This window comes from Fluviicola sp., assembly GCF_029266855.1.
GTDB lineage: Bacteria > Bacteroidota > Bacteroidia > Flavobacteriales_D > Crocinitomicaceae > Fluviicola.
In genome coordinates, this window is sequence record NZ_JAQSWB010000007.1 from 1 (window position 1) to 115343 (window position 115343).

Annotated in this window: 100 protein-coding genes (1 of these 100 running past the window's edge); 46 read left to right on the plus strand and 54 right to left on the minus strand. The window is 39.4% G+C overall.

The genetic code is table 11. The features are described 5' to 3' along the window. The first annotated feature begins 371 nt into the window (after positions 1–371). Entirely contained in the window at positions 372–1616 is a 1245-nt protein-coding gene (locus K0S23_RS13770) for an MFS transporter (protein WP_300358461.1), read from the plus strand. Between the two features lie 65 nt (positions 1617–1681). On the opposite strand, the gene tsaB is transcribed toward K0S23_RS13770, so the two are convergent. The 3 genes from tsaB to K0S23_RS13785 are packed head-to-tail and all read right to left on the minus strand — an operon-like array spanning position 1682 to position 3429. Continuing rightward, positions 1682–2350, minus strand: coding sequence for a tRNA (adenosine(37)-N6)-threonylcarbamoyltransferase complex dimerization subunit type 1 TsaB (tsaB, locus tag K0S23_RS13775; protein WP_300358463.1), 669 nt, complete (start codon positions 2348–2350; stop codon positions 1682–1684). 4 nt (positions 2351–2354) lie between these two features. Then, positions 2355–2726 carry a hypothetical protein gene (locus tag K0S23_RS13780; RefSeq protein WP_300358466.1) on the minus strand — a complete coding sequence of 124 codons (372 nt, stop codon included), beginning with the start codon at positions 2724–2726 and terminating at the stop codon, positions 2355–2357. Between the two features lie 10 nt (positions 2727–2736). Further along, on the minus strand, positions 2737–3429 hold the full coding sequence (locus K0S23_RS13785) for a response regulator transcription factor (RefSeq protein WP_300358468.1): 693 nt from the start codon (positions 3427–3429) through the stop codon (positions 2737–2739). A gap of 585 nt (positions 3430–4014) precedes the next feature. On the opposite strand from K0S23_RS13785, the gene K0S23_RS13790 reads away from it, so the two are divergent. Beyond that, on the plus strand, positions 4015–4686 hold the full coding sequence (locus K0S23_RS13790; RefSeq protein ID WP_300358470.1) for a response regulator transcription factor: 672 nt from the start codon (positions 4015–4017) through the stop codon (positions 4684–4686). 317 nt (positions 4687–5003) lie between these two features. Here K0S23_RS13790 and K0S23_RS13795 read toward each other — a convergent pair whose 3' ends face one another. Further along, positions 5004–6218, minus strand: coding sequence for a porin (locus tag K0S23_RS13795; RefSeq protein ID WP_300358472.1), 1215 nt, complete (start codon positions 6216–6218; stop codon positions 5004–5006). A 420-nt stretch (positions 6219–6638) separates the two neighbouring features. Between K0S23_RS13795 and K0S23_RS13800 the strand changes: the two genes are divergently transcribed. The 4 genes from K0S23_RS13800 (at position 6639) to K0S23_RS13815 (ending at position 9766) form a co-directional block, all read left to right on the plus strand. Then, positions 6639–7277, plus strand: a complete 639-nt coding sequence (locus tag K0S23_RS13800; RefSeq protein ID WP_300358474.1) for a DUF47 family protein — start codon at positions 6639–6641, stop codon at positions 7275–7277. A gap of 24 nt (positions 7278–7301) precedes the next feature. Further along, complete coding sequence (locus tag K0S23_RS13805) at positions 7302–8777, plus strand: inorganic phosphate transporter (RefSeq protein ID WP_300358476.1); 1476 nt, start codon at positions 7302–7304, stop codon at positions 8775–8777. Between the two features lie 169 nt (positions 8778–8946). Then, on the plus strand, positions 8947–9339 hold the full coding sequence (locus K0S23_RS13810) for a nucleoside triphosphate pyrophosphohydrolase family protein (RefSeq protein WP_300358478.1): 393 nt from the start codon (positions 8947–8949) through the stop codon (positions 9337–9339). Between the two features lies 1 nt (position 9340). Then, positions 9341–9766 (plus strand): NUDIX hydrolase, encoded by a 426-nt coding sequence (locus tag K0S23_RS13815; RefSeq protein ID WP_300358480.1) that lies wholly within the window; start codon positions 9341–9343, stop codon positions 9764–9766. A 184-nt stretch (positions 9767–9950) separates the two neighbouring features. On the opposite strand, the gene K0S23_RS13820 is transcribed toward K0S23_RS13815, so the two are convergent. Further along, positions 9951–11312: an OmpA family protein gene (locus K0S23_RS13820; protein WP_300358482.1), complete on the minus strand. Its 1362-nt coding sequence runs from the start codon at positions 11310–11312 to the stop codon at positions 9951–9953. A 501-nt stretch (positions 11313–11813) separates the two neighbouring features. Here K0S23_RS13820 and K0S23_RS13825 point away from each other — a divergent pair. The 15 genes from K0S23_RS13825 (at position 11814) to K0S23_RS13895 (ending at position 29082) form a co-directional block, all read left to right on the plus strand. Continuing rightward, positions 11814–12806: an SDR family oxidoreductase gene (locus K0S23_RS13825; protein ID WP_300358485.1), complete on the plus strand. Its 993-nt coding sequence runs from the start codon at positions 11814–11816 to the stop codon at positions 12804–12806. A gap of 8 nt (positions 12807–12814) precedes the next feature. Further along, on the plus strand, positions 12815–14059 hold the full coding sequence (locus K0S23_RS13830) for a flippase (RefSeq protein WP_300358487.1): 1245 nt from the start codon (positions 12815–12817) through the stop codon (positions 14057–14059). Beyond that, positions 14056–15180 carry a CapA family protein gene (locus K0S23_RS13835; protein ID WP_300358490.1) on the plus strand — a complete coding sequence of 375 codons (1125 nt, stop codon included), beginning with the start codon at positions 14056–14058 and terminating at the stop codon, positions 15178–15180. The genes K0S23_RS13830 and K0S23_RS13835 overlap by 4 nt, the downstream gene beginning before the upstream one ends. Beyond that, on the plus strand, positions 15177–16184 hold the full coding sequence (locus tag K0S23_RS13840; RefSeq protein ID WP_300358492.1) for a hypothetical protein: 1008 nt from the start codon (positions 15177–15179) through the stop codon (positions 16182–16184). The genes K0S23_RS13835 and K0S23_RS13840 overlap by 4 nt, the downstream gene beginning before the upstream one ends. Further along, positions 16157–17407, plus strand: a complete 1251-nt coding sequence (locus tag K0S23_RS13845; RefSeq protein ID WP_300358494.1) for an O-antigen ligase — start codon at positions 16157–16159, stop codon at positions 17405–17407. Before K0S23_RS13840 ends, K0S23_RS13845 begins: the two co-directional genes overlap by 28 nt. After that, on the plus strand, positions 17407–17937 hold the full coding sequence (locus K0S23_RS13850) for a serine acetyltransferase (protein WP_300358495.1): 531 nt from the start codon (positions 17407–17409) through the stop codon (positions 17935–17937). The genes K0S23_RS13845 and K0S23_RS13850 overlap by 1 nt, the downstream gene beginning before the upstream one ends. Before the next feature lie 13 nt (positions 17938–17950). Next, positions 17951–19039: a glycosyltransferase gene (locus K0S23_RS13855; RefSeq protein ID WP_300358496.1), complete on the plus strand. Its 1089-nt coding sequence runs from the start codon at positions 17951–17953 to the stop codon at positions 19037–19039. Further along, positions 19029–20084, plus strand: coding sequence for a glycosyltransferase family 4 protein (locus K0S23_RS13860; RefSeq protein WP_300358498.1), 1056 nt, complete (start codon positions 19029–19031; stop codon positions 20082–20084). Before K0S23_RS13855 ends, K0S23_RS13860 begins: the two co-directional genes overlap by 11 nt. Continuing rightward, complete coding sequence (locus K0S23_RS13865) at positions 20077–21189, plus strand: hypothetical protein (protein WP_300358499.1); 1113 nt, start codon at positions 20077–20079, stop codon at positions 21187–21189. Before K0S23_RS13860 ends, K0S23_RS13865 begins: the two co-directional genes overlap by 8 nt. Next, positions 21182–22369: a delta-aminolevulinic acid dehydratase gene (locus tag K0S23_RS13870; RefSeq protein WP_300358501.1), complete on the plus strand. Its 1188-nt coding sequence runs from the start codon at positions 21182–21184 to the stop codon at positions 22367–22369. The genes K0S23_RS13865 and K0S23_RS13870 overlap by 8 nt, the downstream gene beginning before the upstream one ends. Then, complete coding sequence (locus K0S23_RS13875; protein ID WP_300358504.1) at positions 22359–23054, plus strand: WecB/TagA/CpsF family glycosyltransferase; 696 nt, start codon at positions 22359–22361, stop codon at positions 23052–23054. Before K0S23_RS13870 ends, K0S23_RS13875 begins: the two co-directional genes overlap by 11 nt. 1 nt (position 23055) lies before the next feature. Beyond that, positions 23056–24141 (plus strand): non-hydrolyzing UDP-N-acetylglucosamine 2-epimerase, encoded by a 1086-nt coding sequence (wecB, locus tag K0S23_RS13880; protein ID WP_300358506.1) that lies wholly within the window; start codon positions 23056–23058, stop codon positions 24139–24141. Positions 24142–24681: 540 nt separating this feature from the next. Beyond that, positions 24682–25881, plus strand: coding sequence for a glycosyltransferase family 4 protein (locus tag K0S23_RS13885; protein WP_300358509.1), 1200 nt, complete (start codon positions 24682–24684; stop codon positions 25879–25881). 39 nt (positions 25882–25920) lie between these two features. Then, entirely contained in the window at positions 25921–26700 is a 780-nt protein-coding gene (locus K0S23_RS13890) for a polysaccharide biosynthesis/export family protein (protein WP_300358512.1), read from the plus strand. Beyond that, positions 26701–29082, plus strand: a complete 2382-nt coding sequence (locus K0S23_RS13895) for a polysaccharide biosynthesis tyrosine autokinase (RefSeq protein WP_300358515.1) — start codon at positions 26701–26703, stop codon at positions 29080–29082. A 22-nt stretch (positions 29083–29104) separates the two neighbouring features. Here K0S23_RS13895 and K0S23_RS13900 read toward each other — a convergent pair whose 3' ends face one another. The 4 genes from K0S23_RS13900 to rsgA form a co-directional block, all read right to left on the minus strand. Next, a complete protein-coding gene (locus tag K0S23_RS13900; RefSeq protein ID WP_300358517.1) occupies positions 29105–30298 on the minus strand; it encodes a hypothetical protein in 1194 nt (397 codons plus the stop codon). Between the two features lie 74 nt (positions 30299–30372). After that, the gene (locus tag K0S23_RS13905) at positions 30373–30702 is read right to left on the minus strand and encodes a nucleotide pyrophosphohydrolase (RefSeq protein WP_300358519.1); all 330 of its coding nucleotides are present in this window, start codon (positions 30700–30702) and stop codon (positions 30373–30375) included. After that, on the minus strand, positions 30702–31154 hold the full coding sequence (gene dtd, locus K0S23_RS13910) for a D-aminoacyl-tRNA deacylase (protein ID WP_300358522.1): 453 nt from the start codon (positions 31152–31154) through the stop codon (positions 30702–30704). The genes K0S23_RS13905 and dtd overlap by 1 nt, the downstream gene beginning before the upstream one ends. A gap of 101 nt (positions 31155–31255) precedes the next feature. Further along, positions 31256–32218: a ribosome small subunit-dependent GTPase A gene (gene rsgA / locus K0S23_RS13915; protein ID WP_300358524.1), complete on the minus strand. Its 963-nt coding sequence runs from the start codon at positions 32216–32218 to the stop codon at positions 31256–31258. A 233-nt stretch (positions 32219–32451) separates the two neighbouring features. Here rsgA and gldA point away from each other — a divergent pair, with 233 nt between their 5' ends. Continuing rightward, positions 32452–33354 carry a gliding motility-associated ABC transporter ATP-binding subunit GldA gene (gene gldA / locus K0S23_RS13920; protein ID WP_300358526.1) on the plus strand — a complete coding sequence of 301 codons (903 nt, stop codon included), beginning with the start codon at positions 32452–32454 and terminating at the stop codon, positions 33352–33354. Positions 33355–33423: 69 nt separating this feature from the next. Here gldA and aqpZ read toward each other — a convergent pair whose 3' ends face one another. Next, positions 33424–34110 (minus strand): aquaporin Z, encoded by a 687-nt coding sequence (gene aqpZ / locus K0S23_RS13925; RefSeq protein ID WP_300358528.1) that lies wholly within the window; start codon positions 34108–34110, stop codon positions 33424–33426. Between the two features lie 81 nt (positions 34111–34191). Then, complete coding sequence (locus K0S23_RS13930; protein WP_300358531.1) at positions 34192–34854, minus strand: queuosine precursor transporter; 663 nt, start codon at positions 34852–34854, stop codon at positions 34192–34194. Between the two features lie 135 nt (positions 34855–34989). Between K0S23_RS13930 and tyrS the strand changes: the two genes are divergently transcribed. Beyond that, on the plus strand, positions 34990–36270 hold the full coding sequence (gene tyrS / locus K0S23_RS13935; protein ID WP_300358534.1) for a tyrosine--tRNA ligase: 1281 nt from the start codon (positions 34990–34992) through the stop codon (positions 36268–36270). A 45-nt stretch (positions 36271–36315) separates the two neighbouring features. Here tyrS and K0S23_RS13940 read toward each other — a convergent pair whose 3' ends face one another. The 4 genes from K0S23_RS13940 to truA form a co-directional block, all read right to left on the minus strand. Next, positions 36316–38358, minus strand: coding sequence for a transglutaminase-like domain-containing protein (locus tag K0S23_RS13940; RefSeq protein ID WP_300358537.1), 2043 nt, complete (start codon positions 38356–38358; stop codon positions 36316–36318). An 86-nt stretch (positions 38359–38444) separates the two neighbouring features. Continuing rightward, positions 38445–41438, minus strand: a complete 2994-nt coding sequence (locus K0S23_RS13945) for a two-component regulator propeller domain-containing protein (protein ID WP_300358539.1) — start codon at positions 41436–41438, stop codon at positions 38445–38447. Between the two features lie 2 nt (positions 41439–41440). Beyond that, on the minus strand, positions 41441–44386 hold the full coding sequence (locus K0S23_RS13950) for a sensor histidine kinase (protein ID WP_300358540.1): 2946 nt from the start codon (positions 44384–44386) through the stop codon (positions 41441–41443). Position 44387: 1 nt separating this feature from the next. Then, the gene (gene truA, locus K0S23_RS13955) at positions 44388–45158 is read right to left on the minus strand and encodes a tRNA pseudouridine(38-40) synthase TruA (protein WP_300358543.1); all 771 of its coding nucleotides are present in this window, start codon (positions 45156–45158) and stop codon (positions 44388–44390) included. A 167-nt stretch (positions 45159–45325) separates the two neighbouring features. Here truA and K0S23_RS13960 point away from each other — a divergent pair, with 167 nt between their 5' ends. Continuing rightward, positions 45326–46015 (plus strand): response regulator transcription factor, encoded by a 690-nt coding sequence (locus K0S23_RS13960; protein ID WP_300358546.1) that lies wholly within the window; start codon positions 45326–45328, stop codon positions 46013–46015. Further along, complete coding sequence (locus K0S23_RS13965) at positions 46012–47097, plus strand: ATP-binding protein (protein WP_300358549.1); 1086 nt, start codon at positions 46012–46014, stop codon at positions 47095–47097. Before K0S23_RS13960 ends, K0S23_RS13965 begins: the two co-directional genes overlap by 4 nt. Positions 47098–47203: 106 nt before the next feature. On the opposite strand, the gene K0S23_RS13970 is transcribed toward K0S23_RS13965, so the two are convergent. Further along, a complete protein-coding gene (locus tag K0S23_RS13970) occupies positions 47204–48139 on the minus strand; it encodes a hypothetical protein (protein WP_300358551.1) in 936 nt (311 codons plus the stop codon). Positions 48140–48143: 4 nt separating this feature from the next. Then, positions 48144–50081, minus strand: a complete 1938-nt coding sequence (locus tag K0S23_RS13975) for a KUP/HAK/KT family potassium transporter (RefSeq protein ID WP_300358554.1) — start codon at positions 50079–50081, stop codon at positions 48144–48146. A gap of 111 nt (positions 50082–50192) precedes the next feature. Here K0S23_RS13975 and trmB point away from each other — a divergent pair, with 111 nt between their 5' ends. Further along, complete coding sequence (gene trmB, locus K0S23_RS13980; protein ID WP_300358555.1) at positions 50193–50873, plus strand: tRNA (guanosine(46)-N7)-methyltransferase TrmB; 681 nt, start codon at positions 50193–50195, stop codon at positions 50871–50873. A 56-nt stretch (positions 50874–50929) separates the two neighbouring features. Here the strand turns inward: trmB and clpX are convergent, their stop codons facing one another. The 6 genes from clpX to gldN (K0S23_RS14010) all read right to left on the minus strand — a co-directional run bounded on the left by clpX (position 50930) and on the right by gldN (K0S23_RS14010) (position 58800). Next, positions 50930–52150 (minus strand): ATP-dependent Clp protease ATP-binding subunit ClpX, encoded by a 1221-nt coding sequence (clpX, locus tag K0S23_RS13985; RefSeq protein ID WP_300358557.1) that lies wholly within the window; start codon positions 52148–52150, stop codon positions 50930–50932. Positions 52151–52223: 73 nt separating this feature from the next. Beyond that, positions 52224–52892, minus strand: coding sequence for an ATP-dependent Clp endopeptidase proteolytic subunit ClpP (clpP, locus tag K0S23_RS13990; RefSeq protein WP_300358559.1), 669 nt, complete (start codon positions 52890–52892; stop codon positions 52224–52226). Positions 52893–52999: 107 nt separating this feature from the next. Next, positions 53000–53797 carry a DUF2797 domain-containing protein gene (locus K0S23_RS13995; protein WP_300358561.1) on the minus strand — a complete coding sequence of 266 codons (798 nt, stop codon included), beginning with the start codon at positions 53795–53797 and terminating at the stop codon, positions 53000–53002. 133 nt (positions 53798–53930) lie between these two features. Beyond that, positions 53931–55865: an ABC-F family ATP-binding cassette domain-containing protein gene (locus tag K0S23_RS14000; protein ID WP_300358563.1), complete on the minus strand. Its 1935-nt coding sequence runs from the start codon at positions 55863–55865 to the stop codon at positions 53931–53933. Between the two features lie 95 nt (positions 55866–55960). Then, positions 55961–57703, minus strand: a complete 1743-nt coding sequence (locus tag K0S23_RS14005) for a GldM family protein (RefSeq protein WP_300358565.1) — start codon at positions 57701–57703, stop codon at positions 55961–55963. 98 nt (positions 57704–57801) lie between these two features. After that, the gene (gene gldN, locus K0S23_RS14010; RefSeq protein WP_300358568.1) at positions 57802–58800 is read right to left on the minus strand and encodes a gliding motility protein GldN; all 999 of its coding nucleotides are present in this window, start codon (positions 58798–58800) and stop codon (positions 57802–57804) included. A gap of 216 nt (positions 58801–59016) precedes the next feature. Between gldN (K0S23_RS14010) and K0S23_RS14015 the strand changes: the two genes are divergently transcribed. Next, positions 59017–60513: an aminotransferase class V-fold PLP-dependent enzyme gene (locus tag K0S23_RS14015; RefSeq protein ID WP_300358570.1), complete on the plus strand. Its 1497-nt coding sequence runs from the start codon at positions 59017–59019 to the stop codon at positions 60511–60513. Positions 60514–60730: 217 nt separating this feature from the next. On the opposite strand, the gene gldN (K0S23_RS14020) is transcribed toward K0S23_RS14015, so the two are convergent. The 7 genes from gldN (K0S23_RS14020) to topA all read right to left on the minus strand — a co-directional run bounded on the left by gldN (K0S23_RS14020) (position 60731) and on the right by topA (position 71089). Continuing rightward, on the minus strand, positions 60731–61741 hold the full coding sequence (gldN, locus tag K0S23_RS14020; protein ID WP_300358572.1) for a gliding motility protein GldN: 1011 nt from the start codon (positions 61739–61741) through the stop codon (positions 60731–60733). A 27-nt stretch (positions 61742–61768) separates the two neighbouring features. Then, a complete protein-coding gene (locus K0S23_RS14025; protein WP_300358575.1) occupies positions 61769–63505 on the minus strand; it encodes a GldM family protein in 1737 nt (578 codons plus the stop codon). 70 nt (positions 63506–63575) lie between these two features. Continuing rightward, positions 63576–64391: a gliding motility protein GldL gene (gldL, locus tag K0S23_RS14030; RefSeq protein ID WP_300358578.1), complete on the minus strand. Its 816-nt coding sequence runs from the start codon at positions 64389–64391 to the stop codon at positions 63576–63578. 59 nt (positions 64392–64450) lie between these two features. After that, positions 64451–65995 (minus strand): SUMF1/EgtB/PvdO family nonheme iron enzyme, encoded by a 1545-nt coding sequence (locus tag K0S23_RS14035; protein ID WP_300358581.1) that lies wholly within the window; start codon positions 65993–65995, stop codon positions 64451–64453. Positions 65996–66108: 113 nt separating this feature from the next. Next, complete coding sequence (locus K0S23_RS14040; protein WP_300358584.1) at positions 66109–67080, minus strand: type IX secretion system membrane protein PorP/SprF; 972 nt, start codon at positions 67078–67080, stop codon at positions 66109–66111. Positions 67081–67267: 187 nt separating this feature from the next. Next, positions 67268–68425, minus strand: coding sequence for a formimidoylglutamase (locus tag K0S23_RS14045; RefSeq protein WP_300358585.1), 1158 nt, complete (start codon positions 68423–68425; stop codon positions 67268–67270). 282 nt (positions 68426–68707) lie between these two features. Continuing rightward, the gene (gene topA, locus K0S23_RS14050; RefSeq protein ID WP_300358587.1) at positions 68708–71089 is read right to left on the minus strand and encodes a type I DNA topoisomerase; all 2382 of its coding nucleotides are present in this window, start codon (positions 71087–71089) and stop codon (positions 68708–68710) included. A 236-nt stretch (positions 71090–71325) separates the two neighbouring features. On the opposite strand from topA, the gene miaB reads away from it, so the two are divergent. The 7 genes from miaB (at position 71326) to groL (ending at position 78085) form a co-directional block, all read left to right on the plus strand. Beyond that, positions 71326–72765, plus strand: a complete 1440-nt coding sequence (gene miaB, locus K0S23_RS14055; RefSeq protein ID WP_300358589.1) for a tRNA (N6-isopentenyl adenosine(37)-C2)-methylthiotransferase MiaB — start codon at positions 71326–71328, stop codon at positions 72763–72765. Positions 72766–72775: 10 nt separating this feature from the next. Continuing rightward, positions 72776–74029 carry a sigma-54 dependent transcriptional regulator gene (locus K0S23_RS14060; protein ID WP_300358592.1) on the plus strand — a complete coding sequence of 418 codons (1254 nt, stop codon included), beginning with the start codon at positions 72776–72778 and terminating at the stop codon, positions 74027–74029. After that, complete coding sequence (gene lptE / locus K0S23_RS14065; RefSeq protein WP_300358595.1) at positions 74026–74538, plus strand: LPS assembly lipoprotein LptE; 513 nt, start codon at positions 74026–74028, stop codon at positions 74536–74538. Before K0S23_RS14060 ends, lptE begins: the two co-directional genes overlap by 4 nt. After that, a complete protein-coding gene (locus tag K0S23_RS14070) occupies positions 74538–75662 on the plus strand; it encodes a hypothetical protein (RefSeq protein ID WP_300358597.1) in 1125 nt (374 codons plus the stop codon). The genes lptE and K0S23_RS14070 overlap by 1 nt, the downstream gene beginning before the upstream one ends. 1 nt (position 75663) lies before the next feature. After that, positions 75664–75969, plus strand: coding sequence for a preprotein translocase subunit SecG (gene secG / locus K0S23_RS14075; RefSeq protein WP_300358600.1), 306 nt, complete (start codon positions 75664–75666; stop codon positions 75967–75969). Between the two features lie 160 nt (positions 75970–76129). Continuing rightward, positions 76130–76408, plus strand: a complete 279-nt coding sequence (locus tag K0S23_RS14080) for a co-chaperone GroES (RefSeq protein WP_300358603.1) — start codon at positions 76130–76132, stop codon at positions 76406–76408. 45 nt (positions 76409–76453) lie between these two features. Next, entirely contained in the window at positions 76454–78085 is a 1632-nt protein-coding gene (gene groL / locus K0S23_RS14085; protein ID WP_300358605.1) for a chaperonin GroEL, read from the plus strand. 72 nt (positions 78086–78157) lie between these two features. Here the strand turns inward: groL and K0S23_RS14090 are convergent, their stop codons facing one another. Both K0S23_RS14090 and K0S23_RS14095 read right to left on the minus strand, forming a co-directional pair. Then, positions 78158–79552, minus strand: coding sequence for a hypothetical protein (locus K0S23_RS14090; protein ID WP_300358608.1), 1395 nt, complete (start codon positions 79550–79552; stop codon positions 78158–78160). Positions 79553–79764: 212 nt separating this feature from the next. Further along, the gene (locus K0S23_RS14095; RefSeq protein WP_300358611.1) at positions 79765–81204 is read right to left on the minus strand and encodes a hypothetical protein; all 1440 of its coding nucleotides are present in this window, start codon (positions 81202–81204) and stop codon (positions 79765–79767) included. Positions 81205–81285: 81 nt separating this feature from the next. Here K0S23_RS14095 and K0S23_RS14100 point away from each other — a divergent pair, with 81 nt between their 5' ends. Next, positions 81286–81609, plus strand: a complete 324-nt coding sequence (locus tag K0S23_RS14100) for a 2Fe-2S iron-sulfur cluster-binding protein (RefSeq protein WP_300358613.1) — start codon at positions 81286–81288, stop codon at positions 81607–81609. Positions 81610–81807: 198 nt separating this feature from the next. On the opposite strand, the gene K0S23_RS14105 is transcribed toward K0S23_RS14100, so the two are convergent. The 4 genes from K0S23_RS14105 to K0S23_RS14120 all read right to left on the minus strand — a co-directional run bounded on the left by K0S23_RS14105 (position 81808) and on the right by K0S23_RS14120 (position 86595). Beyond that, positions 81808–82629 carry a hypothetical protein gene (locus tag K0S23_RS14105; RefSeq protein WP_300358615.1) on the minus strand — a complete coding sequence of 274 codons (822 nt, stop codon included), beginning with the start codon at positions 82627–82629 and terminating at the stop codon, positions 81808–81810. Further along, positions 82619–84901, minus strand: a complete 2283-nt coding sequence (locus tag K0S23_RS14110) for a M48 family metallopeptidase (protein WP_300358618.1) — start codon at positions 84899–84901, stop codon at positions 82619–82621. The genes K0S23_RS14105 and K0S23_RS14110 overlap by 11 nt, the downstream gene beginning before the upstream one ends. After that, a complete protein-coding gene (gene nadE, locus K0S23_RS14115) occupies positions 84871–85650 on the minus strand; it encodes an NAD(+) synthase (RefSeq protein WP_300358620.1) in 780 nt (259 codons plus the stop codon). The genes K0S23_RS14110 and nadE overlap by 31 nt, the downstream gene beginning before the upstream one ends. A gap of 81 nt (positions 85651–85731) precedes the next feature. After that, positions 85732–86595, minus strand: a complete 864-nt coding sequence (locus tag K0S23_RS14120) for an outer membrane beta-barrel protein (RefSeq protein ID WP_300358622.1) — start codon at positions 86593–86595, stop codon at positions 85732–85734. Between the two features lie 76 nt (positions 86596–86671). Here K0S23_RS14120 and K0S23_RS14125 point away from each other — a divergent pair, with 76 nt between their 5' ends. Both K0S23_RS14125 and gldC read left to right on the plus strand, forming a co-directional pair. Continuing rightward, complete coding sequence (locus K0S23_RS14125; protein ID WP_300358624.1) at positions 86672–87691, plus strand: hypothetical protein; 1020 nt, start codon at positions 86672–86674, stop codon at positions 87689–87691. 99 nt (positions 87692–87790) lie between these two features. Beyond that, entirely contained in the window at positions 87791–88141 is a 351-nt protein-coding gene (gldC, locus tag K0S23_RS14130; protein ID WP_300358626.1) for a gliding motility protein GldC, read from the plus strand. Positions 88142–88273: 132 nt separating this feature from the next. On the opposite strand, the gene K0S23_RS14135 is transcribed toward gldC, so the two are convergent. Beyond that, positions 88274–90394 (minus strand): S46 family peptidase, encoded by a 2121-nt coding sequence (locus tag K0S23_RS14135; protein WP_300358628.1) that lies wholly within the window; start codon positions 90392–90394, stop codon positions 88274–88276. Between the two features lie 79 nt (positions 90395–90473). On the opposite strand from K0S23_RS14135, the gene K0S23_RS14140 reads away from it, so the two are divergent. Continuing rightward, positions 90474–91130, plus strand: a complete 657-nt coding sequence (locus K0S23_RS14140) for a hypothetical protein (protein ID WP_300358630.1) — start codon at positions 90474–90476, stop codon at positions 91128–91130. A 253-nt stretch (positions 91131–91383) separates the two neighbouring features. Here the strand turns inward: K0S23_RS14140 and coaE are convergent, their stop codons facing one another. The 3 genes from coaE to K0S23_RS14155 are packed head-to-tail and all read right to left on the minus strand — an operon-like array spanning position 91384 to position 92945. Continuing rightward, the gene (coaE, locus tag K0S23_RS14145) at positions 91384–91959 is read right to left on the minus strand and encodes a dephospho-CoA kinase (RefSeq protein WP_300358633.1); all 576 of its coding nucleotides are present in this window, start codon (positions 91957–91959) and stop codon (positions 91384–91386) included. 36 nt (positions 91960–91995) lie between these two features. Next, positions 91996–92379, minus strand: a complete 384-nt coding sequence (locus K0S23_RS14150; RefSeq protein WP_300358636.1) for a DUF1987 domain-containing protein — start codon at positions 92377–92379, stop codon at positions 91996–91998. An 8-nt stretch (positions 92380–92387) separates the two neighbouring features. Next, complete coding sequence (locus tag K0S23_RS14155; RefSeq protein WP_300358639.1) at positions 92388–92945, minus strand: SiaB family protein kinase; 558 nt, start codon at positions 92943–92945, stop codon at positions 92388–92390. A gap of 175 nt (positions 92946–93120) precedes the next feature. Between K0S23_RS14155 and K0S23_RS14160 the strand changes: the two genes are divergently transcribed. The 4 genes from K0S23_RS14160 (at position 93121) to K0S23_RS14175 (ending at position 97072) form a co-directional block, all read left to right on the plus strand. Continuing rightward, the gene (locus K0S23_RS14160) at positions 93121–93864 is read left to right on the plus strand and encodes a class I SAM-dependent methyltransferase (protein WP_300358642.1); all 744 of its coding nucleotides are present in this window, start codon (positions 93121–93123) and stop codon (positions 93862–93864) included. Continuing rightward, positions 93861–94598, plus strand: coding sequence for a ZIP family metal transporter (locus K0S23_RS14165; RefSeq protein WP_300358645.1), 738 nt, complete (start codon positions 93861–93863; stop codon positions 94596–94598). The genes K0S23_RS14160 and K0S23_RS14165 overlap by 4 nt, the downstream gene beginning before the upstream one ends. Before the next feature lie 26 nt (positions 94599–94624). Next, positions 94625–95281, plus strand: a complete 657-nt coding sequence (locus K0S23_RS14170; protein ID WP_300358647.1) for a hypothetical protein — start codon at positions 94625–94627, stop codon at positions 95279–95281. Positions 95282–95455: 174 nt separating this feature from the next. Next, a complete protein-coding gene (locus K0S23_RS14175) occupies positions 95456–97072 on the plus strand; it encodes an ice-binding family protein (protein ID WP_300358650.1) in 1617 nt (538 codons plus the stop codon). A 142-nt stretch (positions 97073–97214) separates the two neighbouring features. Here the strand turns inward: K0S23_RS14175 and K0S23_RS14180 are convergent, their stop codons facing one another. The 6 genes from K0S23_RS14180 to lipA form a co-directional block, all read right to left on the minus strand. Beyond that, positions 97215–97646 (minus strand): hypothetical protein, encoded by a 432-nt coding sequence (locus K0S23_RS14180; RefSeq protein ID WP_300358653.1) that lies wholly within the window; start codon positions 97644–97646, stop codon positions 97215–97217. Positions 97647–97686: 40 nt separating this feature from the next. Beyond that, positions 97687–98709 (minus strand): ferrochelatase, encoded by a 1023-nt coding sequence (gene hemH / locus K0S23_RS14185; protein ID WP_300358655.1) that lies wholly within the window; start codon positions 98707–98709, stop codon positions 97687–97689. A 203-nt stretch (positions 98710–98912) separates the two neighbouring features. Continuing rightward, entirely contained in the window at positions 98913–99293 is a 381-nt protein-coding gene (locus K0S23_RS14190; protein WP_300358657.1) for a GxxExxY protein, read from the minus strand. Between the two features lie 196 nt (positions 99294–99489). Next, positions 99490–100893 carry a dihydrolipoyl dehydrogenase gene (gene lpdA, locus K0S23_RS14195; RefSeq protein WP_300358660.1) on the minus strand — a complete coding sequence of 468 codons (1404 nt, stop codon included), beginning with the start codon at positions 100891–100893 and terminating at the stop codon, positions 99490–99492. 131 nt (positions 100894–101024) lie between these two features. Further along, positions 101025–101645 (minus strand): outer membrane beta-barrel protein, encoded by a 621-nt coding sequence (locus K0S23_RS14200; protein ID WP_300358663.1) that lies wholly within the window; start codon positions 101643–101645, stop codon positions 101025–101027. A 470-nt stretch (positions 101646–102115) separates the two neighbouring features. Beyond that, the gene (lipA, locus tag K0S23_RS14205; RefSeq protein ID WP_300358665.1) at positions 102116–102997 is read right to left on the minus strand and encodes a lipoyl synthase; all 882 of its coding nucleotides are present in this window, start codon (positions 102995–102997) and stop codon (positions 102116–102118) included. A 211-nt stretch (positions 102998–103208) separates the two neighbouring features. On the opposite strand from lipA, the gene K0S23_RS14210 reads away from it, so the two are divergent. From K0S23_RS14210 to K0S23_RS14225, 4 genes are all read left to right on the plus strand, one after another. Continuing rightward, complete coding sequence (locus tag K0S23_RS14210; RefSeq protein WP_300358667.1) at positions 103209–103613, plus strand: OsmC family protein; 405 nt, start codon at positions 103209–103211, stop codon at positions 103611–103613. Next, the gene (rlmB, locus tag K0S23_RS14215) at positions 103606–104430 is read left to right on the plus strand and encodes a 23S rRNA (guanosine(2251)-2'-O)-methyltransferase RlmB (protein ID WP_300358670.1); all 825 of its coding nucleotides are present in this window, start codon (positions 103606–103608) and stop codon (positions 104428–104430) included. Before K0S23_RS14210 ends, rlmB begins: the two co-directional genes overlap by 8 nt. A 28-nt stretch (positions 104431–104458) precedes the next feature. Further along, positions 104459–106666: a T9SS type A sorting domain-containing protein gene (locus K0S23_RS14220; protein WP_300358673.1), complete on the plus strand. Its 2208-nt coding sequence runs from the start codon at positions 104459–104461 to the stop codon at positions 106664–106666. Between the two features lie 84 nt (positions 106667–106750). Next, a complete protein-coding gene (locus tag K0S23_RS14225) occupies positions 106751–107302 on the plus strand; it encodes an RDD family protein (protein ID WP_300358675.1) in 552 nt (183 codons plus the stop codon). 87 nt (positions 107303–107389) lie between these two features. On the opposite strand, the gene K0S23_RS14230 is transcribed toward K0S23_RS14225, so the two are convergent. The 8 genes from K0S23_RS14230 to K0S23_RS14265 form a co-directional block, all read right to left on the minus strand. Next, complete coding sequence (locus tag K0S23_RS14230) at positions 107390–108151, minus strand: SDR family oxidoreductase (RefSeq protein WP_300358678.1); 762 nt, start codon at positions 108149–108151, stop codon at positions 107390–107392. Positions 108152–108332: 181 nt separating this feature from the next. Continuing rightward, entirely contained in the window at positions 108333–109250 is a 918-nt protein-coding gene (locus K0S23_RS14235) for an AraC family transcriptional regulator (protein WP_300358681.1), read from the minus strand. A 122-nt stretch (positions 109251–109372) separates the two neighbouring features. Next, positions 109373–111118 carry a DUF885 domain-containing protein gene (locus K0S23_RS14240; protein ID WP_300358683.1) on the minus strand — a complete coding sequence of 582 codons (1746 nt, stop codon included), beginning with the start codon at positions 111116–111118 and terminating at the stop codon, positions 109373–109375. A 171-nt stretch (positions 111119–111289) separates the two neighbouring features. After that, positions 111290–111739: a KTSC domain-containing protein gene (locus K0S23_RS14245; protein ID WP_300358685.1), complete on the minus strand. Its 450-nt coding sequence runs from the start codon at positions 111737–111739 to the stop codon at positions 111290–111292. A 131-nt stretch (positions 111740–111870) separates the two neighbouring features. Beyond that, positions 111871–112959 carry a DEAD/DEAH box helicase gene (locus K0S23_RS14250; RefSeq protein WP_366944319.1) on the minus strand — a complete coding sequence of 363 codons (1089 nt, stop codon included), beginning with the start codon at positions 112957–112959 and terminating at the stop codon, positions 111871–111873. Between the two features lie 337 nt (positions 112960–113296). Beyond that, positions 113297–114292 (minus strand): hypothetical protein, encoded by a 996-nt coding sequence (locus K0S23_RS14255; RefSeq protein ID WP_300358691.1) that lies wholly within the window; start codon positions 114290–114292, stop codon positions 113297–113299. 49 nt (positions 114293–114341) lie between these two features. Continuing rightward, positions 114342–115058, minus strand: a complete 717-nt coding sequence (locus K0S23_RS14260; RefSeq protein ID WP_300358693.1) for a YjjG family noncanonical pyrimidine nucleotidase — start codon at positions 115056–115058, stop codon at positions 114342–114344. Beyond that, a protein-coding gene (locus K0S23_RS14265) for a hypothetical protein (RefSeq protein WP_300358695.1) crosses the window boundary here: on the minus strand, positions 115058–115343 show its 3' portion. The gene runs 185 nt beyond the window's last position; 286 of the gene's 471 nt are visible here — the last part of the coding sequence; its start codon lies off the right edge, out of view — the gene reads right to left on this strand; it ends in the stop codon at positions 115058–115060. Before K0S23_RS14265 ends, K0S23_RS14260 begins: the two co-directional genes overlap by 1 nt.

Consider the following 115343-nt stretch of genomic DNA (forward strand, 5'->3'; position numbering starts at 1 on the left):
TTTAACTATGGAATATAGTAGCTATATCCCTCGGTTTTCTGTCTTGTGAGACAGAACCTCAGTCTTCGTCAGCTAGCGCTGACTCTTATCTATGCTTTAACTATGGAATATAGTAGCTATATCCTTCGGTTTTCTGTCTTGTGAGACAGAACCTCAGTCTTCGTCAGCTAGCGCTGACTCTTATCTATGCTTCATTTACGCTTCATTCATGCTTGAATCTAACCTAGAACCAACTTAAATCACATTTGATTTATGCATAAGTTTCAGGAAAACTATAGGAATATGGAACGCAAGGTATTGCGTTCCCACATATTCAAAAAATAAGCTTTGGAGTTAACATCTCTTTAGTGATGAACACTTAAATTTGCAGTATGAAAGCAGAAAGCACCGAAGAGATTTTAGGAGAAACAGTCAAATCAATACCATTTGACGCCAAAAAAACAGTTTACCCGATTCTATTTGCTGTTTGTTGCGGTCACTTTCTGAATGATCTGATGCAGGCAGTACTTCCGGCTTCTTATCCGCTGTTAAAAGATTCTTATCACTTGAGTTACACCCAAATCGGCTTTATTACGTTTGCTTTTCAAATAACATCTTCTCTTTTGCAACCCGTAGTCGGTACTTTCACAGATAAGAAGCCGCAACCTTATTCTTTCACGGCGGGAATGATCTTTGCCTTTTCCGGGCTGATCACTTTATCATTTGCATCGAACTTCATTACCATTCTTTTGGCGGCCTGCCTGATAGGGATCGGATCTTCTATTTTTCACCCGGAAGCTTCGCGAGTGGCTTATTATGCTTCGGGAGGAAGAAGAGGATTTGCCCAATCGATTTTCCAACTGGGAGGAAACGGCGGAAGCGCCATCGGTCCTTTGCTGATTGCATTCATTGCTATTCCCTTTGGTCAATATACAATTGCTTTTTTTGCACTTTTCGCTGTCCTGGGAGGCTTTATTCTATTTAAGGTCAGCAACTGGTATAAGAGCTATCTTTCACACAGTTCTTTCAAGAAAAACGCTTACAACGAGGAGCCACTGGGTTTATCACAATCGCGAATCATCATCTCAATCATCATCCTGCTGCTATTGATTTTCTCCAAATACTTCTTCACGGCCAGTATTTCGAACTATTATGTCTTTTACCTGGAGGAGAAATTCAGCCTTTCTGAAACGGCTGCTCAAATGCACCTGTTTTTATATTTAATGGCATTTACCCTCGGAACATTGTTTGGCGGTCCGCTTGGCGATCGTTTCGGGAGGAAAAAGATTATCTGGTTCTCTATTTTAGGTGCCGCGCCGTTTTCACTTGCCTTACCTTATATTGACAGCTTATTTTGGACGAGTGTGTGCATTGTATTTGCAGGAGCTATTTTAGCCTCTGCTTTTTCGTCTATTTTAGTGTATGCCCAGGAACTTTTACCCGGAAGAATCGGAATGGTCTCCGGGTTATTTTACGGATTTGCCTTCGGGATGGGCGGACTTGGCTCAGCCATTTTAGGAGGGATTATTGACAAAACAAGTGTGACCTATGTTTATCATTTGTGTTCCTATCTGCCTTTGATCGGAATGGTGACGGTGTTTTTGCCGAATATTAAGAAGAGAAGAGCAAAGAAATGATTAATTAGTAATTATCAATGTTATAAGAAGAGTTAGTTCCTGATAATTAAACCATTAATGATTTATCATTTCTTAGCGGGTGCCTGATAAAACTCCTTTAAATAGGCAGGTTCGAAATAGGCTACATCTTCAAACTCCTGCTTCAAAAACTTCTGGTAAGCAATCGCTATTTGTCCTTTAGCCGAAGGTTCCAGGTCCAAATCAAACTCAATATTGCGGTTTGCCCAAAGTTCCTGCATCTTATCTGCGCCATCTCCAAAACAAACAAAGGGTTCAAAATCCAGGTAGGAATTTTCATCCAACACATCTGCACTTAGGGGTTTCAAAATCTCTGCTTCAAAATTGGTGATCAAAGAAAACACTTCCATTCTTCTCGCATCGATCATGGGACAAAGGTTCGAAAAAGGATATACAATCCGTGCCACTTCGGCCAAAGACTGAAGCGTATCAACCGCAATCAGCGGAATATTCAAGGCATAACATAATCCTTTGGCAGTTGAAACTCCGATTCTCAACCCGGTATAAGATCCCGGACCTGCGGAAACAGAAACTGCCGTTAAATTTTGAGTGGTAATTCCCTGTAAGTCCAGCACTTTCTGAACAAGAACAGTGAGCTGTTCCCCATGAGAATATCCCTCATCTTTGAATTCCTGAAGCTGGATTATTTCTCCATTTAAAGACAATGCAACAGAACATACTTTAGTTGCAGTTTCAATATGTAAAATCGTCGTCATTTTTTCAGTTTGGAAAAGCACGACAGATATCATGCTTCATGTGCAATAAAGTACCGATCGTTTTAAATTTATTTCGTTTCTGAACCCAGGTATAAGCTAAATCAACTGTTTCCTCTTTCATTTCCCCATCTATGGAATATTTCAAAACAACTTCATAAAAGTCCTCATACCCGGTTTTTCGTACGTAAGCATCTTTCATTCGAACCATCCTGGGAATATCATCGTCGCAACAACCGCAAAAGAGGTAAATGTATTTGTATTGAACAATGCATTCCATAGCCTTGTATGCATCCTGCTTACTCAAATATGCCAACTGATCTGCTTTAGCCGAAAAGCATCCGATCAGGAAGAAAAATAGGAATAACAATCCTTTCATTCGTTTATTTTTAGAGCAGAACTTCCAGTTTGAAACCGATACCGTGAATATTTGAAATTGCAATTTTAGGATCCATCACAAAGTATTTTCTCAGTTTAGTGATAAATACATCCATGCTTCTGCCTGCAAAATAATCATCCTGTCCCCAAACAGCAGTTAAAATATTTTCTCTCGGAACTACCGAATTTTTGAACTTACAGAGGATCTTTAATACCATCGCTTCCTTTTTCGTGAGTGTTTTCTCGAACTCCGGGTGCTTCAGGGTAAAGTTCTCGGTATCGAACGTATACGATCCGATCTGTACCAATTTCAGTGGGGGTTCATCCTGAATATTAACCCGTTTCAGGAGTGCCTTTATTCGAACCGAAAGCTCATCAAAAGAGAAGGGTTTGGTCAGATAATCATCTCCGCCTGCATTGAATCCTGCGATCTTATCCTCCGTCATTGCTTTTGCGGTAAGGAAAAGGATCGGGACATCCTGATTCATAGTCCGGATCTCACGTGCCAGGGTAAAACCATCTTTTTTCGGCATCATTACGTCAAAAATACAGAGGTGAAATTCATCTTCAGAAAAGCGCATATGGCCATCCATTCCGTTTGTACAAAGTACCACCTGGTAGCCTTCCGATTTTAACTGATCCGAAATTACAAATCCCAAATTGGCATCATCTTCAACCAATAATATTTTAGCCTTCGCTTTCATTCTAAAATGATTGTTTTTGTGAAGATAGTAAGAAATCGTTTCGGGTTAAATTATCTCTAAAAAATAGAATGGAAGCTGCTAAAAAAAGATAAGAGCTCAAGACGGGCGTCCTAAGCTCTTATCACACTAATCAACCTAACCTACTACTACTACAGCAAAGATAAGCCATTATACCGTTGGTTTTTCACTTTTCGGAAAGACATGCAAAAAAGAACAAATAAAGGATTTAAAGAATGCTTTAAACGAATGTATATTCCTTACGTTAAATAATTCACTGATCTGTCATTTAGTTCTACATTTGAACCGATTAATCAACAGATACGATCGATTAAATAATTATTACCTGGGTACATTACCAAGTTAAGATTCCAATAAAGACAACTTTTTTTGACGAAAAAAAATTCTTTTTTCATGTTGAATGGATAAAATGATTGATGAACGGATTTTTTAACAACTCCCGATCAAAACACTTCACCCAAGCCTCTTTTTTACTATCCCGTTTTAGTTAAAGCAATTAAATTCACGAATCTCAAGCCTACTTAAAATACTTTCTTACCTTTGAAAGTATCTAGAACTCACGAAGAAATGGATAAAATTTTAATAGTTGACGATGAAGAAGATATCCGGGAAATCCTTGGGTATAACTTAAAGAAAGAAGGCTTTAAAGTGTTCCTGGCGGAAAACGGTCAAACCGGCATTCGTCTGTGCAAAGAAGAGAAACCCGATCTGGTGATTTTAGATGTCATGATGCCCGGTATGGATGGTATTGAAGTTTGCGAGCAAATTAGAAATACGCCAGGCCTGGAGAATGTGCTCATTTGTTTTTTAACGGCCAGAAATGAAGATTACAGTCAAATTGCCGGATTAGATGCCGGTGCTGATGATTACATTTCCAAACCGATCAAACCAAGAGTACTGATAAGCAGAGTTCACGCCTTATTGAGGCGAAAAGAAGCTGTTCAGACAAAACCTGCCGGAACTCCCGATCTTGTTATTAACCGCGAAAAATACCTGGTTATTAAAAACGGGGAAACCCTGCATTTGCCTAAGAAGGAATTTGAACTGTTAGCATTACTTGCTTCCAGGCCGGAGGTTGTTTTCGAAAGAGATGTCATCCTGGAACGCGTATGGGGTACCGACATCATAGTAGGCGACCGCACAATTGATGTGCATGTTCGGAAACTAAGAGAGAAAATCGGCGACGATTATATCCAGACAGTAAAAGGAATCGGTTATAGATTCAGAGGAGATAAATAACGGAATCATATTAAAGAGAAATTGTAAGGTCGGAAAAATTTCGGAGTAAGTCAGGTGACTCTGAAAAGAGTCCTTAAGAACTTAACGTGGAATAATTTGGCACGCAGATTTCGCAGACTCCGACAAGGTCGGAGCGCAGATTGCAACTTACTGACTGCCTCTTTTTGCGCAAAATTCCTTAACCTTTTGATATACCTGAAAAAGCGAGTGTCCGCCGTGGCGGACACTAAAACCTAATGCATCTGTGGCAGAAAATAAGACTGGGTGATCCCGATAGCCACCGGGAGCGATTAATTCCCAAAATTTCTGTCCTTACTTTAAATTCCTAATTCGATTTGAAAGATTGCCCCGAATCTTCCCGACTCCGTTTTTGCACGTAAATCACCCGTAAGCTGGTACAATAGGTTACCCTGAACTTTCACCCGGTGACCGTAAAGGTATTTGGTAACTCCAAGTTGAAACTCCTGGTTCTTTTTCAGGTTTATCCCTGGAAAAGCAGGGTCATTATATACAGAAGAGAATGGTGTAATTTCCGCATACCTCAGTGCAATTTCCCAATTAGATTTAAACAGGTAACTGACCTGCTGCAAAAAGCCGTTTCCGGCATAAATCGGCTGAAGGCTTAAACTATCCGAAGTATATGTAATCGGATTGGAGCAATCACGCTGCATAAACTCACTGTAAAGCGCAAATCCTTTGTACTTGAACAATAAATCCAGCGATATGGTCGTCATATCTGTTTTGGTATACAAATCACGTCCCAATTGTCCTCCGGCACGTACAGCATCATCATTAAAATTGTACGACGCACCAATGGATAATTTGGGTTTCTGTTCACGTTCCAAATCACCTTCCTGGTAATCATTTTTATCCGTAAAAGATCCAAAAGGCAAAGCTTCAATTCTTCCTGTATAACTTAATCCGCTGTTTGAATTGCTGCTGTTTCTCCCCTCCCCGGAAGTAAGCGCACCAAGAACAGCAAAATACTTACTCTTATACGCACCAAAGAATCCGAAATCACGATCAATGGTGAAAGTTGCATTCACAATGGAACGGTCTGCGAACTGCTGATCTCCGGATGAAATAACTCGCTGCCTGTTTCCCGGAAGCTTTGTTTGCCCGAAACCGAATTTCAAATTTCTAAACGGTTCATAATAGATAACAGCATCACGAACAATATTTACACTTGTATTTACCGTGGATTCCTGGGTCATATCCCAATCCATATCACCCCGTGAAAATGCCAGCTGAAGTTTATAAGTCAGTTTAGGACTATATACAAATCCCTCCATTTTCAAGCGGAGTCTCCGTACACGGAACTCATAGGATCCTGCAGACAAATCATCATCGCTTCGTGTCAGCATTGCCGCACGGTTCTGCATACGAAACTGAAGACGCATTGAAAAAAGAGAATCCTTTCCCACAAACTCAATTCCTTTTTGCGGTTTGGTTAAGATCGAAAGGTCAATCTTTTTTTGTGAAAAGATCCAATTACTGATTAATAATGTACTTAAAAATAGAAAATGCTTCATGCCAAATGAGTTCATTAATGTATTCTTACTGTTAGTTGGGTTTTTAATTCCGAAAGAACAGTTTTGATATTTTTTTGGCAAAACTAATGGCTTCACACTGAATTAATGTATAACAAACGATAGTTTAATCGTTTGATAACATTTTTAATATTTACTTAACATTGAGCCCTGTTTTGTGAACTTTATCGCTTTGAATTCACTGTTTAATTCCCGTTTCTTCTCTTTCAAAAAACCCATTCTTAACATTGACTTAACATTAGGAATCCCATAATCACCTCAAACACTGGCACTTTACATAAAACACCTTCTATAATCGCCTGCAAGCGTCCAACTTTACCATTTCGTTAACATTTGTATTCTTCGAAACATCCTCGATAAACTAGAATTACATTTGCGCCATCAATATTAAGATTTAAAAAAATGGGAATTTTAAAGTTTTTTTTACCAAAAGACAAAGTGTTTTACTCTTTATTTGAAGAGGCTTCTCAAAACCTGGAAGCAATTGCAGGTAAGCTGGTATTATGTGTAAACGAATCCGATTATAATAAGAGAGCAACCATTATCAAAGAAATGGAAGACCTGGAGCATCAGAATGATGACTTAACACACAAGATCTTTGTTGAATTGGGTAGAAATTTCATTACTCCCTTTGACCGGGAAGATATCCATGCCCTGGCTACTTCATTAGATGATATCGCAGATTATATTTATGCTTCTGCGAAGAAAATCAACTTCTATAAGGTTGATCCGAACGATTCCGGAATTTTGAAAATGGCCGATGCCATTCACGATGCCGTTTTAGCAGTTAATGCAGCCGTTAAAGAACTTCGCAATTTGAAAAACACGCAAAAAATCGTTGAGTGTGTGATTAAGATCAACTATGTTGAAAATCAGGCGGATGATATTTTCGATCTAAGTATCGAAAAACTATTCGATTCGGATATTGATGCGAAAAGCCTGATCAAAAAACGCGAGATCTACCAGATTATGGAAGTTGCAACGGACAAATGTGAAGATGCAGGAAACGTGATCGAATCAATCGTTGTAAAATACGCTTAATACTAATTGGTAAACCAATAAGATATGTTCTCATTATTAATTGCCATCATCATTCTTGCCTTATTATTTGATTTGGTAAACGGTTTCCATGATGCTGCAAACTCTATCGCAACAGTTGTTTCCACCAAAGTATTAACGCCATTCCAGGCGGTTGTATGGGCTGCTGTTTTCAACGTTGTTGCTTTTTGGGTATTCGACATGAGCGTTGGAAATACTGTTGCAAAAACAGTAGACAACAGTGCAATTGACTTATACGTAATCCTTTCGGGACTGATCGCTGCAATGATCTGGAATTTATTGACCTGGTGGTTAGGAATTCCTTCCTCCTCTTCCCATACCTTGATCGGTGGGTTTGCGGGTGCTGCAGTTGCACATGCAGGTTTTGATGTAATTGCTTCTGCAGAAATCATTAAGGTTACTTTATTCATCATCCTGGCCCCGATCATCGGGGGTGTAATTGCTTTTGTAATTGCATTGATAACCGTCAGCAGAAGCTTTGGGAAAAAGATGGTCTCTATCCTAATCCTGTCTACGTTCACTTATTTCATCATGCATTACATGGTTGAATACCTGGATGTCAAACCGGTAATGATGTATATCGTTATGGGAATGATCGTTATTTTCATTCTGACTTACACCTGGTACCAACTCGTACACGGAAAGCGCCAAACTGCCCTGAAAGAATCAAACATGTACAAGAAACTTCAATTGCTTTCTTCTGCAGCTTTCTCTTTAGGACATGGTGGTGCGGATTCTCAAAAAGTAATGGGGATTATTTGTGCGGCGTTAATGGTATTCGCTAATTCACAGCGCAATGACCAGGGACAGATTACAGGAAATATTCCCAAAATGTTCCAGATCTCTGAAGTATTTCAAATTGAGTTTAATGATAAATACGGCAGAAAAGAAAAATTCAAGCCGGAATATACCAAAAACATTGATTCTCTGAAAATTGAAAAAGAAGATCACATTTTGATCTATACCAAAGGAGATGATATTTACGATGCGAAAACACATGATCTGATCTTCAAGGGAAAAACCCTTAACAAAGACTACATGGAAGCCAGCATCTTCAGTAAATATGTTGATAAGGAAGGAGAAATTCGCAAGGGACACAAAATCAAAGCGAAAGTGAATTCCGAAACGATGCCCGGTTGGATTGCATTCTCCTGTTACCTGATGATTGGTTTGGGAACCATGATGGGTGGATGGAAAATCGTTAAAACCATGGGGACGAAAATTACCAAAGTGACTCCGCTTGAAGGTGTTTGTGCCGAAACAGCCGGTGCCCTGACTTTGTTTACCGTTTCCAACTTAGGAATTCCGGTTTCTACAACTCACACCATTACGGGCTCCATCATTGGAGTCGGAGCAACGAAACGTTTAAGTGCTGTGCGCTGGGGTGTAACGATCAACCTGCTTTGGGCATGGATCTTAACGATTCCTGTTTCAGGTCTGCTTGCAGCCGGAATCTACTACCTTACGAAGTTATTTCATTAAGATCATATCATTTACGACTCAAAACTCTCACCTTTCCGGGTGGGAGTTTTTTGTTTTTATGCGTTTTGCATAATCAGGAGATCCTACGCAGCGAACTGCGCTAACGCTTGTTCAGATCGAAAGCTATGCTTTCTCCTATTTAAATTATATTTGCAGAAACACAAGAACAATGACACTCAAAGAAACTATTTCGGCAGTTGAAACTTTTCATAAGGCATTCAATATTTCCAATAATTACGAACCTACAGCAGAATTGTCCGAAGCTGATATTACACTTCGCTATAACCTGATGAAGGAAGAGAATGAGGAGTACCTGGAAGCGGCAAAAAAAGGAGATTTGGTTGAGATTGCAGATGCTTTGGGAGATCAATTGTATATTTTGTGCGGAACAATCTTAAAGCATGGGTTACAGGATAAAATTGCAGAAGTCTTTGCAGAGATTCAGCGTTCAAACATGAGTAAGCTGGATGCCAACGGAAATCCTATTTACCGTGAAGACGGAAAAGTATTGAAATCAGAATTGTATTTCAAACCAAACATTCTTTCCGTCCTGGAGAAATAATATGCAGCGCTTTAATATCCGGGTTTACGGTATTTGCATCAATGAAAGACAGGAACTCCTGCTTTCAAACGAGTCATACAGGGATCTGAGTTTTACCAAGTTTCCGGGTGGCGGACTGGAATTCGGAGAAGGAATGACCGATTGCCTGAAGCGCGAATTCATGGAAGAATTTAACCTGGAAATTGAAGTGGGTGAATTGTTTTATCTAACCGACTTTTTCCAGGTCTCGGCGTTCTCCGAAAACGACCAGGTGGTTTCTGTCTATTACCGGATCAAAGCAGATCAGGATTCGCTGGACCAACTAATGAATCATCAAGCAGGTGAAGAAGAACTTCACTGGGTGAAGCTTTCCGAACTAACTGAAGAGTTGCTTACTTTCCCGATTGATAAGGTTGTAGTGCAAAAACTGGTGAGTGAGAGCAATTAGTGAATTGTATTTGGAATAATCCTCAATGTGAAATAACGAGATTTATTTGTAAACAAGTTAGTAAACTGGTTTACAGTTATGTCTAATCTCAGGATACTCTATTCTCAATTAGTGAGAAATCCATTCTCCAAAAAAAAAACAGGAACCCTTTTGGAGCTCCTGTTCTATTATCTTTTTGAAAATCTTATTTAAATACCACATTGAATTCAACCCGTCTGTTTACGGCCTGACCTTCCAGTGTTTCATTTGTCGTTTTCGGCTGAGTTTCACCGTAACCTTTAGCAGTGATCCGTTCAACTTCAACACCCTTGGAAACCAAATAAGATACTACAGTCTGCGCTCTTGCTTCTGATAGCAACAAGTTGTTAGCTTCATCACCAATATTGTCCGTGTGACCTGAAATATTCAAACGATAATCCGGATTTTGCTTCATTACACGAACCACATCATCCAACACCGGGAGAGATGTTTTCAATAACGTACTTTTTGCAGTTTCGAACTGAACTCCTTTCAATGCTTTTGTCATGACTTCCTGAACCTCTTTGGCAACCACCGGACAACCTCTGTTTGAAGCCAATCCCGGAGTTTGAGGACAAATATCATCGATATCAGCTACACCGTCCTTGTCAGTGTCCGGACAACCATTCGTAGCATATGCACCTGCAGCATCCGGACAAGCGTCATAAGCATCCGCAATTCCGTCAGCATCTCTGTCCTTAATTGCAGCCCCTTTAGAGTTTACAAAACTTCCCGCAGGCGTATTTGGTTCTTCATCCAATGCATTCGCAACCCCATCCTTATCGTCGTCACGCGATTGTTCTTTTAAAGCTGCAATTTCAGCTTTCATTTCGTTCAATTCTTTCGGATCGGCAGCAGCAGCTCCATAGACAGTTGGAGTCCAATCAGCATGTGTTTTATGTTTACCTAAGTAATAAGAAACACCAACACTTAAATTCAGCATATAGCCATCAATTGGTCCATTTCCGTTTTTCGCCTGCATATCAAAGCGGTTGTTTTGACGTGCGTGAAAGATAAATGCAAGATCACCATTCAAAGACCATCTTTCATTTAGCTTCAACTGCGGAGTTACCCCGAAAGTGAAATTGATCATGCCGTCTGCGCGTTTAGACAGTGATTCCGTATTTGCAATTCTCGGATTGTTGTCTGACCATAAGCTTGAGAATCCGAAACCACCGTGAACCAAAAGTCCTATGCGTGGCATCACCTGTGGGAAATGAAGGATATCACCTGCATTCACAACACCTTCAAGTGACGTTCTTACATAATAACTGTTGTAAGGTTTATCAATAAAGTCGAGGAAATCATAATTCACTCCCAATCGGATTCCTACACGATTGGTAAACATATATCTTCCGTTAATACCAAAATGATGAATTTGATAAAGACGGGTCATAGCTCTGGTTGGAGCCATACCATCATGCGCACCGATAGATGCACCCAGCGACCATTTGTTCATGCTCTTCACATCGTTTTGAGCACTTAATACAAAAGGTAAAAAAATGAATATTAAATGATAAATTTTCATGGCAGGATTATTTTTGTACTTAATTTATGCAAATATAAACAAAAAGCACCCTTAAACCGATCAAAGCAGAGCGTTCTGATTTTTTCTTCACATTTTATATATCCAAGCAACTGAAAAGTAATTGGTTAATATTGATTAAAGAAACGGAGAAGTCAGCTGCATTTATAGTTATAATAATTTGCGAGAGCCAAAAAGATGCATATTAAAAATATAAGTATCTTTGCCCCTACTGAAACTCATGCTATAACTAATCTGTAGGCTTTTTGCCAAGCGTAAACTCTGAATAGGGTTTAATTAAATTAGTTTAATGAAAAAAGTTGCATTAATTACCTGGATTACAAGGCGGAACAGTTCTTTTCCGGCCGAATTTCTTATAAATAAAGGTTGTGAGTTTCATGGGATAATCCGTGGAGTTTTGTATTTTAACAGCAGTAGAATTGAGCATTTGCATCTCTTAACAACAAATCAATTTGTTCAACCAATAATAACGTGTTAAAAGAAATGATGTATCAAAAAATACAAAATAAGAAAGTATTAGTAACCGGGGGAGCTGGTTTTATTGGCTCCAATTTGTGTGAGGATCTTTTAAAGTTCAACAATGAAGTAGTTTGTCTTGACAACTTTTCAACGGGTTACCGAAACAACATTATCCCATTTCTTGCTAACCCTAATTTCCACCTTATAGATGGAGACATCCGTAATTTTGTTGATTGTCAAACAGCAGTTCAAGATGTAGACATTGTATTACATCAGGCGGCCTTAGGATCAGTTCCAAGGTCTTTGAATGATCCGGCGACCACCAATGAGGTCAATATTACCGGTTTTTTGAATATGCTGATAGCCGCAAGAGATGCAAAAGTCAAACGGTTTATATATGCCGCCAGTTCTTCTACCTATGGAGATTCGGAAAGTCTACCTAAAGTAGAGGACATAATTGGCAAACCACTTTCCCCTTACGCGGTGACTAAATATGTAAACGAATTGTATGCGCATGTCTTTGGGCTTAATTACGGCTTGGAAATTATTGGTTTAAGATATTTCAATGTTTTCGGTCGAAGACAATCACCTGACGGTGCATATGCTGCGGTGATTCCTAAATTTGTAGATCAGTTTATGAGGCATGAGTCTCCCGTAATTAATGGTAACGGAACCTATTCACGTGATTTCACCTACATAGATAACGTGATCCAGATGAATCATTTGGCCGCTACTACTGAAAATAAATCGGTTATTGGTCAGGTATTCAATACAGCGGTCGGAGAGCGGACTACATTGTTGGAAGTGACACAGCTGATCCAACATTATCTGTGTGAATTTGATCCTAAAATTGCGGAAGTAGAAATCCTTCACGGTCCCAATCGCGTAGGTGATATCCCCCACTCCCTCGCAAGTGTTGAAAAAGCAAAGAAAATGCTGAATTACAAACCAACACATCACTTAGAGGAAGGATTGAAAGAAGCTATGGAGTGGTATATTGAATTCAACGAAAGGTAAAAGCACCATTGAAAACATTAAATAAAATACGAAAAAGTAAAGATGGGAAAGCATTACTTGGCAACTTCATCTCTCTTTCCCTATTACAATTCATCGGTTATTTTTCGCCTCTAATTACCTTTCCGTACTTAGCGAGAGTTATTGGTGTTGATGGATTTGGCAAATTGGCATTTGCCAGCTCTGTGGTAGTTTATTTCGATACATTTGCGGATTTTGGATTCAACTATACTGCCGTACGAGATATTGCAAAGAAAAGAGATGATATTCAAGAAGTTTCCAGGATATTTTCAATAGTAATGACGGCAAAATTTCTCTTGTTTTTATTTTCTATTCTAATTTTTGCCATTCTCATTTATTCTGTCCCGGCTTTTTATGAAAACAGATTGCTTTTTTGGATTTCTTTCATGTCAATTCCCGGACGAATTTTGTTCCCGGACTGGCTTTTTCAGGCCTTTGAAAAAATGAAGTACATTACCATAATGAACCTTGTTTCAAAACTTCTGTTTATTTCCTTAATTTTTGTAGTTATAAAAAATGAAGACGATTATATCTACCAACCTCTTTTAGTTCTTTCAGGGAATTTGGTGAGTGGGATAATTTCAATTTATTTTATACGTAAAATGTTCAAAATTAAATATACTTTTCCAGCAATAGCAGATGTATTCAAAAGCATTAAAGAAGGAAAGGATATGTTTATCAGTATTTTCCTTCCAAATTTATACACTAATTTCTCGGTTACATTATTAGGTTTCTATGGTGGTAATTTTGTAACGGGAATTTATTCTAGCGGAAAAAAGTTTATTGACATGGCGGAACAAGTACTAGGAGTATTATCAAGAACATTTTTTCCATTTTTATCCAGAAGAATAGATAAACATGATACCTATGTGAAAATAGGCGCTTCAATTAGTATTTTCTTTGGAGTAGTTCTTTTTTTGGGTGCCGATCTATTGGTAAAGATATTTTATACCGATCAGTTTTCAGACTCTTCAAATATCATCCGAATTATGTCGGTTGCTCCATTCTTTTTGTTTCTGATGAACACCTATGGCACAAATTATTTGGTAATAATGAAAAAAGAAAAAATATTGAGAAACATTATTATTTACTGTTCTTTAGGTGGTTTTGCACTTGCATGGTTTGCTGTTACTAACTTTAGTTATATCGGAGTTGCAATAACAATTACTACGGTTTGGGGAGTTCGAGGGTTGCTAACCTGGCATTATGCCATGAAAATTAAGAAGGCACAATGAAAATATTGATCACAGGCGATTTAGTGGTATCAAAAAATTATGATGCAACAAAATTAATAGACCAAGAAGTCATTTCTTTGTTTAGATCTTCCGATTATAATGTTGTAAATCTTGAAGCTCCAATCACCACCAGTCAATCCAAAATCAATAAAACAGGTCCGCATTTAAAATCTAATGGCAGCGGTACAAAAGATGTATTATCCGGTTTAAAAATTGACCTGGCCACTTTGGCAAATAATCACATCCTTGATTATGATGAACAAGGAGTTAAGGAAACCCTGTCTTTTTGTAAGGACAATCATATTTCTACTGTTGGAGCAGGGACAAATAAGCTTGATGCAGCTAAAACTCATTATATTGATACTCCAAGAGGTAAAATCGGGATAGTCAACATAGCCGAAAACGAATGGGCATCTGCCACAGAATTAACTGCAGGAGCAAACGGTATGAACTTAATCGATGACGTTCATAGCATTCAAGAAACAAAGAAAAAATGTGACTTTGTGTTTGTAATCGTTCATGGTGGTCATGAATATTATAATCTTCCCAGCCCCCGAATGCAAAAACAATATCGCTTTTATATAGATAACGGAGCGGATTTGGTTATAGGACATCATACACACTGCATTAGTGGTATGGAAGTTTATAATAATAAAGAAATCTACTATAGCTTGGGAAATTTCTTATTTACCAAACCCTCTGAATTCAAAGATTGGTATACCGGTATAATTTTACAGGTTGAGATTTCAGAGCAGAAAGAAATACAAACAAAGCCAATTTTTGTAACTCAATCAAAAGAAGACTTTTCGCTCTCAATTATTAAGGATCCGGAACACGATGAGATTCATGACAGATTTATTGAATATTCCAATATTATCAGAATTGAAACCAGTTTGAATAAATCTTGGGAAAATTACATTCATGAAAAGCAAATTCAATATGAGTATTATTGGTCTCCTTTGAGTTTTATTAAGAACAAATACCTAAAGTCTGCATTATCAAAAATAGGATTTAATAAAAAACAGACCCAAAAAGGCAGAACACTTTTCTTAAACTTATTGCGTTGTGAAGCTCATGCAGATTTATCCAAGGAGGTACTAAAGAACAATTTGTCCAAATGAAGCTAGCCATACATCATAGACCTAATAGTTTTTCGGATCGCTGGATTGCTTATTGCGAAGAAAACAATATTTCTTATAAGCTTGTAAATTGCTATAAAAATGACATAATCCAACAGGTAAATGAATGCAATGCACTGTTATGGCATCACCATCACGGTGATTTTAAAGATGTAATTACAGCTAAAAAAATCTTGTTCTCACTAGAACACGCCGGAATAAAGGTTTTCCCGGACTTTAAAACCTCCTGGCACTTTGATGATAAAGTAGCTCAAAAGTACCTGCTTGAAGCTATCGCTGCACCACTTGTTCCTAGTTTTGTTTTTTATGATAAACAGGAAGCATTGGATTGGGCTGAGAAAACCTGTTATCCTAAAGTTTTTAAGCTAAAAGGTGGTGCAGGATCTGCGAATGTTAAATTGATCCGGTCAAGATCACAATGCTTCAAGCTTATCCATAAAGCTTTTGGAAAAGGGTTTAGGCAATTCGATTCCTGGGAACATTTGAAAGAAGTATATTCAAAATACAAGTCAAAAAAAGCGTCGTTTAAAAACGTATTGGGTGGTATTTATCGAATTGTCGTGTCAAAGGAATTTGCACATCAGATGCCCAGAGAAAAAGGCTACGTTTATTTCCAAGAGTTTATTCCAAACAACGATTCTGATATTCGAATCATTGTTATTGGCAACAAAGCTTTCGCATTGAAAAGAATGGTTCGAAAAGACGATTTCAGAGCATCCGGAAGTGGCCGGATAATCTATGAAAAGAACCAGATTGATGAACGTTGTGTACAAATAGCTTTTGAAACCAACAACAAAATAAATGCTCAAAGCATTGCCTATGATTTTGTATTTGACGAAAAAAAACAACCATTAATTGTAGAAATAAGTTATGGATTTTCAGTAGCTGCTTACGATCAATGTGAAGGTTATTGGGATAATGAACTAAATTGGTTTGAAGGGAAGTTTAACCCACAAGAGTGGATGATAGAAGAAGTGTTAAGATGAAAATAAATCTTCAAAAAATAAATTACTTCTATATCGCTTTTGTCATTTTATGGCTACCGATTAATCTTGCTTTTTTGAATATCGATGGAAAAGGAAGAATTCCAGCTATTATCACAACTTTAGTGTTAATATTAAACACCTTACACGACAATCAGTTTTATAAAAAGCACTTCCTGGCTCGCCCTTTTTATTTATGGTTAATCTGGATAATTTACAACGGCATTAATCTGTTGATTAAAGGATTTAATCATGAAACATCGCTAGGACTTTACATTATTACGACCTTGTTTATTCCTTATTTGTCTATGATTATTTCCTACAAAGAAATACAGCGGGACAAAACTAAGTTTTTGAATTTCACAGTTGTGATTTTGGTGATTTTTTCATTGTTGTCGGTAACTGTTTTAGGAAAAGGAGAGCTTACAGATTCAGACGCAAATCTTGAAGTTCAGAGAGTTTCCGGAAAACTGGGAAATATTGGACCTTTGATTTCTTTATTCATTCTTTTTTTCCTGAGTCTTCTATATATTATCAAAAAGAAGCGCCTCGAAACACTTATTATTTTTACCATTTACATTATTGGAGTAGTTGCGCTTTCCGGGACTAGAAAAGCAATTGGTGCAGTAATGTTGATACTTCTGGCAAGTTATCTTGCAAAAATAAAATTCACTTTTAAAAATATCCTCGCCACCATATTTATTAGCCTTGTTCTATCATTTGGGTACAACTACGTAATGGAAAACACCGCATTGGGAGTGCGCTTCGAAAAAGGAATTGCAGATGGTCAAAAAGCGAATACCTCCAATATAGAAGCCTTAAATTTTCTGGGGGATAGGGCATTCTTTTACATTGATGGATGGATGATTTTTACAGAAAATCCTCTAAGTGGTATTGGTCTTGAAAATTACACGAGTGTTTCAAAGAATAATTACCGCTTGCATACAGAGTATATTGTACAACTCACAGAGACCGGGCTTATCGGAACGTCGCTATTTTTCCTGTTCAATTTTAGTATAGGCAAACGATTAATTTCAACATGGAAAAAATATAAAAACAGACGTTCTGAAGTTTGGGGACTTTCGGGTGGCTTTTTGGCAATTTTATTTTTAGGATTAACGGCATGGACTTATTCTTTCCCTCATTATTTCATTGTATTTGGTGTGATAATTGGTTTCCTGGAAACAATAAGACGGGAAGAGGAAAGAAATGAAATTTTGTATTAATGAATGAATTTGTAAAGCAAGATCTAAAAAGATATGGTGTTTCATCCATCAGAGATGGAAGAAAATATCCTGGTTTTCATTTTATGTATCATTACAGGAAAGCCTCATGCAAATCAAAATATTCAATTAGGGGTGCTTACCATCGATGGAAATTGATTAAGTTACGTTACAAGTACGGGTTTCAAATATCACTTGGCACAAAAATCGGAAAAGGATTTTACATTGGTCATTTTGGAACTATTGTAATCAATGGTGCCTCTGAAATCGGCGAAAACTGCAACATTGCTCATTTAGTTACAATTGGACAGGCAAATAGAGGTAAATACAAGGGAGCACCTAAAATCGGTAATAAAGTATACATCGGTACGGGAGCAGTAATTGTTGGTCAAATTACAATCGGGGATAATGTTTTAATTGCGCCAAACACCTATGTTAATAGAGATATTCCAAATAATTCAATCTGTCAGGGAAATCCTATGAATATAATATCGAAAGACAATGCTACCGAAGGCTATATCAATAATTATTAGTAACTGCTTCTAAATGGAAAAGAAGAAAAAAATAATTGTCTGGACAAAAGGGATTGATGATCTGATACATGACAAAGGAATGGTCGGAGGCTTAACAATTCAAATGTATTTTTGGTCTTTAACTTTTATTGAAAATGGTTGGAATGTTTATTCATTTTCTGATGTCAAAAAAGATACGCTTCAAGATATCCGGTTTTTAAAGTTTCCAAGAATAAGAACAATCGGAATAGTTTTAGAATGGTTTATGAGTTTTTATTACCTGGCAATAACAAGACCAGATATTGTGATTATAAGAGGGGCGCGCAGAGAATTATTTTTCCTGGGGTTCTACCAAAAAATATTCAGATACAAATTATCATTTTTTGGAGCTAGCGACAGTGATTTTGAGATTGGGAAGGAATTAATTTCCGTGTCTAAAATAAATGTGAGTTTATATAGAAAAGGAGTTAGGAAATGTAAACACTTTGTTGTCCAAAATGAAGAACAACAAAAATTATTAAGTGACCATTATAATAAAAACTCATTAGTCATTAAGAATATTTGGTGCAAAAACAAGATTAATTCAAACACAAATGATCATGCAGAAAAATACGACGCAATATGGGTTGGAAACTTTAGGAAGTTAAAAAGACCTGAATATTTTATAAACCTGGCTAAGAAAAATCCTGAAAAGAAATTTGCTATGATTGGAGGTTGTATAGATGTTAATCTATACGATTCAATCAATATCGAATGTCAAAAAATGGACAATATTAATTTTCTTGGGACTGTCTCCTTTAATGAGATAATGAATTATTTTTCAAATGCTAAATTATTAATTTGTTCATCTGAAATTGAAGGTTTCCCAAACACATTTATCCAGGCTTTTTCTGCAGGTGTTCCCATTATATCAACTTTTGACCCAAGTAAGATTATTCAGGAAAACAACTTAGGTTATATTGTTGAAAATGAAGATGAGCTAAACCATAAGTTTAATCAATTGCTCTCAGATAAGGATGAGTATTTCAGTATCCAAGAGAATTGTTTGAATTTTTTTCAATCAAATTTCGACGCAAAACATAGCTTAAATAAATTTTTAGACTTTTTAGAACGTGAAAAATAAAATATTAATATTAACTCCACCTTTAGATTTGTTACATGGTGTCTCTTTACATTACACCGGTTTACAAAGTGATTGGAAAGAGAATGTCGTCTATTTTGAAACCTTTAAAAATAAAAACAAGACAATATTGAATCCAATGCTTTATGGCTTCAATTTATTAAAGTTCATTTTTAAACTAGTTTTTTTCAAGCCCGATATTACCGTAATCAATGTATCTTTAAAAAAGGGCTTTTTTTCAAAAAACAAATACCTAGCGATCATCAAATATTTATCCAGTTCAAAAAGAATAACTTTCATTCATGGGTGGGATGTAGAATCTGAGAATTTACTGACAGAAAATAAAGGACAATATTTATTGAAAAATTCTGACTCTTTAATTGTACTTGCCAAAGAGTTCAAAACAAAACTTATTCGTTGTGGATATAAAAATGAAATCTTCATATCCACAACGAAAGTAGATAAGGATTTACTGCGTGGCTTTGAAATAAATAGAAGCAGATTCAACATAAGAACATTTCTATTCGTTTCGAGAATAGAAAAGTATAAAGGGATTTATGAGGCAATTGAACTATTTGTTGAACTAAAAAAAGATGACAATAATATTAGATTGCTAATTGTAGGAGATGGTGGTGAACTTAATAACGTTAAAACTTACATCAATGATAATAATTATAAGGACATCTTTTTCTTTGGAAGATTATCAGGTGATCAACTCGCTCAAAAATATTACGAATCGGATTTATTATTGTTTCCTTCGTATAGTGAGGGTATTCCGGCAGTAATTCTTGAAGCGATGTCGTTTGGGATTATAATAGCAACTACTCCGGTTGGTGGAATAGTAGATTTTTTTGATGAAAACATGGGGATATTTCTCGACAAGGAGAATCACATTTCTAATATAGCTCATATCAAGACAATTATGAAAGATGAACATAAGATTAACTATATTTCAAATTATAATTTTAACTATTCCAGAACTAATTTTATATCCTCAAAAGTTGCTGGAAACTTAGAAGATTTTTTTAATAAGCATAAGAATGACTGAAATAGTTTTTATAGTTCAATCAATTACGCAACCTCGTTGTATAAAAAGAATAGAAGCTTTTATTAATGCTGGTTATAGCGTTAAGGTCTATGGTTTTCAAACTGGATTATACACGGAAAATTTAGATAATATTACTTTTCCAATCGAAAAAATTATTACGCGAAACAAAAAAGATTCAAGGTTAAAAAAAGTCTTTTTTTTCTATAATCAAATACGTGAAATACTAAAACAAAATAAAAAAAGTGTTTTTTACTTTTTTGGTTTCGAAATAGGTGCAATTGCAAGTATAATAGGTTGTTCTAATTTCATCTACGAAGAAGCCGATGTTTCCGCTTCCAGATTTAAGAATAGTATTTTACGCAATACCCTATTGAATCTGGATAGAAGAATTATACGGAAATCTATTTGTACCATTTTAACATCTGAGGGATTCGTAAGCTATCTTTTTAAAGAAAATCCTCCAAATAACATCTTCATACAGGCAAACAAACTGGATGTGTTTTTTGAAAAAACCGACAGACAAAAAATACCTGGAAAAAAAATAGATATCAATAATCTCAAATTTGGTTTTATTGGTTTAATCAGATATCCAAACACAATTGTACGTTTTGCAAGAGTTGTCGGTTCCAATTATAAGAATCATGAATTTCATTTTTTTGGAGATCTGGAAAATGAGAACTTCATTGATAAAAATGAGTTTAAAAAATATACAAATGTATTTTTTCATGGTTCTTTTAAAAATCCAACGGATCTGGAAAAGATTTATGAAACCGTTGACGTGAATATCGTATGTTATGACACTTCCTCAGGAAATGTAAAAATCGCAGAACCGAATAAACTTTATGAATCAATATTTTTCAAGACTCCAATAGTTGTTAGTAAAGAAACATTTTTATCAACTAAAGTGGAAAAGTTCCAAATCGGAGTTGGAATAGACGCTTCTAATGATCACAGTATAATCAATTTTATAGATTCTTTATCAGAACAACAATTAAAATCATATATCGATAAAATGGAGCTTATTCCCACAATGAGTTTAATTGATAATAATAAGGAGTTATTTGATTTTGTTAATCCCAGATTAAATCGGATGTTCAATGATTAAACAATTTCAATCCCTGAAGTCCTACTGTGAGTCCCAAAACTTCGCAGGATGGGATCCGTATGACGGTTTAAACTCAAAAATATTTAAGGCACTGCCCTTAAAGAAATGGGATTTGGCTCGTTTGGTATGGATACAGGGTTTCAAACGCAGTCCGATCAATTTCAGAAAACTTTTCCTGGTTCCCAAACAACACAACGCCAAGGGTTTGGGTTTGTTTTTAAACGGTTATTGTAACCTGTATAAAATGGCAGAACTAGGAAACACTTCCTTTGGTACCAAGGAGGATATTTACAATAGAATCACGTATTTAGCCAACCTGTTGCTGGAAATGCAAAACACAAACTATTCAGGTGCTTGCTGGGGTTACAATTTTGATTGGCAGGCAAGACGTTTGTTTCTTTTTCCGGCTCATACACCAACTGTAGTTGCTACCACATTTTGCGCTTCTGCGCTCTTTGAAGCTTACGAAATCACCAAAGAGGAAAAATACCTCACCACAGCTTTGTCAGCTGCAAAATTTATTCTGAATGATTTGAACCGTACTCAAACAGAAGGTGGATTTATTTTATCCTACAGTCCACTTAAAGGAAACGACACCGTATACAATGCTTCTTTACTTGGAGCTAAAACGCTGAGCTATTGCTATCATTATACTCGAAACGAAGAATACAAAAACACAGCAGAACAAATCATTAAAGCAGCCTGTGACGGCCAATCAGAAGATGGTTCCTGGGTCTATGGTTTACTACCTGTGCAATCCTGGATCGACAGTTTTCATACAGGTTACAATCTAGACGCAATCGCACACTACCAAAAGTTCTGTAGTGATTATCAGTTTGAAGAAAATCTGGAACGCGGTTTTGATTTTTACATCAAAAACTTCTTCCTGGAAGATGGGACTCCAAAATATTACCATAATAAAACATATCCGATAGACATTCATTGTCCCGGTCAACTTTTTGTAACTTTGCACGCACTGCAATACTGGACCAAACATAGTGAACTTGCTGATCAAGTTGTAAAATGGACATTGGAGCATATGTTTGACAAAAAGGGATATTTCTATTATCAATTGAAAGAAGGAATAAGTTCAAAGATTCCATATATGCGTTGGAGCAATGCTTTTATGTTCAATGCGCTCTCTATTTACCTGCTAAACAATACAAAAGATGGAAAGTAGATTGGCCAATAATGTACGGTGTTTCGCTCCTACTTCACGAAAAGAATTAATGGAGTATGCTTTTAAACAGCGATCTATTTTAGTTGCCGTAAACGCAGAAAAAATTCTGCATGCTACAGATGAGTCACGAAGTATTATCAATCGAAATATTGGTTATCCCGACGGTATCGGTGCGGTTTGGGCCTTAAAGAAAAAGGGATGTGGGCAAGTAGTAAAAATACCAGGCTGTGAATTGTGGCTGGATATCGTAAAAGAATATTATTTAAGCAAAAGTTTTTACCTCCTGGGCGGAACAGATGAGGTTATCCAGGAAACAGTTGATCGTTTAAGGAAGGAATTTTCCGGAATTAATATTCTGAGTCATAGAAACGGTTATTTGTCTGATGACGAGCGGAAAGCTGTTTTATCAGATATTGCTGAGAAAAAGCCGGACATCGTCTTTGTTGCAATGGGATCACCTAAGCAGGAGCTGTTGATGGAGGAAATGTATCGTCATCACCCTGCCGTATACCAAGGTCTGGGAGGAAGTTTTGATGTATATACAGAGAAGGTGCAACGCGCTCCAAAATGGTGGGTGAAAAATAATCTGGAGTGGGCATACCGATTAATAAAACAACCTTCTCGTATCAAACGGCAAATTCATTTGGTCCGCTTTTTTATCTTACTTCAATTTAATCGACTTTGATATGCATATTACACTTATAGCTGGAGCACGGCCCAACTTTATGAAAATCGCACCGATTATTCATGCATTGCACAAAATTCAGGCAGAAGGAAGTTCATTGCGTTATAGTCTGGTGCATACCGGGCAGCATTATGATGAAAAGATGTCCGGGCAATTTTTTGCCGAATTGGAAATTCCACAACCAAATGCAAATCTTGAAGCTGGTGGAGGAACTCAGGCCGAGCAAACAGCCGCTATCATGGTTCGCTTCGAAAAATACCTGGAAACCAACCCAACTGATCTTGTTCTTGTAGTAGGAGATGTAACTTCTACTATGGCTTGTGCAATAGTCGCACAAAAATTGCAAATAAAAGTTGCTCATGTTGAGGGAGGAATCCGTTCAAATGACTGGAAGATGCCCGAAGAGATCAATCGCCTGGTAACCGATGCCATTACCGATTATTTCTTCACAACATCAGAAGTTGCAAACGCGAATCTTCGAAAAGCGGGAGTAAAGGAAGAGAAAATATACTTTGTCGGAAATACGATGATCGATACATTGCTCAAACAGATGCCGCGTTTCAGAAAGCCGGAATTGTGGGATCAACTTAAGCTGACCGATAAAGAGTATATTGTATTAACACTTCATCGTCCGGGAAACGTGGATGAGGAAACGAAGTTCAAAGCCTTGGTGGATCAAATTATCGCAAGCTCGGAAAATTGCATGATTGTTTTTCCCGTTCATCCCCGGACAGCAAAGATGATCGAACTATTAGGAATCTCACATCCCCGCTTACACATTGTAGATCCAATGGGTTATCTTGAATTCAATTACTTAGTACAACGTGCAAAGCTGGTAATTACAGATTCGGGAGGTATCACGGAAGAAACCACTGTGATGAAAGTTCCTTGTATGACCTTAAGAGATACAACCGAAAGACCCGAAACAGTAACTGAAGGCACCAACGAACTGGTCGGAACAGACCCGCAGGAAGTAGATAAAAAGTTAAAACAATGTCTGTCCGGAAATTGGAAAAAGGGTTCAATACCCCACCTTTGGGACGGAAAAACAGCAGAACGAATTGTTAATGTCTTAAATCACTTGTAAGTATTGATATTTAATCGACTTTTAGATATTTATCGTTAATTAAAATTAAAAGGCTTAAGTTTGCATCGTAATTTGAAGAAAACCTCAGTAAGTTTGTCAAACTGAATATTCTGAAAACAAAATATAAACTGGAAAATTGCCGGTGAGAACAAAACAAGTAGTTGCACCCCACCCAATCTTCCCCTGTTAAACACCTGAATGTCAATCCAACTAAATATTTTCAATCGTTGGAACACAACTTCTACTAAAAACTTGCGTGAGAATGGCACAAAAATTGCCAGGAAAAATTGATTTGAAAAAATCTTTTGAAACGGGACCATTACTTCGTACAGAGGTCATGTCAGTAACAACCTGAATTTAAAAGATAAAATATAAAACTGGCTAAAAACCAGTTATTTGGATGAAAAAACAAAGAAATATATTGTTAAAATATTAAAAAATATTGCCCTATAAACAACCATAACCCAAAAAAAATGTTTTTAATGCACAAGGTGTTAAAAAAAATTTGAATAAACATTTAAAATGAATTACCTTTCGAATATGAGTTATCCATTAATTCACGGAATAATTGCTTTTGTCTTATCAGTGTTGGCAACGGCATACTTGGTCCCAAAGATCATAAGAATTGTCCGTTTTAAAAAGTTGATGGATGATCCCAATGAACGAAGTTCACATTCCGAAGCTACTCCAAGCTTAGGAGGAATGGCTTTTTTTATTGTACTCATTCTTTCCCTCTATTTCAATCATCAATACGATACCTATGGCGTTGCTATCAGTATGTATCCGGCCTTAACAATTTTATTTTTCCTGGGGCTGAAAGATGATTTGGTAGTACTTGCACCGGTAACAAAGCTTATAGGACAAACCATAGCATCTTTATTTATTCTAATGAATCCAAAGTTCGGGATCAGTTCATTTCACGGTTTTTTAGGAATCGACCAGATCAATGAATGGGTGGGAATCGCTTTCGGCCTTTTTATTATGCTGGCGATTATTAATGCATTTAACCTGATTGACGGAATCGATGGTTTGGCCTCTTCCATTGGAATTGTTGCATTTTCAGGTTTTGCTGTTGTCTTCTTCTTTGCCGAACGCTACTTTTTCGGACTTACTTCGCTTGTAATGGTTGGTATTCTGACAGGCTTCCTGTTCTTTAATCTTTCAACAAGGAATAAGATCTTTATGGGAGACACCGGCTCCATGCTGATCGGTTTTATGGTTGGCGTAATGTCCATGCGTTTTCTGGCCCTGGATCTACCATCATTGAGTAAACTACCCTTTAACGCTGTTGATGTCCCAATTGTTTTGGCTTCGTTTATTATCATTCCAATGTTTGATTCTGTGCGGGTATTTACTATCCGGGTGATGGAAGGAAGAAATCCCTTTTCGGCAGACAGGAACCATTTGCATCACGTATTGATTGATGCATATAAAATCTCTCACCGCAAAGCAAGTTTTTATATTGCTTCGGTAAATATTGCTTGTGTTTTGATATTCTCCCTGTTATTAAAACTGACAAACACTTATATTGCATCCTCAATTATATTAGTATTTTCTGCACTGGCTGTTTTTTTTCTTTACAAAATCAGCCCAAATGTTGTTAAACGAAAAGTCATATCACGGACTATCAAAAAAAGACATCAGAGAAGATTAAAGCAACAAAAGAAACAGAAACAGCAAGGTAATCCTCTTAGCCCGATCAGGCGTGTTTATTCTCTGAGGGGCCATTTGCAGAAGTAATTTTATATATTTGCAATGAATTTTTATAATCTTACAAGGATGCCAAAAATCAGCATTCCATTTATACTATCCGCCTTAATTCCAGTCATGCTCAGCACTTCTTGTAAAACAAGAGAAAGAGTGGTCTATTTCCAGGATTCCAAAAGTGATAGTTTGGCAGTTTCAACATCCGGTTTCACTCCTGTATTCAAGGTAGATGACTTTTTATCAATTATTATAACAACAGCAGATCCTGAATCGGCTCAAATTTATAATCTTCCAGCGGCCACTGCTCCAAACCAGGGATACTCGATTGGAAATCCGGCTCAATATGGGTACCTTGTAAATGCCAGGGGAGATATTTCTTTACCTGTTTTAGGATCCATACATGTTGCAGGTAAGAACAGAATGGATTTGGAAACGGAGATTAAAAACCTCCTAGAAGGTCAGCTTAAAAATCCTACTGTCCAGATTCAGATCTTAAATTTTAAAGTTACGGTTCTTGGCGACGTCAAATCACCCGGAACATTCAAAATCCCCAATGAACGAATCACTCTGCTGGAAGCAATAGGACTTGCAGGCGATTTAAGAATGTCAGGAGAACGGAAGAATGTAAAAGTTATCCGGGATTCCAGTGGTGTTAAAACAGAGTATCGTATTGACCTTACAACGAAGGAAATTTTCAGTTCACCGGCTTATTACCTTCAGCAAAACGATGTGGTTTACGTTGAACCTAATGCAGCAGCAAGAACGGAAGGTACACTATGGAAGGCAACTGGAACAATCTTTATTTCAATTTCCTCGTTAGTTATTGCTACGATTTCAATTATTCTCAAATAGATGCGTCAGGAAGAATCGATTTCAAAAGTTCGTGAAAGCGAAGAAAATTCAATCTCCGTAAGAGAGTTATTAGACAAATACCTCGTTTATTGGAGATGGCTGCTTTGCTCTATTGTGGTCTTCCTTGTTTTGGGATGGATGTATGCAAGATACCAAACACCAAGTTATGAAAGCGTTGCAAGCGTTCTCATAGAACAAGAGAATAGTCCCGGTGCCTCCGAAGAGCTCGGAATGCTTAAAGATCTTGGTTTGGCAAGCGGAGGCGGTGTACTTGAAGACGAAATAGAACTATACCAATCACGCTCGCTGATGGAACGGGTAGTTAGGGATCTGCACCTGCACTGGAAATACCAGATTGTAGGAACGACTACAGGATTAGTGCGTTCCGAGCTATATAATGCCAACCCAATCAGGATCCGGGCCGTTGAAGCGGACAGCTTGTTCTATGACAAGCACTATGAGTTTGAGATCACTTTGACCTCAAACAATGAATACACCATTACTTCAGGAAATGTATTAGTAGGAAACAGCTATAAATATGGCTCCATACTTCAATTACCGATAGGAAAAATAATCCTGGAGAAGACCAATGAATTCAAGAAAAACCGAGTAGGAAACAGGATTCTTATAAGTGTTGCTCCGGTTTCAGAAGTTGCAACATATATCCGTAAGAACTTATCTGTTGAACCTGCGAGTAAGGAAGCCAATATTCTTATTCTTAAAGTCAAGGGACACAATGTTGAGAAAAATAACGCTATTCTAAACAAGATAATGGCTGTCCACCAGGAAAATGCCGTGAATAACAAAAATGAAGTGGTGAAGAATACCACAGCATTTATCAATGAACGAATGAAATTTATTGCCGCTGAGCTTACAGACGTTGAAAAGAAGGGTGAGGATTATAAATCGGAGCATCACTTGGTAGACGTAACCACCGATGCTGCAACTTATCTTGAGAAAGAGAGTGATATTGAGAAAAAAGTAGTGGAGGCAAGTATCGAGATGAGCCTTGCTGATTTCATGAATGAGGTAATCTCTGATCAAAACGGGTATGAACAACTCTTGCCTGCCAACCTGGGATTCAAGGACCCTTCGATCGGAGTAATGACCACACAATACAACACCCTGGTCCTGGAGCGAAATCGCCTGCGGGAGACCAATGGATCAAAACATCCGGGAATTGCACGCATTGAATCACAATTATCAAGTTTACGTACATCATTAGAAAACAGCTTACGAAACATGCACAACTCTTCGCAAATGCAATTGAAAAAATTGAAGAGTGAGGAGCAGATTTATCAATCCAAAATTTCGTCCATTCCTCAATTTGAAAGAGAATATCGCGATATCTTCCGCCAGCAACAAATAAAAGAAAGCTTATATCTCTTCCTTTTGCAAAAACGCGAGCAGAATGAAATTTCACTGGCCGCAACCGTCGCAAATTCACGTGTTATTGATGCAGCTTATAGCACCGGAATTCCAGTTTCACCAAAAAAGTCCTTAATTTATCTGATTTCATTTGCACTTGGAATTCTAATTCCTGTTGGAGCTATTTACCTCCTGGTTTTATTGAACAACAAGATTGTTTCGCGTTCTGACCTGGAAAACTCGGGATTGACCGTTGTCGGTGTTATTCCGGAAGAGAAAGACAAGGATAAGTTAATGGCATTGAGTCATCCGCAATCCAGTCTTTCGGAAGCTTTCAGAGTATTGCGAACCAATCTTTCCTTTGTAACATCTTCCGAAAATGACGGCTGTAAAGTTATCAGTGTTACTTCCAGTTTGAGTGGTGAAGGAAAATCCTTGACATCTGTGAACCTTGCATTTATGTTTGCAGCCACAGGAAAGAAGGTACTGTTAATGGGACTTGATCTGAGAAAACCACGTCTGAAAGACATCCTGAATCTTAAACAGACGCCCGGTTTATCAAATTATTTGGTGAATCACGACCTGACAGCGAAAGATATTATAGTCAGCAGTGAATCTCACGGACAATCTATCAGTATCATCCAGGCAGGTGATATTCCACCGAATCCAAGTGAATTGCTAATGAATCAGCGTCTGGACGCATTGATAGCTAGTCTGCGCAATGAATTTGATTATATCATTTTGGATAATGCCCCGGTTGGTCTTGTTATTGATGCAGTTACAACGAATCGTTTTACAGATGTGACACTTTACATCATTCGTTCGGGAATGATCGATAAACGCTATCAGAATCATATCCTCGAACTTAAAAATCAAGGGAAATTAAAGAATCTGTATATCATGATGAATGCCGTGAAGAATGCGGGCGGAAGTTATTCTTATTCTTACTCATACGGCTACGGAGAAAATGTAAACAAAAAATCCTGGTGGAAGCGTTTGCTCGGTTTAAATTAATTGCCGGAATTTAGTGTTTGGCTCAATCCTTCGGCAATACAAAGTATTTATACTTCAAACGATCATATTCCGGGGTGAAATACACTTTTAACAAAGAAGTGTAGTAGTTATAGGGCTTATGCTGCAATAAAACCTTGTCCCGTTTATAGAGACTCTTATCTTCAAACACACCATTTGCGTCGCGTTTATAGAGACTCATTAAAGAATCATTTTGCAGAATGCTTGAATCTTTCAATTCCAGTGGGTATTGAGTCGGTGGTAACAAAACTGGACTGGAAGTATGCATAAAGTTTGCTTCATCTTTAGCTGCCGGCATACGAAAATCGCCCAATAATTTCACTAATTGGTTGTGTACATTGTTTGAAAAACCATTGTTGAGTTTATTCACTTTCGTACCAAACATATTCAACATACCTTCTTTCATACTTTCTTTAAAGCTGAAATTGTCACGGTCAAATAGTACTGTCTGTAGGTTACTTTTCCAAAAGGTGGAATCGTTGTATGAAACAGGCATTTTCGGAACAATATCTTCCGGGTTATGCAGTAAAAAACTAAACCCGGGGTCAGCAAACCGCTCTTGATATTCCTGCGCAAATACTTTATTTCCAATCATGGGATTAGCAAATGAATATACCTTAAAGCTATTTTTGGAGCTTAGTTTGGACTTAGGTAAAAAATGTAAATATGCACGCGTCATTTGTGCCAGCGCCCCGCCCTGCGAATGTCCAGTGATATAGATGGTATAAATGCCCTGTTTATTCAGGCTCTGAATTTGCTTTAACACATCATCTATGCAATATGACAGGCCTAAAATATATCCTGCATGAATAGCCGCACCCTGAGAATCGGCACAAGTGTAGACGAAGGGGACTTCACATTTATAAATCGTGTCCTTTGCCGGAACCAATGAAGAATACATATTTTCCAGCCAACTGGATTTTTTATCGGTGGAACCCCTGAAATTCAGTACCGCTTTCGTCTTTGTCTGATTGGTATATATCTGGAACATATTGTCCATTCCATAGGCAGGCGAAGTATAGATGCACGAGTATTCTTTGGGAACAATGGCCGCATCCGAACCTTCCAAATCCAAATAGGTAAAAGAATTGCAAATTTGAATGAGATCGCGGGCTTCTTTTGCATCAAATCCTGAAGTATGTTGTGCAGCGGAATACGCGGAAACACTTGTAAAGAGCAGTATTAAGAACTTATTCATGGAGAGTCGAATCAAATTGGTTCTAATAGGATAAACAAAAATTATTCCATGGTTACAGATTCCGGAACAGATTGTTAGTCGCTCAGCTTCTTGTTTTCTTTATGCCGTGTTGCATCCCGGTCCGTTTTTTTAGCCAGATTTTTTTTCAAAGCTTCTTCCAGATCCACCCCGGTTTGATTTGCCAGACAGATCAATACAAAAAGTACATCGGCTAACTCATCCCCCAAATCCTTGTCTTTATCACTTTCCTTTTCGCTTTGTTCGCCATACCTGCGTGCAATAATCCGGGCAACCTCCCCCACTTCTTCCGTGAGCATGGCCAGATTCGTCAATTCATTAAAATAACGAACTCCCACTTCCCTGATCCATTGATCAACCTTTTTTTGTGCTTCTGAAATTTCCATTATTCCCTGTTTTTTGAATCGATGATAATTGTTACCGGACCGTCATTGAGCAAATTCACTTTCATGTCCGCACCAAATGATCCTGCCTGCACCGGTTTTCCTAATGCGGATTCTGCTTTCCGGAGAAAGGATTCATACAAAGGAATAGCCTGTTCCGGTCTTGCTGCAGCTATAAAGCTTGGCCTGTTCCCTTTTTTAGTGGATGCATGAAGTGTGAATTGACTAATGACCAATAATTCACCCTGGATGTCCTGTAAAGAGCAATTCATTTTCCCTTCTTTATCGGAAAATATGCGCATTTGGATCATTTTTGCTACCAGCCAATCACTATCTTCATCAGAATCTTCGTGTTCGATTCCAAGAAGGACCAGCAAACCGGTGCCAATTTCACCGATGATTTGATTTTCTACCGTTACACTTGCCCGGGAAACACGTTGGATAACTAGTCGCATCCTCAAATATAGGGATTGTTGCAAAAATGCGAAATTCCAAATTAGCTAAATTGCAACATTGCAATATTGCAATGTTCAAATTTCCCGATTTTGAAAGCTTGTTATTCCAATCCGCGTTTATTTCTACGATGTACATCGTCACTATCGCCGGTCATCAACTGCAGATACGTGAAATAACGGCTTTCGTAGATTTCCCCGTTTTTCACAGCTTCCTTCACAGCACAAGCGGGTTCATTCAAATGCTGACAATTATGAAACTTACAAGCTCCGATCAATTCGCGCATTTCGGGAAAATAATGAGAAATAACTTCCTTTTCCAGATCTACAATTCCAAAAGCCCTGATTCCAGGTGTATCGATTATAAATCCACCCGAAGCAAGAGGATGCATTTCTGCGAAAGTAGTGGTATGCTGTCCCTGATGATGTGAGGATGAAATTTCTCCAACACGCAGATCCAGGTTCGGATCCAAAGCATTTACCAATGTGCTTTTTCCTGTTCCCGAATGACCGGCAATCATTACCTGCTGATCCTTTATTTCTTCTCTCAGGAATTGAATATCTTTTTGATTTGTTGCTGAAATTGCATGACACGGATAACCAACCGATTCATACATAAACATAATTGCTTTCAAGTCCAGCAAACCTTCATCATCCAGGAGATCTACCTTGTTAAAAATCAATGTCGTAGGAATACGAAATGATTCTGCTGCAACTAAGAAGCGGTCAATAAAAACAAAATGTGTTTCGGGATGTTTCAAGGTTACCATTAAATAGGCACGATCTATATTTGCTGCCAGGATATGCATCTGCTTACTCAAATTCGTGCTTTTCCTGACGATGTAATTTTCGCGCATTTCATAATCCACGATTACCCGTTTTCCTTCTTCATCGATTTTAGGATCCAGGATCACAATATCGCCCACTGTAATAGGATTGGTTGTTTTCAAGCCCTGCAGCTTCATTTTTCCGCGAACCCTGCACTCCACAACATCACCGGTTGGCATCAAAACCTGATACCATTTCCCTGTAGATTTCAAAACTCTTCCGCGCAGTCCGTCACTCATAAAACAAAATTACCGAAAGGGATTGTAAAATGATCACGATAAAGCATTTAAAACAGCAAACAGTGAAAGATCGCAGAGTTCGTGACTTATTTTAAACACAAAGAATGTAAGAGCACAGAGTTTTGTCATTCCTCCTTTTCACCTTTGTTTCTTTGCGGTAAAATTCTCAAACTATCCAAAAAACCAACTTTATTCCATTCCCATTCGTTATCTTCGTAGCCAAAGTTTTCATTATGTCAATTGAAGTAAAAAACCTTTCCAAATTTTACGGTGAACAAGCAGCAGTGAATGATATTACTTTTTCAGTTGGAAAAGGGGAAATCATTGGTTTCTTGGGACCGAACGGAGCCGGTAAATCAACAACAATGAAAATGATTACCGGGTTTATTCCTGCATCCCAGGGAGAAATTAAGGTATGTGGAATGCCGGTTTCGGTAGATTCGATTGAAACGAGAAAACGCATTGGTTATCTTCCTGAAAACAACCCTTTGTATCTCGACATGTACGTCAAAGAATACCTGGAATTTGTAGGAAAGATCTATAAGGTGAAAAACCTGAAAGAGCGCGTGAAGGAAATGATCAAACTGGTTGGTCTTGAAGTAGAGCAAAACAAAAAGATCGGGATGCTTTCAAAAGGGTATCGCCAACGTGTAGGATTAGCCCAGGCGATTATTCACAACCCGGATGTACTGATCCTTGATGAGCCGACTTCCGGATTGGATCCGAACCAGTTAGTTGAAATTCGTGAATTGATCCGTCGCATAGGAAAAGAGAAAACCGTGATGCTTTCTACTCACATTTTACAGGAAGTAGAAGCCATTTGCGACCGCGTTGTCATTATACGACAAGGGAAATTGGTGGCAGATAATCTGGCTTCAAATTTACAGGTCGAAACAGACACTCAGGTTGTGTATGCTGAATTTGACGGGCCGGTTGCGAAGAACTTGCTTCAAAAAATCCCGGGAGTTTCTAAAATCGAGCGTGTTACCGATTCCAAGTACCTCATCGAAAGTCAGTCTTTGGATGATTTACGTAAAACTGTTGCTCAATTTGCACAGAAAAACGACTTGTTGGTACTAACGCTCAGAACAGAAGAAAAATCACTGGAAGAAGTCTTCAAGACATTGACTAAATAGTCTTATCCATTTTTTATGGATAGCAGAAAGGGCCTCAATCGAAGCCCTTTTCTTATTTTGAATCCTTATCTATTCGTTATTCGGTGCTAAAAATTTATAGAGTAATCCGGCGATGATTGCTCCTGCGATCGGTGCCACCCAGAATAACCAAAGCTGTTCAAAAGCCCATCCCTGTACAAATAGAGCCTGACTGGTACTCCTTGCCGGATTCACAGACGTATTGGTAACAGGAATACTGATCAAATGAATTAAAGTCAATCCCAAACCAATTGCAATTCCGGCAAAACCGGCTGATGCTCTTTTGTGTGTCGCTCCTAAAATGATAATTAAAAACAGAAAGGTCATCACTACTTCAGTGATTAGTGCCGATTGCATACTGTATCTGCCAGGAGAATGATCACCGTAACCATTTGCTGCGAATCCCCCCAGTTCAAACCCTGGTTTTCCGCTTGCGATCAGATATAGGATTCCTGCTCCGGCAATTCCTCCCAATACTTGTGAGGCAATATAAGGAAACACCTCTTTGGCTTCAAATCTTCCCCCGACCCATAATCCGATTGTAACAGCCGGATTCAGATGACAGCCTGAAATATGGCCGATTGCATATGCCATTGTCAACACAGTTAACCCAAAAGCAATGGAAACTCCTACAAATCCAATTCCAAGTTCCGGATAACCGGCTGCCAAAACAGCACTTCCGCAACCTCCCAGCACTAACCAAAAGGTTCCGATAAATTCAGCGATTAATTTCTTCATAAATAGCGTTTATAGTTAACACCCGTTTCAGTGTAAAACAAGTTAGATAAATATAAACTTTTTGTTCAGGAAAACAACACCTTATACCGTAACCGGTTTCTCCCCCAGTATTTTACGGGCCAAATAATGCATTACGTAGATCAAAGGGGTAAGACAAACCGCGATAAGCAATTTGGTCAAATAACCGGTAATTGCTAAAACGAGCACCATTTTTAAAGGATACGCTCCGGAAAGGTATAAGCCAATGATTGCAACAATAAACGAATCTACTAATTGAGAAACCACTGTTGAACCTGTACTTCTCAGCCAAATCATCCTTCCTTTGGTTAGTTTGTTGAAAAAGTGAAAGAGTTGAACATCCAGTAATTGGGATACAATAAACGCACAGATACTTCCGACCATGATCCAAAGAGAACCTCCGAATGCCTTGGCAAATTCTTCATCAGACAACCAGGAGCCTTCCGAAGTGGGAAGTTTAACAGCCACAAACACAATTAGAAAGCAAAATGCGATCAACCCGCTTGTAATCCAGCTTAACCTGCGGACAGCCTGCTTTCCGAAATACTCATTCATGACATCTGTTAAGAGAAAAACTACCGGCCAGGGTACAATTCCTGCGATCATGGGAGCTAAATACGGTCCCATGTAAACAAGCTTTGCCGAAATCAATTCAGCAACTATGGCACTGGTGATGAAAATTCCTGCCATCACCATAAACGCTATTTCTTTTCGTGTTTGAAGCATGGTCGAAGATACTACATTTGCGGTTTCTTGTATCCCGTTCTTTTAAACTTCGTCCTAAAAAGAGGAATAATCCCTATTTTTGCGCAATAAATAAGTAACCCCGACGATAAATACCGGGATATCAAAAAAAGACACATGAAAAAGAATGTCATTGAAGAATTAAGATGGAGAGGAATGGTGCAAGATATCATGCCCGGGTTGGAAGAACAACTGCTTAAGGAAATGACTTCTGGTTATGTAGGCTTTGACCCTACTTCAGACTCACTGCACGTAGGAAATTTACTTCCGATTATGTTATTGAAACATTTTCAGCTTGCCGGCCATAAACCATATACATTGGTGGGTGGTGCAACCGGAATGGTTGGAGATCCGTCCGGGAAATCTGCAGAACGCAATTTACTGGATGAAAAAACACTGAATCACAACGTGGCTTGTTTTGAGAAACAATTGCGTAAGTTCCTTGAATTTGAGGAAGGTGAAAACAAAGCTGAACTGGTAAATAATTTTGACTGGATGCGGCATTTTTCGTTCCTGGAATTCATCCGTGACGTTGGAAAACACATTACAGTGAATTACATGAGTGCAAAGGATTCTGTCAAAAAACGGATCGAAACGGGAATTTCATTTACTGAATTTTCCTACCAATTGATACAGGGATACGATTTTTTGCATTTATACAGAACCAACAATGTAAAAGTCCAGTTCGGAGGTTCCGACCAATGGGGGAACATTACAACAGGAACCGAATTAGTTCGCAAAATTGCAGGTGGTGAAGCCTATGCTTTTACCTGTCCGTTATTGACAAAAGCAGATGGCGGGAAGTTTGGAAAAACCGAATCCGGAACAGTTTGGTTGGACCCGGAAAAAACTAGTCCGTATGCCTTCTACCAGTTTTGGCTAAACGCTTCCGATGAAGATGCTTCCAAACTGATACGTTTCTACACTTTGAAAACAAAAGAGGAAATTGAAGCAATTGAGAAGGAACACGCTGAAGCTCCGCATTTACGAACCTTACAAAAAGCCATTGCTGACGAAGTAACGATCCGGGTGCACGGAAAAGAAGCATTGGAAATGGCCATTGCAGCTTCCAATATTTTATTCGGGAAATCAACTTCTGAAGATTTGAAAAAACTGTCCAATGATACTTTCTTAAGCATTTTTGATGGAGTTCCCATGGCAACAATTAAGCGTGCGGAGTTAAGTGAAGGAATTAGTATTGTTGACCTACTTGCTTCTAAAACCGGATTCTTACCATCAAACGGAGAAGCAAAACGCGAATTAAAGGCAAATGCCATTTCATTGAATAAAGATAAAGTCGGTGAAGGAACCCTGGTTGGACCAAGCGATTTAATCAATGAAAAATTCATCCTTTTGGGTAAAGGAAAAAAGAATAATTACATTGTAATAGTAGAATAAAAAATTCAAAATAAAATATGGGACGTGTTACATAACGTCCCATATTTATCTTGGCCTGCTTCCAAGCGTTTTTTCAAAAAACTCTTCCGTCTTTTCAGTCGACTTCAAAATTTTATCGAACATTTCATCTGTGCGTTTCCTGTTTTTTTCCAGGACTTCAAAATTGTGTTCCGCATTTTTCTCTTTGAATTCCTTTTCCTTTTCGAGATTTTTCTGGATTGTATGATAATGACCTTCGTAATAATCTTCCAGTCTCATCAATTCCGCACGATCTCCGCCAAAGGTTCTCAAATCGGTTTCCATTAGTGCAAGTACCTGGTAATTTAAAGAGTTCAGGTATTTGTTCATTTCAGCAAATTTGTAATTCGGATTTTTCTTTGCGTAATTTTTCAATCCGGTAGAGCCTCTCTTAATTAATTTCTCCAGGACTTTATATTCCTTATTGATTTCTGCAGGATACATCAGGGAATCGAAGGTTTCTTTATGAAAGCGGTATAAACCTGTTAATCCATCAGCAATTTGCGAATCATACAGGATAATGGAATCACTATAATAAATCGGCGCAGAATTAAGTATCTGAAGATTGGTGTAGCTCATTTCATAAGCGACCTTTAATAATTTAAACCGGTCTTCAAACGTTTTATCCGTATGTGCCAATTCATTCCAATCTTTTCTTAAGCTGTCTATTTTCAAAATAGAATAAAACAAACTGTCTTTCCATTTACTAAATGCCGGTGGAACCAATGTGGAATCAAAGTTAACAGGAGTGCTGTAGCTGCTTGACTCCATCAACAATTTTCCCATTTTTTCCCTGACAGACTCGATTCCTTTCGAAATTTTAGATTTTTCTTTCTCTAATTGAGAAACATTTTTCTTTTGTTCCGAAAGGACCTTTTTCACCATACTGCCAGCAGCTTTATCAGTTGTTTTGAAAATTTTTGTTTCGACGGAAATGATCCGCTTACTGATGGCATGTGCTGTTTTATTGATTTTCTTTGCGGTTTTACTGTAAAGTGCTACACTGTCATTAATATCTCTCAGGTTTGCAAAGTCTTCATGCAGGTGATCCTTTTCAATTATTTCAAAGGACTTTCTGAACTTATCGTTCAAATGCAAGCCTAAATAATTATAATGATGCACAGTCATGGAACTATAATTAACCGGATTAAATTTCAATCCGTCTTTGGCCACCTTAATCCACTTGTCATTCAGGTTTAAGGAACTGTATTCGGAAACATAACTCTCAAAATCAAGCGGCTTTCCCTTTTCACGTTCAAGAATAGTATCCCAATTCTTTGTTCTCCTTGTGAAATCTTCCATGGAAACTGGATACTCTCTCAATTGAAATTCTGGTTGTGACGGTAAATGCGACTGGACGAATAAATCAGGTTCAACCATGAAACTTTCCAGGGACGGATAGCGGACAAAACCAATACTTGATTTGTATGATCCGCGCATTTTCTCAGCTTTTTCCGCCTTTTTTTTATCCTTTTTATCCCATTTAAACTGTTTAACCTTCTTCCGTTTTTCTTTTCCTATCTTTCCAAGCTTCTTCTGTCTTTTCAGCGCAATTTTTTCCTTTTTGAGTAAATCCTCCTTGTACTTTGGAATTCGGCCGATGTAACCTGCATCCCAAGTCGGGTCACACAAATACCATTTACGGTCAACTTTGAAAGCAACCCATTCGTGGTCCGAACTTGCTATCAATGGAATCGAATCTGACAGAAATTGAGCTGTGTACCCTTCAACTGTAGTAGCTTCTATTCCGGCATTTTTTAAAAGCTCAACAGTTAAAGCACTGTACCCCTGACACACGGTGCTTTTTGCCTTCAAGACAGCACCAGCCGACTTATATTCCAATGGCTTGCCATTTTCAATTGACTTGTAATCATATGAAACATTATGCGTTACCCACTGATAAATATGAACAGCTTTTGAGCTATCATCAACAAGATTCTTCGTAAGATATGCACTTAGAGCTTTTGTAGTCTTTTGAGATTCTTTGGGAACTTTTAAAAATTCGATTTTTTCCTGACCATTCAGGGAGTACCCCAGGAGAAGGAGAATAATTAGGCAGTAAGACTTCATTATAAAGGTTTCTTTTTTCTAAGATGCAAAGGTATTGCTTTTTTTTAACTAAAGGTTTAAATCACCGGATTGTAAAGTGAGTCTATTTAATCCCTGACAAGAATCGGAATGGAGATCACTACTTTGGTTCCTTTCGGATTTCCGTTCTCATCCTTCAGGCTTTCAATTGAAAAATCAAATTCCGACTGATACCTTTCTTTGAACAAACTCAATCTTTCAGAAGTAATTTGTGTTCCATACGATTTGTGTCCAGGATCTTTTACATTTGGATTGCTCCTGATATAGCCTACTCCATTGTCTACCACCTCAACAATCAGTTTAACATCATTGATCTGTTTAAAATTCAGATCTATTCGCCCTCCTTTTTCTAGTCCTTTAAAACCATGAAGAATTGCGTTTTCGGCAAATGGCTGGATTAGCATCGGGGGAATAAATTTGTTTAATTCTTCTTTTGACAAGGAAATCTCAAAATAAAATTCAAACCTGTTTTTAAAACGCATCTGCTCTAATTCAAGGTACATTTGCAAAGAATCTATCTCTTTCTGAATACTGATTTCCGTTTCTCTTGAGTTGGTAAGAGTCAGGCGGATCAGCTTCGACAACTTCAACAAATACCGTTCCGCCAGGTCATTTTCGTTGTATAATAAAAAGCTTTGGATGGAGTTGAGGGCATTGAAGATAAAGTGCGGATTCATCTGTGCCAAAAGGGCTTTTTGCTCCAATAATTCCATGTCCCTTTGAACTTTATTTCTACGATGTATTACTGTTATACGGTTTCTGAAGAACAGGAAACTAACAACCAAAATCACAAGCACAATCAATCCCGTAAACCACCAGGTAGAATAGAAGGGCGGAGAAATAGAAAAGCGGGATAGAATATACGGGGCGCTCCACAATCCCACTTCGTTTTCATATTGGATTTCCAGTTCATACGATTCAAATGACGGATTGATCAGTATTAACTCCCCATTATTTCCGGCAGACCATGGATCTGTATTTCGAAAACGATATCTATATGGTTGCGTACGCAACGATTTGTAGTTTGTCGTTTGAAGTAAAAAACGAATCACTTTTTGGGATGCATTAAATTCCATTCCATCCCGAAAATTAGCGAGCTGCTTTCCATCCGCAAAAACAGATTGAATTTGGATCTGGCCTAAAAATGAGCCTGCATTCCAAACATAAGAATCCGGTACAAGTGTTATTCCGCTCCGGGTTCCAATATAAACTCCATCCTTATTGGTATAAATACAATTCACTTCAGAAGAAACTAAGCCGGTTAACTTGGTCAAATTAACAATGCTGATTGAATTGGTTTTGGATTTTGTGATTTTTGAAACCCCCTTATTAGTCCCCACATAAATTTTTCCATCCTTGTCAATATGCAGCGTATTGAGTTGATTCGAAAGCAAACCATCTTCCAGTTGGATTCTTCTCACTACCTTCCCATCTTTCAAAAAGAAGAGTCCCTTAGACTTGGTAGCAATCACCACTCCCCAATCCTTGTGAAATGCTAAACCGGTTATTGTAACACGACTAAAATCAGGAGGAAGTTTTACTTTTTCAAACTCCTTATTATTCACTTTAAATAATCCGGTAGAGGATCCGGCATACATTCGTCCTTTATCATCGTGCACTAATGTCTTAAAAAAATGAGGCACATATTTCTTGGGGTTATAAACTTCTCTGCCACCAATAATGACTTCATGTTTTTTGGTTTGTTTATCCACCTTCAACAAGGTTATATAAAGTCCGTAAAAATCTCCCTGTTTATTAACCGACCACCCTGCAAAACCGTCTAGTTGATAGCCCCAGCTTTCTTTAATGAAAGGATTGATTCCTTTATCCACCAGATTATTTAATAAAACCAACTTGTTATCCCAAACACCTATTGCGTGTATCCCTCCTTTCTTTTCCAAAATTTGAACCCCCGATCTGAGATTATAGTACCCGAAAGAAGATGCATAATAGACCTCTTTCTTAATCCCGTTGATACAATAAATTGTATTCTGGTTCCTTGCATTACTCGGAATCCAATGGACGATTTCCAAATTAGGGGTATAATAAACACCATCATCCAGTGTGGAAAACCAGTAACCTCCTTCATGATCCTTAGTAATAGAAGTGATTTGTTGATTCTTCAAATAACACGCATCCGGTTTTGTCAAATCTAAGCCTTTTTGTTTTTTATAGCGATAAGCCCCAAACAAAGTTGAAATCCATAATTCGCCACCCACATCATACATTCCGGTAATGCCTTCAAACTTTGCTCTGTTAGTCAGGTTATCCATATCAATTACCCAATCATTCACCAACAGGTAATCACGTTCATTGATTCTTTCAAGATTACACGTGATAACAGCTTCAAAATGGGTGTAATACTTTTCCTTTCCCTTAGCGGGAACCAAGCATATTTTCCGTGATTTCAGCATCTCCCATTTCAAACTCCCCCAAAAAAACCAGGTACCCCGGATGTCTGTATAAGTTCTAAAGCCCTTCATTTCAAGATCTTTCACCCTTCCTTTCGCATCAATTTTTGCGGACCTGTATACTCCGGAATAGTATACATTATTTTCCTTATCAACCAAAAAATCTTTTATGGTATTAAAATCCCCATGATTAAGTTTAGCTAACTCGTTATTGTACTTATAAGGAATAATCCGATCCTCCTTCGGACTATAATAAGCCAGTGTTCCGTTGTATGCAAAAAACCAGACTCTTCCCAATTCATCTTCGTAAATTTTAAAAATCACATTATCCGGAAGGCCCTTTGATTTATCAAAAAGATGCAAGCGAAATCCATCGTACTTAACAACTCCATGATCCGTACAAAACCACATATGTCCTTTCCGGTCCTCATGAACGTAATAAACCTCTGAACTCGGCAAACCATCATTTACAGAAATATTCGTATATGCAGGTTCCCACAAGTTTCTTTGAGTGAATGAATAGTATGCTGACAAGACTAAAAGTGTTGATAACCCAATTTGCTTCAAGAAGGAAGGGAATATACCGACCACAAGTTTCTTTGTATTCAAAATCCGTTCTTTCCCCCAATGGGTGTGGTGGATATCCAACATACTTATTCTTTATTAAAAACGGGAATAAATATGACAACTTTTGTTCCTTTTGATCTTCCTTGCTCACTCATTAAATTTTCAATTGCATAGTCAAATTCTGCATCATATTTTTCTCTGAACAAACTCAACCTTTCGGAGGTGATTTGCATTCCATGAGATTTATGGCCTGAAAGCGGCTCGTTTTGAATCTTTGACGCATACCCAGTCCCATTATCGATCACTTCAACAACTAGCCTGTTATTAGCAAGCTCCCTAAAATTAATTTCAAGTTTCCCTACCTCATCCAAACCTTTAAATCCATGAATGATTGAATTCTCCACAAAGGGTTGAATAAGCATCGGTGGAATATATCTCTGGAGTTCATTATGAGAAAGCGAAATTGCAAATTCAAAATCGAAGCGGTTTTTAAATCTCATTTTTTCAAGCTCAATGTATTTTGTCAAAACATCTATTTCCTGTTTGATAGTCACCTCACTTTCCCTTGAATTATTTAGGGTCATTCGAATCAGTTGGGAAAGCATCTGCAAATATTTTTCCGCCAAATCATTCTCATTATAAACCAGAAAACTTTGAATCGAATTTAAGGAGTTGAAAATAAAATGCGGATTCATTTGAGCCAGGAGAGCCTTCTGTTCCAGTTTTTCGATTTGACGTTTGTAATTTCGTTGCCTGTTTATTTGTATAACTCTGAATCTGAAGAACAAGAAAGCCAACAAAAAACTGGTCAACACCAAAAGCAGGTAAAACCATATTGTTTCAACAAATTTCGGGTGCTTTTGAATGTTTAAAACCCCGTATGGCTTTTGCCAAATTCCATTGTCACTCAGATAGGATAATTCCAAATAATAATCTCCAGAGGGTAAGTCATAAAAATCAATACTTCCGGAATTACCGTATGTCCATTTATCATTGGCAGATAAGCGGTATTTATATCGCTGACTGCCAAAACTTTTATAATTTGTCGAACGCAATTCGATACTGATCATTTTCGAACCACTGGCAAGCTCCAGGTTTCGGGATTCAGGGTAGGTGATTTTACCGTCTACAGCTATTTTTTTTACGGAAACTTGTTTTTTCAATGGATTAATCAAAAAACTCAGGTCTGAGGGGAATTTGGATAGTCCTTTTTTTGTAGCCAGGTAAACCTGATTTTCATGCAAACAAATAGAATTCACTTCATTGGTTGCGAGCCCGTTCACATTCATAATATTATGAATCCGAACATATTTGTTTCCTATAAAAATCAATTTCGAAACACCACTGTTGGTAGCCACCCAACAGACTTTTCCGTTTTTCTCCAGATTAATTTTATTTACCTGGTCGCTTACCAAACCATTCGCACTGGTAATGTGGTGGGTGATCTTACCATTCTTGAAAAGGTAAACACCCTCTCCTCTTGTGGCAATAACCAAACCGAGCTCGTTTGAATACCTTACACATGAAACACGGTTTTTTCGAATGGCTTCCGGAAACATGGAATTATCCCACACCCCATTTTTCAAACAAAACAGCCCTTTTGAATTTCCCGTATATATAAGTCCTTCACTTGAGGAACATACAGTTTCAAAAAAATGATGTAAATTCTTATCGTATTTTTTTGACGCATAATAATTATAAAGCGTATCCAATTTTCCGTTCCTGTGAACACGAAGTACCAGGGAAGCACAAAGCAGCATACTTGTATCCTGCTCATTGAAATTATCATAATAATTAGGCACTCTCCAATACTTTTTTCCGCTTAAATCAATTGGAAGTTCTTTTCGGGTTATTGGTAGCAGGAGAATATTATCAAAGCGTGAAATAATGTTTCTTGAAATATGATTGGATGTAAGTATCGGAAAATGATCTTTTAGACGGAAAATCCCTAAATGATTGGAATAAAAAATGTCTTCGTCAGCATCCACGATTACATTTGTTACATCTATTACTTTTGAATTTTCGAAAACAGAAATATTCTTCACAATGGAGTTGGGCATGTATACAATCCCTTTGTCCAGCGTGGAAAACCAGAGTCCCTTTTCACGATCTTTGTAAACAGAAGAAACTTTGAATCCTTCTAAAAAATGTCGTCTCGGGGCTTTTGCCAGTCCATGTTTTTTTAAATTCTTCAGCTTATACGCACCATTAACCGTGGTGATCCATAAGTCTGCTCCAACCGGGAAATAGCCAGTTACTCCGGGAAAATAAATAATATCCTTTGGATGGTCTAAATCATAAAAGCTATCCTGAATTCGCATTATTCTCACTCCCTGAAGAATCTTCAGTTCGGTCAAAAAACTCTGCATGTTCCGTTTATAGACCTCTTTGTTCTTTATAAAACGTTCAAATCGCCCGTTTTTCCGGATTACTGCCCTGAATGTTTCCGGATAAGTCAGGTTGACCAGTAGCAACTGAAATGTGACCTGATAAGATCCATTGACCAGGTTGAAGGTTATCGGATCTTTTTTGAAGGTTGATAACTGGCTTTTCCCTTTCGAATCAATTTTTAATATGCCATTATTTCCCGAACTAAAAAACACATTATCTTCCCGATCTACAGAAAAGGTTTTGTACGGATAAAGATTATTCCCGATATAATTAGCTATCAAAGAATTGTATTTATACTTTACGACCCGGTGATTGTTATAATAACTCAACAGACCATTATAACTTACAAACCAGATTCGTCCTTTGTAATCTTCGTAGATCCAAAAAACAACATTATCCGGAAGGCCGTTCTTTGTAGTAAGGACTTCCATGTGGAAACCGTCATATTTTACTACTCCGCGATCTGTGCAAAACCAAATATATCCCTGTCGGTCCTGGTGAACAAAATAAGTTTCCGAACTCGGTAAGCCTTCTTTAGTCGAAAAGGTTTTGTATGCAGGTTGCCAATCAATTTGCTGACCATACAAACTACCTGCAAAAAAGCAGATCAGCAATCCGAACAAAAACCTGCCAGCTCCCATATCAATCAGTACTTATTGATTTCAAAAACATGTTTCCAGGGTATTGAATATCAACTAAAAACAAACCTTTTGCCGGAACAGACAATTTTGCCTCACTGCGGTCTTTAGATTCAATTATCCGGATGATTTCTTCCTCGTTCAGATTACCATATCCGACTTCCAGCAGAGTACCGACCACCGCACGCACCATATTCCGCAAAAAACGATCTGCTTTTATTTCAAAGTACCAGCTATTTTCTGCTAATTGATGCCATTTTGCTTCAGAAACCGTACAAATATTTGTTTTCACATCCGTATGGAGTTTGGAAAAAGAAGTAAAATCCTGTGTCCCCAATAATTTCTCTGCAGCGCGATTCATCGCATTAAAATCAAGCTCCGTAACCAAGTGATAGCTATCCAATAAAAAAGAATCTTTCTTTTGATGGATAAAATAACGATATGTCCTTGATACCGCGGAGAAGCGTGCATGAAAATCCATGCTTACCCGTTGAGCAGAAAAAATGCTTATATCATCCGGTAACATCTTATTTAATTTATACACCAATTGATTCGCATCCAATTCTTTAACCGAGTCGAAATGCAAAACATAATAAGATGCATGCACTCCCGTATCCGTTCTTCCGCAACCTACTACCGAAACCGGCATATTTCCCGTTAACTGAGATAGGCGTCTTTCAATTTCTTCCTGTATAGAAGAGGCATTCGGTTGAATTTGCCAACCATGATAGTTCGTTCCGCGATAAGCGAGTTCCAGGGCATATCGAAATGTCATAGCACAAAGTTAATCAATCCTTTTGCTTCCACAGACACCCTTGCAAGCTCTACAAAGCTTAACATTTAAATAATCCATCTCTTATTAATTAATTATTTCGTAACACAGCAGTAATTATAAAGGAAACTTACAAAGATACTTTTGCTCAAACTTTAACAAGGAGTACAATGCAGGTAAGTAAGGGACAAACCATACTTTTAGTGGACGACGAAAAAGATATCCTGGAATTTTTACAGTATAATCTGGAGCGGGAAGGATATAAAGTATTTGTTGCCAATGACGGACTCGAAGGAGTTGAGATGGCGCAAAAAGTTTCTCCTGATTTGATTTTAATGGATGTAATGATGCCGAGAATGGACGGTATTGAAGCCTGTCAGACTATTCGACAGGAGCTTCAGTTAAATTCTCCCTTAATTGCTTTCTTAACATCCAGAGCTGAAGATTACTCGCAAGTGGCGGGTTTCGAAGCCGGTGCAGATGATTACATTACCAAACCGATCAGACCACGTTTATTGGTGTCAAAAGTGGAAGCATTGCTCAGAAGAGCAGGCCGCATCAACGGAGGCGAAGCAGAAATCAAAACATCTTCCATTACGGTGAATCGCGAGAAATTCCTCGTCTATATGAATGACGAAGAAATTCAATTACCTAAAAAGGAATTTGAACTGATCGAACTGCTTGCATCAAGACCCGGAAAAGTATTTACACGCGAGCAAATCCTGACTACGGTTTGGGGAGATGAAACAATTGTCGGTGAAAGAACGATCGATGTTCACATCAGAAAATTAAGAGAGAAGCTAGGAGAATCGTATATTCGTACCATTAAAGGTGTTGGTTATACATTTTCTGAAAAGTGAAAAAATTAAATCCGTTTACCATTGTTCTCCTGGGAAGTATCATCGTTGCAGCTTGTTTAACACTCACTCTGCTTGCTGTTCATTTCTTCTATCCGCTCCCCGCAGGTGCATTTGTTTCCGTTATTCTTTTTGGCTCACTGGCTACTTTTATAACTTTTTACGTTCTTTTCAGAAAATTCATTTACAATCGCTTACGCATCCTTTACAGATCTATTCGGAAGGGGAAAATGGCACCTGAAGAAAAGCTTTACATCAATATGTCGGAAGATATTATCGGCAATGCAGAAGCAGATTCTAAAAAATGGAGTGAACAACGGAAATCGGAAATCACGCAACTCCAGGAACAGGATAAGTTCCGTCGGGAATTCATAGGAAACCTGGCTCATGAACTAAAAACCCCCGTGTTTTCAATCCAGGGCTATGTTTTAACGCTGCTTGAAGGAGGCTTGGAAGATGACAAGGTGAATCGCATGTTCCTGGAAAGAGCATCCAAAGCAATTGACCGCATGACCAATATTCTCAATGATCTGGATGAGCTGACCAAGTTAGAGGTAAATGATCTGAAAATGGATTTACGTCCGTTCGACTTAAAAGAAATCGCTAAAGAGGTGATGGATAGTTTAGAGCTACGTGCCCAGGAAAAACACATCAAACTGCGATTTGCAAAAGATTACAACAAGGAAATCATGGTTCGTGCTGACCGGGGGAAAATTGCCCAGGTATTGACCAACTTAATCAGTAATTCCATTTCTTATGGAAATGAGAACGGAGAAACCCAGATTCGTTTTTACGAAGTAGATGATTTGGTCTCCGTAGAAATTTCGGATAACGGTCCCGGAATCGAACCTCATGAACTGCCCCGTTTATTCGAACGCTTTTACCGTGTAGAAAAAAGCAGGAACCGGAACGAAGGTGGTTCGGGGCTTGGTCTTTCCATTGTGAAACACATCCTGGATTCGCACAATCAAACGATTTCAGTTCGCAGTACGATCGGTGTCGGAAGTACCTTTACTTTTTCACTTGACAAATTTGAAGGCAGCTCAAGTACTTTGATTTCTTCAAGGGGAGTTACGATTAAATAATAGACACTTCGACTCCGCTCAGTGTCTTTAGGTTTTTGACTTAAAAAGGTGACCGAATGCTTGCGCTAACCTTGCTATGCCGAAGCGGCTTTGCGAAGGCTAAGAGCTATAGCATAGGCGCAGCGGTGTCGAGGTCAACCTTTGAACTTTTATTCAATTCTGCCAGGTACTCTTGCTCCAATTGCCCGGGAGTGTGTACCAAAATTGCTTTCTTTTTTAAAAATTGCAAATCCATTAAGGTCGAATATCCATTTCGGGAAATGATCGTTTCTGCAGAAGCAATTTCGACATCTGCATTTCGCCAGTCAGTTATAATCTGAATATGAGCCGGCACTTCGAAATAAACTTTCGGGGATATCAAAATCAGGTTTTCTGTTCCGTATTTTTCAATGATCCAATGAAAAAACTGTTTGGAATAGGGTTCCGGACCACTTACAATTCCCACTATTTTGTTTGGGATAACAGCTAATTCCTGATCCTGAAAACGGGAATACCATCCAATGTATGTTGATTTCGCGTTAGATTCACTCAACTTTCCTGCCAGGCGTCTTCCTTCTTCGTCCATAATCCAGATTCCTGAGAACCTGTTTATCCATTTCCGGTGAATAAACTGTGCTATCCAACCGGCTTTCGGAGGCAGTGCAACCTGGTGCGTAATGAAGACAGATTTAACCTTGTGAGATCGAAAACCATAGCAATGATCTGATAAAACAAGAGAAATACGGTATTCGGTTACAAATTTTTCGGTTTGATTTTGTTCCTTTTTGATCCACCGGGAGAAACGAAATGCATTTCTTCTCATTTCCGAAGTAAAATTCCCATCTCCTTTAAATCTGAACTGAAAACCGCTTATCAGCAGAAAGGTAGCAGAAATTCCATACGATTCGAAAACAACACGTTGATTCTCCGTACAACAAACAAACAATTCATTCCCCTGCTCCGATAATTGCTTCAGCAAAGCAATCGATCTGGCCACATGTCCGCTGCCCCAATCAAGACATCCGAATAAGATCCGCTCTTGTGACACTTCGGCCGGAATCATCTTGCTATTCGCTTCGTTTCAGGTTAATCGGCGCAGCTTTTGAAAGTACATAAGGGAAATTTTCCTCTACATAAGAACTCGGGTCTAAACCAAACTCGTTCTTTTCCGACAAACTTCTGCTCTTAATAAAGAAATAAGCATTCATGATGATCTTATGGAACCAAGGCAGTTCATTATCATTCGATAAAAACTTGCGGATTACAACAAATTTAAAATCCCCGATGTGATCACTGTGGTGGTATTCACAAGCATATCTGGAACGAATTTCGATCTCGTTGTTTTGAACCAACTCTTCCACAACCTGTTTGAACATCATATCCAATTTCGGCTGAATCCGGAATCCGAGTCTAAAATCAATGCGGATCAGGTCATTCTCGTCGTGCTTCGTAACCTTATATTCCTTGGTATAAGGTTCATCCGTCGTAATCACATGCACAAACCAATAGCGCTCCGCACGTTTTGGCTGCTGCTCCAAAATGGAATAGAAAACTTTCGATTCCACTTCATCAATACGTTCTGCACTGGTGAGGTAGACCAAATGGGTCGCATAAGTCGGAATCTGATCATCTATTGACAGCTTTTGTAAAATTGGAAGATAACTTTTCACTTTTACAAAATCGATGATACTATTTCGGATAATTTTGCTCTTGAAAATGACATACATCATTGCCATAACCGATAGCGCAATACTTAAGGTCAAATAACCTCCTTGTGGAAATTTCTCAATTTGAGAAATTAAAAAACTTCCTTCCACAATGAAAAACAAGCCAATCAATCCGTAGCGCAGAATCGAATTCCAATGTTTTCTGAGCAGGTAGAAATAAAGCAAAACGGTGGAACTAATCATGGTCAAAATGATCGATAACCCGTAGGCGGCCTCCATTTTTTCCGACTTTTCGAAGATGTAAACGATCGCAATACATCCGATCATTAAAAACCAATTGATGGAAGGTACGTATAACTGGCCCTTGATCTCTGAAGGGAAATTCACTTTCACCCGCGGCCATAGATTTAATCGAATAGCTTCATTGATCAAAGTGAATGAACCTGAGATCATTGCCTGTGAGGCTACAACAGCAGCAGCAGTCGCAATAATTACGGAAGCCAGTTTGAATCCGTCCGGGACAATTAAATAGAATGGATTTCCTCCGTGAATCTTTTCTCCGAGATGCTGAACCAAATACGCTCCCTGACCAAAATAGTTTAGCAACAACATCGCTTTTACAAAGATCCAGCTTACACGGATGTTTTCACGTCCGCAATGTCCTAAATCAGAATATAATGCCTCCGCTCCTGTTGTACATAAAAATACTGCTCCCAATAACCAGAATCCTTTCGGATAGTTAACCAAGAGATCATAAGCATAATAAGGATTCAATGCTTTTAAAATCCCGGGATTATGCATGAAGTATAAACTCCCCACAATTCCCAGCATTAAAAACCAAACCATCATGACAGGACCAAAAGCCCTTCCGATGAACTTGGTGCCAAACTGCTGAATGACAAAGATTCCGATGATAATCGCAATCGCAATCGGAACCGTATTGATTTTCGGGTAGATATAACCAAGTCCTTCGACAGCAGATGAAACAGAGATTGGAGGAGTAATAATTCCATCAGCGAGCAAAGAAGCTCCACCGATCATAGCTGGAATTACCAGCCATTTCCGATGCCGTCGAACCAAAGTATAGAGAGAGAAAATTCCACCTTCACCTTTGTTATCTGCTCTCAGGGTGATAATTACATACTTCAGTGTCGTTTGAAGTGTAATCGTCCAAAAAATACAGGATAATCCGCCAAGAATTAGCTGTTCCGTAAGGGTCCTGTCTCCGGCAATAGCCTTCAATACATAAAGTGGTGAGGTACCGATATCTCCGAATATAATCCCGACTGTGATAATCAATCCCGCGAACGAAAGCGCGTGATGATGCTGCTTTGACATAAGATGTTTGTATTAAAGTGTAAATGTACATATTGCTCAGATTACTTACTACGATTTGAGAAAAATTCCACAAAAAACTTTGAAGCGGAATGCTTACTTTTGCACCGATTTATGGGAAAGAATAAACTGAGACGCTTTGCGGAGATGAAACTGTGGAACAATGTGTTCGAACCGACTTTGGAACCGAATCCGCAGGAAGCATTTCCACTGAAAGGTAAATGGAACCAAGATTACTTTAAAAACTCCAATCCGATTGTGTTGGAACTCGGATGTGGAAAAGGAGAATATTCCGTTGGGCTGGCAAAACATTATCCGAACAAAAATTTTATCGGGGTTGATATCAAAGGTTCCCGCATGTTTGTTGGTGCGAAAGAAGCGCTTGATGAAAATTTGACGAACGTTGCTTTCCTAAGAACCAAAATTGATTTCATCGATTCGTATTTTGAAGCAAATGAAGTAGACGAGATTTGGTTGACTTTTTCAGATCCCCAACCCCTTAAACCAAGAAAACGATTGACCTCAGAACAATTCATTTCACGATACAAACGCATTCTGAAACCGGGAGGTCTTATTCACCTGAAAACAGATTCCGATTTATTGTTTGAATCCACTGAAGAACAAATCCAGGAGCACAACTACGAGGTGATTGAATTAAGTTGGGATTTATATCAATCAATGCCTGAAGATTTAGATCCTACAATCCGGGACATTCTACATATTAAAACCCATTACGAGCAATTGTTTACGGCCAAAGGTTCAGTGATTAAATATTGCTCTTTTAAGGTTCATTAAAACACGTAGGGTCGCGATTAATCGCGACCCTACGTGTTTTAATATAATCTAATTCTTTATGCGACTTTCAGTCGGGCAACTTTGCTCTTAGAAAACTGTGCTTTTGCATAATCCAAATCTACTCTGAACTCCTTCTCATTTTTAGAAGGTAATTCGTACATCGCATCTGTAAGAATTGCTTCACAAATAGATCTTAACCCGCGGGCACCTAATTTGAATTCAATTGCTTTCTCAACGATAAAATCCAGTACGTCTGCATCAAATTTCAAGCGGATTCCATCGATTTCAAATAATCGTATATATTGCTTGATAATTGCGTTTTTGGGCTCCGTAATGATTCGTTTCAGGCTTTTTGCATCCAGCGGCTCCAGGTAAGTCAATACCGGGAAACGACCAATCAATTCAGGAATCAATCCAAAGGATTTCACGTCCGTCGGAGTAATGTATTTCAGGAAGTTATCCTCATCTACTTTTTCTGTGACCTGGGATCCGAATCCAATGGTTTGTCGGTTTACACGACTTGCAATAATGCGTTCAATTCCATCAAAAGCTCCTCCGCAAACGAATAAAATATTTTTCGTATCGATTGCAATCATTTTCTGCTCCGGGTGTTTTCTTCCTCCCTGAGGCGGAACATTTACAACCGATCCTTCCAACAATTTCAAAAGTGCCTGCTGAACACCTTCACCAGAAACATCACGTGTTATGGATGGATTATCACTTTTACGGGCAATTTTATCGATCTCATCAATGAAGACAATCCCATGCTGTGCAGCCTGAACATTGTAGTCCGCCGCCTGTAACAAGCGGGAAAGAATACTTTCGACATCTTCTCCCACATAACCGGCTTCCGTCAATACCGTAGCATCGGCAATGCAAAACGGAACATTGAGCATTTTGGCAATTGTTTTAGCAAGTAAGGTTTTACCCGTTCCTGTACGACCAACAAGGATCACGTTTGACTTTTCAATTTCAACGTCTTCGATCTTGGTTTGATGCAAACGCTTGTAATGGTTATAAACAGCCACTGATAGCGTTTTCTTTGCATCATCCTGACCAATCACATATTCATCCAAACGTTCTTTGATGTCCAGGGGTTTTAAGACATTAACCGGAGCGCCCTGACTTGAAATCTTGGTAGTTTGATCTTCATCCACAATCATTCTTGCCTGAGCAATACAATGATCACAAATGTGTCCTGATAAACCGGCTATTAATAAACCTACTTGACTTCGCGGTCTCCCGCAAAACGAGCAAGAAGTTTCCTTTTTTGACATAATGTAATTTTTATCGACAAAAAAGTCATCCTGATAAACCAGAATGACTTAGATACTATTGTGCAAAGTTAGACTATTTTGGGTTGCGAAGCAAGATCTCGTCTACCATTCCGTAATCTTTTGCTTCTGCTGCCGTCATCCAGTAATCACGATCCGAATCAGCCCATACTTTTTCGTACGTTTGATTCGAATGCGTTGCGATAATGTCATACAATTCTTTCTTCAATTTCTGAATTTCACGAGCTGTGATTTCGATATCGGAAGCTTGTCCCTGAGCTCCACCAAGCGGTTGGTGAATCATTACACGTGCATGCTTTAAAGCCGAACGTTTACCTGCCGCACCGGCGCACATTAAAACTGCTCCCATAGAAGCTGCCATTCCTGTACAGATCGTTGCAACATCAGGTTTGATGTACTGCATCGTATCGTAAATTCCCAAGCCTGCATAAACAGATCCTCCCGGAGAATTCAAATAAATTTGAATATCTTTCTTTGAATCCGCTGATTCCAAGAACAACAATTGAGCATTGATGATATTAGCGACCTGATCGTTGATCCCCGTTCCCAGGAAAATAATGCGGTCCATCATTAGACGTGAAAAAACGTCCATTTGTGTCATATTCATATGACGTTCTTCGATAATATACGGTGTTAAAGAAGATTCGATGTAGCTTTCTAAGTGCATACTGGAAATTCCGACATGCTTTGTTGCGTACTTATTAAATTCGTTTTTGTCGAACATGTTTGATAGTTTTTTAGAAGTATTAAAATTAATAGGTTTCGGAAGATATTGATTCTTTTTTTGGCAGAAATTAACGAGAATAATTACAACATCAAAAAGTTCAAAACTTAATCGTAAGAAAATTCGATTTCATAGCTCGTATGTTTCCGGATGTTTAATACTCTTTCATCATCGAAAATCAAGTATTGGCCTTTGATTCCAGCAAGTCTGCCACTAATAAGCGGAGTTTTGTCAAAGCTCACACTTTTCACTTTCACAGGATATTTTTCAACCGGGTAATTCAATGAAATAATCGTGTCATTCATACTTACAAAATCACGCATATCGAAAGGAAGTAAATCTTCAACCCTTCCTTTTTCGTCCAGGAGATCCAATTCGTGATTGATTTCATTTTTGAGCATGCGCTGCCAGTTCGTTTTATCCGTCATGTATGATTTCAAGGCCACTTCAATAATTCCAGCTTCATACCGATTGGTTGTTTCTGCAAGAATGATTGCACTGGAAGCCCCCTGGTCAATCCAGCGGGTCATCGTTTGTTCGGCACGTGTAACACCGACTTTTATACTGTCTGAAGCCGCCAGATAAACAATATGCGGCTGGTTGTGGTGCAGATGTTCCCAATCGATATCTCTTCCTTCCCCTAAATGCGCCCTGCATAATTCCGGATTGATGATACATGGAGAAGCTTGTGGTGCAGACTGAAAACAATTGAAACAAAAGCCTTGTCCAAATGAATTCTTTGTTTGTTTCGAGCAGTTCGAACAAATGATTTTCCCTGTCCAGGTTAATGCAATCTCTTTCCCGATCAGGTCGTTCATCCGGATCTGCGGTTCATTGTTTAAAACAAGTTGGTATTGAATGGGTTCCTCAAACGAAACACGCATTTTATCTAGCAATCCTTTCATTTTCTTTTAGATTTTAGGACCTTAGGATTTAAGATTCAAGGACTATGATTAGTTATAAATCTTAATGTCTTAATGTCTTAATGTCTTAATGTCTTAATGTCTTAATGTCTTAATGTCTTAATGTCTTAATGTCTTAATCTTGTATACTTTCCAATTCCTCTGTAGCTTCCATCCACAGATCCGAGTAATAATCCAATTTGGACTTTACTTCTTCAAAAGCTTTCAGAACCGGAGCTGTTTTCGCAGAGTCCGTAAAATCCATCGTTGCTAACTGATCCTCTAGCACCTTCACTTCTTTTTCCAGTTCTTGAACGCGTTTTTCGTGCTCCCTCACTTTATTTTGAATCTGATTCTTTTTGCGCTTATTCTCCTTCCGTTCCTCCTGGGATTGATTTTTCACGGGTTGCTCAACAACTACTTCCTTTTGAACAGTTTTACTTTCCACCTTTTTAGATGAAGTATCCGATAATTTACGTTGTAAGTATTCATACACTCCAAAATGATGGATCTTCAGAGTCTGGTCTTCAATATCCCAAATACGGTTCGTTAATCCATCCAGGAATTCACGGTCATGCGATACAATTAAAAAGGTTCCTTCGTACTGCAACAAAGCCCGTTTCAAAACCTGCTTACTTTGAATATCCAAGTGATTCGTAGGCTCATCCAGGATCAAAACATTCGATGGACTTAAAAGTAATTGGCAAAGAGCCAAACGCGTACGTTCACCTCCCGACAAAACACCCACTTTCTTATCGACATCTTCGCCTGAGAATAAAAATGCTCCTAAAATAGAACGCAGATCTTTTCTCACATCACCGGACGCAACCAGGTCCACAGTTTCATAAACACTCAGATTCTTATTCAAACGCTCTGCCTGGTCTTGGGCAAAATAGGTAATCTTCACATTGTGACCGAATTCTACTTTTCCTTCAAAATCGATCTCTTTTGTCAGGCATTTAAATAACGTTGACTTACCCACTCCGTTCGGGCCTAAAAGTGCGATTTTCTCTCCTCTTCCGACTGTTATGGAAATATCCTTAAACAATGTTCTTGATCCGTAACTTTTACCCAAATGCTCCATTTCAAGCACCCACTTCCCTGGTTGAACATTTAGCGGAAAGAAAATATTCATTCGTGCAACAGCATCACTTTCAATTTCAATCCGTTCCGTACGATCGAGTTTTTTGATCAGGGACTGTGCAAACGCTGCTTTATTTTTCTTTGCCCGGAACTTATCAATCAATTCCTGGGTTTGCTTGATTTCTTTATCCTGTTGCTTTTTGGCGTCCGTCAATCGCTCCAGTTCTTCCGCTCTCAATTCCTTGTATTTTGAATAAGCGTAAGGAAAATCCAAAATCTTCCCGAAGGAAATCTCCCAGGTTCTATTCGTTACATTATCCAAAAACAACCTGTCGTGAGAAATAACGATCACCGCACCATCAAATTTTGTCAGGTAATTCTCCAACCATTGGATAGAAACAATATCCAGGTGATTGGTCGGCTCATCCAAAAGAAGCAAGTTCGGACGGTTTACCAATATTTTAGCCAATTCTGCTCTCATCTTCCATCCTCCGGAAAACGAGTTCAGTGCTTTTTCAAAATCATCCTTTTGAAAGCCAAGTCCATCGAGTACGGATGCTATTTTTTCTTCCCATTGGAATCCATCGTGAATATTGAACAGATCATTCGTAGCATTTAAATCATTCAACAACTCAAGATACGATTCGGATTCATAATCTTCGCGAGTTGTCAATTGCTGGTTAATCTCTTCAATGTGTTTTCTCAGATGATTTAATTGATCATTGGAAAAAAACAGGTAATCGAAGACACTTTGCTTGGTATCAATTACAATATCCTGGGTTAGAAAACCTACTTCCAGACCTTTCTGGCGATGAATTTGACCTTCTGTTGCCTTTTCGGTTTGAGCAATTAATCTCAAAAGCGTGGATTTTCCGGCTCCATTTTTACCGACTAAACCAATTCGATCTCCCTGATTAACCTGGGCAGAACAATCCTCAAACAAATAACCTTGTGGGAAATGCACTCCCAATTTTTCCAAAACAAGCATGTGCAAAGGTAGGCAAAGTCTTAGAAAGTTAGAAGGGAAAAGGTAAAACCGGGTGAATGAAAAGTAGGGGCCTAAAATTTTAGCCCCTACTTTTTCTAAAGAACAAATGACGCCAGTTTTTTTCTTACAATTTGATCCGGACCAATGTAATCCATTTTAACATTTACAATAGTTCCGGGTCTTCCTTGTTTCAATAACCGCGTTGCTTCATCCGAAAGGTGGCTTCCTTTTCCTTTTTCAGGTTTTGGAGCCGTATTTAAGCTCAATTCCCAATTTAAAATCGTGAACTTTGCATCCAGTGGACTGTTTTTATAACGTGAAAACAAATTCTTCTCCAAAGGAGAAATTTTCCCTCCTTCCTCTGCGGCCCCAAAGAAAAAGTCCGGATTTGGCAGTATCATCACCCGAAAAGAATAGGTTCCCAATTTCACTTTCTTTTTCGACACCGAATTCATTCCGTAAATGTCTACTGATGCCGTTTTTCCTGTTGTAGTTACTCTTGCAATCTGCTGATTCGGATTTCCGGACTGTTTTAGACTCACCCCGTTTCCGTTTAAAACCGTTTGATCATAACCGGATGCCACACCTTCAATCAAGTTGTCGTAACCTTTATACAACACATTCAGCTTTGGTAAAGAAACGGTTCCCTGGGGACGCATAATTTTAATCGTGTGCGACCAATTTTCCGTTTTCACCAATCCTGATTTGTTCTTGATCGAAACGGTCCCACTCAAAACCATTTCCCCGCCTGAACCAACTTTCGTTTTGATGATTCCTTTTCCGCCGGTTCCAACAAAAGAGGTTCCGTTATGAGTCACCGTAGGTTGATTGTCTGAATCAAAAGCTGCCATCATAACGTTTAGCTCCACTTCATCACCACTGTTTGCGATTTCAGGGCCATAGACCAATCCCACTATTTTATTAAAAGAATACTCTCCTGTAGAAACTTTTGATTTCAGATGTCCCAGGGCAAGAGAACGCGCAGAAAGAACATCCTGCTGCATAGAGGAAAGTGAGGCTAAAGCTGCCACAAGCGGAGCATGATCAAATGTTTGTCCGACCCAATGAACGCCTTCAATATCATTTTGTGTAACACGCTCCTGTTTGGTTAAATTCATGTAAATAGAAGACAGAATTTCTTCATCGTCCCGTAAATTGATCTTAGATGATTGAAGCATTCGGTTAACCTGTTTTCTCAGATCCTTTGAATCTTTGAAACTATTGATTGCCTTCGGTTTAATGGAATATGATTTTTTCCCATCCTTGTAAGTGGCTACCGTTTCAATCAATTTTGAACGAAATTCGTTGTAATCGTCCCAAATCATTTTTCCTTTCCCAGACGGATTCTTTATATCATCGCGAACCAGGATATGCATTGGAATATCATACTGATCTTTAGCCTGAACAGCCATCAGGTTCATTCGGGCAGGCCGGCAATTATTTCCTTTTTCCCACATGATTGTTTCCTTGTCATCCGGTTTTATTTTGGTGATTTCTTCTCCGGACTCCCGCAACAGTTCTAATTTAACACGATCAATTTCCTGGATCAAATCGGCTGACAGTTTATCTACCTGCTGCATTTGCTTCATTATTTTTTTTAGTTTTTGAAGTTTTTGAGCATGTTCTTTTCCGTGAGTTGAGGCAATTTCATCAGAAATATCAGTGATAAATTCAGAACCTCTATCCACTTGCATACTATTCGATTTCTGAGTATTTTCTTCAATCGCTACGAAAGCATCCAAAATGGTCTTCGATACGTTCAATGCCAAAAGTGCGGTCAGTACGAGATACATCATTCCGATCATCTTTTGTCTCGGGGTTTCTTTTCCTCCAGCCATGATTTAAATTTTAAGGTTTATACTAATCGAAATGTCATTTATTCAATTAGTAACGGGAGGACAAAAAAAATGTCCGCCGGGGCGGACACTATTTACTATTAAAAATTCCAGACATCCTGTTCAAAAGTCCGGATACTTTCAATGATATCCGCAGATTCCTGCAGGGCATCTACTCCTGTCCGGTAACTATCGATTGATCTGTCAAACACATTACTTTCCTTGTAAACTGTACTGGAAAATCTTCGTTTCCAAAATAAATCGTCAAAACTCATCCACTGTGCATCATTTTTCTCGTTGTATACATAGTAGTTTGTGAGAAGATATCTCAAGTGGGGGAAATAAACCCAGAATTTGGTTTCCATACCGGAGATCATCTTTTGTCCGTTTGGCGCTGTCTCTTCCTTTAAAACTACCGGTGCAATCCCCATAATCCGTACATCCATAACGGAGCGTTCCTTGTCGAAAAACCAATCTTCCTTAATCAGGTACTTTACTATATGCTCGGAATCGATCCAGGCAGTATCCCTGTCAGCATAAACATATTCTTCTACCCCATTTACCCACCTGGTAGAATCACGACCATCATACGTTGAAATCACAACATCCGTTGCAGGCCCTAATTTCCCTAAATAGTAAAACACTTCATTTCTAAAAACGGAATCGTTGCAATAATTTCCGCCTGATTTGGAAACAATAGGATATTTGAACTGATCGCCGTCCAAAACATCAAATTGGTAAGGATTATAAGGTGAGAAGATCTTCAGGTCACCTTGCATGATATGATGCCTCATAATGGTCCACAAAGACCAGCAATTGGTGTTTCTTACGTATTGTCCGGAAGGAGTATGATGATCAAAAGGATAATACAACGGGTGATTGATCTTTTCGCGCAGATCGATTTCCCTCCAAACCCGTTTACTCCAAACTACATCTGCTTCGCGAACATATTCATAAGAAATAGTTCTTTTGGTCAGAACGTGTTCTTTGATGTAAGGATAATCCAAAATCGGAGTTGAGGAAATAAAGTCAGTTGATTCACATTGCGCATTCAAATCACAGCTTGCGGCGAGAATGAGGATAAAGGTATATTTTTTCATGGCTTTGGGTTTTCCAGATAGCGCGAAAAACAGCCATTCGTTACACTTGATATCCAGCTGATTATTAACAAAACACTGAATACATTTTAATTCCAACCATTCAAAAAAACTGAACCTGAAATAACATTCATACCTGAAATTTTATGCACTTTTGCACAGCGTTATGAAACCTCCCCGAAATACTTATATTTGGGTGCTCAACTAAAAAACTAATTAATGCTGGATTCACAAAAGACTCCTCTTAAGACGGACCTTGAAAATTATTTTCACCAATTTCGCCAAAATATTATTGGGATAGAACAGGAGTTCAACTCACCTTTTGGTAAGCAACAGATCGTTTATACGGATTGGACCGCCAGCGGAAGGCTTTACCGTCCGATTGAAGAAAAGATTATCAACGAATTCGGACCCTTTGTTGCAAACACTCATACCGAAACTACCGTTTCAGGGACGGCGATGACAAACGCTTATCATGAGGCACGCCACATAATAAAACATCATGTGAATGCCGGGCCTGATGATATTCTGATAACAGATGGTACAGGTATGACAGGTGTTATCAATAAATTTCAGCGAATCCTCGGATTGAAAATGCCCGAACAACTGAAAAGCTGTGCCAATATTCCCGAAGCGTTGAGACCTGTAGTTTTTGTCTCACACATGGAACATCACAGCAATCAGACCTCATGGTTGGAAACTATTGCCAAAGTGGAAATCATCCCAGCCTGCGAGCAAGGTCTTTTATCTCTTGACAGTTTAGCAGAACTACTTGACAAATACAAAGAACATCCACTGAAGATCGCTTCAATAACAGCCTGCAGTAATGTTACAGGGATTAAAACACCATACTATGAAGTTGCCAGGCTTATGCATCAAAACAACGGTTTATGCTTTGTGGATTTTGCCTGCTCTGCTCCTTATGTTAGTATCGACATGCATCCGGCTGACAGTGAGACCTGGCTTGATGCGATTTTCTTTTCTCCCCATAAATTCCTTGGGGGCCCAGGTACAAGCGGGGTACTCATTTTCAATAAGAAATTATACAGCAACACTGTACCCGATCATCCGGGAGGGGGAACTGTCAAATGGACGAACCCATGGGGCGGACATAAATACTTTGATAACATTGAAGAGCGCGAAGATGGCGGTACACCGGGATTCCTCCAGGTGATCAGATCCGCTCTTGCTATAAAACTGAAAGAGAAGATGAGCATCGATAAAATCCTTCAGCGTGAAAAGGAGCTGATCGATTATATCTTTGAACAGTTTGAGAAAATTCCAAATCTTACACTTCTCGCTCCACAGCATAAAGACAGGCTTGGGGTGATTTCTTTTTATATCGACAACTTACACTTCAATCTTGGTGTAAAATTACTCAATGATCGTTTCGGGATACAAACCCGGGGTGGCTGTAGCTGTGCGGGTACATACGGTCATTATTTGTTACATGTTGACCAGGAACAGTCAAATTACCTTACCGAAAAGATAAGCTGTGGCGACCTGAAGGAAAAACCAGGATGGATTCGTTTATCAATTCACCCGACGACAACTAATGCAGAGATACACTACGTTTGTGAAAGTATAAAACAACTTGCGAAAAATCATATGGAATGGACTAATGATTACCGGTATAATCCTGCAAGCAATGAGTTTGTGCACGGTTCGATGAATCCCAACGAGATTCATATGGTCAAACAATGGTTTCAACTATAACCAGCTAATTCAATCCCCTAGTTTTAAGAGAAATCTTTCGCTCTCCTTTTAATATCTTCAACAAACTGCTGAATATTGAGTAAATCAAGCCCGTATAGCTTTGCATGGCAGAAGAGAGCTCCAGCGTTTTCATTGTGACGGATACAAGTCCCGGTTAGAAACAAAAAACCCCGACGTTCGCTGAAGCGAAGTCGGGGTTCATTATTTTTTGATTCAATTAGAAGTTCCAAACATCGTGTTCGAAGTTTCTAATCTCTTCTGTAATTTTCTCAGATTCCATTAGTGCATCTACACCCGTTTTGTAACTATCAATCTCACGATCGAATACGTTACTCTCACGGTAGATTGAACTAGTGAAGCGACGTTGCCAAAACAAATCATCAAAGCTTTGCCATTGCGCATCATTCTTTTCGTTATACACAAAGTAATTCGCTAAAATGTAACGGCAATGAGGGAAGTATAACCAAAATTTCTCATCCATTCCGGTAATTGTTTTACCACCTGTAGGAGAAACCTCTTCTCTGTATACAACCGGTGCAATCCCTAAAATTCGCACATCCAATACAGATCTTTCCTTATCAAAGAACCAATCTTCTTTAATGCGGTACTGAACAATTTGTTCAGAATCGATCCACATTGTATCAGCTGGCGGATATTTGAAAGTAATCGTTCCATCAGGAAGCGTGATTTCAATTGGGTCTCCAAATTCATTTGTCAATGGGACATCACTTTGAGCACCTAATTTTCCTAAATAATAGAATACTTTGTCACGGAATAAAGAATCGGTATAATAATTCTTACCCGCTTCAGGTACAACAGGATACTTGAACTGATCTCCGTCTAACATATCATACTGATATGGATTATAAGGGGAAAACACTTTCAAATCTCCATTGATGATATGGTGACGCATAATTGTCCACAATGACCAGCGGCTTGTATTTCTTACATACTGACCAGATGGTGTGTGATAATCAAACGGTAAATAAATCGGGTGATTCATTTTTTCACGCATATCAATCATGCGCCAAACACGATGACTCCAGACTACATCAGCTTCCCGAACAAACTCATACGAAATCATTCTTTTGGTAGGTATATGTTCTGTCATATACACCCCATCGATTACATCCGCCTGAGGAACATTCACTGGTCCACCATTGATCTCTTGCGCGTTCGTTAACAACGAACCGGCAAACAAGGTACTTAATAGAACTAAACGTTTCATGATTGACACTCTATTATTTGTTATTTATTAAATGGTAAACACACCACTTTTCTTACGTAGGATTCCGTCCGGCCCTTTAACTTGCGTCATAAAGCTGATCGTAGATCCTGGTTTTGCTTGTCTCATTAAGCTGATTCCATCCGCGTTCAATTGGTTTCCAGTTCCTTTAGCAGGACGTGGAGCACCGGCAACGTTTAATTCCCAAGTTTGAACTGTAAACTCAGCTTTTAACGGACTATCAGAGTAACGTGCAAATAAACGTGTTTCTGCTTTTGAAGCTTTACCACCATCTTCAACTGCTCCGAAGAACAATGATGGAGGAGGTAAGTTCATTACACGGAACGTAAATGTTCCTAATGAAACTGTTTTATTTGTTACAGAGTTTTTACCGGAGATTGAAATAGTCGCTGTTCTTCCAGCACCACTTACACGACCGATATAACCGTTTCCTGATTTCGTTAAAGATACACCATTACCGTTCAGGATTGTCTGATCGTAACCAGAAGCAACACCTTCAACAATATTGTTATATCCTTTGTACAATACATTCAATTCAGGAAGGGAAACAGTTCCTTGTGGCTTCATAATTTTAATGGTATGAGTCCAATTCTCCGTTTTCTTAACTCCTGATTTGTTTTTGATTGATACAGTACCACTCAATACCATCTCAGCACCACCGGCAACTTTCGTTTTCAAAGTACCTTGACCACCAGCAACCGTAATTGCTCCAGGACCAGTTACTTCCGGTTGGTTATCCGAATCAAATGCAGCCATCATTACTTTCAACTCCACTTCATCACCTGTATTAGCGATCGCAGGACCGTAAGCCAATGGCATAATTTTGTTGAAAGAGTACTCTCCGGTAGAAACTTTAGATTTCAAGTGAGCCAAAGCATAAGCACGTGCAGATAAAACGTCTTGTTGTAAAGAAGTTAATGATGCAACCGCAGCTACCAAAGGAGCATGGTCAAATGTAGCTCCGATCCAATGGATACCTTCCAAATCGTGAACTTTCACACGCTCCGGTTTTGTCAAGTTAATGTACAAGTCAGTCAAAGCCTGGTCATCATCCATGTGATTTACCTTACTTTTCTTCACCATGTCAGAAACTTTCTTAACCAGATCAGCATTGTTCTTAAACTCGTTGATTGGAGTTGGATTAATTGAATAAGATTTTCCTCCTTCATTATAGGAGCCAACCGTTTTCACTAAATCAGAACGAAACTTCACGAAATCTTCCCACAACTGTTTTCCTTTTCCGTCTGGGTTTTTGATTTCCTTTCCAACGATTTCATGCATTGGAATATCGTATTGATCTTTAGACTGAACAGCCATCAAATTCATACGAATCGGTTTACATTTAGCACCTTTCTCCCAAAGAATGGTGTTTTCATCCTGATTCTTGTATTCCTTTACCGCTTCACCGGATTTTTCTAAGATTTCCAATTTAATCTCATCAATATTTTTAAGCAACTTATCGGATAATTTATCCACTTCTTCCATTTGCTTTAAAATCTTCTGCAATTTTTCTCTCTTAGCAGCATTTTCAGCATTCTTCGGAGTTGTATTAAGCTCACTGTTTACATCACTTGTGAACCCTTCTCCTCGCTCAAACTGAGCGATATTAGCCTTTTGTATATTTTCTTCAATTGCGACAAAAGCATCCAGAATCTGTTTTGATACGTTCAACGCCAAGAGCGCCGTCAATACCAAGTACATCATCCCGATCATCTTCTGTCTTGGGGTTTCTTTTCCACCTGCCATGACTTCTAAATTTTATTGGTTTACTTGTTAGTAATATTCAATTTTAATAAAGTAACTATCGATTAAATAATTAATCTCTAGAAATTGTCATAGCTTTTAACATGTTGCCATAAACTGCATTTAAGTCAGTCAAGTTTTTAGACAACATTGCCATATTCTCTTTGTATAGACGAGTATCTTCAGCTGAATCAGATAGGTTCTTCATCATTTCAGTTACCTGACCCTGGAATTTCTCTGTAGCCTCCAAATGAGCAGAAGATCCTTTCAATTGCAATTCATATACGTTGTTCAAAGCAGCCAAGTTTTTAGAAACTTTTTGCATTTGCTCACCGAATGATTCACCTTCTTGTGTATTTGAAGTCATTCCTGAAATCGAAACTGACGCTCTTTCATAAGCTTCAGATAATGAAGATACTTTGTCAGATGCCGCTTGTAGTGAAGAAACATAAGAGTCAGTTGCCGCTGCTGCAGATGTTACACCTTTCAATTGAGAAGCATTCTCACCCAACTGACGCATTCCATCGCCTAAACGCTCCAATAATTGACCATCAATTTTAGCTTCCTCTAACATTTTGTCCAAGTGTTCAGTAATCCCGGTTCCACCAGAATTCTTCCCTCTTCCTGCCGGTAAAGCATCGTGATCTAATTCATCACTGTGTGCAAAAGCCAATTCAGGGTAAACAAGCTCCCAATTCGGATCCTCATGGATCGGCTCAAATGCAGAGAAAATGAAAATGATAGCTTCCATTAACAAACCTACAGTAAGCATAAGACTCGCTCCTGGTAAATGTTCGATTTTAAATAATGCTCCAACGATTACGATTGCCGCACCGAAACCGTATAGTTTCGACATAAACTTTTTCCATCCTTTACTTCCTGGTTTCATAGTTTTCTTTGTTTTTTAGGTTTAACCAAATTTATTGTTTTGTAATTGTTTGTTTATTCCTAGCGAAGTTGGATATCGCTACGAATTTCTTCGCCGCCCTCTTTTGAGAAATCACGTCCACCACGCCCTAAGTGTGTTGCCACATTTCGGAACCCGACGTACGATTTAGCCGTATCTTGATACTCGTATGTACGAGTTGAAGTTTGCAAATAGTAACCTACATCTTTCCAAGAACCACCGCGGATAACCTTACGTTTCATTGCCGGCGGATCCCAGTCCATTGCATCGTATCTGTATTCAGTATTCAAATCATGTGAGAACTCATACATTGCTTCATCATATGCTGTTTCACACCATTCCGAAACGTTACCGGCCATACAATAAAGACCCCATCCGTTCGGGTTGTAAGAATATGCTTTCACAGTATGGAAACCACCATCCTCAAAATAACGTCCTCTCATCGGTTTAAAGTTACCAAGGAAACATCCGCTTTGATTACGGATATATGGTCCACCCCACGGATATGGTGAGTTATTCAAATCACCGCGAGCTGCTCTTTCCCATTCTGCCTCGGTTGGTAAACGGAAATCATTCACGAATAAATCTCCCATTGCCTGCAACCAGCTATTTAACAATTGAGTTCTCCAAATAGAAAATGCCTTTGCCTGAACCCATGTAATACCAATAACCGGATAGTTATCGTATGCAGGATGCCAGAAGTACATATTTGTCATTGGATCATGGAATGCATAAGTGAAATCACGAACCCAAACCAATGTATCCGGGTATACGTTTATTTCTTCATCAATGATAAATCTTTGACGATTCTCATGGCCACGTAGACCTGTACTTTGACCTTTTTTGTTGAAGTAACTCAAATCCTTATCCAAACCTTGTGGCTCTTCTGTAAACGGATGCGGCGGAGTATTCAAATCACGGTGTTCCGGACTGATCTCATTACCTTCTTTATCCATTCCATTATGAACGATTTCAATTCGACCTCTTTTGGCAGCTTCTCGTAAATCGATCCAATAGTACTTGAAATTCAATTTTCGAGTATCTATCTCACGACGCTTGTAGAAACGCTCAGGTTGAGGATAGTACATATCCGCTAACAATGGCATCAAATCCGGATCATCGTAAGAAAATTTACGATCCCAATTCAATGAAAATTGCGCACGATTCACATCGCGATCAGAAGGTTCGAATTCAACCATCTCCAATGCACCTTCATCGAAATACATATCTGAATAGCTGATGTAGCGAGACGCTTCTTCATCTTCTTCCAATCCGGCATAAATACGTTCACGAGCCATTGAGTCTCTAACCCATTCAACAAATTGACGATACTCGTTATTTGTGATTTCAGTTTGGTCAATATAAAACGCCTGAACAGACACGGTCTTTGCACGAGTTTGGTGCAAGAACGGAACATCCTGATCATTTTCTCCCATGATATAGGACCCCGATGGAACATAGACCATTCCAAGAGGAATTTCAGGTTGATAGACTCTACGACCTAATGAACCCGTCAAATGGCCACTACGTGAGCTACAAGAGGCAACTAAGGCCCCAATTAAACCGATAAACAACAGTTTTTTCATTCTAGTTCAATTTTACAGTTCCGGATTTATCGTTAACATTCTACAGGATCAATTTTGCGATATAACGGAATCGAATAAAAAATGGTTACAAAGATTCTTATTTTTTTTTGATTTTACAACCATTTTGGATGATGTGCCTTCGTAATTGGTATAATAGGAATATAACAAAACTTAAGCGCAATTTCATGTGTACCGTTGGAAATGCTTGACACTCTTCCAATTGAAATATCATATGAATAACCTACCCACATAAACATTCTGCTTTTAGGTGATGAAATATTAAATGCTCTCCATCCTAACAACACAGAAACAGACTCACTATTTCTAAAGCCTAAACCGCCATACAAGAAACCTCTATAAATATATCGTGCATTCAAATTACCTGAATACTTCAATAAATCTGTCTGCAAGTTCCCTTGAATATCCAAATCACCAGGTCCTAACGCTCTGAAAGTATAACCTCCCATTGCATAGTAGTGACGAGCTAAATCATAAGGAACAGTACCTGTACCACTTGAAGTAGGAACAGAACTTGTCAGGTTTAATGCCGACGCCTGTAAATGGCTTGACGACAAACCGGCATACCAATTCTGGGCACGGTAATACAAACCAAAGTTCAGATCAAAGGTAATTGCCGAACTGGCACCAGGGAAAGTCGGGTCAATTTGTGTCTGAGGCCCAACCCAAGTCGGACTCATTCCAAAATTCACCATTCCGACACCCAATCCGATACCAAGTCTTCCGTTACCCAATTGAATATGATGCGAATAATTCAACATCACATTGTTTTGTCTGTTAAAGCCGATCGCATCATGAGTGAAGTTCAAACCAAAACCGCCAGTCCACTTACCAAAGCTTTCCATGTTTGCTTCGGCATTAAAAACTACAGAGTTCGGTGCTCCATTCACTTTATCCCACTGATTGCGATAAATCAAATTTCCACACAACCCTTCTTCGATACCAGTTGCGCCCGGGTTAATGGCGAATTTATTGTAAATAAAATGTGTTAATGCGATATCTTGCTGAGCAGAAGCTCCGAAAGAACATAACACAAACGCTGATAAAATACGTAACGTTTTATTCATATTAAAGGGTCCTAATTTGGTTTTAACATGCTTGGCTTTAACAAATTTTAGCCAATTGGCGACTAAAATAAGTATTTTTTAGAACAAACAAAATTTTTTAGTGGAATCAATTCATCTTTTCCACAATGAAATGTTGAAGAGATAAATATTTAACACAACCTCCTGTTACGAAAGACCAGCCAAAAGGTTACCCCAGTTTCTGATATGTTTTCCACCATAGATTAGGTATGTCTCCATTCAATGCGTTGCTGTACTGGGATTTATCACACGGAACCATGTGATGTCTTTCATATTTTACGCCTTCTTTCGGAGGGTAAGGAACCTCCATCCACCAGCGCTCAGAACGATTGCTGCGATAAAAAATAATATCGTGATTTATTTCATCCAAAAAGACGGTGAACTTGGTATATTCCTTTTTTGAACCAATTGGGAAGTCTCCGACACGCTGTGAATAACCATCCACAAAATACCAGATAATTTGAGCAATTTCAGCATGGGCACTTTCAGCAATATCTCCCGGTAATAAATTGAACAAACCAACAGAAGTTAATTTATCCGAGATGCCTGCATATTTTGCAATTTGACAAATATCCTGGTTATCCAGCCCATTCGGCTGAGAGAAATACTTTCCTTTGAAATCGGATGCTTTGATCGCTTGCAGATCGATGCTCAGCAGATCAGTGTTTCGAAGCAGGGGTTCTGCGATCCTGAAATCACCTTTAAACTCGCCTAAACGGACAGCATCAAAGAATAGCTTCTCAAACAAGTCTATTTCCGAAGCTTTTACCAGAGGAGTCTGATATCCTATTACTGACAGATTAAAGAGATAACATGGTCTGTGCATCAGTAATTTGCTTACATACGCATCTTTGCCAATGGGAAGCTCCGGATCACCGAGATCAAGCTTGGAATCAATATTTAATACATTAATGAGCTGTTCGAGTTCTTCGTATCCCTGGTACATTGCATATGTCAAATCCTGGGAACCACCGATTACAACCGGAACAACTGATTTTTTTACCAGTTCGGCAATAACCTGTCTCAATGCGAAATAGGTATCCTCCACCCTTTCCCCGGGCATCAGGTTTCCTAAATCATAGATTTTAAAGTTCCAATTGCTTGCGGGAAAGTAACTGTTGAGCTGATCTCTGAAACGGTCATCTGTTTGTCCATGCAAAGATGCTTCGCCATTTCTGAATTCAGGGACATATATTAAGGCAAGGCCGGCCTTATCTATTTCAGGGAAACCCGACTCATCATTTCGGACAATAAACTCGCCCAAAGATTCCTGAACAGGATTTTCAATTGTGTTAAGCGGACTGAAATAAATAGATATATCCTTCATTCTAAAAATGTCTTTCGACAAAAATAACCGAATGGAATATCGCTACGACCTTGTTTTCAATTAAGAATAAAGAGTGAAAAGTTAATAACTCAGATTAATTCAAAATTCAAAAGTCAGAATTCAAAAAGTTCGGGCTTCGCTGCCCCTCGTGCTTAGCTTTTTGTGAAAGCTGCACTCAGTCTTCAGTAGCTTCGCGTTCCCTCGTGCTTAGCTTTTTGTGAAAGCTGCACTCAGTCTTCAGTAGCTTTTTGTGAAAGCTGCACTCAGTCTTCAGTAGCTTCGCTACTTCTTCTTCGCAACTGCTTTTTTTGGTGCTGCTTTTTTTGCAGGAGCTTTTTTAGCTGCAGCTCTCCCACCCGGTTTCTTCTTGGGTGCATTCGCAGGATCATTTGCAATTGCCAGACATTCCTCCAGGGTCAAAGTTGCTGCGTCTGTTCCCTTCGGAAGCTTGAAATTGTCTTTTCCGATTTTCAGGTATGCCCCGTATCGGCCGTTCAGCAATTGAACATCTTCTCTTCCGGGGAAATCCTTGATCAGCCGGTTTGCTTCAACTTCGCGTTTTTCCTGGATCAATTCGATTGCGCGTTCCAAAGTTACGGTCATCGGATCGTCTTCTTTCTTCAGGGAAACAAATAACTTTCCTATTTGAACATACGGTCCGAAACGACCTGAATTCGCCTTAACCTCCTGACCTTCAAACTCACCGACCAATCTTGGCAACTTGAACAATTCAAGTGCTTCTTCCAGGGTAATGGTATGTATCGACTGATTTCCAAGAAGTGATGCAAAACGCGGTTTATCACCATCTTCCTTTTCATCTCCGATTTGGATCATTGGTCCGAAACGACCAATTCTTGCAATTACTTTTTTATTTGAAACCGGGTCTATTCCCAATTCGCGCTCACCGGTAGCACGATCTGAATGTTCCAGTGTATTCTCAACATTATCGTGGAAAGGTTTGTAGAACGAACTTAACATATCTGTCCATTCCATTTTTCCGCGGGCGATCTCATCGAATTGTTCTTCCACTTCAGCTGTGAAGTGATAATCCATGATTCCTCCGAAATGGTCTACCAGGAAATCAGTTACAACCATTCCGATATCTGTAGGGAATAGTTTATTCTTTTCCTTTCCTGTTACTTCCTTTTTTGTTTGTCTATCGATAGCAGAACCTTTCAGTTCCAAGACCTGGTAAGCACGCTCTTCCCCTTCTCTTTCCTGTTTTTCTACATATCCGCGTTTCTGGATCGTAGAAATGGTTGGAGCATAAGTTGAAGGACGACCAATTCCCAGTTCTTCCAATTTCTTCACCAAGGAAGCTTCCACGTAACGGGCTGAAGGTCTTGTAAATCGCTGGGTAGCACGAATAAAATCGCGATCTAATGCCTCACCTACCTCAACAGCAGGAAGGAGTCCTTCGGTTTCATTCTCATTTTCTTCTTCGTCTAAATTGGTTTCCAAATAAACTTTCAAGAAACCATCAAACTTGATAACTTCTCCTTTTGCCTGGAAAATCTCAGGAAGTTTTGGGTTACCAATCGAAATGGTAGTTCTTTCCAATTCCGCATGACTCATTTGGGAAGCGATCGAACGCTTCCAGATCAGGTCGTATAATCTTACCTCATCCCTTTCGCTGCTGTTCAAAGAGTGCATTGCAAAGTTGGTCGGACGGATGGCTTCGTGAGCCTCCTGAGCATTTGAACTTTTATTGGTGTATTTCGACGGATGCGAATATTCTTTTCCATAAGCTGAAAAGATTTCATTTTTCGCTCCTTCCATTGCTGTTTCTGATAAATTGACAGAATCAGTACGCATATAAGTAATGTGTCCTGCTTCGTACAGTTTCTGTGCAACCTGCATTGTTCTTGAAACCGAGAATCCCAATTTCAGAGAAGCCTCCTGCTGTAAGGTTGAAGTTGTAAATGGAGATGCCGGAGTTTTTTTAGCCGGCTTCTGCTGAACATCCAGCACTTTAAAATCAACATTAGCACAGTTTTCCAAAAAGGAATTTACTTCCGTATCTGTACCAAAATGTTTGGAAACCTCTGCTTTAATTCGCTCTTTTCCTTTTAAAAACTCTCCCGTAACACGAAAATAGCTTTCCGCGTTGAATTGCTGAATTTCCTTTTCTCTTTCAACGATTAGGCGAACTGCAACGGATTGCACCCGGCCGGCTGAAAGGCTTGGTCTCACCTTCTTCCATAAAACAGGAGAAAGTTCGAACCCTACCAAACGATCCAAAACACGTCTTGCCTGCTGTGCATCTACTAATGGTTTATTGATTTGACGTGGATTTTCAATTGCTTTTAAAATCGCACCTTTTGTAATTTCATTGAATGTGATTCGCTTCGTATCCTTTTTAGCTAATCCTAAAGTCTCGTATAAATGCCATGAAATAGCTTCTCCCTCGCGGTCCTCATCGGTAGCGAGCCAAACCACATCTGATTCTTTCGCTAACTTCTTCAATTCTGCAACCAATGCTTTTTTATCCGAACTGACTTCATACTCCGGAGCGAAGTTGTTCTCTACATCAATTGCCAATCCTTTCGAAGCCAAATCGCGCACGTGTCCAAAACTTGATTTTACAGTAAAGTCTTTTCCCAGGTATCCTTCAATGGTTTTTGCCTTTGCAGGTGACTCAACTATTACTAAATTTTTACTCATGCTAACTAATTTTGCGGCTCGAAACGATTCGAATCGGTGCAAATATAAACGGTTTTAAAAACAAAAAACAAGATAATCCTGTTTGAAAAAATTGGAAGCTCTTATTAAACTATAGTTTATATTTTTCGAAATCCAAAAAAAAAGACCTTCCTTTTCGAAAAAATTAACAAGGATAGCATCCTGACATTTTGACATGTCTAGCAGAAAAACTATTTTTGCACACTTAAAATTCAAGCATGTTAGAGAATCACGGTTTAAATAAAGTTATTGACGAAAGCAGACAAGGAGAAGCAATCATTTTGGAAGGAGGAAACGGTTCCAAAAAACTTTATGTAGAAAGTTATGGTTGTCAGATGAATTTCAGTGATAGTGAAGTTGTTGCTTCCATCATGACGAAAGAAGGTTATACCACCACTCGAAACATCGATGAAGCGGATGTTGTACTGATCAATACCTGTTCCATTAGAGAAAATGCTGAAACACGTGTTCGCAACCGCTTGACAGAATTCAAAAAACGCAAAGCCGACCAACCGAATTTAGTGGTTGGAATCCTGGGCTGTATGGCCGAACGCTTAAAACAAGCCCTGCTGGAAGAAGAGCAGCTGGTTGATTTGGTGGCCGGTCCGGATGCATACCGCGATCTGCCTAATTTAATTGATGAAGTTGGAACGGGTCAGCGCGCTGTGAATGTTTTGCTTTCCCGTGAAGAAACATATGCAGATATTTCTCCCGTTAGAATGGACCAGGGCGGAGTAAGTGCCTTCGTTACAATTACACGCGGCTGTGATAATATGTGTTCTTTCTGTGTTGTTCCCTTTACAAGAGGACGGGAACGCTCCAGAGATCCACTTACAATTGTCCAGGAATGTAAAGATTTGTTTGATAATGGGTACCGTGAGGTCACTTTATTGGGACAAAACGTGGATAGTTACCGTTGGAATATGAGCAGCAAAGGAGTTATTAAGGACGAAACTATTCCGACTACGAACTTTGCTCAATTGATGGCTTTGGTTGCCGAGATCCATCCTGATCTGCGAATTCGTTTTTCAACTTCTCATCCGAAAGACATGACGGACGATGTATTGGAAACAATGGCGAAATACGAAAATATTTGTCCTTACATCCATTTACCGGTCCAATCCGGAAATTCAAATGTACTGGAACGTATGAACCGTGGTTATTCACGTGAGTGGTACCTGGATCGCATCGCAGCCATTAAACGCATTATTCCTGATTGTGCTATTTCAACAGATATCATTACCGGTTTTTGCGGCGAAACAGAAGAAGAGCACCAGGAAACTGTTTCATTGATGAAGGAAGTTGCTTACGACTTTGCATACATGTTCAAGTATTCCGAAAGACCGAAAACATTGGCTGAACGGAAATTTGAAGACGATGTTCCGGAGCATGTAAAAGGAAAACGACTGGAAGAAATTATTGCTTTGCAACTGGAAAATTCAGCTGCGTCTCATAAAAACCAAATAGGTAAGATCGCCAAAGTATTGGTAGAAGGGCCATCCAAGCGTTCTGCAGAACATTTTTGCGGAAGAGACGGCAGAAACTCAATGGTTGTATTCCCTAAAGGAAACGCAAAGAAAGGCGAATACGTATTGGTTAAAATTACTGGCTCCACTTCTGCAACATTGATGGGTGAATTGGTAAGTCACGCTAACTAGATTTAAACTTATGAGCAATACGTCACTTCAACAGATCAAACAACGGTTTGGGATTATTGGAAATGCTCCTCAGCTGAATCGGGCTTTGGAAGTTGCTATGCAAGTGGCACCAACTGATATTTCGGTCCTTGTTACCGGGGAAAGCGGGACAGGTAAAGAAATTATTCCGCAAGTCATACATCAGTTAAGCACCCGCAAGCACAATGAATACATTGCCGTTAACTGCGGTGCAATTCCGGAAGGAACGATTGACTCCGAGTTATTCGGTCACGAAAAAGGATCATTTACAGGAGCAACCGGAAGCCGGCAGGGTTATTTTGAAGTAGCCGACGGTGGAACTATTTTCCTCGATGAAGTTGCCGAGCTCCCGATGCAAACACAGGTTCGCCTGTTGCGTGTACTGGAAACCGGCGAGTTTATTCGCGTGGGTTCTTCCAAGGTCATCAAAACAAATGTACGCGTGGTTGCGGCTACCAATGAGAATATGCATCGCGCGATCCAATCGGGAAAATTTCGTGAAGATCTCTTATATAGGTTAAGCACGGTTCCGATTCCCTTGCCTCCTTTACGCCAAAGACAGGAAGATATTTATTTGCTTTTCAGAAAGTTTGCCAGTGACTTCGCTGAAAAATACCGCATGCCCGCAGTAAAATTAACCGGAGATGCTGTTGAACTATTGAATGCCTACCATTGGCCGGGAAATATCCGCCAGTTGAAAAACCTGGTAGAGCAAATATCGGTTATTGAGCAGGAACGAGATATTGACGGTCCACGCTTACAATCTTATCTGCCACAGCCAGAAGAACTTTTTCCTGCAGTTGTAGGAGCACAGGAAACCAAAATCGACGAACGGGAATTGATGTATAAGTTCTTGTTCGACATGAAAAACGATTTGAATGAATTGAAAAAATTGGTTGTTGAGTTACTGAACAACCAGGGAGATTTTAATTTATCCAACGATCAGGCAGCTGTCGTGAACCGTTTATATCACGACATTAACTTGGGAGAGCAACGCATTTTACCTTCAGCTCCGATTAAAACAGAAGCTGTAAAACCGGTAGTGTATGATCCTGACCCAGATACGGAAGATTATGAAATCCACGAAGAAGTTCAGGAATCCCTCTCATTAGAAGACCGGGAAAGGGAACTGATTCAAAAAGCATTGGACAAACATCGCGGAAGAAGAAAGTATGCTGCTGAAGAATTGGGAATTTCGGAACGAACTTTGTATCGCAAGATCAAAGAATACGATATTCAAGGATGAAGCAACTAACTCTCATACTCATTTTACTGGCTGGTTTAAGCAGCTGCTGGCCGAAAGCTTTCATGAGTCCCATTGATAATTCCATGCCGGAAAACTGGAGAAAATTCTATATTACTCCCCTGGAATTGAGTGCGGCAACTGCCCCGTCCAATTATCCTGCAAACCTGTCAGAAGCCATGCGCAGCGGGATCCAGAACAATACACGCTTGAAGTTAGCCTCTACATTAGACGATGCGGAAGTGAAGATCAGCGGGATTATTTCCGGCTATAACACCTCTCCTATTGCAATCCAACAGGGAGATCTTGCTGCGAAGAACCGTTTAACTGTTTCAGTTAATTTCACTATTATTACACCTAACAAAGGTTTGGAAAAAATGGAGTTTACAAGTTCCCGGTTTGCAGATTACGAATCAAGTGAGCAATTAGTTGATGTCGAAACCCGCCTGTTGGAATCCATTAACCAGCAAGTTGTCCAAGATGTAGTAAATAAATTATTATCTAATTGGTAATGCTGAATACTGAACAAATAGCTGAATTCATTCTGCACCCGGAACTCATGCGTTCCGAAGATGTGGATGTATTGCGTGAATTGTCTGAAAAACATCCATATTCTTCGGTTTATTCCCTCTTGTACTTGCAGGGAGTTTCCCGCTTTCAATCCGTTCATCTGGACGAGATCCTTCCAAAACAGGCTTATAAGTTATCAGACCGTGCGCGCTTGTTTCATTTATTGCACTCAGCGTTTGAAGGGGAAGCCATCATTGAAAACAGGAATGAGAGCGAGAATGAAGAGGAAACAGTTTCTCTGCACACTCAAGCTGAACAGAAGGAAGAAAAGCCGGTTGAGGATCAAATCGTTCCAGTGTTAGAAATCGTTCAGGAGGAAGAAGAACCTGTTATCGAAACAGTTGAGCCCCGTGTTCAGGAATCGGAAGTAACTGTTCCCGAAACGGAAGAAGAGAATCCGTCAGCTGACGGGCCGAAGGCCGAAGAAGTTATTACAGAAGCGGCAAACCTTCCGGAGGAAAAAGACATTTTCGATTTTGAAACAGTTGCAGCTACTCTTGCCCAGGATTACTTGGGTCAGAATGAGAAACAGAATCAGAATGAGACGCTTGACACTCAAACTCACGCTGATGAAAAGGATGAGTCCCTGCGGCTATCGGGAGAGGAAGCAGAAGAACCATACATCGAACCTCACGAACAACACCAGGAGAATCCACAAGCTGACAACCTGCAGATTGAAGATAAAGAACCTGCTCCAGCTCAGCCCGATTCGAAACGCTCTTTTACAAGCTGGCTGAAAGCCGGTAAGCAGGAAGGAATTCAGGTAAAAGCAGAAACAAGATCCGAAACAAAAAACATACAGCAGGAGATCATAGACAAGTTTATCGAAAAGAGTCCAAGCATGCCCAAACCGAAGACAGAATTCTATTCTCCTTCCAAAAAAGCAAAAGAAAGTTTGGATGATGAGCGGATCCCGGTTTCGGAAACTTTGGCTAAAATATATGCCGCACAGGGAAATTTTCCAAAAGCAATTCATGTTTATCATCAATTAAGTTTGGCATTTCCAGAAAAAAAGAGTTTATTTGCACTCCAAATTGAAGAATTAAAGAAAAAAATTACCTCATAAAATGATAGCATTAATTTCAATTTTACTAGTATTAGCAAGCGTTCTATTAATCGTGGTTGTATTTGTTCAGAACCCAAAAGGAGGAGGTTTGTCTTCTGATTTTGGTGCTGCACAACAACTTGGTGGTGTACAACGCACAAATGATTTCATCGAAAAAGCAACATGGACTCTTGCAGCAGTAATCTTAGTTGCAAGTATCGGATTGACAACGATAATGAAACCGGCGAAAGTGAAAGAACAACCGAAAAAAGAGCAACCGGGACAAAAAGGTCCGGGTGGACAGCAAGGTGGTGCACAACCGCAATAATCGGTCGATTATAAAAGTATTTTGAAATGTCAGTATGTCAGCATACTGACATTTTTTTTGTTTTATATCCTGTGAAAAAATGAAAAATTGACACAATCACTACATTGGCACAATCTTAGCCGATTCGAAACGTCAAATTTTATCTAAATAGAATAACTATATGTCAACAACATTTAAACCTTTAGCGGATAGAGTGCTAATTGAGCCTGCAGCCGCAGAGCAAGTAACAGCAAGTGGTATTATCATTCCTGATACAGCGAAAGAAAAACCATTAAAAGGGACAGTTGTCGCTGTTGGGGTTGGTAAAAAAGACGAACCAATGCAAGTAAAAGTAAATGACACTGTTATTTATGGTCAATATTCAGGTACTGAAATCAAAATTGACGGTAAGGACTACCTGATTATGAAAGAAGGTGACATTTACGGAATTATCGGTTAAGAAAACACTGATTTAGATACAAACAAACATTAAGCAAAAAGTAAAATGGCAAAGCAAATCTATTTTGATGTTGAAGCTCGTGAGAAGCTTAAAAAAGGAGTTGATGCATTAGCAAATGCAGTAAAGGTAACACTCGGACCAAAAGGAAGAAACGTTGTAATCGGAAAGAAATTCGGTGCTCCGCAGGTAACTAAAGATGGTGTTTCTGTAGCTAAAGAAATTGAACTGGCTGACCCGATCGAAAACATGGGTGCTCAGATGGTAAAAGAAGTAGCTTCAAAAACAGCAGATATTGCAGGAGACGGAACTACAACTGCAACAGTATTGGCTCAGGCGATTATCACTGCGGGCCTTAAAAACGTAGCCGCAGGTGCAAACCCAATGGATTTGAAACGCGGGATCGATAAAGCAGTTCTTTCCGTGGTTGCAGATTTGAAAAAGATGTCTAAAGAAGTTGGTTCTGACAATGACAAGATCAAGCAGATCGCAACGATCTCTGCCAACAACGATGAAACAATCGGTTCATTGATCGCTGAAGCGATGAAAGTGGTAGGCAATGACGGTGTAATTACTGTTGAAGAAGCAAAAGGAACTGAAACTGACGTAAAAACAGTGGAAGGAATGCAATTTGACCGTGGTTATTTATCTCCTTATTTTGTGACGAACACAGATAAGATGATTGCTGAAATGGAGCATCCTCTGATTCTGATCTACGACAAGAAGATCAGTAACATGAAAGAATTGCTTCCTATTTTGGAACCGGTTGTTCAAAACGCTAAATCATTGATCATTATCGCTGAAGATGTAGACGGAGAAGCACTGACAACTTTGGTAGTAAACCGTTTACGCGGATCATTGAAAATTGCAGCTGTTAAAGCTCCGGGATTCGGTGATCGCAGAAAAGCTATGTTGGAAGACATCGCAATTTTGACAGGCGGACAAGTAATCACGGAAGAGCGTGGTTTAACATTGGAAAATGCAACCATGGATATGTTGGGAACTGCTGAAAAAGTAGAGATCGACAAAGACAATACAACCATTATCAACGGTGCAGGTCAAAAAGAAGATATCCAAACCCGAATCGGTCAGATCAAAGCACAAATGGAGTCAACGACTTCAGACTATGATCGCGAGAAATTACAGGAACGTTTAGCTAAATTGGCAGGTGGTGTTGCTGTTCTTTACATTGGAGCTCCTACGGAAGTTGAAATGAAAGAAAAGAAAGACCGTGTTGATGATGCTTTAGCTGCAACCAGAGCTGCTGTAGAAGAAGGAATCGTTCCAGGTGGAGGTGTTGCATTGATCCGTGCAATGGATGCATTGGAAGCATTAACAGGAATCAACGACGATGAAACTACAGGTATCGCAATCGTGAAACGTGCTATTGAAGAGCCATTGCGTCAGATCATCGCGAATGCAGGTGGTGAAGGTGCAGTAGTTGTTCAGAAAGTACGTGAAGGAAAAGGCGATTTCGGATACAATGCCCGTACGGAGCAATATCAAAACCTGTACGAAGCAGGTGTAATTGATCCGACAAAAGTTACGCGTATTGCAATCGAAAACGCAGCATCAATCGCAGCAATGTTATTGACGACAGAATGTGTGATCGCTGATGAGCCGGAAGTTGAAGGTCCGCACTCACATGGAATGCCAGGTGGAATGCCAGGGATGATGTAATTCGAAAACAAAAACAAACAATTAGGGGCGCGATTAATCGCGCCCCTAATTATTTTATGAAATTTATTTGAGTTACAAGGGCAATTTAACAACCTCTAGCATATAATCCGGTTTTCCGTTTGTTGCTCTCCAATCATAATGCACAAGCATCAACTCATTTCCTACTTTGCGTGACATCACTCCTGAGTCGGAGTACAGATAATTCATTGCCGATTTTTTCAAAAGTGGTTCTCCCAATTTATCCAACTCTTCTTTTGTCAATTCGTATTCTAAAGCGTAGTTAACATGCTTGTCTCCTTCAAAATAATCAAATACCCAAGCCTCCACATTGGTATGCATATCTTTGAATAACAACTCTCCTGCGTCATTCAAAATCACCATGCGATTTCGGATTGTTTTATCCTGCTTTGTTTTTGCAAAATCCCCTTGAACGTAATGAACTTTCTTTCCATCTTTCATAGTATAATCCGAAACAAAAAGTGGCACCCCCGGGAACTTGATTGAGATCGCTTCAGGGAAATTGATTTTCTCTTCAACCCATTCTCCGTTTTTATAACTCATCGCAGATGCAAAAAGGGCGAAACTGTTTGCTTTGGGAATTTCTTCCGTCCAAAAAGTTGAAACCATATTATTTCCAAAGAATAAATAACAATATCTCGTCTTCTCAGTTGTTTTAACCGGAAGCTCCGTAATCATCGTCTCCTCATTTGAATCAAGGTCAAGTTCCCATAATTGATAGGTACCATTTACTTTGTTTTGTGGTTCATACTCACCTCCTATGGAATTTCCAATAAAAACACCGAAACTGACCTTATTTTTTTCAGCAGCGTTTATTTCAATCTTGATATCATTGAATTTCCCGGAAGATATCTTGTCAATAAAGTGATAAGATTCTTCTGCCTTCTTTGTCTTTAGGTTTGCCTTAACCACCCGGATAAAAGAACTGTAAGTCCCCTTTGGAGTTTTTAATTCTTTGTGTGAGTTTTGTGAACGGGCAACAAATCCATGAACCATCATCACATTTTCATCATCTAAAAAATAAAGTGATCCGGAACCTTTACCCGATACGCTATTAACAGATTCCAAAGCAGGAAAAGAAATGCTTGTAAATTCGTTAGGACTGCTGCTATTCAACTTGTAAAAAGTCAAATGCCCGTTCCCGTCATAATCGTATAAGATATCACCCTTCCTATTATACCCTGAAACAGGATCGTATAATCCATTTTTGTAAGATGCTTCAGGTGTTTTATTCTCTTCGGGCGAACCTAAGGGCTTTCCATTTGAATCAAATTTGTAAAAATGTTCAGGGGTAATTAATTGAAAGGAACCGTCTTCCTGGATGTAAATTCGATTGTTATCAATCTTATCACGTCTTTCCAGAAGGATATCCGATAGATCGATTACGGAATTTTGGGCAAATAAAGCACCAAATAATGCAATAAAGGTGCCGGTTAAAATTATTTTCATGTTGATTATTTTTTTGTAAATCTAGCGATAAAATAGAACCAAATAAACAACTATTGTCGTCTCACCTTTCAAAAGTTCGTAAATTTGAGTCAATTATAGCTTCCTGAAATACGGGAGCTTTCCGATCCTCCTTCCCCCGACGATACTGTCGGGGATAGACAGGAACGACAATATATAGGAGTGTAGTACATCTTAGGATTACTACACTCTACTTATAACTGGAAGTTTCCCGTTTTCAGAAATAATTGCCGGATCTTCAAATACCCGGTTTCTGTTCCTTTGTTCAAACTTTCCATGTGCAGATAGAAAATAGAATTTCCCACTTTCCTGAATTTCAGGATCCGGGTATGCGGAGCACTTTGCATAATTGATTCGGGCAAACCGGACAATGAGGCGTTTACCTGTGCCGGAAGCTCTTTCAGACAGGGTAAGCAGATCATTTCCGAGCCCGAGAGTATGTAATCCTTATTCAAATCCCATTTCAGAACACTGTTATCCCTGACAAGCAGGTTTGAATGCTTATCCATGATAAAAATGGACGGGTAATTCGGAAGCGACAGGCAAAACAGTTCTTCTCCGTTCATTCCTTTGTAATTGCGAATATTCGGTGTTTGTGATTTTGTTAATTTCAGTTCCTTTGACGGGAAATGCACTACTGTTTCTTCGATATCATAATCTGCATCCAGTTTGAAACAACGGGCATGAAGAGTGAAGTAATCTTCTCTTGGTTCCGTCCAGGTTAGGAGCCAACCGTTATTTTCAAAACTTAAACTCACCGAAGAAGCTTTAGGCGTTGATTCGATTACCGTAGAATAGACCTTCTTTTGAGAAAAATCAGCCAAGTTCACAGACCAGACGTCTATTCCGGACTTACAATAATCCACACCCTTATAATCACTCAATGTAAACGGAGGCGAATCCCTGTCCTTAAAAGAAGTTTTACTGACACTAAAAAGTAATTCCCGGTTTGCATTCATTCCAATACATTTGAAATCAAACAAATCCAGTACCTCTTTTTTCTTTCCGAAAGCTGAATTAAACACATCGAGGAGAAGGTATTCATACGAAAGACTATAATCTTTGAGATCCAGGATACTTAAGCGCAGGTAGGTATTGATTCCTTTTGGTTTGAACAAATCCGGGTGCGTATTTGCTGAAATAGCATAGTAGGTCTGATAGAGAATGATCTTGCCTTCTATGGAAGTAATGATCCCGGCATCCACATGGTTGGAATTATTCGAATATTGGTCCCAAACACTTTTTACTACATGCTCCTGTTTCTCCAGCGGAATTGCTTTGTATTCATTCTTCTTTCCGGAAAATAAATATTCGATGTGAATGATGTTATCAGCAAGTGTATAACGAATGTTGTTTTTCATATCGTAAGCAGTACACCCACTCGATTTTTGATTCTCAGGAACTTCTTCTTCCACGATCTCCTGGACCAGTTCGCGATTCATTATTCCCTGCTGATCAAATTTAAAGCGGTAATTCCCTTCTGTTAACTGGAAGGATCCGTCTTCAAAAATGTAAGCTCCGATCCCATAAGGATTTTTGTCTTCGAAATACGCTGAATTTTCGACCCAATTGTTGGTTTGTGCCAGAAATACAGCGGATAAATGAATGAAAACAAGTGATATCAGCAGGCGCATGCAAAGGATTTTATTTAATCAAATATAGTGTTTTCGGGAGCATCACTTGGAATAGTTAGTACCTTTGCAAAAAAAATCCCAATGGCTGATATTACAGTAACGATTATTGATAGAGAAGGGTTGGCACATGAATTAACTGCTCCTACAGACATGAACATGAATATCATGGAATTGTGTAAGGCTTACGAGCTTCCTGTAAAGGGAGAATGTGGCGGAATGGCTATGTGTGCTACCTGTCAGTGTTACCTGGAATCTGATACTCCTTTGGATGAACAAAGCGATGCAGAACTCGACATGCTCGATCAGGCTTTCTATGTGAAGCCGAACAGTCGTTTAGGATGTCAAATTCCTATTTCGGAGGAGATCGACGGGATTGTTTTGCGCCTGGCACCGGAAGCGGAATAATTCCTTCTTGTTAGTAATTTGACCTATCCTGCGCCTTTATCTCCTCTGACGGAGTCTGACACTCATTAGTCCCGATAGCTATCGGGACATCTGACCTCCAAAAGGGAAATTCGAAATTTACGCACTTTAAAAGTGAGAATTAGGGTGACTGAGCGTTGAAAACCTTGACCGAAGCGTCAATGGAAGTCGAAGGCACCCTTATAGTGTAAACGTAAGTCCGGTGCCTAAACTAATGATACCGAGCTGTCTTCTGAGGTTTACTTTCGACCAGATCTCTCTTCCTGAGAACCAATATTCGGATTCTTCCATTGCCCGGAATTTTTTCCTGCTGAATTGAAAGGCATATTGGTAGCGGAGACCAACATGAAACAGGATTCGCTTTGTAAGCGGGTAATTCATTCTAAAACCGTACATAAAAACCAATCCCCGGAATTCCTCTGCCTGTGAATCCAGCAATTTGTCTTTTACCTGTGCAGTTTGACCGGGAAGCTGCGGGTCCATCAGCTCCACTTCCAAATTCCTGTCGGGAAATTGAATGAGTGAATAACCCACCCCAATTTCACTTGCAAAACCACAAGGAACCCGGCTGTCATTTAATGAGATCAGAACTTTGGGCATGAAAATGCTTTCCCGGATGGGAAGATACGCCACTTTTGCCGATGCATATTCCGTGATCATCGTTCCAGTGGAATCTTTGTAATTCCGGGTAATTTCATCTCTTGACTGCAAATTCACCTGGTAAAAACGTTGCGAGAATTCTAATCCGAAGCCCACCGATTCCGTGATTGCAATATTTAAACTGGCTCTATATGCTACATCAAGCAGGTTGTAAGATCTGTTCAGCGTTCCCTTTTTGGAAACATAGCCTTTGCGTTCTCCAAAAATGTTCTGCAGGAGCGGAAACTGGCCTTGTCCGTCCAGTTCCAGAAAAATCCGGCGACCATAATAACCTACCTCCTGGGCATTTGAAAATGACGCACAGAATACCAGGCAGAAAAGAAGTCCTTTTTTAATAGTCATTTTTCGCCTGTTTTAATTGGTTAAACATGCCATTCAACCTCGAACCGATGCTGTGTTTGGACGCAGGCTCATTGACATAATATGATCTGTCCAAAACCACTTCTCCCGTTTTCAAATCAAGAACATAGAATTGCCAGTCCGAGTAATGCCCTGAAAGAATCGCTATTGGAAAGTATACCAAGCCAACTGGAAGCAATACAGTAAACAATGCTATATTACCCGCATAAAGTTCCGGAGCGTATTTATGTTCGTATTCAAAAAACAATAATTTCTCCGTTTTAAACTTTGCCTTTATATCATTTAGTCCCGGAACATCTAACACGAAATAATCGTTTTCATGATCCGTAATTGCACGTGTCAGACTGCGCTGCAGCATCGAGTAGTTATTCCAGTCTTCCGCGCTTAATGTTTCCAGATCTTTCAGGCTTAAACTTTCTACATGAATGTTTAAATCGGCAGCATTTTCATAAATCTCCCTGAAAACCAACTCCTTTGTCCGGAAGGTTTTGTACACGTCAATTTCAGTTGATCTTGTAGTCTCAAAAATTGCAGGCTGGAACAAGAGCATGGAATCCATATTCAAATGAACTTCCTCGTCGTACTTGAAATATTCGAGGTTCTCCTGTTCGGCATCCGTCATTAAATTAAATTCATCCTTATCCTTGTCAAGCTTGCTTTTCCCTACCGAGAACTGCCCGAATTTCTTTACAAAATTGCTGTCCCGGAGAATATCAGAAATTCCGTACATGTAAAATTTGGCCGAATCGATCCCGAAATCCTCTGTTACGCCTTTGGATTGATTTTCAATCACGGCATACTTATCCCATTCTGCTGAATGCAGTTTGGACCTGGAAGAAGTGTCCTGCTTTAATTCTTTCTGGTAAGCAAGGGTTTCATTGAAGTTTTTCGATGAAAATTTACTCATCTCAAAGTCATCGCTTTTGACCAATAAGTGAACGGCGGTTTCGTAACACTTCTTTGCGACCAAATTACTGGTATCCGCATGATACGTATCGTAAATGATCCGCAAACCCATTGCAAGTTTCCCGGCTTTCGGAAGCGTAGAAATGAAATGATTCAGGACGGAAATTTGTCCTTCGTAGAACTTTGTTTTTTTACGGTTTATGGAGTATGAGCTCGTGGCATAACTGAAGGTCTCTTTCTTAATGGAAGATTTCATAATATCCAGCCAGGCCTGTGACTTAGCATTCCTTAAAAAGGCCGATTCCGGGTGTTTTTTCTCCAGGATATAAATCGCATAAAGTGCTTCAATAGGTTCCTCCGCATAAACCTTGTTTAAGACATATTCAAACCTGGCAATATCGCGGATGTAGAAAAACTGAAGGCTGTCATTATACAAGATCTCCTTTTCCCAATCTTTAAATGTCGCTATTTGAGTGGAAACCTGTTCCTTTCTTTTTGCCAGGTTCGGGTGAGACATCAGGTAGTCATTGTATTTAAACTTTGCTGAAATTTCATTTCGTTTGAAATCAAAATACATATCCGGAACGTACATTTCATCCGTATTGAAATAGGTTTTATCCAGTTTTATTTCTTCGAAGGGCAAATACGAATATAAGAGGACATCGAAGGTTTTATTTATTTCACCCGACCTGTATCCTGCATCATGAACCATTTTAACAGCCAAACGATCTGCTTCCAGTTCATTTTCTCTTGAGTAATTGCTTAAAAAACGAGCCTTTTCGTTATAAGAATAGAACTTTTCTTTACTTGCGTATTCAAAAAGATCCAGCACGTGGTGTTCCTGGTAATGAATGATTTCATGCGATAATACGAAGGCCAATTGGGCTTCGGAAGTCAGCTGGGCAATCAATCCGGTTGTAACAAAAACAATTCCCTGCCGTGTTGAAAAAGCATTTGCTTCAGTAGAATTGTAAACATAAAAGCGCAATTTTCCTTCCAGATCACTTTCCCCGGCAATAAGCCTGTCTCCCAGGTTCTGCAGATAAGTGCTGAGGGTATCACCAAAGGTCACATTTCCGGAATGTAAAATTTCGTCAATGGAATAATTGATCTGTTCAACAAAGAACTCCCTTTTTCTCGGGCTCAATGATTTCAGGTCTGTCCTGTCGTCCTGTTTAATTTTGGTTAATGTAGGATTGGAGAAATCTTTTGGGACCGGGCCTTTACTGCGCAGGGATTGGTAGTGATTAAAATCTGTTTGGGCAGCTGACTGAAAGAAAACGATCAAAAAGCCCGCAAAAAGTATTTTTCCGCAACTCAGCATTTGATATTCTCCGGAAGTAAACAAACTGGAATCGGTTCCATTTTGTGCTTATTGGCCTTATTCAGTTTCCGGTAAATTGCCAGAACCTCTTTTTGGCGTTGATTCAATGTTTCTTCGTTTCCATTAAAATCCATCGCCCATTCCAGTTCCGGGTAAGTAGCTCCTATCTGATCTTCATCGGAACGTCCGTCTTCCCATAAACCATCCGTAGGTTTTGCAGTTAAAATAGAATCGACAATATTTAGTGCGCCGGCTAATTCAAACACCTCTGTTTTGGTCAGATCAGCTATCGGGCTCAGATCCACTCCTCCATCACCGTACTTGGTGAAAAAGCCCACTCCGAAATCTTCAATTTTATTCCCGGTTCCGGTAACCAAAAGTCCGTGAGTCTGACCTAAGGCATACAAAGTTGTCATTCTTAATCTTGCCCTGGAGTTTGCCATTGCAAGGTGGTTTTCAACTGTACGGGAAGGAAATGTTTTCTCAAGATGGTGAAAGGTATCCGTTAAATCAATTGTTTGCGCTTCAACATTGGAAAAATTAGTCAGCAACCAGTCAATGTGTTCAGTAGCCCTGCTCAATTCGGCCTTTGGCTGACGGATCGGCATATTCAGGACCAGTACTTTCATTCCTGTTCTTGCGCACAAAGCCGAAGTAACTGCACTGTCTACTCCTCCGGATATGCCGACAACAAACCCGTTTACTCCTGCATCTAATGCGTATTGTTTCAACCAATTTGATATATAATCGATTACTTGTAGTTCCTTTTCCATAAATCTCGATAGTAAAAATAAAAAAAAATCCCGTCCCGGCTAAGCCGAAACGGGATTTCTAAGAACTAATCTTGTATTTATTTAGAACAAAATTCCAATTTTCAAACAAAACTGAGTTTGCGTGGTTTTCAAGCCAAAATAATCGCTTGAACCAGGATTCCTGTTGAATAATGTTTTGTTTTTTCCGCTACCTTCAATATTGATCGGTGTTAACCCGTAATAAAATCCAAGTTCGGCAAACAACATCGTGCTTCCTGTGAATGTCCATTGAGCACCACCTGCTACACCTAAAGAGCAACGAATAGCACTTACGTCGTTTCCGTAAGGTGTTTTCATTCCTTCCATTTCAGAACTTGTTGACGGATAAAGCGGTGATCCTGCTTCGATCATATCAATATCATCTCCTGTAGCACCGTTACCGAAAATATTTCCCTGGTCTATTTTAGTGGATTTAACCAGGAAACTCGTTCTTGCTCCGAATTTTCCATAGTAACGGAAATCACCCAATGCATTTGTTCTAAAGATCAGCATCGTTGGAATCGTTACATAGATATTCTTATACTTTCTTCCGGTAAGTTCAAAAACCTGGTACTTACTCATGTTGCTTTCATCACCGTTCAGATCTTCCTCCTGGATGATCTTACTGTCACTATACAAATAATAGTTCGATCCATTCAGTGTGGTCATGCCAATGCGATACGATTCGAAATCAAATTCCAATCCAGTTGCAAAACCGATATTGTCATTGAAGTTGAAGTTGATATTTAAACCAAAGGCGTTTTGCACACCAACACCGTCTTTTTCAATTCGTTTGGTTCCCGGTTTCGTGAAATTCAGGCCTAATTGATAGGCAATTCCCATATTCACTTTCTTATCCGTAGCCTCCTGAGCGAAAATTGAAGCTGAGATACTTACAGCTAAACATGTTACTATTAATCTTTTCATAAGTTATATAAAAGTGAATCAAATATAGTTTCTTTCATTGAGACTAGAATGATTATTTTTGACCAATATGAAATTTATGCGAAAAACAGGATTACACTCTTTATTATTCGTTTCCGGGTTGCTTTTACTCCAATCCTGTTCCGATGATCTGTTGGAGGTTGATATTTCTGGAAGTACTTATCAATTGGAAAGCATTCAACTGGACAGTACGATTAAACACACTCCTGAAGAAAGATTAGATTCGAAAGTCAGCGAGTTATCTCAAAAAATACCCGAGATCATCGATTATCAATTCTATTACTGTTACAAAACGGGCTTGCCCAAAGACAGTGTATTCCAGGTAAACTGGGCAGACCTGACCCACAATCCGTATTACAAAAGGTTGTCTGAAAGAATCGATGAAAAATTTCCAACCCCTGCTGATTCAAAAAAAATCATCGAGGATGGTTTCAAACGCATTCATATTCACCTGCCTGAAGCTAAACTGCCGAAAACAGTGGTTTTCATGAATTCCTTTTTCTCCTCCAGCATGTACTGTACAAAGAATGAAATCGGAGTTGGATTGGAACGTTACCTGGGATCAAATACCGATGTAATAAAAGAACTTCCGCCTGATGTTTTTTATGAATGGATCAAAGAAGCCATGGAGCCGGAATACCTTGAACGGGATGCGCTTTGTGCCTGGATCATGACTCATATATGTGAGCCCGGAAAAGACATGAATAACATGGAAGCAATGATCCAGTGGGGAAAGATCCTGTATCTCACAAAAGCGGCTTTACCCCAACTGGAGGAACACATCCTGCTCAGATATAATGCTGCGGATTATCAGTGGGCACTAGACCATGAGCGCTCTTTTTGGGAATCCATCGTAAAACAAAATAAGCTGTTCATCAAAAGTGAGACCGACCAGGCTGCATTTTTACAGGAGGCACCGTTCACTTCGGGCTTCGATCAAAAAGGTCCGGATCGGCTCGGACAATTTTTAGGATACCGGATTGTTTGCAGTTATCTGGAACAATATGATGTAACTTTACAGGAACTTCTCAAAAAACCTTACAACGAATTATTATCAGAATACGAAATAGAGGACTAGGCAACAGTACTCAGGCAATAGTTGCAGATACTCTTGTTTGACATACACAACTTTGTTCTCGAATAACTAATTTTGCAAAACATTCATAACACAACAAAAATGGAAGAAGAAATAGTAAGCAAACAATCTTCAATAACTGTTCAAATTGGGCTTAACGCAAACAACTTACCTTTAGAAATGCACTGGACCGCTGATGATGGCGGAATTACAAATGCCCCGGCAAAAGCAATGATGCTTTCCTTGTGGAATCCGGAAGACAACAATACGATGAAAATTGACCTTTGGACAAAAGATATGTCTGTTGAGGAAATGAAACAGTTCTTTCATCAGACGCTGCTTACAATGGCTGATACTTTCGAAAAAGCAACTGGTGAAAATTTGATCTCCGAAGATTTAAGGGATTATTGCTACCACTTCGCAGAGAAGATGGATATATTGCCAGAGAAATAATTAGACTTTAAGACTTCAGGATTTTAAGATCTTAGGACTTAGTATCCGCAAATAAAAAAGCCTTTGGAAATCCAAAGGCTTTTTTGGACTCAGATCCAGTCCTAACATCTTGATGTCTTAATATCCTGAAATCTATTTCACCAATACCATTTCGTCCACCAAATGCTTCGCGCCGCAATACACGTCTATTACCCACATAACATAGCGGATATCCACCACAATGTTTCTGCAGCGATTCGGGTCGAAGTAAAAATCACTCATTGTACTTTCCCAGCTTCTGTCGAAGTTCAATCCCATCAGATTCCCGTTCGCATCCAGGACAGGAGATCCCGAATTCCCACCGGTTGTATGATTTGAACCTGTAAAGCACACCCAAAGCTCTCCGTTTTGGGAATAATTCCCATAATTCTTTGCCTTATACAAATCGATCATGCGCTGATCCAGGTCAAAATCCGGATTCCCGGTACTGTGCTTGTCGATCATTCCTTTAAGCGTCGTATGCTCGGTATAAGCCATTCCATCCACTGGGGCAGAACCTTCCAGTAAACCATACGTCACGCGCAAAGTAGAGTTTGCATCCGGCCAGTTCTTTCCATCAGGGAACATTTTTAATTTCCCCTCAACAAAATCTTTCAGCAAAGCATCCATCTCAATATTGTAGTCATTTGAACCTGCAGCGATTTCGCTGCGCATCAGAGAAAAGCTTTCCACAAACAATTTGTATCCGGGATCTTTTGCCAGTTTTGAAAAGGACTTTTCCGTTAACTTGCTTAAGAAGGCAACATATTTTTCCTTGTTTACAAAAATCGATTTTGAATAAATTGCCTCTGAAAGCTTTGCGTTATTTAAAGATGGAACAACAAATCGCTGGTCCAGGTAATTTTTGAAAGTTGGTGTCAGAACGTCAAAGATTCCCTTATCTACATTTACATCGTAATTCTTAAAGAAATTATCGGCGCCTTTGATCATCGCCTGAACTTTTGCATCCAGTTCATTGGTCGCACGGTATTTGCCATAATTTCGTTCCAGGTCTTCCATGCCTCTTGCGAGACGGAAATACTCAGGCCCCACGAACAGGTATTCGACAAACAAGGTGTAATTGAATTCGTAGACTCCTTTCTCCTCAACCAATTTATTCATCCGGTCAATTAGCGGTCCATAACGGTTCCATTCATCCTTTGAATTTGCTTTTGCAATGTATTCCGCTTCAAATTTCTTCTTTAAGGAAACAGCATCCAATTGTTTCAATCCGTCGATCTGACCGATGTATTTTTTCCACGCATTTGCTATGCGGGCTTGTTTTGCCATGTATTGAATCCGGGTTAAATCGGATTTGGTCATTGCTTCATTGATCACACCCAGGCTTTTCGTACGCATATCGATTTCCATCGGTCTTTGTTTCTCGATATAATACTTCAGGTTTCCGGATGTCAAATGCTGTTCGGTTTGTCCGGGGAAACCATAAACCATTGTGAAATCTCCCTTTTTTCTGTCGTTGAAAGCAATCTTCAAATGTTTGATCGGAGTATAGGGAACATTTTCCGTGCTGTAATCAGCCGGTTTATTGTCTTTACCTGCATAGATACGAAAAACAGAGAAATCGCCCGTATGTCTTGGCCAAACCCAGTTATCCGTATCGCCACCAAACTTTCCGATAGAACTTGGAGGAGCCCCCACCAGGCGCACATCCTTGAAAACTTCCTTTACCATCAGGTAAAAGCTGTTTCCGTAATCAAAAGCCTGAACATCTGCCTGATAATGCGTGCCTCTTGTTGCGTCTTCAATCAGTTTCTGCATGTTTCTTTTCAGGACCTCCCCGATCTTATTTCCATCTTCCAATCCCTGGATTCCAAACATCATCGCTTCCGTAACGTCTTCAATGCGAACGATCCGTGTAGCAGTGAGTCCGGCATTCGGAAGTTCATCACTAAACTGTTTCGCCCAAAAACCGTTTTTCAGGTAGTCGTGTTCTGTCGACGAATGTCTTTGAACAGCATCCAAACCACAGTGGTGATTGGTCAGCAGCAATCCTTTTTCCGAAACCAATTCGGCAGTACATCCACCGCCAAAATGCATAATTGCATCCTTCAGGGAAGCATTGTTAACAGAATAGATATCCGCAGCCGAAAGTTTCATTCCTTTTGCCTTCATATCAGATTCGAAAGCCTGAAGCAAAGAAGGAATAAGCATACCCTCTTCTGCACGAAGAGCAAAGCTTAGAAATACTATAAAACCAACCAAGTAATTTTTCATATTCACAATTTTGGTCAAATATACCAATACCCTGCCAAAACGTGTTGTTAGATTCAACCCTTTTTCGCATTTTTGCTTTGTGGAATTTATCAGTTTAATTTTTCGACTGGGAGTCATATTAGCGATTTTCAGTTTCATTTGGGGAATTTTAAAATTCGGATTTGTCTTGCTTCGCGGTGGTGTACCAATGTCCTACCCGCTTGGATTGGCTTTTAAAACCCTTCAGTATTTACTTATTGCAGATGTAGCAATTCTTTTCTGTACGGATAATCCCAACGGAAACCTGTCTACTTCCATTACTACTGGACTCATTTTACTGATGTATTTTATCGGAAAGGTCCAGAATATGCAATTCAAGGCAATGATGTCGATTCAAATCCAGGGAAGAAGGCTGACTGAAGGTCCTAAACCCAAAATGGGCATGGAATTCGGAATTGTTGCACTGGCTATGGCCGTATTCGGGTTCCTGTTATGGAAACCTGAATTTGCGGCAAATACCATTTCCAACTGGTTTTACAAAAGTATTATAGATATTGAGAGCACACCGATCTTCGGGTTCATATTCAAGATCGTCGGTTTTTTCTTTACCATCGGAATGCTGCTTCGTATGTTCAATGCCTTGAGTGTAATCTTTTCAGGAAAAGCTTTCGGAAGAAACCAGAACCACGATCAAAATCCAAACCGCCGTAACGATAGCCGGGATAATGATTTCGACGATTACGAAGAGGTAGAATAGGATCACTCAAAATTATTGCCCACGGAGAGCACAAAGAACACTAGGAGAATCGGTCATTCAATCTCCACCTTCGGTGTAGCCTCCTTATTATTAAACCGCTAGAGAAGAAAAAGGACGCAAAGTTTATGCATATCCTCCGCGCTCTTACATTCTTTGCGGTTCAATTAACCTAATTTTTATCACTAAGAAAGCGAAGTAATGTCTAAGAAATCTGCAACGGTGGATTAATACAGGTACTAAAACCGGGAACGAATTACATTCTTTTCAATAGATTCAGGATCTGCGGAACCAGTAAGTGATTTCCGTCATTTTGAATCACCAGGTCGGTCAGTTTCATTTTTTCTTCTTCTGGCATTTGTGCATTGAATCGCGCCTGAACCTGCTGGTCTGACAATTGATCGCGTTCTTTCACGCGTTTCATCCGGACTTCTTCGGGGGCACTCACTAAAATAACACCATCGAATAGTTTATAACTTCCGGTTTCAAACAACAAGGCCGATTCCTGGAATACGACGGGTGATTTTTGCTGTTTTACCCAGTTTTGGAAATCTGCTCTTACAGCCGGATGAACCAATTCATTCATGGCTGTTCTTTTGGAGTCATCCCGGAAGATCTGAGCTGCGATATAAGGGCGGTTTAAGTTTGAATCCTGGTAAGCTTCTTCTCCGAATAGCTTTTTCAGATCTGCAATCAGTGGCTGGTCCTCCTGCATGATCTCTTTTGCCCGCTGATCAGATGAGTACACGGGATATCCCATCAATTGTAAGATCCTGGATACAATTGACTTTCCGGAACCGATCCCTCCTGTTATACCGATTGTTTTTGGCATAAAAAAAATCCTCCGTTAGCTGACGGAGGATTCAAATTAAATTTCTTCTACTTCAATGATATTGAAAGGCAAGCTGATAATTGCCTGGTAGTCCTGGCCAGCTTCTTCCATATCTTCATCATCTTCCTCAAAAAACCAGTTCACTACAACTTTGGTTTTAGAACCGGAAATAGCTTCCAATTTTTTAAACAAGTCCAAAATGCACTTGGAAGAAGAGGTGTTAAAATATTCCAGTTTCACATCAACAGATGTTTCTCCGATAGGATCCTTTCCATAGGCATCGATCCAATCATTCAAGGGTTTGTAAAATTCCACTGAGTTTTCAGGAATAGAACGACCTTTCAACTCAAGTTTTCCAGTAGCGGCATCAAAATGGATCGAAGGTGTTTTTGCTGATCCTTCTAGGTGTAAATTTTCCATATTCTTAATTAATCGATTTTTATGTTCAAACAGAAAAAACTATTTACATCATTTATTGGTAAAAACTGGTATTCCAGTTTATTCCCTGATTTTCTTGCAATATCAATCATTCCAAGACCTGCTGTTCCTTTCTCCGACAGGGTTCCGTTACTCAGCACTTCCTGATAATATTTTTTTAATTCGTCTTTATCCATTCCATTGATCGTATCCAAACGCTTTTCCAGGTCAAGAGCGCTTTCCTTATCAATGTAATTTCCGGTTCTGATGACAAAATGATCATCCTTCTTCGCGATCATGAATAAGGCGGATTTCACCTCGATTCGCGTCATGTTCCGGTCTTGTTCTTCATTGGAATCAATATGATGATAGAGGTTTTGCAAACATTCAACCAGAACGTTGAAAACTTTCTTCTTCAATTTCGGGGATTCGTCCATGTAATCCATTTTCGACTCCATAATCGAAAGTACAGATGATAACAATTCCGAAGTGACTACACCTTTAAACGACAACAAGATATTTTCTCGTTCCATTGTCTGGTATAGTTCGTAGATATCGTTTTTTATCATTGTTAGTTTTCGAAGTGCAACAAATATAATAATCCTATCGAACTAAAATTGCTATTCGCCGAAAAAAATGAGCAGATGGTAGAATTATCAATTGGGATTCATTAACTGAGTACCTGCCCAACTTTCAGCCCTAAAAACCCTTGTGATTCTTACAAGTTTTTGTACTTTTGCAACAATGATGCATTTAGACAAGCAAAAGGAATGGTTCTCAACGTGGTTTGACTCCCCGTTCTATCATGTGTTATACGATGAGCGAAATGAGCAGGAAGCCAATGAGTTTTTGAACAACCTGGTAGCATTACTCAATCCCGAACCTGGAGCAAGTGCTTTGGACCTGGCTTGCGGCGCAGGAAGGCATTCCAGGGCTTTGGCTTCACACGGATTAAAAGTTTCGGGCTGCGACTTGTCTCCCAACAGCATCGAAGAAGCAAAAAAACATTCGGATGCGAGTCTCACTTTTTTCGTGCACGATATGCGTGAAAAACTGGATGATAAGTATCAGTATATTTTCAACCTGTTCACCAGTTTCGGGTACTTCGAAGATATGAGTCAGAATGCCCTGGTTCTGAAAAGCGTACACGATGCACTTATTGAACCGGGAATACTGGTGATCGATTTCATGAATGCCCACAAGGTTGTCAGGGATCTGCGTTTTCGCCAGGAAATCAAAAAGTGTGATATCCTGTTTCACATCAAAAAGGAGGTCGTTAACGGAAGGATCATTAAAACGATCGCTTTTGAGCACGATGGTAAATCCTATTTCTTCCAGGAAAAAGTGCAAGTCCTCGAGCTTCGTGATTTTCAAAAATTACTGTCGGATGCACATTTTGAGATTCTGCAATTGGCCGGAAATTACAAACTGGAAGCTTTCGATCTGGAACAATCTGACCGTTTAATACTTATTTGCCAAAAGAAATGAGCGAATTAATCATGACCATTTTCTTTTTGATCCTATCCGTTCTGATAGGTGGATTCCTTGTGGTTTTCCTGGAAAAAAAGAACCAGGCTAAGTTCATCAAACTTTCCCTCGCCTTTAGCGGAGGTTTTCTGCTGGCAATTGCTTTTATTCATTTCTTACCCGAACTATATGCCGAACAACATACTTCGATCGGAGTTTGGGTCCTGGTGGGCTTTCTAGTACAGTTATTCCTGGAATATTTCTCCGGCGGAATTGAGCACGGACATATTCACGCACATGCCAATAAAAAGATTCCTTATGGCCTATTGATCTCACTGAGCATTCACTCCTTCATAGAAGGAATCCCTTTGGCAAATACGGATTTACATGCCCATGATCACGATCACCTTATCGGGCATCACCACGATTCACTTTTACTGGGAATCATCCTGCATCAGTTGCCGGTTGCAATTGCATTAATGACCTTGTTACGAAAATCCCTGATCAAATCCAGTACTTCCTGGATCTTACTGATCGTATTCGGTTTGATGACACCGCTCGGACTCATATTCGGGACACTTATCCCAATGGATTCATCGATTCCGTTTATGGATATCCTGCTGGCACTGGTAGTTGGAATGTTTCTTCATATTTCCACGACGATTATTTTTGAAACGAATGAAAATCATCGCTTCAATCTTGCCAAGCTTACCGCCATATTATTGGGTGTCGGTTTGAGTGTCGGTTTGATATAATTTTTAATTTCACATAAAAAATCAACATGAAAATACTCTTCTCACTTATACTTATCATTTGCGGAATAACACTATTCGCTTTTAAATCTTTTGAATTCACTTTATTGCTTAATGGGTTTTCATGGACAATGTCCAAACTATTGCCTTACCTGACTTTGGCAATCGGTGGAATCCTACTGGCTTATTCTTTCTCAAAAGGATTTAAGATCAAATCCCGGATTGCCAGGTTACTGATCGGGCTGATCCTTTTCGCAGCTCCGTTTGCAGTCGGATTTGCCATGCACCCGATTTTTGAAGGTGATTTCAGCTCCGAAGGCACAGAAATAAAAGAAAGCACCGTTAAAGCGGATGAAAAGTATGATTTACTGATCGTCACAATTCCCGATTGTCCTTTTTGTATGGAATCCATTACCCGTTTAAAATTGATCAAAAAACGCAACCCAAACATTCAAATGCTTTTTTCCGTTTGTACCAGAGACGAGCAAAAAATAAGCTTGTACAGGGAATTGATAGCCGGGGATTTCGACATCGAACTAGCAAAAGATATCGAAGCATCCGTGAAATTAGCCGAAGGACATTTCCCTACATTCGTACAACTGAAAAAGGGACTTCCGGTATACAAATGGTCGAACGATCAGTTTGGTGCAGGTGCTCTGGATAAAATGGAGGCTGAGGTAAAATAAGATTCAACGAAATACGCTTTGCGGATTTAATTTCTGCTTTTCACTGAACGATCATCAGGTAAGATGTCGTTAGAATATGGAATATCCTGTAATCAGTGATTTATGTAACTTATTACTCAATTAATAGCATACCTTCACCGAAGGCGAATATTCTTTCGCTATTAATCCAACTTTATGATAAATAAGTTACCCTCAATACTTACAGGTATTGCTATGTGGGCGTTCGTATCTACGACTGATGCACAAGCTCCCACTCTTGGCACTGCCGCAAACTTTTCACTTTTCTCTACTTCAGGTGCCGTAACCAATACAGGTTTGTCACAAATCACGGGCAATGTTGGCTCGAACAATGGTCCGGTAACCGGCTTCGGTAATGTAAATGGTACCATGCACAATGGTGATGGTGCTACTGCTCAATGTGCTGCAGATCTTCTGGCTGCATATAACCAGCTTGACCTTGCCGTTACTACCAATTCGCCGGCAGCTTCATTGGGAAGTGGACAAACACTTTTCGCAGGAGTTCATTCGATTTCAGGAAACACAACTATTAACGGCACACTTACCCTTGACGGACAAAACGATCCGGATGCAGTATTTATTTTCAGAATCCAGGGAGGAACTTTATCTACCGGGGCAGCAACGAAAGTGAAGCTTATTAATGACGCAAAGGCATGCAACGTTTTTTGGAAAGTTGAAGGAGCGGTGAATCTGGCTTCGGGAACGTATATGTGCGGAACGATCATTGCAAACAATGCCGCAATTGACATGACAATCGGAGATACTCTTCAGGGACGCGCACTTTCTACGGCAGGTGCAGTTACGCTCAACGGAACGATGGCTTACACGCCGATTGGATGCGGAAGCCCTGCACTCAATGGTCCTACTGCACCTCAACTCGGTGCAACTGCCTGCTACGGTTTATTTTCTTCCACCGGTGCTATTGCCAATACGGGAACAACGTATGTTACCGGAGACGTTGGTAGTAATACGGATGCACCGACTGGCTACAACCCCGCATTTATTGATGGAATGCTTCACACTGTTCCGGATGGTTCTACGGCACAATGTGCTTCCGACCTGCTTTTAATGTACAATTATGTCAACGCACTTCCTTATGATATCGAGTTGTTGTATCCCGCACAGTTTGGACACAACCTGGTTTTAACTCCGCATACATACTTAATGGATGCTGCAGCTACATTGACAGATACTTTGTATCTCAATGCAATGGATAATGCAGATGCAGTATTTATCATCCAGGTAAATGGAGCACTCACGACCGGTACAAATTCGAACATCGTATTAATAAATGGTGCACAATCGAAAAATGTTTACTGGAAGGTAGAAGGCGCAGCGGATATCAGTACCAATTCCATCTTCAGAGGAACACTTATTTGCAACAATGCAGCAATCGGAAATTCCGGTGTTCTGCTTGACGGCAGAGCTCTAATAACCGCAGGGGCCTTATCTACCAATTCATCCATAGCTATTGCAACGATGATCCCGACGAATTGTGCGACTTTAGGACTTACTTCACTTGAAGATGCAAATATCATTTCGGTTTACCCGAATCCCTTTACGGATTATACAACAATCGAATTCGCGGATGAAAGTCTTGTGAACAATTCGGAACTGCATATCTACGATATGCTTGGAGCAGAGCAATTAAAAACTGTAATTACAGGTAAGAAAACAAACCTGGAAACAGACCGCTTACCTTCCGGGGTTTATTATTACAAACTGATGAATAACGGTGTGACTGTTCAGACAGGAAAACTGACTGCTCAATAACACTCAGTTACTAACTAATTCGAGAAGCCATCCTTTGCAAAACAAAGGGTGGTTTTTTATTGGTCTTTTGTTTGAATTTTTGTAATCAGAAGAGTTAATAATCTTTCGATACTTTAAACCTGGAACAAGCAGAATAGTAACATCACCACTTCAATTCAACACTCAGGCATTCATTTGGAGACGCTGTGAACGTTCCCTCAAAATGTAAAGTCCCGGTTTGTGACCGCGCTTCATACTGGTATACTTTTGTTTCAGTTTCGGTATAGTTGGTTGGTATAGTTAAGTTATTTCCACCGCAATCCGCACCTATTTTCCAGTCTGAAACGTTGATTTCTCCTACAGCCTGGTCATCCACATAGATGTGCAGGGTTGTCACACCATAACTTACCAAAAAATTGGAAGTGCTCTGGTTAAACCAAAAGGATACACGTGATTCAAATTCACAGCTTCCATCATCCTTTTTTGCTTTCGAACTGTGATTGGTTGCAGTATCATAAGTACATCCTTTTCTTTTACAGGAATAAGATGTTGACAGAATTAAAAGACCTAGTGCAATAATAAAAAGTTGTTTCATGATATAAGTTGTTAAGCGGTTCAAATTTAATATTTTATCCTTACGAATTGCTTCTCACTAAATCCTCCAAACAATCAATAAACCTCGGATGATCATTGGAGCTGGGAACCAACTGCACTTTTTCTCCTCCATGTTCCTCAAAGATCTCCTGGTATTCACCACCGATCTCAATCAGGGTTTCCAAACAATCCGCCACAAATGCAGGGCTAAAAGCAAGCACGCGTTTCTTTCCTTCTTTTCCCCATTGTTCGATAACCTTATCCGAAAAAGGCTGGATCCACTTTTCATCCAAACGCGACTGAAAACTTACAACATACCGGTCTTCAGTTAATCCAAGTTTAGCGGCAATCAGGCGGGTTGTCTCATAGCTGGTAGCTTTGTAACAGAATTTATTCTCCTCCGTAATTCCTTTTTCACAATCATGATCGGAACAAAGACCGGAATCATATACTTTATCAACTTGTCTTTCCGGCAAACCATGGTATGAAAACATGATCTTATCATAAGATGCAATATCAAATTCTTTTGCCCTGTCTACAATGGAATCAATATATCCTTCGTGATTATAAAATTGGGAAATGATCTTAACATCAGGAATCACCCACCATTTTTTAATGATTTCCATTGCTTTTTCCACAGCCGAACCGGTCGAAGCGCTTGCGTATTGGGGAAATAACGGAAGAATAATAATTTGCTCGTAATTCGCCAAACGCATACGTTCCAAAACAGAGTCCATGGAAGGATTCTGGTAGCGCATAGCCATTTCCACGGTCACATCTTCCGAATCAAATCGTTTTTGGAGCAGGCGTTTTACTTCTTCCGTGTAGGTTAAAAGCGGTGATTTTCCCTTACCCAGGTCCCAAAGCTCTTTATAGATCTTCGCTGATTTTGGAGTGCGGAATGGAACGATGATCCCACGAACCAGCAGTAAGCGGGAGAAAAACGGGATGTCAATGACTCTGGGATCCATTAAAAATTCTTTCAGATAGCGGCGAACATCACTGTTTTTCGGACTATCCGGAGTTCCCAACTGAATCAATAATACACCGATTTTTTTACTCATCACATTTGTTTAAAAGCACTGCAAAAGTAACACAAAAGCAAAGACCAAGAACTGATGAATATCATTCTTTGCAAAGATGATTTAAGAATAAACTTACACGCTGTTATTTCATTTTTTTTCACCACAAATACGCAAATATTTTGGCTGTCTACCGATCAGCCAGATTTCTTAAAGCAGTCCATTTTGTGTTCTATCTTCATAATTTACCTAGTAAGAATGACTCTTTTATATTGCAATTTGGACGGTTTAAAATTGACAATCAAGCCAACTTCCATACCCGATACAGCCAAATAGTTAATTAGTTGATCATAGTGTGCATTGGCTATTTCGGATACACATTTTGATTCAAGGATAATTGTGTCAAATACTACAAAATCAGCAAAAAACTCATGAGGTAAAACAATATCTTTATATCTTACCTGATATCTGACTTCACGAGCATAAGGAATGTGATTTTTTCTTAATTCGTACTCTAAAGCATCTTTGTAAACAATTTCAGAAAAACCAGTTCCTAAATGGTTGTGTACTTCCATACAGCATCCTATTATATCGTAGCATTCTTCTTTCAGTAAATAGTGTTCCATACTCTTTAATTTAAAAAAAAAGATCAAATCAAAAACGATTTTCTTTAACATTTTTGACTTTGGAACTTATTGGAGGCAACCGGTAGGTGACTCTTTTTTATTTGCGTATTTGTGGTAAGATATACACCTTCGATTCTAAAAAAAAAAGAGCATCCGTCTAAACAAATGCTCTTCAAAAATGTATTATAAAAATCTTTTAAATATGCAACGCTCGGTTATCAGTTGCGGCAAGTGCCGCTTCTTTGATCGCTTCCGAGAAAGTCGGGTGACCATGACAAATACGGGAAATATCTTCTGCAGATGCACGGAACTCCATTGCAGTAACAGCTTCCATGATCATATCCGCTGCACGTGCAGCAATCATATGAACACCTAATACCTCATCCGTTTTAGCATCTGCCAATACTTTCACAAATCCTGCGATATCCATTGATGCGCGAGCTCTTCCAAGAGCTTTCATCGGGAACGAACCCGCTTTGTATTCTACGCCCGCAGCCTTCAGTTCTTCCTCTGTTTTACCAACCGAAGCAATCTCCGGCCAGGTGTAAACAACTCCCGGGATCAGGTTGTAATTGATATGCGGTTTTTGTCCAGCCAATTGCTCAGCAACAACAACTCCTTCTTCCTCTGCTTTATGAGCTAACATTGCTCCACGAACTACGTCACCAATGGCGTAAATATTCGGAACTGCCGTTTGCAGATGATCGTTCACATCAATCTGACCGCGGTTATTTGCTGTCAAACCGATATTTTCCAATCCTAAGCCTTCCGTATATGCCTTGCGACCAACTGCAACCAAACAATAGTCGGCTTCCAGGATTACTTCTTCATTCTTTTTGTTCAAAGCAGTCAATTTCACTCCGTTTCCGGTGTTTTCGACTTTTTGAACCTTATGTTCCAAATGGAATTTAAATCCTTCTTTTTTCAAAATCTTCGTCAACTCTTTTCCTAAAGAAAAATCCATTGTAGGAAGAATGTTCGGTGCGAACTCCACCACTTCGATCTCCGATCCCAAACGGGCGTAAACCGATCCTAATTCCAAACCGATAACACCACCTCCGATAACGATCATCTTTTTAGGGATTTCTGTCATCTTCAACGCTTCGGTTGAAGTAATGATGCGTTTCTTATCCGGTTCCATTCCAGGGAAGAAATTTGGTTTTGAACCGGTTGCAATAATGATGTTTTTTGCCGTAATGTTCGTGCTGTTTCCCTTGTCGTCTTTGATTGCAATCGTAGTTTTATCTACAAATGAACCTACTCCCTGGTAAACCGTTACCTTGTTTTTGTCCATCAAAAATTTGATCCCGTTGCAGGTTTGTGTAACCACATCCTCTTTACGAGCGATCATTTGAGTAATGTCAGCCTCTACATTATCTACTTTGATTCCATGAGTTGCAAAATTGTGCTTCGCATTGAAAAAGTGTTCTGAAGAATCCAGCAAAGCTTTTGAAGGAATGCATCCCACGTTCAAACATGTTCCTCCAAGCGTAGGGTATTTTTCGATCAAAGCAGTATTCAATCCTAATTGTGCACAGCGAAGAGCAGCTACATATCCACCAGGACCTGAACCGATTATCGCAACATCAAACGTACTCATAGTTTCAATTTCTAAAATGTGGGCTAAAGGTAAGTATTAATTGAAAATTGAGAATTGAAAAGTGAAAAGAATGTGTTATAAAGAGATTGATGTAGGAATGAGAGAATGGCTGTTTTTTGATCCAAGGAGAACTAGAAAACATAAGCCACACCGGTGGTCAAATTTTCTCCGGTACAGGAATTTATGTCAAAAATACCTAATGTTGCACCCGCAAAAGCATTCAGCCCCAGATTAAACGCCCAGTGTTCGGCAAATTTATACTCAACGGATACGGCTGCATGAATCCCCAAATAGAAACCTTCATAAGAGTTTTTTCTTTCCCATCCCTTCACTAGAGTAGTCCCATCTTCCTTTTTCATTACACTATGCTCCTTAAATGAATACAAATAGCTGAATCTTGGTCCTGCACCAGCGTACACGGAAAATTTAGGTTTATTAATGATCCGAAACTCGGGCCGGAACATAACTGCTACTCCTTCCACCCGACTATCCGTAATGATATATCCCTTGTAATCTCTTTTATACCAATCATAAGTCATCCCTACAGAATAGCCAAAACGCAGGAGGCCGTTCGCAACGGAATGTTTCGCCGTTAGCCCGGCTTCCAAACCAAACCTGTTTTTAAAATTATCCTCGTTGAATGAGAAATCTCTTATTCCCGGGTTAATGAAAGCACCCAGTTGTGGACTCGAATCGTATTGGCTAATTCCCAAAAGCGGAATAAATAAGGTAATCGCAAGAATAAATTTCATAGTTGTCAATTTTCTGTTCTCAAAACTACCTGCTAAGAGAAGAATCAGAAAACGGAAAAATGCGTTTGTAAAATAGGTATTGCGAAAACCCGTACTATAATAGAATGGGAGAGGATAGAATGTGCTAAAAAGAGATAAGTGTAGGAATGAGAGATTTGTGATACCCGCAGAATTCTTTCTGAATATATTATGCTTATTGTATCGAAACTATATAGATACTCCTACTTTCAAGTATGGGTTAAGTATAGATACCCCACCTTGAGACGTAGCGACTGTAAAGTCCGCTACTGTCTCCTTTTACACTGCGAAACTTTAGTGAAGCAGTGTTTACGTTTAACCTACGAAGTCGACGACGAAGTAGGTTTCGCATTCGAAGCTCGAAAGAGTGCTGAAATCCTTGATCCTAGCGTCAATGGAAGTAAGCTTTTTGGAAATTATTCAACAGTGAAATCGAATGAAATCTACTACAGTTACAAATCGAAAATATGCTTTTCTGCATGGTAGGAAGAACGCACAAGCGGACCGCTTTCTACGAAACGGAAGCCCATTTCCAAACCTAATTCGCGGTACTTATCGAAACGTTCCGGAGTTACGAATTCAACAATCGGTAAATGTTTTGGAGTTGGCTGCAGGTATTGTCCCAATGTCAGGATGTCTACTCCGACAGCTCTCAAATCTTCCATTGTTTCGATCACTTCTTCGTCTGTTTCTCCCAAACCGAGCATTACTCCTGATTTGGTTCTCATCCCTCCTTTTTTCAGGCGGAACAATACTTCCAAACTGCGGTCATATTTTGCCTGGATCCGCACTTGTTTTGTCAAACGGCGCACTGTTTCCAGGTTATGCGAAACAATTTCAGGAGCTACATCAATGATTTGCTGTAAGTTTTCCCATTTCCCTGCAAAATCAGGGATCAGGGTTTCCATCGTTGTTCCCGGACTTTGATGACGAACAGCACGAACGGTCTGTACCCAGATTCCCGAACCACCGTCTTTCAGATCATCACGATCCACCGAAGTAATCACCGCGTGCTTGATTCCCATCGTTTTAATGGAATGAGCCACTTTTCCCGGTTCGAATTCATCAATAACATCGGGCTTCCCGGTTTGAACAGCACAAAAACCACACGAACGTGTACAGATATTACCTAAGATCATGAACGTTGCAGTTCCTTCACCCCAACATTCACCCATATTCGGGCAAGAGCCACTTTCGCAAATGGTGTGCAGTTTATGTTCATCAACCAAGGCTCTAACCTTGCGGTAATTCTCCCCGATCGGAAGCTTTACACGTAACCAGCTTGGTTTTTTGATTCGAACGTTATTTTCTGTTGTTGTTATTTCTTCTGACATAGTCGTGCCTTTCCGCTATTCAAAAATAGATTATTCACCATCCGGACGCAAAATTCCGTACCTTTGGCCTTGCTAATTTTGATTTTACAAAAGTACAAAGAAGCATTCAATTTAATTGAAAATTCAAAATGCAAAATGCAAAAGTCTTAATCCAAGGAATGGCTTAAACTTTTGACCCTTTGAACTTTTGAAACTATTAAACAAAGAAGTTATGGCAACATCAACAGTAAAATACCTGGGGGGATTGAGAACCGAATGTACTCATCTTCAATCGGGAACAGTCATTCATACGGACGCACCAACAGACAACCATGGAAAGGGAGAGAAATTCTCTCCAACTGATTTGGTTGCAACTGCGTACGCTTCCTGCATGATCAGCATCATTGGAATTTACTGTAATGAACACGGACACAACTACGAAAACGGTTCCGCAACCGTAACAAAAATCATGGCTTCCTCTCCACGAAGAATTGGAAAAATAGTGATCGAAATGGACTTGCGGAACAATGGCTGGGACGAAACCACCATTGAAAAAGTAAAGCGCGCTGCACTGGCTTGCCCGGTAGCGAAATCAGTTAGTGAAGATATCGAACTTGAAATCACATTCAATGTATAATAAGAAAAACGACCGCGAAGAAAGAGGCGGAGGATTTAACAAAGACCAACGATCTTTTGAACGCAAACCAAAAGAAGATCCATCAGACATTATCTATGGAATCCGTGTAGTGATCGAAGCGATCAAGAACGAGGTTGAAATCAATAAGATCCTGATCCAAAAAGGAATTGACAAAGACTTGTTCGAGGAGTTGAGAACAGCACTAACCGGTAAAGAATACCAATTACAGTTTGTTCCGGTTGAGAAACTAAACAAATTAACGGCAAACAATCACCAGGGAGTCATTGCATTTACTTCTCCGGTTGAATATAAGAATATCGAAGAATTGTGTGATCAGTGGCTTTCCGAAGGAAAAGAACCATGCATTTTGGTCCTGGACCGCATTACGGATGTCCGGAACTTTGGTGGAATTGCCCGCACAGCTGCCTGTATGGGTGTTGATGCTATTTTGGTTCCTTCAAAAGGAAGTGCATTGGTTTCCGCAGATGCAATCAAGACTTCCGCAGGGGCTTTACACAGTATTCCTGTTTGTAAAACAGATTTATTGAAAAACAGTTTGTTCTATTTACAGCAGAGCGGTTTTCAAATCGTTTCCTGTACTGAAAAATCAAAGGTTTCGGTTGAAAACTATTCCTTCTTTGGTCCTACGGCAATTATTCTTGGCTCGGAAGAAGACGGTATTTCTCATGATTTATTGAAAATGTCAGATGTGCGTTTGAGCATCCCGATGGCCGGAGATATTTCTTCACTGAACGTTGGTGTGGCAACCGGAATGATCTTATATGAACGTTTGAAGCAGGTAAAGGCTGCTAAATAAAATTCCAAATCCACTTTCCTTATTTAATATGACAAAATCAACCTATCCCCACTACATTCTGACGGTATTTTTTGTAATTCTGTCCGGAGTAATTCATGCCCAAAGTTTATCATTGGACTGGGTCAAATCGAATATGACTACCCCGAATGGTAGTATATGGCCTTCCCAAATTGTTTTTGATCGTGAAGGAAACATTCTGGTGACAGGTATATTTCAAGGATCTGTCGATTTTGGTTTTGGTGTAGACACTACCATTCTCACCAGCAATGGTAGCTCCTTCAGCAATAGTAATTCCGATGGTTTTGTATTAAAACTCACTTCTCTAGGTATCCCGCTTTGGGCAAAATCAATTGGAGGAGCTAATAATGATGGGGGTTCATCTATTCTAACAGATACTTCCAACTCGATATATGTAACAGGTATATTCAGGGATAGTGTTGATTTTAACCCAGGAGGGAATCCAGAAATTCATATCGGTCATCCATATGGCAATGCCTACATTCTAAAATTAACAGAGGATGGAGATTTTGAATGGGTAAAAACATCCAGTCCGGGTATTCTTTCAATTAACAAGGTCAAAATCTCAGAAGATAATCACTTTTACCTGACAGGTTCATACCAGGACTCCGTTGATGTTGATTTTGGAATAAATATTCAACCGATGTACTCCAACTACGCCACTGCATTCCTGGGGAAATACGATCTTGATTTTAACCTCATCTGGCTGGATACAGTCACTAACAGTTTTTACGAATACGCATCAGACCTTTTCATCGACTCGAATGAAAATGTGGTTTATTCTACTGTAAAACAGTATGGAACTATTATAAGATTGCTCGACAGCAATGGTTTGGGTGTTTGGGCAAAACAGCTTACGGGAGAAGTTAAAGCATCGGGAATCGATCGGGACCAGTCAGGTAATATCCTGTTATGCGGCACTTTCGAAGGTAATGTGGATTTCGATCCAGGACAGGGAGTCCATATTTTCCCTTATTACTACGGCGAAAACGGCTTTGTACTGAAATTGGATGGTAATGGTGGCTTTGTTTGGGCAGCAAACGTATCAAGCGGAGGAACAAATCGATGTGCAGGTCTTATAACAGACTCTTTAAACAATGTCTACATCAGCGGAACCTATCAGGGTGATGTGGATTTCGACCCAAAAATGACTTCTAATTGGATCCCTCCGGTTACTCTTAACTATCTCCCGGATATATTTATCTGGAAACTTGATTCACTTGGAAATCTGATGACCGTAAAAACATTCGGCGGAAGCGATTCTGATTTCCCTGTAAACCCTCTGATCGATTCAACAGGTAGTATTTACAACTTCGGGTATTATTCAGGTTTTTCAAATGATTTTTCCCCAGGAAGTACTGTTATCTCTTTCACAAACCTTGGTGGATTAAACGCCTGTTATCTGATAAAATTTAATGAATGTGAAACCATTATTGGCCATATAGACAGTCTGAACGTATGTGATAGTTTACAATGGGTGAATGGAGTTACTTATTACAGCAATTCAACCAATTCAGGAACATATAATTTCATTTCTTCAACAAACAATGGCTGTGACAGTATTGTTGGGCTGTATTTAAACGTAAGGTATTCCACAATAAATGCCGATTCTGTATTTTCCTGCAACCCTTACACCTGGATTAATGGAATTACGTATAATTATTCCACACAAACTCCTGTTTATGTAATTCAAAATTCAGAAGGTTGTGACTCTTCTAATTTCCTCCATTTGGAAGTGGAATACATTCCTTTGGGATTAATGCATTCTGTCACAGACAACACGATAACAACAAATGCATCTGGGTTGTCCTACCGATGGTTAAATTGCAATAATGGTATGAGCGTAATCCCGAATCAAACTTCTCAATCCTTTACTCCAACTGCCAATGGAAGCTACGCGGCAGAAATCACCAAAAACGGATGCATCGATACAACTGACTGTATGCTAATTACTACAGTTGGGCTAGCTGAAAATGCTGCACCTGGAGTCCTACTTTATCCAAATCCTACTAAAGGTTCCTTCACCCTTCAATTTGAGCAAAACCAGCATTATGCGGAAATAAATCTATTCTCAATAACAGGGCAATTAACTGAATCTCGTAAAATACGCGATAAGGACAGTGTATCTTTCGAAGTGAACTTTCCAAATGGGATTTATTTCATTGAAATACTGAATCAAAGCAATGAAAAAACAGTTCTCAAATTGATAAAAGACTAATTTAGCCATGACAACAAAAGCTTAATAGAGTAAAGACCGCTAAATATTCTTTACATTTTAGGCCTCATTATAAACTAATATTTAATGAAAACCATCGAAGATCTAAAGGTTGAAAAGACGACCTACAAAAACGAAAAAGACGAAAACGGAAATACAGTCAAAGTTCCTGTAACAAAAATGGTTGTGCGAACTCCTGAGATTGTGGAAAAAGGTCCGCGCTTTGGTTATTACTTGATCGACCTTGTCTTTGTTTATATTTTAGCCTTCCTTATCGGGATTATTTCTGCCTTTGCAGGAGTATTTGAAATATGGGAAGATCCATTAATGTCCCGCTTATTGGGAGCATTAATCTTGGTTGGCTACTATTTCATCCTGGAGGTCAGTATTGGAACCACCTTGGGAAAATTAATGCTCGGTTATACAGTTATCGATAAATACGCCGAAAAACCAAAAGCAGGTGCTCTTTTAGGAAGAAGTTTCGCTCGCGCAGTTCCTTTTGAAGCGTTTTCCTGTTTTTCTGAAAGGGGGTGGCACGATAAGTGGTCAAATACGTATGTGGTAAAGAATTCAGAAAAAAGAGAACTTCAAAAATTACTTGGAACTTTCACCAGCTCCAAAGAAGATATTTTGGATTAAAAAGACATTTGGATTTTAAGACCCTAACACAAAATAACTAAAAAGCCTTCCGGATTACTCCGGAAGGCTTTCGTTTTTAAAATCGAACTACAAATTCGTTCCCCCGGAAACCTCAATTCGCTGACCGTTAATCCAGCGCGATTCATCCGTACAAAGAAACGCAACTACGTCGCCAATATCATCCGGTAAACCAACCCGACCCAAAGGCGTTCCATCAGCAATCATTTTATTGAAATCTGCATTATCCCTTACTGCTCCACCTCCAAAATCGGTTTCAATGGCGCCAGGTGCAACACAATTCACGCGGATCTTACGAGCCCCCAGTTCACTTGCCTGGTATCTTGTGTATTGTTCGATTGCTGCTTTTAACGACCCGTAAACTGCATAGCCCGGTGCGGTAAATCGCGCCAAACCACTTGAGATATTTATGATCCCGCCACCATCATTCATGATTGGAAGTACTTCCTGAGTAAGGAATACCGGAGCTTTAAAGTGAATATCGGAAAGCGATTCAAAAACGGATAATTCGGTCGCTCCAACCGGAGTCATTAATCCTATTCCTGCATTGTTTATCAGAAAATCCAGTTTGTCCGAACCAAACTTATCTGCAATTGCGGTCCGTAAATCTGCTCCGAACTGTTTGAAAGTATCCGCTTTACTCACATCCAGCTGAAGAGCCAATACATCAACTCCTTTTGCCTGAACTTCGGCAACTACTTTATCTGCCTCTGTCTTATTCGTGTGGTAAGTAATAATAACATTGATCCCTTTGTCTGCTAATTTGTTTGCCATGCTTCTTCCAAGACCACGGCTTCCTCCTGTTACGAGTGCTAATTTGTTTGTTTTCATGTGATTTAATTTGATGGAACAAAGGTACCTGCTGAAAGTGCAGTTGCGTTTGCGCGAAGCAATCCAACTGTTGCGAAAATCAAAGAATAATTATCAATTATAAATAACAAAATTATTGAGGGGATATCAGATGTAAAAAGAATCCCCTTGATAATTGATAATTAGACCATTTATAATTCAGTTACGATCTGAAGGAATTTGGAGTCAATTGAGTATGTTTCCGGAAGAAATTAGAGAAATGAGCCACTTCCTCGAATCCCAGGCAATAAGCAATTTCAGAAACCGTCCAGTTGGTTTGTTTCAATAAGATCTTAGCTTCCTGAGTAATTCGGTTTCCGATAACTTCTGTTGTGGTTCTGCCGGTATTTTCTTTCAGGACTTTATTGAGATGATTCACATGAACCGATAAGCGGTCCGCATAATCTTTTGCCGTTCGCAAACCAATACGCTGACGATTGGATTCAATAGGAAATTGTCTTTCCAATAGCTCCACAAACATCGAACTTACCCGCTCGGAAGCAGAATGTTTTGGATACAATACAGAAGCCGGCTGTAATTTTTGTCCGAGGTGGATCAGTTCCATCACGTAATTGCGAATCAAGTCATATTTATAAGTGTAATCCGATGACAGCTCTTTCTTCATTTTAGAAAACAATGTTCTCAAATACTGGTATTCATTCTCCCTTAATTCAAAAACAGGGATACTTCCCGGGCTGAAGATCGGCAATTCATCCAGGATAAATCCGGTATTGGATCGTGTAATAAAATCCGGGCTGAATACACAAAACACAGCACTGTGATCCTCATTTTCAGAAGTGTAGTTATAAGGGACTTTGGGTGTAGCGAAAAGCAAAGCATACTTCTCAATATCAATGACTTTATCTGCATACTCGGCTTTACTTTTCCCTTTGATAAGGCTAATTTTGTAATACAAACGCCGGTTATAAGGCATTTTCCCTTTTTGCCCCTTGTATTGCGCAAGCAACTCGTCGGTATCAAAGACATTAAAATGACCCAGTTCTTTGCCAATTTCTTCCGGAACTAAAGAAGATCCGTTACAGATTGACCGATAAAACTCTTCTAAGGTGAGAAAATCCATGTATTACTGAATTGCAAAAATCAAATATACAGAGATTAATTATCAATTAGCAATGCCAAATTATCAAGAGGATTTTGCTTCCCTAATAGAATCCCTCTTGATAATTGATAATTAAACCATTGCTAATTTTTACTCAGCATCAATTCCCGGATATCTCTCACCGGAGCACTTCCGTAACTCAGGAATTTCTCGTGGAATGTTTTCAGGCTGAAATTTTTCCCTTGTTTCTTCATTAACTCCTTCCGCAGGCTGCATATTTCGGTAAAGCCCGTATAATAGCTACATAACTGCACCTGGGTCAATGTTGCTCTTTTCCACTTTCCTTCGGCTTCAGCCTGTTGCTGGTAGGCCTCATTCACGAGTAAATTCATTGCTTGCTCTTTGCTGAAACCAAGATTATGAACCGAATAGTCCAAAATGGTATTGCACGTGGTTCTTAGGTTCCACTTATAGTACATCAACCACATTTCCGGACTGTTTTTATAACCATTTTCCAGCATCATCAGTTCGGTGTAAACAGCCCAGCCTTCTACCATTGCACCATTTCCAAAAATGGATTTAATGATACTCGGTGAATTATTGCTGTAAACCAATTGTGTGTAATGTCCGGGAACTGCCTCGTGAATATTCAGGATTTGCAATACATAATCATTGTACTCCCGCAAATAACTCTCAGATCTTTCGGTTGGCCAACCATTTAAACTTCCCACATTGTAATACGTGTTTCCCCCTTTATCGTAAGGACCAGGAGCAGAAATAGATGCACCAGCAACTCCTGCCATGTAATCCGGTTCGCGACGAACAACCAGTGGTTTTTTCGGATCCAGGTAGATCAGATTCTTTTGCTTTACAAATTTTTCCAGTTCCGGAATTTGCTTTTCAATATCCTTCTGGAAATTATCCGGCTGTGTATGCTGCAATGAAATCTGATCGATCAGTTGTTTCACTAACTCGTATTCATTTTCGGGCATTGCTTTGCTTCCCATGTGTTTATTCCAAATCTGGCGGGAAATCTTCACCATTTTTTGATGTAATTCCTTTTTGTGGATCAATGCGCTTTGGTAAATCTCTTTTGCAGAATTGTCCGACTGAATATCAAATCCGAACTTTTTTGCGTAAAGCTTACTTCCGATTCTAAAACTTCGGGGATTCGGGTTTGGAAGTTTCTCCAGCCAGGAAGCATACTCTTCAATAGCATTTTGAGCAGCTTTGCTTCTTGCCAACAAAACATTTTTTTCTTTCGTACTCAATGTGCTTTTTTCCAGGCTAGCAGGTAAGTCAGCGGTGAAGACAGATAATCCTCCCCTGTTTTGCTCAATAGCCAATTGTGTATGTTCCTTCGTTGGATTTTTAATATTTGCTTTTGCAGCTTTGTAATAAGCCGGGACATTTTTTAAACGGATAGAGAAGTTTCTCAACCGTTCATCCAAGGGCGCATAATTATTTGCCAGCATTTCAGCAAAACCACCGCATATGTTATAATTAGACGGATTCCATTCACCCGATTTGAAAAAGGCCAATTCCCAGGCCGAAGCATCCAGGTAGTTTTTGATCAATTTATAATCTATTTGATTTGCATCCGCCAGTTCCTCCGATTCAAATTGATTCAGTTGGTCCAGTTCTTTTTGAATGAATTCACGCTCCTTACTTTGGCGTTCTTTATCAGGTACAACCAAAACAGAATCATATTTGTGATAGCCACTTCCGCTCGCCCATCCCGGGTTCATTTCCCATAAACGAAGTACGAATGCTTCTTTGTATTTATCAAACTCTGCATCCGCGTTCACATTACTTTTCGGACAAGCAGTCAGAAGTCCAAGGATTGCAAATAAGAATGCACCATAAACATAAACGATCCGTTTTTTCATCTTGATATTTTACACCAAGGTAATGATTTTTAGACATCTCCCGCAGAGGAATACGGATTCACCTACGGTGAACACAGATGAACCATCATTGGGTAATCTTGGAAAACACATCTTCTACGTTCTTCTGTGCCCGTCTGTGGGAGAAAAGAACGTTACCAAATTTATTAAGAACTAAGCCTCAACCGCTCCTTTGCTTGCCATGCGATAGGTATGAGCAGAAAAGATGTGTCTTCTTGCAAAACGCTCGGGAGTTGCTGATTGTGTCAGTTTTTTATAAATGTTATTCGGAACACCAAAATATTCAAATACCTGTCCGTTCAGGAAAGTCACTTTCAAGGTCAATCCTTTGTAATGGAAATCTGCAATCATGGAAGTGTTGATCGTATCGAGGTATTCTTCCATGTTCTGCTCCAGGGTCTCCGGTGCAATACTTACCAGGAAATGATAAGCGTCAATAATTTCCAGACTGCGTTTTTCCGCTTCTGATTTCAAAGGATCTTCTTCCTGGAATTTATCCGGATGCCACTCTTTTACCAATTTGCGGTAAGTTGTTTTTAACTGAGCCAGGCTAATTTCCTCTTCTACTTGGAAAAGTTTTTTGTATGATGCAATACGTTTCATGCTTCTTTTTATAGATTTTAAGACTATAGGACTTCAGTATGTTAGGACTGAAATTCCGGTCTGTTATTTTGATTTGAACTCAATTTTGCTTGAATCAAACCTGAATTGTTTTATTGTTTTATGAGATGGAATTAGATTGAATTCAGGTCGAGGCCTTCTGTTTCTTCAAACGGAACCTGTTTTCCCATTTTCTTTTGAATAATTTTAAAATGATGTTCGTCTTCCGGAGTAACAAATGTGAGTGCTTCTCCTGTTGACTCAGCTCTTCCCGTACGACCTATGCGATGAACATAATCTTTTGGAGAACGGGGTAATTCGTAATTGATCACGAAGGGTAAAAATTCAATATCGATTCCACGAGAGATCAAATCTGTAGCAACCAATACTTTCAGGTGTCCGGCTTTAAAATTCCGAAGGACTTTATTTCGGGCATCCTGACTTTTCTTGCTGTGAATTGCCTGTGCGTCGATGTTGTTTTTACGCAATTTTTCCACTACCTGATCGGCTTTAAAAGTCGAACTTGTAAAGACCAAAACTTGTTTCATTTTGCGGGAACGAATCAAATAACGCAGCAAAGGCCCTTTTCGTTCATCTGAAACACGGAAAGCTGTTTGTTGAATTAAGTCAACAGAATCTTCCTCGTTTTCAATCTTGAGTACGATCGGATCATGCAATAAAATCTGTTTTATCTCCGAAACTTTGTCGTTCAGGGTTGCTGAGAATAATAAGTTCTGACGTTTCTTTGGCAACAAACTGATAATCTGCTGCATTTCCTCCTGGAAACCCAAATTCAATAATTTGTCCGCTTCATCTAAAACAACTGACCTCACAGAACTTAAGTGAACAGCATTTGATGCCGCCAATTCGATCAAACGACCAGGAGTTGCAATCAAAACAGAAACACCCATCATGGCTTTCATTTGCGGATTGATGGAAACACCACCGTAAACAGCTTTGATTTTCAAGGGCTCCGGATATGAGCGTGCAAATAGCTTGAACACTTCCTCCACCTGGATAGCCAGTTCGCGAGTCGGAACCAGGATCAATGATTGAATGTGCCTGTTCTTTCCTTTTTCAGCTTTGGAAAGCTGTGTTAAAATGGGAAGTACATAACTGGCCGTCTTTCCCGAACCAGTAGGCGCAATTCCCAACACATCTTTTCCAGTCAGAATTGCCGGAACGGCCAAATCCTGAATAGGAGTAGGCTTCTCGTAATTCATTTCGGTCAAAGCTTGAAGTAAAAAAGGCGATAAGCCGAAAGAAGAAAAAGACATCCAGATTTATTTGAGGGTGCAAAGATAGGGAAATTAGATGTTAAGATGCTAAGACTTCAGGATTTAAGATTTAAGGGTGTCAGGATGTTAAGCTATTAGCACAGTAATTTCAGTTCAAGTCACGATTGAAATACAGGATTATTTAGCATCTGTAATACAGAATAAACAATTGTAAATCAGCACTTAAAAACACTTAGTTATTTAGATGCTAAAAGCCAGTAAATTCAAGGGCTGTTCGCAATATCGCGAACTTGCAACCAGAAGGGAAATTTGTTCCTGAAAATCAAGGTCCCCACAATGTACTAAGCGGTACTTGGTTCAGTTTTAATGTCAACACAAATCCATGTCTTGAAATGTATGGATTCTCATAAGCAGTAAGCGGATAACTGTAACGGTAATGCAGGTAAATGAAATTATTGAATGAGACTCCCACTTTCCCTCCTATCCGGAAATCATTCTTATCGTTGTGTTCTACGAAAATGTGAAAATCCGGAGAAGTTTCCTGAACGTTGATCCCCAAATCAATTCGCTGTCCCAAGGCCGAAATGCGATTATAGAACAGACCTGTTATTGTAGCGTCAACTGTATAATTGATCCTTCTTTTACCTATAAAAGGCCGAAAGGATTCTGAAATAAAGTTCGCGCCGATTCCCACACTATGCGCTTTCAGATAGGAATATTCTACATGAACGCCATAACCGGTCCAATTGCTTAGTGTATATTCTTTGATATAATGTCCGCCATTCGGATGTGGAAAGCGGCAATCACACGTCAATACTTCCGGGCTTTCGATCCATCTTCCGCCTAAACGATCTTCCCATTTCCGCACTTCTTTCTGAAAATGCCTTCTGTGAGAAATATCTTCCCGCAAGTAATTCCAGTAAGCACAATAACCACAGCCTTCCTTATCAAAAGGAATACCAAGTAATTGAAAAGTGGGAATATCTGCAATGATTTCCTGCATGGCGGTGTAAGCAATATCTGCAACGGTATAATTCCCTCCAAAATTTGGAACCGGTACAAGCGTTTGGGTGGTATCATCCAACTTATCGATCAGGAACGGAATAATTGACTTTTTCTGTTGTACTATCCTCCAGAAAATCCGGTCGCCGCAACCAGGTTTCTTATCACTCAGGATTGAATCCTCACAGATATACGGCACATTAGCAACAAATTTCAAACTATCTGCCAATACTTTCAATTCCGTAGTTTCGAGTCTTTTCTGAGTTGCTGCATTGAAGGAAACAAATAATATCCCTAAAAGAAAAATATATCTCAAAAAGCTATTTATCTGTTTTCTATTTAGGTTAGCCGGCATCATTCCAGGTTTAATTAGCCACAATCGGCAATAAATTCACTACTTCCGGAATCTCTGAAAGTTCCCGGATCCGGGGAACGTTGCGTTCTTTTTTGAAACGGTGTTCCGGATCGAAATGAATGGCTGTCCAGCCTGCGTTCAGTGCCCCAATAATATCTGCTTTGAAATCATCTCCGATCATGATTGCGTGTTCTGTCTTACAGTTCGTTAAACGTTGAGCTTCCCGGAAAATCTCCCGATGCGGTTTGGTGAATCCAATCTCTTCAGAACACAAAACTGTATTAAAAAAACCGCTGATTCCGCTTTTCTCCAATTTAATGTGCTGTACCTCTTTGAAACCATTCGTGATAATATGTAGCGAGTAATCCTGTGCTCTCAACGATTCCAGCATCTCCATTGCTCCTGGAAAAAGTACCGTTTGCTGCGGTGAAAGATCAATATATCCGTCACTCATTTGCTGAGCAAGCTCATTGTCATGAATTCCATGATGTGCCAGGGTCTTTCGAAAGCGATTGTCGCGTAATTCTTCTTTGGTCAACTTTCCATTTCCATATTGCTGCCACAGATCAGCATTGATGCGAATATAGGTGTGATGAAAATGCATAAAATGCTCAATCGTTTCACCCAATTTCAAATGATCGTATAGATGCTGTAATGCAAAACGTGAATTCGTTTCAAAATCCCAGAGTGTCCTGTCGAGGTCAAAAAACAGCTGACGAACTTTCATTAAAAGAAATTGTATATGATGTAGGAAAGTCCGGTTGTAATAGCTCCGTTGATACAAATTCCAAGCAAAATAAGTGGAAATGTGCGTTTTTCTTTTCCGTAAAACTTAGCCGTAACGATGGAACCAACCGGAACAGATAAAAAGAGTGGTGCATAAAATGCGATCCCGTAAATTCCCAAGCGACGTTTCAGCCTTACAATCAATTTGTTGAAACGGGTGAATTTGGGCTTATACTTTAATGGAGTTCCGTTTGTAATGGATGCATGTAATAAAGCCTTCCGTTTA

What these genes read in the sequence shown, in the direction of transcription:
- K0S23_RS13770 (WP_300358461.1), top strand. Translation starts at nt 372, where the DNA reads ATGAAAGCAGAAAGCACCGAAGAGATTTTAGGAGAAACAGTCAAATCA.
- tsaB (WP_300358463.1), bottom strand. Translation starts at nt 2,350, where the DNA reads ATGACGACGATTTTACATATTGAAACTGCAACTAAAGTATGTTCTGTT.
- K0S23_RS13780 (WP_300358466.1), bottom strand. Translation starts at nt 2,726, where the DNA reads ATGAAAGGATTGTTATTCCTATTTTTCTTCCTGATCGGATGCTTTTCG.
- K0S23_RS13785 (WP_300358468.1), bottom strand. Translation starts at nt 3,429, where the DNA reads ATGAAAGCGAAGGCTAAAATATTATTGGTTGAAGATGATGCCAATTTG.
- K0S23_RS13790 (WP_300358470.1), top strand. Translation starts at nt 4,015, where the DNA reads ATGGATAAAATTTTAATAGTTGACGATGAAGAAGATATCCGGGAAATC.
- K0S23_RS13795 (WP_300358472.1), bottom strand. Translation starts at nt 6,218, where the DNA reads ATGAAGCATTTTCTATTTTTAAGTACATTATTAATCAGTAATTGGATC.
- K0S23_RS13800 (WP_300358474.1), top strand. Translation starts at nt 6,639, where the DNA reads ATGGGAATTTTAAAGTTTTTTTTACCAAAAGACAAAGTGTTTTACTCT.
- K0S23_RS13805 (WP_300358476.1), top strand. Translation starts at nt 7,302, where the DNA reads ATGTTCTCATTATTAATTGCCATCATCATTCTTGCCTTATTATTTGAT.
- K0S23_RS13810 (WP_300358478.1), top strand. Translation starts at nt 8,947, where the DNA reads ATGACACTCAAAGAAACTATTTCGGCAGTTGAAACTTTTCATAAGGCA.
- K0S23_RS13815 (WP_300358480.1), top strand. Translation starts at nt 9,341, where the DNA reads ATGCAGCGCTTTAATATCCGGGTTTACGGTATTTGCATCAATGAAAGA.
- K0S23_RS13820 (WP_300358482.1), bottom strand. Translation starts at nt 11,312, where the DNA reads ATGAAAATTTATCATTTAATATTCATTTTTTTACCTTTTGTATTAAGT.
- K0S23_RS13825 (WP_300358485.1), top strand. Translation starts at nt 11,814, where the DNA reads ATGATGTATCAAAAAATACAAAATAAGAAAGTATTAGTAACCGGGGGA.
- K0S23_RS13835 (WP_300358490.1), top strand. Translation starts at nt 14,056, where the DNA reads ATGAAAATATTGATCACAGGCGATTTAGTGGTATCAAAAAATTATGAT.
- K0S23_RS13840 (WP_300358492.1), top strand. Translation starts at nt 15,177, where the DNA reads ATGAAGCTAGCCATACATCATAGACCTAATAGTTTTTCGGATCGCTGG.
- K0S23_RS13850 (WP_300358495.1), top strand. Translation starts at nt 17,407, where the DNA reads ATGAATGAATTTGTAAAGCAAGATCTAAAAAGATATGGTGTTTCATCC.
- K0S23_RS13855 (WP_300358496.1), top strand. Translation starts at nt 17,951, where the DNA reads ATGGAAAAGAAGAAAAAAATAATTGTCTGGACAAAAGGGATTGATGAT.
- K0S23_RS13865 (WP_300358499.1), top strand. Translation starts at nt 20,077, where the DNA reads ATGACTGAAATAGTTTTTATAGTTCAATCAATTACGCAACCTCGTTGT.
- K0S23_RS13870 (WP_300358501.1), top strand. Translation starts at nt 21,182, where the DNA reads ATGATTAAACAATTTCAATCCCTGAAGTCCTACTGTGAGTCCCAAAAC.
- K0S23_RS13875 (WP_300358504.1), top strand. Translation starts at nt 22,359, where the DNA reads ATGGAAAGTAGATTGGCCAATAATGTACGGTGTTTCGCTCCTACTTCA.
- wecB (WP_300358506.1), top strand. Translation starts at nt 23,056, where the DNA reads ATGCATATTACACTTATAGCTGGAGCACGGCCCAACTTTATGAAAATC.
- K0S23_RS13885 (WP_300358509.1), top strand. Translation starts at nt 24,682, where the DNA reads ATGAGTTATCCATTAATTCACGGAATAATTGCTTTTGTCTTATCAGTG.
- K0S23_RS13890 (WP_300358512.1), top strand. Translation starts at nt 25,921, where the DNA reads ATGCCAAAAATCAGCATTCCATTTATACTATCCGCCTTAATTCCAGTC.
- K0S23_RS13895 (WP_300358515.1), top strand. Translation starts at nt 26,701, where the DNA reads ATGCGTCAGGAAGAATCGATTTCAAAAGTTCGTGAAAGCGAAGAAAAT.
- K0S23_RS13900 (WP_300358517.1), bottom strand. Translation starts at nt 30,298, where the DNA reads ATGAATAAGTTCTTAATACTGCTCTTTACAAGTGTTTCCGCGTATTCC.
- K0S23_RS13905 (WP_300358519.1), bottom strand. Translation starts at nt 30,702, where the DNA reads ATGGAAATTTCAGAAGCACAAAAAAAGGTTGATCAATGGATCAGGGAA.
- dtd (WP_300358522.1), bottom strand. Translation starts at nt 31,154, where the DNA reads ATGCGACTAGTTATCCAACGTGTTTCCCGGGCAAGTGTAACGGTAGAA.
- rsgA (WP_300358524.1), bottom strand. Translation starts at nt 32,218, where the DNA reads ATGAGTGACGGACTGCGCGGAAGAGTTTTGAAATCTACAGGGAAATGG.
- gldA (WP_300358526.1), top strand. Translation starts at nt 32,452, where the DNA reads ATGTCAATTGAAGTAAAAAACCTTTCCAAATTTTACGGTGAACAAGCA.
- aqpZ (WP_300358528.1), bottom strand. Translation starts at nt 34,110, where the DNA reads ATGAAGAAATTAATCGCTGAATTTATCGGAACCTTTTGGTTAGTGCTG.
- K0S23_RS13930 (WP_300358531.1), bottom strand. Translation starts at nt 34,854, where the DNA reads ATGCTTCAAACACGAAAAGAAATAGCGTTTATGGTGATGGCAGGAATT.
- tyrS (WP_300358534.1), top strand. Translation starts at nt 34,990, where the DNA reads ATGAAAAAGAATGTCATTGAAGAATTAAGATGGAGAGGAATGGTGCAA.
- K0S23_RS13940 (WP_300358537.1), bottom strand. Translation starts at nt 38,358, where the DNA reads ATGAAGTCTTACTGCCTAATTATTCTCCTTCTCCTGGGGTACTCCCTG.
- K0S23_RS13945 (WP_300358539.1), bottom strand. Translation starts at nt 41,438, where the DNA reads ATGTTGGATATCCACCACACCCATTGGGGGAAAGAACGGATTTTGAAT.
- K0S23_RS13950 (WP_300358540.1), bottom strand. Translation starts at nt 44,386, where the DNA reads ATGGGAGCTGGCAGGTTTTTGTTCGGATTGCTGATCTGCTTTTTTGCA.
- truA (WP_300358543.1), bottom strand. Translation starts at nt 45,158, where the DNA reads ATGACATTTCGATATGCCCTGGAACTCGCTTATCGCGGAACGAACTAT.
- K0S23_RS13960 (WP_300358546.1), top strand. Translation starts at nt 45,326, where the DNA reads ATGCAGGTAAGTAAGGGACAAACCATACTTTTAGTGGACGACGAAAAA.
- K0S23_RS13970 (WP_300358551.1), bottom strand. Translation starts at nt 48,139, where the DNA reads ATGATTCCGGCCGAAGTGTCACAAGAGCGGATCTTATTCGGATGTCTT.
- K0S23_RS13975 (WP_300358554.1), bottom strand. Translation starts at nt 50,081, where the DNA reads ATGTCAAAGCAGCATCATCACGCGCTTTCGTTCGCGGGATTGATTATC.
- trmB (WP_300358555.1), top strand. Translation starts at nt 50,193, where the DNA reads ATGGGAAAGAATAAACTGAGACGCTTTGCGGAGATGAAACTGTGGAAC.
- clpX (WP_300358557.1), bottom strand. Translation starts at nt 52,150, where the DNA reads ATGTCAAAAAAGGAAACTTCTTGCTCGTTTTGCGGGAGACCGCGAAGT.
- clpP (WP_300358559.1), bottom strand. Translation starts at nt 52,892, where the DNA reads ATGTTCGACAAAAACGAATTTAATAAGTACGCAACAAAGCATGTCGGA.
- K0S23_RS13995 (WP_300358561.1), bottom strand. Translation starts at nt 53,797, where the DNA reads ATGAAAGGATTGCTAGATAAAATGCGTGTTTCGTTTGAGGAACCCATT.
- K0S23_RS14000 (WP_300358563.1), bottom strand. Translation starts at nt 55,865, where the DNA reads ATGCTTGTTTTGGAAAAATTGGGAGTGCATTTCCCACAAGGTTATTTG.
- K0S23_RS14005 (WP_300358565.1), bottom strand. Translation starts at nt 57,703, where the DNA reads ATGGCTGGAGGAAAAGAAACCCCGAGACAAAAGATGATCGGAATGATG.
- gldN (WP_300358568.1), bottom strand. Translation starts at nt 58,800, where the DNA reads ATGAAAAAATATACCTTTATCCTCATTCTCGCCGCAAGCTGTGATTTG.
- K0S23_RS14015 (WP_300358570.1), top strand. Translation starts at nt 59,017, where the DNA reads ATGCTGGATTCACAAAAGACTCCTCTTAAGACGGACCTTGAAAATTAT.
- gldN (WP_300358572.1), bottom strand. Translation starts at nt 61,741, where the DNA reads ATGAAACGTTTAGTTCTATTAAGTACCTTGTTTGCCGGTTCGTTGTTA.
- K0S23_RS14025 (WP_300358575.1), bottom strand. Translation starts at nt 63,505, where the DNA reads ATGGCAGGTGGAAAAGAAACCCCAAGACAGAAGATGATCGGGATGATG.
- gldL (WP_300358578.1), bottom strand. Translation starts at nt 64,391, where the DNA reads ATGAAACCAGGAAGTAAAGGATGGAAAAAGTTTATGTCGAAACTATAC.
- K0S23_RS14035 (WP_300358581.1), bottom strand. Translation starts at nt 65,995, where the DNA reads ATGAAAAAACTGTTGTTTATCGGTTTAATTGGGGCCTTAGTTGCCTCT.
- K0S23_RS14040 (WP_300358584.1), bottom strand. Translation starts at nt 67,080, where the DNA reads ATGAATAAAACGTTACGTATTTTATCAGCGTTTGTGTTATGTTCTTTC.
- K0S23_RS14045 (WP_300358585.1), bottom strand. Translation starts at nt 68,425, where the DNA reads ATGAAGGATATATCTATTTATTTCAGTCCGCTTAACACAATTGAAAAT.
- topA (WP_300358587.1), bottom strand. Translation starts at nt 71,089, where the DNA reads ATGAGTAAAAATTTAGTAATAGTTGAGTCACCTGCAAAGGCAAAAACC.
- miaB (WP_300358589.1), top strand. Translation starts at nt 71,326, where the DNA reads ATGTTAGAGAATCACGGTTTAAATAAAGTTATTGACGAAAGCAGACAA.
- K0S23_RS14060 (WP_300358592.1), top strand. Translation starts at nt 72,776, where the DNA reads ATGAGCAATACGTCACTTCAACAGATCAAACAACGGTTTGGGATTATT.
- lptE (WP_300358595.1), top strand. Translation starts at nt 74,026, where the DNA reads ATGAAGCAACTAACTCTCATACTCATTTTACTGGCTGGTTTAAGCAGC.
- K0S23_RS14070 (WP_300358597.1), top strand. Translation starts at nt 74,538, where the DNA reads ATGCTGAATACTGAACAAATAGCTGAATTCATTCTGCACCCGGAACTC.
- secG (WP_300358600.1), top strand. Translation starts at nt 75,664, where the DNA reads ATGATAGCATTAATTTCAATTTTACTAGTATTAGCAAGCGTTCTATTA.
- K0S23_RS14080 (WP_300358603.1), top strand. Translation starts at nt 76,130, where the DNA reads ATGTCAACAACATTTAAACCTTTAGCGGATAGAGTGCTAATTGAGCCT.
- groL (WP_300358605.1), top strand. Translation starts at nt 76,454, where the DNA reads ATGGCAAAGCAAATCTATTTTGATGTTGAAGCTCGTGAGAAGCTTAAA.
- K0S23_RS14090 (WP_300358608.1), bottom strand. Translation starts at nt 79,552, where the DNA reads ATGAAAATAATTTTAACCGGCACCTTTATTGCATTATTTGGTGCTTTA.
- K0S23_RS14095 (WP_300358611.1), bottom strand. Translation starts at nt 81,204, where the DNA reads ATGCGCCTGCTGATATCACTTGTTTTCATTCATTTATCCGCTGTATTT.
- K0S23_RS14100 (WP_300358613.1), top strand. Translation starts at nt 81,286, where the DNA reads ATGGCTGATATTACAGTAACGATTATTGATAGAGAAGGGTTGGCACAT.
- K0S23_RS14105 (WP_300358615.1), bottom strand. Translation starts at nt 82,629, where the DNA reads ATGACTATTAAAAAAGGACTTCTTTTCTGCCTGGTATTCTGTGCGTCA.
- nadE (WP_300358620.1), bottom strand. Translation starts at nt 85,650, where the DNA reads ATGGAAAAGGAACTACAAGTAATCGATTATATATCAAATTGGTTGAAA.
- K0S23_RS14120 (WP_300358622.1), bottom strand. Translation starts at nt 86,595, where the DNA reads ATGAAAAGATTAATAGTAACATGTTTAGCTGTAAGTATCTCAGCTTCA.
- K0S23_RS14125 (WP_300358624.1), top strand. Translation starts at nt 86,672, where the DNA reads ATGCGAAAAACAGGATTACACTCTTTATTATTCGTTTCCGGGTTGCTT.
- gldC (WP_300358626.1), top strand. Translation starts at nt 87,791, where the DNA reads ATGGAAGAAGAAATAGTAAGCAAACAATCTTCAATAACTGTTCAAATT.
- K0S23_RS14135 (WP_300358628.1), bottom strand. Translation starts at nt 90,394, where the DNA reads ATGAAAAATTACTTGGTTGGTTTTATAGTATTTCTAAGCTTTGCTCTT.
- coaE (WP_300358633.1), bottom strand. Translation starts at nt 91,959, where the DNA reads ATGCCAAAAACAATCGGTATAACAGGAGGGATCGGTTCCGGAAAGTCA.
- K0S23_RS14150 (WP_300358636.1), bottom strand. Translation starts at nt 92,379, where the DNA reads ATGGAAAATTTACACCTAGAAGGATCAGCAAAAACACCTTCGATCCAT.
- K0S23_RS14155 (WP_300358639.1), bottom strand. Translation starts at nt 92,945, where the DNA reads ATGATAAAAAACGATATCTACGAACTATACCAGACAATGGAACGAGAA.
- K0S23_RS14160 (WP_300358642.1), top strand. Translation starts at nt 93,121, where the DNA reads ATGATGCATTTAGACAAGCAAAAGGAATGGTTCTCAACGTGGTTTGAC.
- K0S23_RS14165 (WP_300358645.1), top strand. Translation starts at nt 93,861, where the DNA reads ATGAGCGAATTAATCATGACCATTTTCTTTTTGATCCTATCCGTTCTG.
- K0S23_RS14170 (WP_300358647.1), top strand. Translation starts at nt 94,625, where the DNA reads ATGAAAATACTCTTCTCACTTATACTTATCATTTGCGGAATAACACTA.
- K0S23_RS14175 (WP_300358650.1), top strand. Translation starts at nt 95,456, where the DNA reads ATGATAAATAAGTTACCCTCAATACTTACAGGTATTGCTATGTGGGCG.
- K0S23_RS14180 (WP_300358653.1), bottom strand. Translation starts at nt 97,646, where the DNA reads ATGAAACAACTTTTTATTATTGCACTAGGTCTTTTAATTCTGTCAACA.
- hemH (WP_300358655.1), bottom strand. Translation starts at nt 98,709, where the DNA reads ATGAGTAAAAAAATCGGTGTATTATTGATTCAGTTGGGAACTCCGGAT.
- K0S23_RS14190 (WP_300358657.1), bottom strand. Translation starts at nt 99,293, where the DNA reads ATGGAACACTATTTACTGAAAGAAGAATGCTACGATATAATAGGATGC.
- lpdA (WP_300358660.1), bottom strand. Translation starts at nt 100,893, where the DNA reads ATGAGTACGTTTGATGTTGCGATAATCGGTTCAGGTCCTGGTGGATAT.
- K0S23_RS14200 (WP_300358663.1), bottom strand. Translation starts at nt 101,645, where the DNA reads ATGAAATTTATTCTTGCGATTACCTTATTTATTCCGCTTTTGGGAATT.
- lipA (WP_300358665.1), bottom strand. Translation starts at nt 102,997, where the DNA reads ATGTCAGAAGAAATAACAACAACAGAAAATAACGTTCGAATCAAAAAA.
- K0S23_RS14210 (WP_300358667.1), top strand. Translation starts at nt 103,209, where the DNA reads ATGGCAACATCAACAGTAAAATACCTGGGGGGATTGAGAACCGAATGT.
- rlmB (WP_300358670.1), top strand. Translation starts at nt 103,606, where the DNA reads ATGTATAATAAGAAAAACGACCGCGAAGAAAGAGGCGGAGGATTTAAC.
- K0S23_RS14220 (WP_300358673.1), top strand. Translation starts at nt 104,459, where the DNA reads ATGACAAAATCAACCTATCCCCACTACATTCTGACGGTATTTTTTGTA.
- K0S23_RS14225 (WP_300358675.1), top strand. Translation starts at nt 106,751, where the DNA reads ATGAAAACCATCGAAGATCTAAAGGTTGAAAAGACGACCTACAAAAAC.
- K0S23_RS14230 (WP_300358678.1), bottom strand. Translation starts at nt 108,151, where the DNA reads ATGAAAACAAACAAATTAGCACTCGTAACAGGAGGAAGCCGTGGTCTT.
- K0S23_RS14235 (WP_300358681.1), bottom strand. Translation starts at nt 109,250, where the DNA reads ATGGATTTTCTCACCTTAGAAGAGTTTTATCGGTCAATCTGTAACGGA.
- K0S23_RS14240 (WP_300358683.1), bottom strand. Translation starts at nt 111,118, where the DNA reads ATGAAAAAACGGATCGTTTATGTTTATGGTGCATTCTTATTTGCAATC.
- K0S23_RS14245 (WP_300358685.1), bottom strand. Translation starts at nt 111,739, where the DNA reads ATGAAACGTATTGCATCATACAAAAAACTTTTCCAAGTAGAAGAGGAA.
- K0S23_RS14250 (WP_366944319.1), bottom strand. Translation starts at nt 112,959, where the DNA reads ATGAATTACGAGAAGCCTACTCCTATTCAGGATTTGGCCGTTCCGGCA.
- K0S23_RS14260 (WP_300358693.1), bottom strand. Translation starts at nt 115,058, where the DNA reads ATGAAAGTTCGTCAGCTGTTTTTTGACCTCGACAGGACACTCTGGGAT.